Source organism: Streptomyces sp. NPDC107559 (genome assembly GCF_055657365.1).
Genome location: NZ_JBVKBD010000013.1, coordinates 56,352 through 171,694 on the forward strand (window position 1 = coordinate 56,352; position 115,343 = coordinate 171,694).

The 115,343-nt window shown below is 71.9% G+C and carries 89 protein-coding genes (2 of these 89 cut by a window edge); 42 read left to right on the forward strand and 47 right to left on the reverse strand.

The genetic code is table 11. The annotated features are described in order from the left end of the window. Window positions 1-483 carry the 5' portion of an SDR family NAD(P)-dependent oxidoreductase gene (locus tag ACZ7OY_RS31305; protein ID WP_471914538.1) on the reverse strand. Its footprint begins 297 nt before the window's first position, so only the first 483 of its 780 coding nucleotides appear in the window; the start codon lies at window positions 481-483; the stop codon falls past the left edge of the window. Window positions 484-698: 215 nt separating this feature from the next. On the opposite strand from ACZ7OY_RS31305, the gene ACZ7OY_RS31310 reads away from it, so the two are divergent. From ACZ7OY_RS31310 to ACZ7OY_RS31320, 3 genes are all read left to right on the forward strand, one after another. Next, window positions 699-1,523 carry a maleylpyruvate isomerase family mycothiol-dependent enzyme gene (locus ACZ7OY_RS31310; RefSeq protein ID WP_471914539.1) on the forward strand — a complete coding sequence of 275 codons (825 nt, stop codon included), beginning with the start codon at window positions 699-701 and terminating at the stop codon, window positions 1,521-1,523. Window positions 1,524-1,661: 138 nt separating this feature from the next. Next, on the forward strand, window positions 1,662-2,444 hold the full coding sequence (locus ACZ7OY_RS31315; RefSeq protein ID WP_471914540.1) for a MerR family transcriptional regulator: 783 nt from the start codon (window positions 1,662-1,664) through the stop codon (window positions 2,442-2,444). A 631-nt stretch (window positions 2,445-3,075) separates the two neighbouring features. Then, complete coding sequence (locus tag ACZ7OY_RS31320; RefSeq protein ID WP_471914541.1) at window positions 3,076-4,023, forward strand: MHYT domain-containing protein; 948 nt, start codon at window positions 3,076-3,078, stop codon at window positions 4,021-4,023. Between the two features lie 117 nt (window positions 4,024-4,140). On the opposite strand, the gene ACZ7OY_RS31325 is transcribed toward ACZ7OY_RS31320, so the two are convergent. Next, the gene (locus ACZ7OY_RS31325) at window positions 4,141-4,710 is read right to left on the reverse strand and encodes a hypothetical protein (RefSeq protein ID WP_471914542.1); all 570 of its coding nucleotides are present in this window, start codon (window positions 4,708-4,710) and stop codon (window positions 4,141-4,143) included. 201 nt (window positions 4,711-4,911) lie between these two features. Between ACZ7OY_RS31325 and ACZ7OY_RS31330 the strand changes: the two genes are divergently transcribed. The 5 genes from ACZ7OY_RS31330 to ACZ7OY_RS31350 all read left to right on the forward strand — a co-directional run bounded on the left by ACZ7OY_RS31330 (window position 4,912) and on the right by ACZ7OY_RS31350 (window position 11,389). Continuing rightward, entirely contained in the window at window positions 4,912-5,793 is an 882-nt protein-coding gene (locus ACZ7OY_RS31330; protein ID WP_471914543.1) for an oxygenase MpaB family protein, read from the forward strand. 44 nt (window positions 5,794-5,837) lie between these two features. Continuing rightward, window positions 5,838-6,596: an SDR family oxidoreductase gene (locus tag ACZ7OY_RS31335; RefSeq protein ID WP_471914544.1), complete on the forward strand. Its 759-nt coding sequence runs from the start codon at window positions 5,838-5,840 to the stop codon at window positions 6,594-6,596. Window positions 6,597-6,884: 288 nt separating this feature from the next. Next, window positions 6,885-7,856, forward strand: a complete 972-nt coding sequence (locus ACZ7OY_RS31340) for a RodZ family helix-turn-helix domain-containing protein (protein ID WP_471914545.1) — start codon at window positions 6,885-6,887, stop codon at window positions 7,854-7,856. 48 nt (window positions 7,857-7,904) lie between these two features. Further along, a complete protein-coding gene (locus ACZ7OY_RS31345) occupies window positions 7,905-10,103 on the forward strand; it encodes a glycosyltransferase (RefSeq protein ID WP_471914546.1) in 2,199 nt (732 codons plus the stop codon). Further along, window positions 10,100-11,389 carry an acyltransferase family protein gene (locus ACZ7OY_RS31350; RefSeq protein ID WP_471914547.1) on the forward strand — a complete coding sequence of 430 codons (1,290 nt, stop codon included), beginning with the start codon at window positions 10,100-10,102 and terminating at the stop codon, window positions 11,387-11,389. Before ACZ7OY_RS31345 ends, ACZ7OY_RS31350 begins: the two co-directional genes overlap by 4 nt. 103 nt (window positions 11,390-11,492) lie before the next feature. Here the strand turns inward: ACZ7OY_RS31350 and ACZ7OY_RS31355 are convergent, their stop codons facing one another. Continuing rightward, window positions 11,493-12,974 carry a pyridoxal phosphate-dependent decarboxylase family protein gene (locus ACZ7OY_RS31355; protein ID WP_471914548.1) on the reverse strand — a complete coding sequence of 494 codons (1,482 nt, stop codon included), beginning with the start codon at window positions 12,972-12,974 and terminating at the stop codon, window positions 11,493-11,495. Then, window positions 12,964-14,475 carry an MFS transporter gene (locus tag ACZ7OY_RS31360; RefSeq protein WP_471914549.1) on the reverse strand — a complete coding sequence of 504 codons (1,512 nt, stop codon included), beginning with the start codon at window positions 14,473-14,475 and terminating at the stop codon, window positions 12,964-12,966. The genes ACZ7OY_RS31355 and ACZ7OY_RS31360 overlap by 11 nt, the downstream gene beginning before the upstream one ends. Before the next feature lie 571 nt (window positions 14,476-15,046). On the opposite strand from ACZ7OY_RS31360, the gene ACZ7OY_RS31365 reads away from it, so the two are divergent. Then, window positions 15,047-15,250, forward strand: coding sequence for a hypothetical protein (locus ACZ7OY_RS31365; RefSeq protein ID WP_392617432.1), 204 nt, complete (start codon window positions 15,047-15,049; stop codon window positions 15,248-15,250). An 83-nt stretch (window positions 15,251-15,333) separates the two neighbouring features. Here the strand turns inward: ACZ7OY_RS31365 and ACZ7OY_RS31370 are convergent, their stop codons facing one another. Further along, window positions 15,334-16,140, reverse strand: coding sequence for a YihY/virulence factor BrkB family protein (locus ACZ7OY_RS31370; RefSeq protein ID WP_471914679.1), 807 nt, complete (start codon window positions 16,138-16,140; stop codon window positions 15,334-15,336). 1,031 nt (window positions 16,141-17,171) lie between these two features. Between ACZ7OY_RS31370 and ACZ7OY_RS31375 the strand changes: the two genes are divergently transcribed. From ACZ7OY_RS31375 to ACZ7OY_RS31400, 6 genes are read left to right on the forward strand one after another with little or no spacing between them, the layout of a single operon-like run. Further along, window positions 17,172-18,797, forward strand: a complete 1,626-nt coding sequence (locus ACZ7OY_RS31375) for a sensor histidine kinase (protein WP_471914550.1) — start codon at window positions 17,172-17,174, stop codon at window positions 18,795-18,797. Beyond that, window positions 18,794-19,201 carry a roadblock/LC7 domain-containing protein gene (locus ACZ7OY_RS31380; RefSeq protein ID WP_471914551.1) on the forward strand — a complete coding sequence of 136 codons (408 nt, stop codon included), beginning with the start codon at window positions 18,794-18,796 and terminating at the stop codon, window positions 19,199-19,201. Before ACZ7OY_RS31375 ends, ACZ7OY_RS31380 begins: the two co-directional genes overlap by 4 nt. Beyond that, window positions 19,198-19,545, forward strand: a complete 348-nt coding sequence (locus ACZ7OY_RS31385; protein WP_471914552.1) for a DUF742 domain-containing protein — start codon at window positions 19,198-19,200, stop codon at window positions 19,543-19,545. The genes ACZ7OY_RS31380 and ACZ7OY_RS31385 overlap by 4 nt, the downstream gene beginning before the upstream one ends. Continuing rightward, the gene (locus ACZ7OY_RS31390; RefSeq protein ID WP_471914553.1) at window positions 19,526-20,155 is read left to right on the forward strand and encodes a GTP-binding protein; all 630 of its coding nucleotides are present in this window, start codon (window positions 19,526-19,528) and stop codon (window positions 20,153-20,155) included. The genes ACZ7OY_RS31385 and ACZ7OY_RS31390 overlap by 20 nt, the downstream gene beginning before the upstream one ends. Further along, a complete protein-coding gene (locus ACZ7OY_RS31395; RefSeq protein WP_471914554.1) occupies window positions 20,152-21,375 on the forward strand; it encodes a cytochrome P450 in 1,224 nt (407 codons plus the stop codon). The genes ACZ7OY_RS31390 and ACZ7OY_RS31395 overlap by 4 nt, the downstream gene beginning before the upstream one ends. Further along, window positions 21,372-22,598 carry a cytochrome P450 family protein gene (locus tag ACZ7OY_RS31400; RefSeq protein WP_471914555.1) on the forward strand — a complete coding sequence of 409 codons (1,227 nt, stop codon included), beginning with the start codon at window positions 21,372-21,374 and terminating at the stop codon, window positions 22,596-22,598. The genes ACZ7OY_RS31395 and ACZ7OY_RS31400 overlap by 4 nt, the downstream gene beginning before the upstream one ends. Before the next feature lie 93 nt (window positions 22,599-22,691). Here the strand turns inward: ACZ7OY_RS31400 and ACZ7OY_RS31405 are convergent, their stop codons facing one another. The 7 genes from ACZ7OY_RS31405 to ACZ7OY_RS31435 form a co-directional block, all read right to left on the reverse strand. Beyond that, window positions 22,692-23,984, reverse strand: a complete 1,293-nt coding sequence (locus ACZ7OY_RS31405; protein ID WP_471914556.1) for a ThuA domain-containing protein — start codon at window positions 23,982-23,984, stop codon at window positions 22,692-22,694. Window positions 23,985-24,009: 25 nt separating this feature from the next. Continuing rightward, a complete protein-coding gene (locus tag ACZ7OY_RS31410; RefSeq protein WP_471914680.1) occupies window positions 24,010-26,160 on the reverse strand; it encodes an RICIN domain-containing protein in 2,151 nt (716 codons plus the stop codon). A 173-nt stretch (window positions 26,161-26,333) separates the two neighbouring features. Next, window positions 26,334-27,713, reverse strand: a complete 1,380-nt coding sequence (locus ACZ7OY_RS31415; RefSeq protein WP_471914557.1) for an RICIN domain-containing protein — start codon at window positions 27,711-27,713, stop codon at window positions 26,334-26,336. 224 nt (window positions 27,714-27,937) lie between these two features. Then, on the reverse strand, window positions 27,938-29,698 hold the full coding sequence (locus tag ACZ7OY_RS31420; protein WP_471914681.1) for a SulP family inorganic anion transporter: 1,761 nt from the start codon (window positions 29,696-29,698) through the stop codon (window positions 27,938-27,940). 718 nt (window positions 29,699-30,416) lie between these two features. Then, window positions 30,417-33,149, reverse strand: a complete 2,733-nt coding sequence (locus ACZ7OY_RS31425) for a cation-translocating P-type ATPase (protein ID WP_471914558.1) — start codon at window positions 33,147-33,149, stop codon at window positions 30,417-30,419. A 71-nt stretch (window positions 33,150-33,220) separates the two neighbouring features. Then, window positions 33,221-34,213, reverse strand: coding sequence for a polyphosphate kinase 2 family protein (locus tag ACZ7OY_RS31430; protein ID WP_471914559.1), 993 nt, complete (start codon window positions 34,211-34,213; stop codon window positions 33,221-33,223). 242 nt (window positions 34,214-34,455) lie between these two features. After that, window positions 34,456-34,818: a carboxymuconolactone decarboxylase family protein gene (locus ACZ7OY_RS31435; protein WP_471914560.1), complete on the reverse strand. Its 363-nt coding sequence runs from the start codon at window positions 34,816-34,818 to the stop codon at window positions 34,456-34,458. Between the two features lie 330 nt (window positions 34,819-35,148). Between ACZ7OY_RS31435 and ACZ7OY_RS31440 the strand changes: the two genes are divergently transcribed. The 7 genes from ACZ7OY_RS31440 (at window position 35,149) to ACZ7OY_RS31470 (ending at window position 43,318) form a co-directional block, all read left to right on the forward strand. Next, complete coding sequence (locus ACZ7OY_RS31440) at window positions 35,149-35,631, forward strand: SHOCT domain-containing protein (protein ID WP_471914561.1); 483 nt, start codon at window positions 35,149-35,151, stop codon at window positions 35,629-35,631. Window positions 35,632-36,405: 774 nt separating this feature from the next. After that, window positions 36,406-38,049, forward strand: a complete 1,644-nt coding sequence (locus tag ACZ7OY_RS31445) for a peptidoglycan-binding protein (protein WP_471914562.1) — start codon at window positions 36,406-36,408, stop codon at window positions 38,047-38,049. Window positions 38,050-38,188: 139 nt separating this feature from the next. After that, complete coding sequence (locus ACZ7OY_RS31450) at window positions 38,189-39,145, forward strand: GlxA family transcriptional regulator (RefSeq protein ID WP_471914563.1); 957 nt, start codon at window positions 38,189-38,191, stop codon at window positions 39,143-39,145. A gap of 174 nt (window positions 39,146-39,319) precedes the next feature. Continuing rightward, the gene (gene gap / locus ACZ7OY_RS31455; protein WP_471914564.1) at window positions 39,320-40,318 is read left to right on the forward strand and encodes a type I glyceraldehyde-3-phosphate dehydrogenase; all 999 of its coding nucleotides are present in this window, start codon (window positions 39,320-39,322) and stop codon (window positions 40,316-40,318) included. Between the two features lie 275 nt (window positions 40,319-40,593). Beyond that, a complete protein-coding gene (locus tag ACZ7OY_RS31460) occupies window positions 40,594-41,784 on the forward strand; it encodes an MFS transporter (protein WP_471914565.1) in 1,191 nt (396 codons plus the stop codon). A gap of 121 nt (window positions 41,785-41,905) precedes the next feature. Next, entirely contained in the window at window positions 41,906-42,706 is an 801-nt protein-coding gene (locus tag ACZ7OY_RS31465) for a hypothetical protein (RefSeq protein WP_471914566.1), read from the forward strand. Between the two features lie 108 nt (window positions 42,707-42,814). Next, window positions 42,815-43,318, forward strand: coding sequence for a hypothetical protein (locus ACZ7OY_RS31470; protein ID WP_471914567.1), 504 nt, complete (start codon window positions 42,815-42,817; stop codon window positions 43,316-43,318). A gap of 94 nt (window positions 43,319-43,412) precedes the next feature. Here the strand turns inward: ACZ7OY_RS31470 and ACZ7OY_RS31475 are convergent, their stop codons facing one another. Further along, window positions 43,413-46,430, reverse strand: coding sequence for a glycosyl hydrolase (locus ACZ7OY_RS31475; protein WP_471914568.1), 3,018 nt, complete (start codon window positions 46,428-46,430; stop codon window positions 43,413-43,415). Between the two features lie 308 nt (window positions 46,431-46,738). On the opposite strand from ACZ7OY_RS31475, the gene ACZ7OY_RS31480 reads away from it, so the two are divergent. Further along, window positions 46,739-47,809 (forward strand): P1 family peptidase, encoded by a 1,071-nt coding sequence (locus ACZ7OY_RS31480; protein WP_471914569.1) that lies wholly within the window; start codon window positions 46,739-46,741, stop codon window positions 47,807-47,809. Here the strand turns inward: ACZ7OY_RS31480 and ACZ7OY_RS31485 are convergent. The 3 genes from ACZ7OY_RS31485 to ACZ7OY_RS31495 are packed head-to-tail and all read right to left on the reverse strand — an operon-like array spanning window position 47,755 to window position 49,098. Further along, window positions 47,755-48,264 carry a hypothetical protein gene (locus tag ACZ7OY_RS31485; RefSeq protein ID WP_471914570.1) on the reverse strand — a complete coding sequence of 170 codons (510 nt, stop codon included), beginning with the start codon at window positions 48,262-48,264 and terminating at the stop codon, window positions 47,755-47,757. The genes ACZ7OY_RS31480 and ACZ7OY_RS31485 overlap by 55 nt on opposite strands. Window positions 48,265-48,268: 4 nt before the next feature. Next, window positions 48,269-48,655: an ArsR/SmtB family transcription factor gene (locus ACZ7OY_RS31490; RefSeq protein WP_471914571.1), complete on the reverse strand. Its 387-nt coding sequence runs from the start codon at window positions 48,653-48,655 to the stop codon at window positions 48,269-48,271. Further along, on the reverse strand, window positions 48,652-49,098 hold the full coding sequence (locus ACZ7OY_RS31495; protein ID WP_471914572.1) for an SRPBCC domain-containing protein: 447 nt from the start codon (window positions 49,096-49,098) through the stop codon (window positions 48,652-48,654). The genes ACZ7OY_RS31490 and ACZ7OY_RS31495 overlap by 4 nt, the downstream gene beginning before the upstream one ends. Window positions 49,099-49,312: 214 nt before the next feature. Between ACZ7OY_RS31495 and ACZ7OY_RS31500 the strand changes: the two genes are divergently transcribed. Then, a complete protein-coding gene (locus tag ACZ7OY_RS31500) occupies window positions 49,313-49,630 on the forward strand; it encodes a hypothetical protein (protein WP_471914573.1) in 318 nt (105 codons plus the stop codon). Between the two features lie 182 nt (window positions 49,631-49,812). Here the strand turns inward: ACZ7OY_RS31500 and ACZ7OY_RS31505 are convergent, their stop codons facing one another. The 3 genes from ACZ7OY_RS31505 to ACZ7OY_RS31515 all read right to left on the reverse strand — a co-directional run bounded on the left by ACZ7OY_RS31505 (window position 49,813) and on the right by ACZ7OY_RS31515 (window position 53,854). After that, complete coding sequence (locus ACZ7OY_RS31505; protein ID WP_471914574.1) at window positions 49,813-50,616, reverse strand: hypothetical protein; 804 nt, start codon at window positions 50,614-50,616, stop codon at window positions 49,813-49,815. Beyond that, window positions 50,613-52,298 carry a serine/threonine-protein kinase gene (locus tag ACZ7OY_RS31510; RefSeq protein ID WP_471914575.1) on the reverse strand — a complete coding sequence of 562 codons (1,686 nt, stop codon included), beginning with the start codon at window positions 52,296-52,298 and terminating at the stop codon, window positions 50,613-50,615. Before ACZ7OY_RS31510 ends, ACZ7OY_RS31505 begins: the two co-directional genes overlap by 4 nt. A gap of 362 nt (window positions 52,299-52,660) precedes the next feature. After that, a complete protein-coding gene (locus ACZ7OY_RS31515) occupies window positions 52,661-53,854 on the reverse strand; it encodes an ROK family transcriptional regulator (protein ID WP_384735841.1) in 1,194 nt (397 codons plus the stop codon). A gap of 272 nt (window positions 53,855-54,126) precedes the next feature. Here ACZ7OY_RS31515 and mmsA point away from each other — a divergent pair, with 272 nt between their 5' ends. The 4 genes from mmsA to ACZ7OY_RS31535 all read left to right on the forward strand — a co-directional run bounded on the left by mmsA (window position 54,127) and on the right by ACZ7OY_RS31535 (window position 59,681). Then, window positions 54,127-55,689, forward strand: a complete 1,563-nt coding sequence (gene mmsA, locus ACZ7OY_RS31520; protein WP_471914576.1) for a multiple monosaccharide ABC transporter ATP-binding protein — start codon at window positions 54,127-54,129, stop codon at window positions 55,687-55,689. Continuing rightward, window positions 55,686-56,996, forward strand: a complete 1,311-nt coding sequence (gene mmsB, locus ACZ7OY_RS31525; RefSeq protein WP_471914577.1) for a multiple monosaccharide ABC transporter permease — start codon at window positions 55,686-55,688, stop codon at window positions 56,994-56,996. The genes mmsA and mmsB overlap by 4 nt, the downstream gene beginning before the upstream one ends. An 80-nt stretch (window positions 56,997-57,076) precedes the next feature. Beyond that, entirely contained in the window at window positions 57,077-58,183 is a 1,107-nt protein-coding gene (locus ACZ7OY_RS31530; RefSeq protein ID WP_471914578.1) for a substrate-binding domain-containing protein, read from the forward strand. Between the two features lie 256 nt (window positions 58,184-58,439). Continuing rightward, complete coding sequence (locus ACZ7OY_RS31535) at window positions 58,440-59,681, forward strand: NAD(P)/FAD-dependent oxidoreductase (RefSeq protein ID WP_471914579.1); 1,242 nt, start codon at window positions 58,440-58,442, stop codon at window positions 59,679-59,681. Window positions 59,682-59,705: 24 nt separating this feature from the next. Here the strand turns inward: ACZ7OY_RS31535 and ACZ7OY_RS31540 are convergent, their stop codons facing one another. Both ACZ7OY_RS31540 and ACZ7OY_RS31545 read right to left on the reverse strand, forming a co-directional pair. After that, window positions 59,706-60,491: a cache domain-containing protein gene (locus ACZ7OY_RS31540; RefSeq protein WP_471914580.1), complete on the reverse strand. Its 786-nt coding sequence runs from the start codon at window positions 60,489-60,491 to the stop codon at window positions 59,706-59,708. Window positions 60,492-60,524: 33 nt separating this feature from the next. Continuing rightward, a complete protein-coding gene (locus ACZ7OY_RS31545; RefSeq protein WP_471914581.1) occupies window positions 60,525-61,262 on the reverse strand; it encodes a FadR/GntR family transcriptional regulator in 738 nt (245 codons plus the stop codon). A 112-nt stretch (window positions 61,263-61,374) separates the two neighbouring features. Between ACZ7OY_RS31545 and ACZ7OY_RS31550 the strand changes: the two genes are divergently transcribed. The 4 genes from ACZ7OY_RS31550 to ACZ7OY_RS31565 all read left to right on the forward strand — a co-directional run bounded on the left by ACZ7OY_RS31550 (window position 61,375) and on the right by ACZ7OY_RS31565 (window position 65,499). Next, the gene (locus ACZ7OY_RS31550) at window positions 61,375-62,514 is read left to right on the forward strand and encodes an ABC transporter ATP-binding protein (RefSeq protein ID WP_471914582.1); all 1,140 of its coding nucleotides are present in this window, start codon (window positions 61,375-61,377) and stop codon (window positions 62,512-62,514) included. Window positions 62,515-62,576: 62 nt separating this feature from the next. Beyond that, window positions 62,577-63,776, forward strand: a complete 1,200-nt coding sequence (locus ACZ7OY_RS31555) for an ABC transporter substrate-binding protein (protein WP_471914583.1) — start codon at window positions 62,577-62,579, stop codon at window positions 63,774-63,776. A gap of 5 nt (window positions 63,777-63,781) precedes the next feature. Continuing rightward, a complete protein-coding gene (locus ACZ7OY_RS31560; protein WP_471914584.1) occupies window positions 63,782-64,672 on the forward strand; it encodes an ABC transporter permease in 891 nt (296 codons plus the stop codon). 11 nt (window positions 64,673-64,683) lie between these two features. Continuing rightward, window positions 64,684-65,499 carry an ABC transporter permease gene (locus tag ACZ7OY_RS31565; RefSeq protein WP_471914585.1) on the forward strand — a complete coding sequence of 272 codons (816 nt, stop codon included), beginning with the start codon at window positions 64,684-64,686 and terminating at the stop codon, window positions 65,497-65,499. A gap of 69 nt (window positions 65,500-65,568) precedes the next feature. On the opposite strand, the gene ACZ7OY_RS31570 is transcribed toward ACZ7OY_RS31565, so the two are convergent. Both ACZ7OY_RS31570 and ACZ7OY_RS31575 read right to left on the reverse strand, forming a co-directional pair. Then, a complete protein-coding gene (locus ACZ7OY_RS31570; protein WP_471914586.1) occupies window positions 65,569-66,498 on the reverse strand; it encodes an ornithine cyclodeaminase family protein in 930 nt (309 codons plus the stop codon). Beyond that, window positions 66,495-67,268 carry an IclR family transcriptional regulator gene (locus ACZ7OY_RS31575; protein WP_471914587.1) on the reverse strand — a complete coding sequence of 258 codons (774 nt, stop codon included), beginning with the start codon at window positions 67,266-67,268 and terminating at the stop codon, window positions 66,495-66,497. Before ACZ7OY_RS31575 ends, ACZ7OY_RS31570 begins: the two co-directional genes overlap by 4 nt. Before the next feature lie 131 nt (window positions 67,269-67,399). Here ACZ7OY_RS31575 and ACZ7OY_RS31580 point away from each other — a divergent pair, with 131 nt between their 5' ends. The 3 genes from ACZ7OY_RS31580 (at window position 67,400) to ACZ7OY_RS31590 (ending at window position 71,029) form a co-directional block, all read left to right on the forward strand. Beyond that, on the forward strand, window positions 67,400-68,806 hold the full coding sequence (locus ACZ7OY_RS31580) for an amidohydrolase family protein (protein WP_471914588.1): 1,407 nt from the start codon (window positions 67,400-67,402) through the stop codon (window positions 68,804-68,806). Next, a complete protein-coding gene (locus tag ACZ7OY_RS31585) occupies window positions 68,803-69,870 on the forward strand; it encodes a dipeptidase (RefSeq protein ID WP_471914589.1) in 1,068 nt (355 codons plus the stop codon). The genes ACZ7OY_RS31580 and ACZ7OY_RS31585 overlap by 4 nt, the downstream gene beginning before the upstream one ends. Window positions 69,871-70,096: 226 nt before the next feature. Then, the gene (locus tag ACZ7OY_RS31590) at window positions 70,097-71,029 is read left to right on the forward strand and encodes a hypothetical protein (RefSeq protein ID WP_471914682.1); all 933 of its coding nucleotides are present in this window, start codon (window positions 70,097-70,099) and stop codon (window positions 71,027-71,029) included. Between the two features lie 86 nt (window positions 71,030-71,115). Here the strand turns inward: ACZ7OY_RS31590 and ACZ7OY_RS31595 are convergent, their stop codons facing one another. Continuing rightward, window positions 71,116-71,448: an antibiotic biosynthesis monooxygenase family protein gene (locus tag ACZ7OY_RS31595; protein WP_385536424.1), complete on the reverse strand. Its 333-nt coding sequence runs from the start codon at window positions 71,446-71,448 to the stop codon at window positions 71,116-71,118. Between the two features lie 222 nt (window positions 71,449-71,670). Between ACZ7OY_RS31595 and ACZ7OY_RS31600 the strand changes: the two genes are divergently transcribed. The 3 genes from ACZ7OY_RS31600 (at window position 71,671) to ACZ7OY_RS31610 (ending at window position 80,904) form a co-directional block, all read left to right on the forward strand. Beyond that, window positions 71,671-74,244: a S8 family serine peptidase gene (locus ACZ7OY_RS31600; protein ID WP_471914590.1), complete on the forward strand. Its 2,574-nt coding sequence runs from the start codon at window positions 71,671-71,673 to the stop codon at window positions 74,242-74,244. After that, a complete protein-coding gene (locus ACZ7OY_RS31605; protein ID WP_471914591.1) occupies window positions 74,244-77,195 on the forward strand; it encodes an FG-GAP-like repeat-containing protein in 2,952 nt (983 codons plus the stop codon). The genes ACZ7OY_RS31600 and ACZ7OY_RS31605 overlap by 1 nt, the downstream gene beginning before the upstream one ends. 121 nt (window positions 77,196-77,316) lie before the next feature. Further along, entirely contained in the window at window positions 77,317-80,904 is a 3,588-nt protein-coding gene (locus ACZ7OY_RS31610) for an ATP-binding protein (protein ID WP_471914683.1), read from the forward strand. 161 nt (window positions 80,905-81,065) lie between these two features. Here ACZ7OY_RS31610 and ACZ7OY_RS31615 read toward each other — a convergent pair whose 3' ends face one another. From ACZ7OY_RS31615 to ACZ7OY_RS31640, 6 genes are all read right to left on the reverse strand, one after another. Then, window positions 81,066-82,028, reverse strand: a complete 963-nt coding sequence (locus tag ACZ7OY_RS31615; RefSeq protein ID WP_471914592.1) for a Ppx/GppA phosphatase family protein — start codon at window positions 82,026-82,028, stop codon at window positions 81,066-81,068. A 237-nt stretch (window positions 82,029-82,265) separates the two neighbouring features. Further along, window positions 82,266-83,660, reverse strand: coding sequence for a hypothetical protein (locus ACZ7OY_RS31620; RefSeq protein WP_471914593.1), 1,395 nt, complete (start codon window positions 83,658-83,660; stop codon window positions 82,266-82,268). Window positions 83,661-83,914: 254 nt separating this feature from the next. Beyond that, window positions 83,915-86,671, reverse strand: coding sequence for an alkaline phosphatase family protein (locus ACZ7OY_RS31625; protein WP_471914594.1), 2,757 nt, complete (start codon window positions 86,669-86,671; stop codon window positions 83,915-83,917). 4 nt (window positions 86,672-86,675) lie between these two features. Continuing rightward, window positions 86,676-88,082, reverse strand: a complete 1,407-nt coding sequence (locus tag ACZ7OY_RS31630; protein WP_471914595.1) for an ABC transporter permease — start codon at window positions 88,080-88,082, stop codon at window positions 86,676-86,678. Then, window positions 88,079-89,101, reverse strand: coding sequence for an ABC transporter ATP-binding protein (locus tag ACZ7OY_RS31635; protein ID WP_471914596.1), 1,023 nt, complete (start codon window positions 89,099-89,101; stop codon window positions 88,079-88,081). Before ACZ7OY_RS31635 ends, ACZ7OY_RS31630 begins: the two co-directional genes overlap by 4 nt. A gap of 206 nt (window positions 89,102-89,307) precedes the next feature. Then, the gene (locus tag ACZ7OY_RS31640) at window positions 89,308-90,201 is read right to left on the reverse strand and encodes a GNAT family N-acetyltransferase (RefSeq protein ID WP_471914597.1); all 894 of its coding nucleotides are present in this window, start codon (window positions 90,199-90,201) and stop codon (window positions 89,308-89,310) included. A 441-nt stretch (window positions 90,202-90,642) separates the two neighbouring features. Here ACZ7OY_RS31640 and ACZ7OY_RS31645 point away from each other — a divergent pair, with 441 nt between their 5' ends. Further along, entirely contained in the window at window positions 90,643-91,890 is a 1,248-nt protein-coding gene (locus ACZ7OY_RS31645; protein WP_471914598.1) for an acyltransferase family protein, read from the forward strand. Between the two features lie 124 nt (window positions 91,891-92,014). Here ACZ7OY_RS31645 and ACZ7OY_RS31650 read toward each other — a convergent pair whose 3' ends face one another. The 8 genes from ACZ7OY_RS31650 to ACZ7OY_RS31685 form a co-directional block, all read right to left on the reverse strand. Then, window positions 92,015-92,638 (reverse strand): hypothetical protein, encoded by a 624-nt coding sequence (locus ACZ7OY_RS31650; RefSeq protein WP_471914599.1) that lies wholly within the window; start codon window positions 92,636-92,638, stop codon window positions 92,015-92,017. After that, window positions 92,635-94,347 (reverse strand): PHP domain-containing protein, encoded by a 1,713-nt coding sequence (locus tag ACZ7OY_RS31655; protein WP_471914600.1) that lies wholly within the window; start codon window positions 94,345-94,347, stop codon window positions 92,635-92,637. The genes ACZ7OY_RS31650 and ACZ7OY_RS31655 overlap by 4 nt, the downstream gene beginning before the upstream one ends. A 196-nt stretch (window positions 94,348-94,543) precedes the next feature. Next, entirely contained in the window at window positions 94,544-96,646 is a 2,103-nt protein-coding gene (locus tag ACZ7OY_RS31660) for a protein kinase domain-containing protein (RefSeq protein WP_471914601.1), read from the reverse strand. 5 nt (window positions 96,647-96,651) lie between these two features. Beyond that, the gene (locus tag ACZ7OY_RS31665; protein ID WP_471914602.1) at window positions 96,652-98,817 is read right to left on the reverse strand and encodes a bifunctional serine/threonine-protein kinase/ABC transporter substrate-binding protein; all 2,166 of its coding nucleotides are present in this window, start codon (window positions 98,815-98,817) and stop codon (window positions 96,652-96,654) included. Beyond that, the gene (locus ACZ7OY_RS31670) at window positions 98,810-99,703 is read right to left on the reverse strand and encodes a hypothetical protein (protein WP_471914603.1); all 894 of its coding nucleotides are present in this window, start codon (window positions 99,701-99,703) and stop codon (window positions 98,810-98,812) included. The genes ACZ7OY_RS31665 and ACZ7OY_RS31670 overlap by 8 nt, the downstream gene beginning before the upstream one ends. Window positions 99,704-99,938: 235 nt before the next feature. After that, window positions 99,939-100,724 (reverse strand): crotonase/enoyl-CoA hydratase family protein, encoded by a 786-nt coding sequence (locus ACZ7OY_RS31675; protein ID WP_471914604.1) that lies wholly within the window; start codon window positions 100,722-100,724, stop codon window positions 99,939-99,941. Between the two features lie 115 nt (window positions 100,725-100,839). Beyond that, complete coding sequence (locus tag ACZ7OY_RS31680) at window positions 100,840-102,093, reverse strand: CaiB/BaiF CoA transferase family protein (protein WP_471914605.1); 1,254 nt, start codon at window positions 102,091-102,093, stop codon at window positions 100,840-100,842. A 69-nt stretch (window positions 102,094-102,162) separates the two neighbouring features. Continuing rightward, entirely contained in the window at window positions 102,163-103,440 is a 1,278-nt protein-coding gene (locus ACZ7OY_RS31685; protein ID WP_471914606.1) for an acyl-CoA dehydrogenase family protein, read from the reverse strand. A 212-nt stretch (window positions 103,441-103,652) separates the two neighbouring features. On the opposite strand from ACZ7OY_RS31685, the gene ACZ7OY_RS31690 reads away from it, so the two are divergent. Beyond that, complete coding sequence (locus ACZ7OY_RS31690) at window positions 103,653-104,912, forward strand: PucR family transcriptional regulator (RefSeq protein WP_471914607.1); 1,260 nt, start codon at window positions 103,653-103,655, stop codon at window positions 104,910-104,912. 94 nt (window positions 104,913-105,006) lie between these two features. Here the strand turns inward: ACZ7OY_RS31690 and ACZ7OY_RS31695 are convergent, their stop codons facing one another. From ACZ7OY_RS31695 to ACZ7OY_RS31725, 7 genes are all read right to left on the reverse strand, one after another. Further along, window positions 105,007-105,753, reverse strand: a complete 747-nt coding sequence (locus ACZ7OY_RS31695) for a LamG domain-containing protein (RefSeq protein WP_471914608.1) — start codon at window positions 105,751-105,753, stop codon at window positions 105,007-105,009. A gap of 302 nt (window positions 105,754-106,055) precedes the next feature. After that, entirely contained in the window at window positions 106,056-106,802 is a 747-nt protein-coding gene (locus tag ACZ7OY_RS31700; RefSeq protein ID WP_471914609.1) for an esterase/lipase family protein, read from the reverse strand. Window positions 106,803-106,943: 141 nt separating this feature from the next. Further along, complete coding sequence (locus ACZ7OY_RS31705; protein ID WP_471914610.1) at window positions 106,944-107,816, reverse strand: carbohydrate ABC transporter permease; 873 nt, start codon at window positions 107,814-107,816, stop codon at window positions 106,944-106,946. Beyond that, on the reverse strand, window positions 107,813-108,772 hold the full coding sequence (locus ACZ7OY_RS31710) for a carbohydrate ABC transporter permease (RefSeq protein ID WP_471914611.1): 960 nt from the start codon (window positions 108,770-108,772) through the stop codon (window positions 107,813-107,815). Before ACZ7OY_RS31710 ends, ACZ7OY_RS31705 begins: the two co-directional genes overlap by 4 nt. Continuing rightward, window positions 108,766-110,079 (reverse strand): ABC transporter substrate-binding protein, encoded by a 1,314-nt coding sequence (locus ACZ7OY_RS31715; RefSeq protein WP_471914612.1) that lies wholly within the window; start codon window positions 110,077-110,079, stop codon window positions 108,766-108,768. The genes ACZ7OY_RS31710 and ACZ7OY_RS31715 overlap by 7 nt, the downstream gene beginning before the upstream one ends. 74 nt (window positions 110,080-110,153) lie before the next feature. Beyond that, window positions 110,154-111,155, reverse strand: coding sequence for a GNAT family N-acetyltransferase (locus ACZ7OY_RS31720; RefSeq protein ID WP_471914613.1), 1,002 nt, complete (start codon window positions 111,153-111,155; stop codon window positions 110,154-110,156). Between the two features lie 149 nt (window positions 111,156-111,304). Continuing rightward, window positions 111,305-111,763 carry a DUF5707 domain-containing protein gene (locus tag ACZ7OY_RS31725; RefSeq protein ID WP_471914614.1) on the reverse strand — a complete coding sequence of 153 codons (459 nt, stop codon included), beginning with the start codon at window positions 111,761-111,763 and terminating at the stop codon, window positions 111,305-111,307. A gap of 231 nt (window positions 111,764-111,994) precedes the next feature. On the opposite strand from ACZ7OY_RS31725, the gene ACZ7OY_RS31730 reads away from it, so the two are divergent. Together ACZ7OY_RS31730 and ACZ7OY_RS31735 are read left to right on the forward strand one after the other, a co-directional pair. Beyond that, window positions 111,995-112,219, forward strand: coding sequence for a hypothetical protein (locus tag ACZ7OY_RS31730; protein ID WP_384731222.1), 225 nt, complete (start codon window positions 111,995-111,997; stop codon window positions 112,217-112,219). Between the two features lie 249 nt (window positions 112,220-112,468). Further along, window positions 112,469-112,744: a hypothetical protein gene (locus ACZ7OY_RS31735; protein ID WP_471914615.1), complete on the forward strand. Its 276-nt coding sequence runs from the start codon at window positions 112,469-112,471 to the stop codon at window positions 112,742-112,744. Between the two features lie 37 nt (window positions 112,745-112,781). Here ACZ7OY_RS31735 and secD read toward each other — a convergent pair whose 3' ends face one another. Next, window positions 112,782-115,037, reverse strand: a complete 2,256-nt coding sequence (secD, locus tag ACZ7OY_RS31740) for a protein translocase subunit SecD (RefSeq protein ID WP_471914616.1) — start codon at window positions 115,035-115,037, stop codon at window positions 112,782-112,784. A 75-nt stretch (window positions 115,038-115,112) separates the two neighbouring features. Then, window positions 115,113-115,343: the 3' portion of a hypothetical protein gene (locus tag ACZ7OY_RS31745; RefSeq protein WP_471914617.1), read on the reverse strand. The gene runs 114 nt beyond the window's last position; only the last 231 of its 345 coding nucleotides appear in the window; its start codon lies beyond the right edge, outside the window; the stop codon is at window positions 115,113-115,115.

Sequence of the window (115,343 nt, forward strand, 5' to 3'; positions counted from 1 at the left end):
GCTCTGCACGAACGCCCGGTGCGCCTGCTGGGAGGTGACATGGATGATCCGCCCGAAACCCCGCTCCGCCATGCCGGGCCCGAACCGCTGGCCCAGCAGGAAGGGCGCCTCCAGGTTCACCGCCATGGTCGCGTCCCACACCTCCTCGCCCAGCTCGCCCATCGGCGGCCGCAGATTGATCCCGGCGCTGTTGACGAGGATGTCCGGCTCACCGAAGACCGCGGCCGCCCGCTCCGCCGCCGCGCGTACCCCCTCGCGGGTGCCCAAGTCCGCGCTCACCCAGGCGGCCCGGCAGCCGTCCGCAGTCAACTCGTCGACCGTGGCGGACAGTTCGGACTCCCTGCGGGCCACGATCACCACACGCGCGCCGGCCCGGGCCAGAGCCCCGGCGATGCCCCGGCCGATGCCGGAGCTGCCGCCCGTCACCACGGCGACCCGGCCGTCCAGCGAGAACAGATCGGAGAGATAGCGGTTCGAACTCATCCCCGCACCCTAGACGTCCCGCGGGCACCGGCGTCGGACCGCCCGCGGGACGGACACCGCCGCACCTCCGCCCGTCCGCGGCCGTCCGCCCGCGAGTCTTGTCGCGGGCGTCGTCGCCTGGTCTACTCCCGGTTGATCCGTCATGCGTGCGCCCCACCGGTCGCGCCCGCACACGGCACGGCACGGCACCGCACGAGATCGAGGACGGGAACGGCGTGGAACCAGTGGCTGGGCAGGACGTACGAGGCACGCTGCCCGAGGGGCTCGGCGCGGCCATACGGGACACCGCCGAGGAGATCGCCGCACTGCTGCGCGAGGACGCCGACATGGGGCTTCCCATACCCGGGGCGCAGTGGAACGTCGGGGAGGCGGCGGCACACCTGGCGCAGGCCAACGAACTGATGGCCGACATCGCCGCAGGACGCCCGCGTGGCTACGGGGACGGCACACCGCAGAGCCTCGCCGCGGCCAACGAGCAGGCGCTCGCCGCCTTCGACGAGCGCCGGGCCGGGCCGCTGGCCGCGATGATCGTGGAGCATGCCGACGCCTACCTCAAGGCGTGGGACGAGGGCACCGCGGCCGAGGGGACCCTCGTCAGCCCGCTGGGCCCGATGACCCCGCAGGTGCTGGGCTCGTACCTGCTCACGCACATGCTCGGCCACGGCTACGACCTCGCCCGCGCCCTGGGCCGTCCGCACATGATCGACCGTGCCCGGGCCGAGCTGACCCTGCCGTTCCTGATCACGGCCATGCCGCGGGTGACCGTCCCCGCCCGCACGGCCGGGCTGACGGCCCGCTACGCGATCCGCCTGTGGAGCGGCGGCCGCTTCGGAGTGACCCTGTCCGACGGCGAGGTGTCCGTCGAGCCGGGGCTGCCGGCCCGCCCGGACTGCACCATCCACATCGAGCCGGTCACCTTCCTGCTGATGGCCCTCGGCCGCCGTCAGCAGTGGGGAGCGCTCGCCCAGGGGCGCATCCTGGTGTGGGGCCGCAAGCCCTGGCTGGCACCCCGTTTCCCGACCCTGTTCGAGGCGCCCTGAGACCGGGTTTTGTGGCGCGAGGTTCGGCGGCGGTGCGCTCCGCAGCGCGGTGACGAAGTCACGCATGTCCCGAATCGGGTTCTTTCCCTGTTCGGTTGAACAACCATTGAGACTTCTGAGAACTTTGACCCTGCGGTCATGTTGGAAGACTCAAAACCGGTGATCATCTTGCGACCATCCGATCTCGCCCGCGAACACGGACTCTCCGCCCAGGCGGTCCGCAACTACGAGCGGGAGGGGTTCATCCCGCCCGCCGAGCGCACGCGGAGCGGGTACCGGATCTACACCGAGCTGCACGTGGCGGCGCTGCGCGTCTACCTCTCCCTCATCCCGGGCTACGGCTACTCGGCCGGCGGCCAGATCATGAACGCGCTCCACGGCGACGAGCTCGACGGCGCCCTGACCATCATCGACCGTGGCCACGGCCAGCTGCTGCGCGACCGCGACACCCTCGACGCCGTCAGGAGAGCGGTGGACCACCTGACGGCGGAGTCCGACGCCGGCCCGCGGCACCCGACGGCCCCCGTCCCGCGGACCATCGGCGCACTCGCGCGCCGGCTCGGCGTCACCCCGGCCACCCTGCGCAACTGGGAGGACGTCGGCATACTCAGCCCCGCACGCGACCCGGCCACCGGATACCGCGTCTTCCGGCCGAGCGACATCCGCGACGCCGAACTCGCCCATCTCCTGCGGCGTGGGGGATACCCGCTGGACCACATATCCACCGTGGTCGAGCAGATCCGCACGGCCGACGGCGGCGACGCCCTGTCCAGCGCCCTCGACGACTGGCAGCTGCGGCTGCGGGCGCGCGGTCTTGCCATGCTCGACGCGGCCACCCATCTCAGCCACTACCTGACCCTGTTGAGAACGGGCCTGGACCCGGCCCTCGCGGCGCCGGGCACCACCCGGAACACGGGCTGACCCAGGGCACCGGCGCGTCCCGTACGCCCATGCCTGAGCTGCCGCCCGGAGTCGTTCAGGACCAAGAGGCCGAGTAGGTCGAGGCGCGCTGAAATCACCGTCAAGGTGAGTAAACGGTCATGGGTCGTGAGTCGGTGCGAGTCGGTTCTCTACGGGCATTCGCCTTATCGCGTGGCACTGTTGACCAGCGGCGGGCCCCGGACACGGGGATCGATCCGGCCAGACAAGGACAAACGCCTCCACCGGTCCGCGTATCGATGCGGCGAGCCGGGGGAGAGGGGTGGGAGGCGAGTGAGAGGCGTGTGTTTAACTTGTAAACACATCGAGCAGGTGGGGCGCACAGGTCGTCCGGCGCCGGTGCTCTGACCGTTCGTCAGGGCCTCCGCGCGACGCAGTGCACACCCGGCCTGACCGATCCACGACGCGGCCGGCGACAACCGCCGACCGAACCCGGTCAGGTGCCGCCGCGCGTGCTGGTGCCCCGGCCCTCCCGATCGCAGTGACCGGGCAGCGGTCCGGGCCCGTCGCGGCTCCGGGACACCGGGCGGAGCGGTCGCACGGCACTGTGCCGGCCCACCCGCCGTCCGGCTCACCGCAGCCCTGTGCCACCACGCAGTTGAAGGAACACCTCATGACCGCAGACGTCTCCAACTTCTACTACGGCGCCGTGACACCCATCGCGGCGTACGTCATGGCCTGTCTGGGGGCCGCGCTGGGACTGCGCTGTACGACACGTTCGCTGCGGCGCTCGGACCGCAAGGCCAACTGGCTGCTGCTGGGTTCCGTGGCGATCGGCTGCGGCATCTGGACGATGCACTTCATCGCCATGATCGGCTTCAGCGTCGGCGGTGCGCTGGTCAGCTACGACTCCGGACTCACCCTCTTCAGCCTCGCCGTCGCGATCGCCGTCGTGGCCGTCGGCGTCTTCCTCGTCGGGTACCGCGGTGCGTCGCGCTCCAATCTCGCGATCGCGGGCACCATCACCGGTGTCGGCGTCGCGGCGATGCACTACCTCGGCATGGCGGCGATGGACGCCCACGGCTCCATCGAGTACGACGCGATGACCGTCGTGCTGTCCGTCGTCATCGCCGTCGTCGCCGCGACGGCGGCCCTCTGGGCGGCCGTCTCCATCCAGGGACTCTGGTCCACCCTGGCCGCGAGTCTGGTGATGGGAGTCGCCGTCACCGGTATGCACTACACCGGCATGTCCGCGGTGTCCGTCCATGTCGACGGCGTGATCGAGTCCTCGCAGTCGTCCACGAGCCTGCTCGGGTTCCTCCTGCTCATGCTGGTCGGCCCCTTCATCGTCCTGCTGGTCGCGGCGGTGATCGTGATGTTCGACCCCGACATGATGGTCAGCGACGAGGAGCCGACGACCTATGTGTCGGCGCCCGCGTTCGAGATGCCGCAGGCGTTCGAGGTCTCCCAGTGGCAGCCGCGGCAGCCGTCGCAGCCGCAGCCCTACGAGGTGCCGCAGCCGCAGGGCTACGAAGCGCCGCAGTCGCAGCCGCAGTACCCGGACTCCGCCGCCCCGGCCGCGGACGACAGCCGTCCCGAGGGTTCCTACGCCTCCTGGTGACCCGACCACGCCGGGAGACGAAAGGCCGACCACGTACGTGGCCGGCCTTTCGTGGCGTTCCAGGACCGGACCTCCACGGCCGGGCGGCGCTGTGCCGGTCGTACGCCGGTCCGGTGATCAGTTGGCGGGCTCGGACGGTCCGCCCGCCCGGTCGAGCTCGTCGGCGAAGGCGCGCAGCGCGTCGGCCAGTTCCCGCTTCGTGGGGAGCTGGTCGACCTTCCTGTCGAGTTCCGTGATGCGTCGCTCCAGGTCGGCCAGGTCGCCCGGTGCGGAGGGTTCGCCCGAGGTGGTGGGCTCGGGGGGGACCGTGGGGTCGTCAGGCGTCGTGGACGACGGCGTCGGACCGCCGCCTCCGGTGCTCCCGCCGTCCGACGTGCCCCCGGTGATGTCTTCGCTGCTGCCGTCGATCGTGTTGCCGGTGTCGCCACCGGTGGTGTCCGCCCCGACGCTGTCGCCGGGTCCCCCGTCGACCGAGACCGTGCCCGACACGGAGGGGACGGGACCGGAGCCGTCGTCCGAGCCCGCGGCCAGGGCGACGCCGACGCTGAGGGCGACCAGGGCGGTCGCCCCCGCCACGGCGGCCAGAAAGCGTCCGAGCGGGGCGGAACGCAGTCCGCCGGACCGCTGGTGAAGGGTCTGAGGGTCCTGAGGGTTCTGACGATCCTGAGGGTTCTGAGTCTCAGCCATGGGGTGACGTTAACCAACGGTAATCACCGGACGGAGGGCTTCCGTCGACGCCGCCGCGAAGCGGGCCGGACGGGTGGGGCGAGTGGGGCTGTGGTGTGTGGTGGGTTGCGATATAAAGAAGTGGTAAATGTTTCCCGGTGGCCCGCTCCGGGCACCACGGAGAGGCGGAGGCGTCAGGACCGCTCTGTCGAGGTGAGGACCGTGACCGACACGGAAGCCAGGACCGCCCGCGGGGAACCGGACCCGCTCACCCCGCAGACGATCCTCTGGGACATCGCCGGTGACCGCCGTCTGCTGCTCTCGCTGCCCGCCGGCTTCGTCCTCCAGGTCGCGCACCCGGCGGTCGGCGCGGGCGTCGACGCGTACTCCGTGTTCCGCACCGACCCCTGGGGGCGCCTCGACCGGTCCCTGGAGTCGCTCCAGCTCTGGATCTACGGCGGTGAGCGCGCCGCCGAGGAGGGGCGCCGGCTGCGCCGGCTGCACCGCACCATCAACGGCACCGACACCCGGGGCCGCCCCTACCACGCACTCACCCCCGCCTGCTACTCCTGGGTCCACGCCACCGCGTACGCCGTCTTCCTGCGCGCCGCCCAATACCTCGCACGGCCCCTGACGCCCGCCGAGAGCCTCCGTCTCTACGACGAACTCCGGCAGCTCGGACGCATCCTCGGCATCAAGGACCGCGACATGCCGGAGAACCCCGAGGCGTACTGGGCGTACTTCGACGCGATGGTCCGCGACGAACTGGAGATGACGCCGGTGGCGAGGGAACTCCTCGACCCGAGGCGCCCCGTCCCGGCGCCCCCGGGCGCATCCGCCCCGGTACGACTGCTGTGGCCGGTGCTGCACCCACCGCTGACCCGGCTGCGTGTGTTCGTCACCGTGGGGCTGCTGCCGCCCGTGGCCCGGGACCGTCTCGGCCTGGCCTGGACACCCCGGGACGAACGCCTGCTGCGCGGGTTCGGCGCGGTGCTGCGCACCCTCTTCCCGCTGCTGCCCGAGCGCGTCCGCTACCTGCCCCTCGGCTATGCGGCACGCAGGGCAGCACACCCCGACCGCCCGCGCCGGAGGCCTCGTCGGTGACGCCGGACGGCGACGGGCGGTGACCCACGACGAAAGGAACGGACATGAAGATCGCGGTTCTCGGCGGTACGGGTCTGATCGGCTCGCGTGTGGTCGCCCGCCTGAAGGAACAGGGTCACGAGGCGACGCCGTTCTCCCTGTCGACGGGCGTGAACGTCCTCACCGGCGAAGGGCTGGCCGCAGCGCTCGCGGAGGCCGAGGTGGTCGTCAACCTGACGAACTCGCCCACCTTCGACGAAGCCTCGCCCGAGTTCTTCCGTACGTCGATGGGCAACCTGCTGGAGGCGAGCCGTGCGGCGGGCGTCGGACACGTGGTGGTGCTGTCCATCGTGGGCGCGGACGGGGTGCCCGAGCTGGACTACTACCAGGCGAAGGTCCTTCAGGAGGACCTGCTCAAGGCCGGCGGCCTGCCCTACTCAGTTGTACGGGCCACCCAGTTCATGGAGTTCGTCGACGCCGTGCTGTCCTGGACCACGGACGGGGACACCGTCCGGCTGCCCAGCACCCCGCTCCAGCCCATCGCCGCCGACGACGTCGCGGCCGCGGTGGCCGACGTCGCCATGGGCGCGCCGCTCAACGGCACCCTGAACGTCGCGGGCCCCGAGGTCTTCCCCCTCGACGAGCTGGGGAGCATCACCCTCGCGGCCGAGGGCGGAGCGGGCCATGTGGTCACCGACGGCACCGCCGGGATGTTCGCCGTCCCCAAGGGCGACGTCCTGGTCGCGCCCGAGGGCTCCCGTATCGCCCCCACGCACTACCGGGACTGGATGGCGGCCCGCGCCGACCGGGGGTCGCAGGGCTGAACGGTCCTCTCCGTCCGGTTCCCTCCCGTTTCCTGCCTGTTCGGAAGGCGCATCGCCGTCCGCTGTGAAGCAAGTTCCTGCCAGGGTCAGTTTTTAGACACCTTTGAACATCCGTTACTGTTCACCTCTCGAACATAAACCACACGCTTCGTACACGTGAGCTAGGTTTAGCGTCCAGCATCAGGTGGACGGAGATGCTCGGGGCAGGCGGGGGCCTGGTGCGGCCGAGATGCGCTCGGAACTGTGCGCACATCCACGACAGTTCCGTGGGGGATGGGGTACGTGAACATGTGGCGGAAAGACGCCGTATCCGAAGAGGCGGAAGACGCGTCCGGGCCTGAAGCCGGTCCGGCCGAACGGACCGGAGCCGACGGCCGGATCGACACGGAGCGGACCAGGGCGCCTCAGAGCGACACGGCGCAGACCCGGGTACTCCTGGCGGACCTGAACAAGTCCAGGCAGTCCGCCGCTCCGGAGACGGTCGCCATGCCGAACAGCCGGGCGGCGCGCCTCCCGCTCGCGGATCCGGGTCCCGCTCCGGCCCCGGCCCGGACGCAGGCCCCGGTTCCGGCCCAGGCCCAGGCCCCGGTCGAGGAATCGGACGAACCGCTCCACGACCCGCACGAACTCACCGTGCAGATGGCCGCCGTCGGCTGGCCGGCCCCCGAGAACCCCACCCTGAACGGCCGCCCGGACGACCGCGACGGCAGCCCCGTCTTCGTCGACGAGTCGGGCCGGCGCAGCCGTTGGCTGCGCAGGCTGGGCATGGCCATCGGTGTGGCCTGTGCCGTCTACTCGGTCGTCATCGTCGCCACCCTGGTCTCCGGCAGCTCGAACGCGCCCTGGCTGCCCGTGCCCGCGCAGGACGGCGAGGTGCCCGCGAGCCAGGTCGAGCCCTCGTCGGTGCCGTCGCAGTCCGCGCAGCCCTCGGACCCGGCCGACGCCACGCCGAGCGCCGACGCCGCGCAGGACGCCGCCACACAACCGTCCACGGGCGACGCCGTGGTGACACCCGGCCCCACCTCGGGCCCGAGCAGATCGACCGCGTCCTTGCTCCCCGAGCCGTCCGTGCACGCGACGCACAGCACCGCCGGCTCCGCGGTGACCACGCCTCCGGCCGCCTCGTCGCGTCCCCCCGCCGCCTCGCCCACCGTGAGCGCGTCGGGCACCGGTGGGAGCAACCCGTCACCGACCGCCGTGGACGTCCTCGGACTCGGCGCACCCGCCGGCGGCCCGAACCCGGCGACGCCCGCCTCCTGACACCTTCGCGTGCCCCGTCCGTCCTTTGTCCCTGGAGCACCACTTCCGATGGCATCCCCTGACCGCCGTGGCCGGGTCGCGGCCGAGGCCCGCGCCGGTTCCCGGCGCCGCCTGCCGATGCGCCTGCTGCTGCCCGTGCTCGTCCTGGTCGCCATGATGGCGATGCTGATGCTGCGCGGCTATGTGCACAGCGAGATCCTGGCCGATCACCGTATCCGGCCCGAGGCCTCGTCCGACCGGGTCCCGGAGAAGATCCTGGACGGCGGGCCGGTGATCGACACCCGCAGCGGCCGCACCGCGAGTCTGCGCGTGCCCGACCACCGTCTGGTCCTGACCTTCGACGACGGCCCCGACCCGACCTGGACCCCCAAGGTCCTGGACGTGCTCAAGAAGCATCACGCGCACGCCGTCTTCTTCGTCACCGGCACCATGGCCTCCCGCTACCCGGACCTGGTCCAGCGCATGGTCGACGAGGGACACGAGGTCGGCCTGCACACCTTCAACCACCCCGACCTCTCCTACCAGTCCAAGAGCCGCATCGACTGGGAGCTGTCGCAGAACCAGCTCGCGCTCGCGGGCGCGGCCGGCATCCGGACCTCGCTGTTCCGGCCGCCGTACTCGTCCTTCGCCGACGCCATGGACGACAAGTCCTGGCCGGTCACCGAGTACATCGGCTCGCGCGGCTACCTCACCGTCGTCAACGACACCGACAGCGAGGACTGGAAGAAGCCCGGCGTCGACGAGATCATCCGGCGGGCCACGCCCAAGGGCGGCAAGGGCGCGATCGTCCTGATGCACGACTCCGGCGGCGACCGCCACCAGACCGTGCAGGCCCTCGACCGGTTCCTGCCGCAACTCCAGAGCCAGGGCTACGAGTTCGAGAACCTCACGGACGCCCTCGGAGCGCCCAGCGCCCACACGCCCGTCACCGGCCTCGACCTGTGGAAGGGCAGGACCTGGACCTTCCTGGTGCAGGCCTCCGACGGGATCACCGACGTGCTGGTGGTCGGCCTCGCGGTGATCGGCGGCCTGGTCATCAGCCGGTTCGTGCTCATGCTGCTGCTGTCGGCCCTGCATGCGCGCAAGGTGCGCCGCCGTGACTTCCGCTGGGGTCCGCAGCCGGTCACCGAACCGGTGTCGGTGCTCGTCCCGGCGTACAACGAGGCCAAGTGCATCGAGAACACGGTCCGTTCGCTGATGGCGAGCGAGCACCCCATCGAGGTGATCGTCATCGACGACGGTTCCTCCGACGGCACCGCCCGGATCGTGGAGGCCATGGGGCTGCCGAACGTGCGGGTGATCCGGCAGCTCAACGCGGGCAAGCCCGCCGCCCTCAACCGCGGTGTGGCCAACGCCCGGTACGACCTGATCGTGATGATGGACGGCGACACCGTCTTCGAACCGGCCACCGTCCGCGAGCTGGTGCAGCCCTTCGCCGACCCCAAGGTGGGCGCGGTCGCGGGCAATGCCAAGGTCGGCAACCGCAGTTCGCTGATCGGCGCCTGGCAGCACATCGAGTACGTGATGGGCTTCAACCTCGACCGCCGGATGTACGACGTCCTGCGCTGCATGCCCACCATCCCCGGCGCGGTCGGCGCCTTCCGCCGCTCCGCGCTGGAACGCGTCGGCGGCATGAGCGACGACACCCTCGCCGAGGACACCGACATCACCATGGCCATCCACCGCGACGGCTGGAAGGTCGTCTACGCGGAGAAGGCCCGCGCCTGGACCGAGGCCCCGGAGTCGGTCCAGCAGCTGTGGTCCCAGCGCTACCGCTGGTCATACGGCACCATGCAGGCGATCTGGAAGCACCGCAGGGCCGTCGTCGAAAGCGGCCCGTCCGGCCGCTTCGGCCGCGTCGGCCTGCCCTTCGTCTCCCTGTTCATGGTGCTGGCCCCGCTGCTGGCCCCGCTCATCGACGTCTTCCTGCTGTACGGGGTGGTCTTCGGCCCCACCCAGAAGACCATCGTGGCCTGGCTGGGCGTTCTCGCCGTCCAGGTGGTGTGCGCGGCCTACGCCTTCCGGCTCGACCGCGAGTCCATGGTCCACCTGCTCTCCCTGCCCCTTCAGCAGATCTTCTACCGACAGATCATGTACGTCGTCCTGCTCCAGTCCTGGATCACGGCCCTGACCGGCGGCCGGCTGCGCTGGCAGAAGCTGCGCCGCACCGGCGTCGTGGAAGCGCCCGGCGGCGCGGTGCCGCACCAACGGACCGGCGACGGCGGCGATCGGAGGCCCGTGGCATGAATCAGGGACCCATCACCGGGGCCGGGACCGGCCCCGAGCGGACACCGGCCCTCGGCGTCCCGCGGCAGCGGACGGTCGGCGTCCTGCCGGTGCCGGCCGCCGCGGCGCCCGCACCGCAGCCCGTCGCGGCCGGCTCCGGGAAACCGGGACGAGACCGCTATCTCGACCTGCTGCGCTCCATCGCCCTGGTCCGCGTGGTCGTCTACCACCTGTTCGGCTGGGCCTGGCTGACCGTGCTGTTCCCCTCGATGGGGGTGATGTTCGCGCTGGCGGGCTCGCTGATGGCGCGTTCGCTGAAGCGTCCGGCGGCAGGCGTCGTCCGAAGCCGGATCCGGCGGCTGCTGCCGCCGCTGTGGGCGTTCAGCGCGGTCGCGCTGGCGATGATGTTCGCGGCCGGCTGGAACCCGGCGAAGGACCCGGACCTCGGCGGGACCTGGGGCGTCGTCGAGCTGTTCGACTACGTCGTCCCGTTCGGGGCGCCCCCCTTCCCCTGGCATCTCGGTTCCCGGTCCGGACTGCTGGAGGACACCTGGGCGGTCCAGGCCGCGGAGGTGCTCTGGTACCTGCGGGCCTACCTGTGGTTCGTGCTGGCCTCGCCGCTGTTGCTGTGGGCGTTCCGCAGGGCGCCCTGGCCGACGCTGTTCGCGCCGCTCGCCCTGACGGCGGTGGTGGGCACCGGGGTCGTGAAGATTCCCGGCGAGACCGGCAACGCGGTCACCGACTTCGCCGTCTACGGTGGCTGCTGGGTGCTGGGCTTCGCCCACCACGAGGGACTGCTCAGCCGGATCCCGCGTTACGTGGCGATCTCCTGCTCGTCGCTGCTCATGGCCTTCGGCCTGTGGTGGGCATCGGGTCACAAGGGACCCGACGGCTGGGACCTCAACGACATCCCGCTGGCCCAGGCGGCCTGGTCGTTCGGGTTCGTGGTGATCCTGCTCCAGTACTCCCCGTCCTGGCAGGAACTGCCCAGGCCGCTGGCCCGCTGGGACAAGCTGATCACCCTCTCCAACAACCGGGCGGTCACGATCTACCTGTGGCACAACCTGCTGATCCTGGCCACCGTCCCGATCATCGATCTGGCCTACAACCTCCCCATCATGGAGGGGGAGCGGGCCTCGGCGATCCTCGACTCGACGTACAACCTCTGGATGTTCGTCCTGGTCTGGCCCCTGATCGGCCTGATGATCCTGGCGACCGGCTGGATCGAGGACATCGCGGCGAAGCGGAAGCCGCGCCTGTGGCCGAACGGGCGCAAGCCGAAGTCGGGGCACGCGGCCCGCGGCTGAGCCGTGCCCTCCGCGTCGTGCCCTCCGGGTCGTGCCCTCCGGGTCGTACCCTCCGGGTCGGGCTGACCCGGAGGGCACCGCACGCGGTGCGCCCGACGGCGGCTCAGATCCGGAAGAGCGTCCCCACGAACTCGGTCAGCAACCGCTCCTTGAGCCGCCCCGGCAGCGCGTCCAGCAACGCCAGCACCGGCGCCATCCTCGCCGGCAGTCCGGCCCCCTCGCCCAGGCCCGCGAAGGCCAGCACCCCGGCGACCTCCTCGGGCGTCAGGGCGTCCGGGTCCAGCTCGGCGGCGAGTCGCACCAGGCCCGGATCGACGGTCAGCGGACCGGCCGTGCGTGCCGCCTTCAACGCCGGTGCCAGATCGGCCAGCAGTGCCTCCACCCGGTCGCCGGTCGCCGGAGTCAGCGTCAGATGCAGGTTCGGCGGCAGACCGTCGTACGACAGCTGCGGCTGGAGGTACCAGCCGCGCTCGCGCATCTCGTCGGCCAGGTGCAGGACGAGGGACAGGTCGGGCGCGCCGTCGGCGTCCGTGACGGTGAACGCGACCAGGCTGCCCGACGGCTCGCCCAGGACCCGGATGCCCTGTACCGCCCGCAGCCCCGGTACGAGCCGGTCGGCCGCGTCGGCCACCCGGCGGGCCAGCGCGGTGTATCCGTCGTCGCCGATGTGCCGCAGCACCGCCCAGGCCTGGGCCAGGAGCCCCGCGGACTTCGTCCCCTGCATCGTCGGGTTGACCACCGGATAGCCGGGCCAGCCGGCGTGCGCGAAGTACTGGTGGCGGCGCAGCTCGCCGTCCCGGTACAGGATCACCGAGGCGCCCTTGTCGGCGTACCCGTACTTGTGCAGATCGACCGAGAGCGACGTCACGCCCGGGACCGAGAGGTCGAACGGCGCGACCGTACGGCCGGTGCGGCGCAGGAAGGGCAGGAACCAGCCGCCGATGCAGGCGTCCACATGGCACAGCACCCCGCGCTCCGCTGCCGCCGCCGCGATCTCCGCCACCGGGTCCATCACCCCGTGCGCGTACGACGGCGCCGACGCCACCACCAGGACGGTGCGGTCGGTCAGCGCGGCCGCGACGGCCCCGGCGTCGGCGCGGAAGCTCTCCGGGCGGACCGGCACCACCACGGTCTCCACCCCGAGGTAGTGGGCGGCCTTGTGGAACGCCGCGTGCGCGGTGGAGGGGAGCACCAGCTGGGGACGGGTGACCCCGCGCACCGCGCGCGCGTGGTCCCGCGCGGTCTTCACCGCCAGCAGGATGGACTCGGTGCCGCCGCTGGTGAAGGTGCCCTGCGTGCCGGGGACGCCGAGGAGTGCGGACACCGCCCCCACGACCTCGTTCTCCAGCCGGCCCACGCTCGGGAACACGGTCGGGTCCAGGCCGTTGACGGTGGCGAAGGCCCCGTACGCGGCGCCGGCCAGTTCGTCCAGACCCGGCAGCCCCGCGTCGTACACGTAGGCGAACGTGTGGCCGCCCCGGGTCGGGGCGTCACCGGCACGCAGCTCCCGCAGTTCGGCCAGCAGCTCCTGCGCGGACCGGCCGTCCGGCAGCGCGGCGGAGGAGGGGGCGGGTTCAGCGGACACGGCGGGTCCCTTTCTGGGCAGTGGCGTTCGGTGCGGGTGTTGCGGGGTCGGCGGGTGTGGTGGGCGGGTCCTCCGGGGCCGGGACCGGGGCCGGGACCGGGACTGGGACTGGGGCCGCGGCCGACCGGCGTGCGTACACGGCCAGCAGGGCGCAGCCGGCGAGCGAGAGCAGCGCGGGCAGCAGGCTCATCCCGGCGCTGATGCCGACGAGGGCCGCGGCCGGCTGGGCCACCTCCTCGGACGCCTCCGAGGAGCGGAAGCCGGTGACCGCCAGCACCGCGGCGAACACCCCGCTGCCCAGGGCCAGGGCCAGGGTCTCCGCCGCGGTCCACAGGCCCGTGAAGGTGGCGGCCCGGCGCCGTCCGGTCCGTGCCGTGTCCGCGGCCAGGGTGTCCGCGAGCATGGTCAGCGGCAGCAACTGGAGCCCCGCGTACGCGACCCCGACCAGGGCCACGGCCACGTACCCCACCCAGGGGGAGGTGTAGCGGGTCAGGAACACCAGCGCGGCCGCGCCGGTGAACAGCAGCGAGGCGCACCACTGCGCGAACACCGTGCCATGCGCCCGCGCGAGGCGGTTCCACCACGGCATCATCAGCACCAGTGGGCCGATCATGCAGGCGAACAGCGGGGTGACGGCCTCCGGCGAGCCGACGACGTAGGTGGCGAAGTACTGCACGCCCGCCAGCATCACGCCCACCGCCAGCGCCTGCACCGTCCACATCGCGACCAGTGCGGTGAAGACGGGGTTGTCGCGGGCGACCGCCAACTGGGCGCGCAGGGACGGCTCCGCCTCGCTGCGCGCCACCGTGGGAGCGCGCCGGACCGCACGCCAGGCCCCCAGCATGCCCGCGGCCAGCAAGGCCGCGACGACCACGCCCATGGTCCGGTAACTGCCGGGGGTGTCGCCGTCGGCGTGGGCGATCGCGGGGGCCAGCGCACCGGAGAGCAGGATGGCCACCCCGAGGAAGCCCACCCGCCAGGCCAGTACCCGGCCGCGCTCGGCGGGGTCCTCGGTCATCTCGGCCGGCAGGGTCACGTACGGCACCTGGAACACCGCGTACGCGGTCGCCGCGAGCAGGAACAGCACCGCCACGTAGCCCGCGGCCCCGATGCCGTGCAGCGGGGGCGCGGCGAAGAGCAGCGCGAACAGCGGCGGCAGGGTGAGCGCGCCGGCCAGCAGGAACGGCCGGCGCGAACCGCCCTGGAGCCTGCTGCGGTCGGCCGCCGCGCCGACCAGGGGGTTGATCAGCACGTCCCAGGCCTTGGGCAGGAACACGGCCGCCCCGGCCAGTGCGGCGGGGACCGCGAGGACGTCCGTCAGGTAGTACAGCAGGATCAGACCCGGCACGGTGCCGAACGTGCCGGTCGCCAGGGACCCGAGCCCGTAGCCGATCCGCACCGAGCGCGGCAGCGGAGGTCCTGCGGCCGGGGACGCGGGGCCGGGCGAGGGCGGCTCCCCTGGGGCGGCCGCGGGCGGGCCGGCGGGTGTCGACTCGTGCATGGTCGTCCTGAACGGTGTGGGGGCGATGTGCGTGCTGTGGTGCGGACCGCGATGTCCGCGGTGGCGGCCGAGGCGGTCCGCGGCCGGGCGAGGCGGTCCGCGGGGCCGCCCGGGGGAGACGATTCGCCCGTGGGGTTCGGATCGCCCCGCCGGGAAGGTGTCCATGAGGCGGACGGCCGGCCCCGGGGAGGAGGGGGAGCGGCCCGGCCGTCAGGACCTCAGGACCGTGCGGGCCCGCTGCCGCCGGTACATCGCCGTGGACCCGCGGGCCGGGCACGGCGGGCATACGCCCTCGTCATTCGTGCCGCGTCCTTTCGTCCACTGCTGCGCACGCGGCGAGCATGGATCAGCCGCACCCTCCCTGGCAAGGCCTGGTCACCACACGTTTCGCGTGACCCGGCACGCCCGCCCGCGGCTGCGACCGGCGACCGTCCGTCCTCCGCACCGGACCCCGAGTCCTTACGAGTGGCTGACGCGGCGTCCGAACCTCTTCCGCCCCACCCTCCTCGTGGACAACTCTGGCTCTGCCCGCATCCGAACCGGGGTGGCGGCCGAGCCCGAGGAGCAAGGGATGAGCAGGCGGGTGCGCGGACAGCGGTTGACCGACCGTCGGACGGAGTGCTCCGGTGGGGACTTCCCGTCCCCGCCGGTGGGGACTTCTGGCACCATCGACGCGTTCCGTGTCGGCCGGGCCGGCTTACTCACCGAGGTGGCCACCGTCACCGGACTTCCCTCCTTCGCCGGGTCCGGCGTGGAGGGCATCGCGGCGGTGTAAGAAAGCGGCCACCGTGGCGATGGGCGCCCCGGCGACAAGTCGTCCGGGGCGTCATGCCGTTCCAGGGATCCGGGAACGGGGTGCTACGCCGTTTCCGGGCCCCGGGGCACGGCCGACTCCTTGTTCAGCTCGGCGGTGAACTGGGCGCCCGCGAGCAGGGCGAGGTTGGACATCCACAGCCAGATCAGGAACACCACGACGCCCGCGAGGGAACCGTAGAGGCGGCTGTAGGCGCTCATGGCGGAGGCGTAGACGGCGAAGCCCGCGGAGGCGGTGAGCCACAGACCGGATGCCAGCACACCGCCCGGCAGACTGTGGCCGCGCCGACGGGCCGACACGGGCCCGGTGTGGAAGACGACGACCACCAGGAGCGCCACCAGACACAGCAGCAGCGGCCAGCGCAGCAGGCCCCACGCCCACGCGGCCATCACGTCGAGACCGAGGAAGCGGCCCGCGGCCTCGGCGACCGGTCCGGTCAGCACCATCACCAGGGCGCTGACGACGAGCAGTCCGAGCAGCAGCAGCGCGGTGAGCACGGTGCGGTGGGCCTTGCGCCAGGGGGAGCGGCGGTCGGCGGTGCCGTGCATACGGTGCAGGGCGCGGCGGAAGACGGCGAGATAGCTGGAGGCGGACCACAGCGCGCTCACGGTGCCGGCGCACAGCAGCGTCCAGGCCGTCGAGTCGTCCCGCAGCGTGCGCGCCAGCACATCGTGCAGTTCGGCGCCCGACTGGCCGGGGGCGTAGGCGGCGACGTGGGCGATGAACGTCCTGGCCGTGTCCGGGCTGATCAGGCTGAACGCGACGACGGTGACCAGCAGGGCGGGCAGCACCGCCAGGATGGAGTAGTAGGTGAGGGCGGCGGCGTGGTCGGAGACGTCGTCGCGCCACATCGACACCGGTGTCCGGCGCAGGGCGGGCCACCAGTCGGGGGACACCCGCAGGATCCGGGCGGCGCGGCCTGCCCGGGCGTGCGGACGGGGAGCGCGCTCGGCCGGGTCGGACCGGGACCGCGTGGACATGCGGTGCACGCTGGTGACGCGGGCGGAGAGCGGGGCGTCGGTGGCCGCCGTCGTTCGCGACCGCCCGGTCCGTCCGGTCCGCCGTGGGGCGGAGGTTTCCTCGTGGGGCGCTGCGGTCGGCCTCGTCATCGCAGGTCCTTTCTCCACGCCGGTGAACCGCTCTCATGCCGATGGACCCGCTTCGGCTGTGCACGTGTCGCGTCTATGCGTCACGTCCATGTGCCGCGTCTGTGCGTTGCGTCTATGTGTCGCGCTTACCCGGAATTTCTCCGTTCAGGCGGCGACAGGGAATCCGTCCGACGAAAGGACGAATGCCGTCGATACCGCCGGTGCCGTCGACGACGGGGGAATGCCCGAGTGACGGGCAGGACGGCAGGAGTGCACGCGGATCGCGCGGTGCGGGGGGAACACGAGGCGAACGCCGCCGGTCACGGCGCTGGAGCGGCGTGCCGAGGCGGCCCGGCCGAGGTGACCTGCCGAGGCGGGTGAGGCGGTCGGGGGCGACGGCCGGGGAAACTCCTGGGCATCCCGTCCGACCGTTCGTGCGAATCCCGGACGGTTCGTGCGCGAGGGGATTTCCGCGTTCTCGACCGGGGTGTGCAAATCGACAGGACCGGATGAAGAGACGGATGAAGAGACGGATGAAGAGGCAGGTGGCGGAACGGCTCCCGGCAATTGCTTCCGGCCGTCGGCAGGAGGAGCGGCGGGCAGGGACGAGGGTGCGGCCGACCGGCACCGGAGCCTTCGCCGGGTTCCCGAAGGCGAAGCGGAACGCTCTGGACCTCACCTCAAACTCTCGTATAGTGACGCCCAGTTGATCGATCCCAACAGCTTTCTGCGCACAATTTTCCCGAGGACGAGACGAGGGCCGTAGCCGCTGCGGCCGCCCGAGGAACCGATTGATGACCGCGTCCGCTGCCCACGGCGACCGACCCGCCCTCCGCTCCCATCTCCTGGTCGCGCTGCCCACCGCGGCCCTGTCCACCCTCGTCGTCTGCTGCTCCGTCGCGGCGGCCCCGCACTCGGCGCGAGGCCCGCTGGGCTGGGGCGCGGGCGCCGCGGCGGTGCTGCTGTGCGCGGCCGTCACGGTCGCCGCGCACGGGTTACGCACGGCCCGGGCCGCCCGCAGCGCGCTGCGCGTCGCGAACGACGACGCCCAACGCGCCCTGCACGATGGCGCGCGCGCGGCCGAGCAGTGGCGCCGGGAGAACCAGCGGCTCGGCGACGCAGCCGGACACGAACGCGCCCGGCTGCTGGAGGACTTCGCGCGCGAACGGGTCCGGCTCGCCCAGGCCGGCGAGGCCGAGCAGCACCGCTTGGCCGACGAACTGGCAACGGTCACCGCGCGGTTGGAGCGAGCCGTCGGCGAGCGCGCGGCGGCGATCTCCGCGACCGCCAACGCGGCGGCCCGGATGCAGGCGCTGGCCACCGGTACCCTCGCCGACCTGCGGGCGATGGAGGACCGGCACAGCGACGAGGACGTGCTCGCCGATCTGCTCCACCTGGACCACCGCACCGCGCAGGCGGGCCGTCTGGCGGACTCGATCGCCGTGCTCACGGGCGCCCGTTCCGGCCGGCGCTGGGCACGTCCGATCGCCATGGAGTCCATCCTGCGCGGCGCGATGGGCCGGATCAGCGGCTACCAGCGCATCCGGCTGCACTCCGTGAGCGACAGCGCGGTCGCGGGCTACGCGGCGGAGGGCGTTATGCACGCCCTGGCCGAACTCCTCGACAACGCGGCCAATTTCTCCCCGCCGAACGCCGAGGTCCACGTCTACGTCGAGGAGGTGCCCGCCGGGGTCATCGTCTCCGTCGAGGACAGCGGACTCGTCATGGGCGACGTCCAACTGCGCCGGGCCGAAACGGCCGTGGCCGGTGACGTGACCGAACTGGGCGGTCTCACCGGGACCCGGCTGGGCCTCGCCGTCGTCGGCCGGCTCGCCCGCAAGCACGGTCTGAAGATCTCCTTCCGGCCCTCCGCGCGCGGTGGCACCGGGGTCCTGATGCTCATCCCGCAGGACCTCCTCACCGCCGCCCCGGCCGAACCCCGCTCCGCCGCGCCCGCCGAGTCCCGGCCCGTGACCGCCATGCAACCCGCCTTCGCCCCCTCCGCCCCGGCCGCCGCCCCCGCCATCTTCGCGGCCGCTCCGGCGGACGCCGTCGGCGCCCCGTCGGCGGACGTCGTACCGGACGAGAACCGTGACGGCGGGGACGGCGAGGCGGGGCAGGGCCTGTCCGGCCTGCCCAAGCGCCGCCGGGGCCGTACCCTCGCCGCCGCCGAACGGGCCCGCTCCAGCACCCCGGACCCCGAGCGCCGTACGGAGTCCGCCGCGGACATCCGGTCCAAAGCCGCCCGCTTCGGCAGCTTCCGCGAGGCCGTACGCGCGGGCACCGAGGACGCGACTGGGCGGCACCCGCTGCCGCCGGCCCCCGACGAGCGGCGGACCGCCGCGCCCGCCCCGCCCGAGGCGGCATCCGAGACCCCGACCCACTCACACGCGTACCCGGAAGGCGACACCACCTCATGACCGGCACGACCACCGCCGACGAGAAGCTCACCTGGCTCATCGAGGGGCTCCTGGAGCGCACCCCCGGCGCCCGGCACGCGCTCGTGCTCTCCCGCGACGGACTGAAGCTCTGCCGCACCCAGGAGCTGACGGTCGATCAGGCCGACCACCTCGCCGCCATCGCCTCCGGCCTCCAGGCACTCTCGCACGGCGCCTCGGTGGAGTTCGGCGACGGCAGCGGTGGCGTGCGCTCGTCGATGACCGAGTTCCACGGCGGAACCCTGTTCATCGTCGAGGCCGGCGAGGGCGCGCACCTGGCCGTGGTGACCACCGAGGACGCCGACGCGGGACTGATCGGACACAACATGAGCGAGCTCGTGGAACAGCTCGGCGAGCACCTGACGGCCCCGCCGCGCACCGCATGAGCCGCCCCGGCAGGGACGACAGCCCCGACCGCCTCTACACCCTCACCGGAGGGCGCAGCGGGGCCGGACCGGACAGCCCGTTCGATCTGGTCACGCTGGTGGTGGCCGAGTGCGAACCGTCCCCCGGCATGCAGTCGGAGCACGCCACGATCCTGCGGATGACCCAGGCGCCCACCGCCGTGGTCGAGGTCGCCGCGGACCTCGGCCTCCCCGTGAGCATCACCAAGATCCTGCTGTCCGACCTGCTGGCGACGGGCCGCGTGAGCGCCCGCCACCCCCGCACGTCGGTCATTCCCGACCTCGACATCCTGGAGCAGGTGCTCGTTGGACTCCGCAACATCTGACGCCCGCACCCCGCTGGGTGCCACCGCCGACAACGGTCTGAAGATCGTCATCGTGGGCGGGTTCGGCGTCGGCAAGACGACCATGGTCCGCTCGGTGAGCGAGATCCGTCCCCTCAACACCGAGGAGACGATGACCCGGGCCGGCGAGTCGGTGGACGACGTCAGCGAGGTGCGCGGCAAGACCGCCACCACGGTGGCCTTCGACTTCGGCCGCATCACCCTGGACGCGCGCAACGTCCTCTACCTGTTCGGCGCGCCGGGACAGGAGCGCTTCTGGTTCCTGTGGGACCGGCTGTTCTCCGGCACGCTGGGCGCGGTCGTCCTCGTCGACACCCGCCGCATCGACGACTCCTGGTACGCGATCGACCGCCTCGAACAGCACGGCACGCCGTTCATCGTGGCCTGCAACGACTTCGGGGGCTCCGGCCGGCACTCGCACACCGCCGTGCGCGAGGCGCTCGACCTGGATCCGGAGGTGCCGCTGATCGACTGCGACGCCCGCTCGCGCGAGTCCAGCAAGGACGTCCTCATCACCCTGGTCCAGCACATCAGGAACAGCTACGCCGGGCAGCCGGCCCGGACCGCCGCGCCCCCACGGGAGTTCGTGTGACCACCGATGCCGTACCGCTCAGCGGCTCCCGGTTCCAGACCGAACCCGCCCTGCTGTACCGGGAGATGCGACGCGACCATGGCGCCGTCACCCCGGTGCTGCTGGACGGCGACGTCCCCGCGTGGCTGGTGCTCGGCTACCGCGAACTGCACCAGGTGACCGGTGACCCGGTCCTCTTCAGCCGCGACTCGGAACTGTGGAGCCAGTGGGATGCCATCCCCGCCGACTGGCCCCTGCTGCCGATGATCGGCCGCAAACAGCCGTCCATCCTCTACACGGTCGGCGAACGCCACCGCGAACGCGCCGCCATGATCAGCAACGCCCTGGAGGGCGCCGACCCGTTCGAACTGCGCCGCCACGCCGAGCGGTTCGCCGACGAACTGATCGACTCCCTCTGCACCGTGGGCGAGGCCGACCTCATCGGCCAGTACGCCATGCTGCTGCCGGTGCGCGTCCTGGCACGGCTGTACGGCTTCTCCGACGAGGACGGCCCCGGCCTGGTCACCGCACTCAACGACATGATCGACGGGCGGGAGCGGGCCCTGGCCGGCCAGATGCATCTGGCCGGCTCCATGACGGAGCTGGTGGCCGGGCGCCGGGCCGCGCCCGCCCGGGACGTCGTCTCCCGGATGCTGGCGGACGACAGCGGCTTCACCGACGAGGAGATCACCCAGGACCTCATGGTGATGATGGCGGCCGGGCACCAGCCGACCGCCGACTGGATCGGCAACTCGCTGCGCCTGATGCTCACCGACACCCGCTTCGCCGCCTCGCTCTTCGGCGGCCGCCACAGCGTCGCCGAGGCCATGAACGAGGTGCTCTGGGAGGACACCCCCACCCAGAACGTGGCCGGCCGCTGGGCCTCCCGCGACACCCATCTCGGCGGGCGCCGCATCCGTGCCGGGGACCTGCTGCTGCTCGGCCTCCAGGCGGCCAACTCCGACCCGCAGGTGCGCACCGACGCGTCCGCCCTCACCGGCGGCAACAACGCGCACTTCTCGTTCGGGCACGGCGAGCACCGCTGCCCGTTCCCCGCCCAGGAGGTCGCCGAGGTGATCGCCCGGACGGGCATCGAGGTGGTCCTCGACCGGCTGCCCGACATCGATCTGGCGGTTCCGGCGGAGCGCCTGAGCCGTCGTCCCTCGCCGTGGCTGCGCGGGCTGACCGCACTGCCCGTGCGCTTCACACCCACCCCTGCCCTGGGAGGCAACCGACCATGACGTCCGGCACCGAAGCAGCACGGATCCCGCTCGATCCGTTCGTCACCGATCTGGACGGCGAGAGTGCGAAGCTGCGCGCCGCCGGCCCCCTGGTGGAGGTCGAACTCCCGGGCGGGGTTCCCGTGTGGGCCGTCACCCACCACGCCGAGGCGAAGGCGCTCCTGACCGACCCCCGGCTGGTCAAGGACATCGACGTGTGGGGTGCCTGGCAGCGCGGCGAGATCCCGCCGGACTGGCCGCTGATCGGCCTGGCCAACCCGGGCCGCTCCATGCTGACCGTGGACGGCGCCGACCACCGCCGGATGCGCACCCTCGTCGCCCAGGCGCTGACCCCGCGCCGGGTGGAGGAGATGCGGGACCGGATCGCCCAGCTGACCGAGGAACTGCTCGACCGGCTGCCCGCGGACGCGGACGTCGTCGACCTCAAGGCGGCCTTCGCCTACCCGCTGCCCATGTACGTGATAGCCGACCTCATGGGCATCGAGGAGGACCGGCTGCCCCGGCTGAAGGAGCTGTTCGAGAAGTTCTTCTCGACCCAGACCGCGCCCGAGGACGTCCTCGCGACCCTCGTCGAGCTGGCCGGCATCATGGCCGAGACGGTCGCCGCCAAGCGGGCCGAACCCGGTGACGATCTCACCAGCGCCCTCGTCCTCGCCTCCGAGGACGGCGACCGGCTCACCGACGAGGAGATCGTCTCCACGCTCCAGCTGATGGTCGCGGCCGGGCACGAGACCACCATCTCGCTCATCGTCAACGCGGTCGTCAACCTCTCCACCCACCCCGAGCAGCGCGAGCTGGTGCTCTCCGGAAAGGTGGACTGGTCGGCGGTGGTCGAGGAGACGCTGCGCTGGTCGACCCCGACCTCGCACGTCCTGATCCGGTTCGCGACCGAGGACGTGGCCGTCGGCGACCGGGTCCTCCCGGCCGGGGACGCGCTCATCGTGTCGTACGGCGCGCTCGGCCGTGACGAGGCCGCGCACGGTCCGACGGCCGGGGAGTTCGACATCACGCGCGAGACGCGCACCCGCCACATCTCCTTCGGGCACGGCCCGCACGTGTGCCCGGGGGCGGCGCTGTCCCGGCTGGAGGCCGGGGTGGCGCTGCCGGCGCTGTACGCGCGGTTCCCGCGGCTGGACCTCGCGGTGCCGGCGTCGGCCCTGCGCAACAAGCCGGTGGTGACCCAGAACGACCTGTTCGAACTGCCGGTGCGGCTGACCGTCTGACGCCCGCCCTGCGCGCATGCGAGACGTCCGGCCGCGACCGCGACCGGACGTCTCGCTGTTCCCCTGTCCAGGCTCAGATGGTCAGGGGCAGGGTCAGGGCTGTGCCGTCAGGGTGAAGCGCTGTGCGGAGGAGCCGTCGCAGGTGCGCTGGGTGAGCTGCACGCTGTTCGCCGCGCTGCTCGCCGCGGTCAGGCACTTGCCGCTGTGCCGGGCGGTGAAGCGGTAGTGCCCGGGGCTCTCCTCGACCGGCAGCCACTGCTGGTTCTGTCCGCCGCCGTAACTCCACAGCTGCAGCCCTGCGTTGTCGGCGGTCGAGACGCCGGTCACGTCGACGACCTGCGTGGGGTTGAGGCGTACGCCGACCTGCCGGTAGCCGCTGTCGGTGGCCCGGAACCGGAACTGCTGTGCCTGCGTGCCGTTGCAGGCGTACTGCTGGATCACGGTGCCGTTCGCCGTGGCGGCCGAACGCGCGTCCACACAGGTGCCGTTGCCGTCGTTCGTCAGCGAGTACCAGGCCGTCTCGGAGATCGGGCCGGTCGGCGGGGTCGTGCCGTCGGCCCCGCCCAGCCACTTCAGCCCGTCCAGCAGGAACCGGTTCTGCGTCTCGCTCGCGAACGTCGACGACAGGCGGGTGTTCGTGTCGTAGTTCATCGCGTTGTGACCGAAGTTCGCGTACAGCATCCGGTACTTCGTGTTGGTCCACAGGATCGGGTAGTAGCCGCTGTACCAGCTCTGGTTCGGGTCGGTGCCCAGCGGGAAGCTGCTGGGGTCGACGGAGGCCAGGATCTTGATGTCCGGGTTCTGGCGCAGATCGTTGGACCAGCTGTACCACTCGCTGACCGCCGAGGTGAACGTGGCCGGCAGGTTCCTGGTGGCCGGGTGGGTACGGTCCTCGACCTTCAGCACGGCCGAGGTCGGCCCCCAGGTGTTGGAGCGGAAGTTCCCGCTGCCGAGGAACTGGTTGTGGTACCAGGGCCAGCTCGCCGCGTCGGTGGTGAAGGCCGAGACATGGAAGCCCAGCCAGCCGCCCCCGCCCCTCATGTACTGCTCGAAACCGGCCCGTTGGGCGGCCGTCTGCGGCAGGTCGTCGAGGAACAGCACCACTTGGTAGGCGTTGACGCCGCCGTTGCTCAGCAGGTTCCAGTCGGTGCTGGACGTGTAGGTGAAGCCGTTCGCCGCGGCCTGCCGCGGGAACCAGTCGTTGGCCTCCTTGTCGAAGTCGATGTGTGCCGCGTCCCAGGTGCCGCTGTAGAGCGCCAGCACCTTGAACGGGGTGGCCGCCGTGCTCGCCCGGGCGGCGGGCGGCGCGGCGAGGGTGAGCAGGGTCGCCAGCAGCAGGAAGACCCGCAGGGCCGCGCGTGCCGTACCGGAAGTGAAGGTGTTCATCGGCTGACTGTCCTCTCCGCGCGGGTCACGGGTAGCTGACGAGGTTGGCGACGTTCGTGGCGGAGTTGGACGGCCCGCCCCGGTCGTTGACGACGTGCCGGATGGTCCCGGTGCCCCCGAGGGAGACGGTCACCATGTCCTTGAACTTCACGTTCGCGGTGTTCGGGGCCTCGATGGCGTGCTCGGCGGCGACGCCGGGATTGACGTTGAAGTAGCAGTAGCTGCCGAAGCCGTACACCTGATGGCTCGTCACCGAGTCGGCCACCTTGTAGGCGGCGTAGCCCTGCGTGGAACCGTTCGTCCAGGACGCCTGGTTGGGCGGGTCGTACGGCATCTCGTTCTGGTAGAAGTACGTGCGGCCGCCGTTGCCGTTCCAGACCGTCTGGTACTTCTGGTAGTGCTCGACGAACAGGCCGTACATCGTCACGTCGTCGCCGTTGACGACCAGGCCGGTGTCAGCGGTGTTGCTGGTCCAGCCCACCCCGCTGCCGTGGTCGGCCCGCCACAGCCACAGGTGGTCGCCGATGACGTCGTCGCTGTTGACCGTCAGGCTGGTGGTCGCCCTGCCGACGCCCGCGCCGCCGATCCGGAAGAACACGTCGTGCAGCGAGCTGGGGTCGGCACTGTGGTCCGCGGCCGAGCCGCTCGGTCCCATCTCCATGAGCTGCGCGGAGTTGGTGGTCCCGGCGTCGATCAGCAGGCCGGCCAGGTGCACGCCGTCGACGTCGGCGACGGAGACCGCGGTGATCCCGTTGTCGGGGACGAGCGTCGCCAGACCCAGGCCCAGTACGACCGTGTCGGCCCGGTTCACCTTCAGCGTCTGGTCGAGGTGGTAGACCCCCGGGGTGACCAGCAGGTTCTTGCCCTGGGCGAGCGCGTCGTTCATCTGTGCGGCGGTCGCGCCCGGCTTGACCACGAAGAAGTCGGAGAAGGGCAGCGAGGTGCCCGCCGGGGTGCCGGCGCTCCAGGTGGTCCCGCTGGTGTTCGTGCGTACGGCGGGCACGAACACCTTCCAGGCGCCCGCCGCGTCCACGTACAGGAAGGGCTTCTCCCGGGTGACCGGCGCTTGGGCGACGGTGGTGTACGGCGGGCTGGGGAAGCTGTTGGCGGGCGCGTTCCTGGCGCCGACGAAGACCATGTTCCAGTTGGAGCCGGTCCAGCTGCCCCACTCGGTGTTGCGCGACAGCCACTGCTGCTGCGAGCCCGAGTTGACCTGTCCGTCGATCTTCGTGTCGGCCATGTAGCCGCCGCTGGACCAACCGCCGTCGTCCAGGGCGAGGTTGCCGCGCAGATGCATCCGCCGGTACGGGGCCGCCTGTGACACCGCCCAGCGGTCCGCGCCGCCCGTCGGGGTCACCGACAGGTTCTCCGCCGACCGCCAGAAGTTCTGGGTGGCGTTGCCCTGGAACCAGTCGGCCTCGGCGTGCACCGAACCGCGGATGTTCACGTCGTCGGGGGAGAGGCCGAGCCCCGCGACCTGGGTGTAGAAGCCGACGTTGGCCTTGGCGTCGTAGGTGCCGGGCTTGAACAGGAAGGCCTTGCGGGCGGTGCCGAACTGGTTGGTCTCCTGCTGGGAGAAGGCCGCGTCGAGGCTGCTCTGGATGGTGGCGGCGGGCGTCGACGGATCGAAGACGGTGACGTTCGGGCCGAGGTCCGGGGTGCCGGGCGGCGGCGTCGCGTCGACGGGATTGACGAAGAAGGACTGCGCCGCCGTGCCGTTGCAGGTGTACTGCTGGAGCTGCACGCTGTCCGCGGTGGACGCGCTCGGCACGTCCAGGCACTTGCCGCTGTTGCGGTTCACGAAGTGGTACGCGCCGCTCGCCTCCGCGACGGCCTGCCACTGCTGGTTGTTGCCGCCGCCGTACGTCCACAGCTGCACCGGCGCGCTGTCGGCGGTCGAGACATCGGTGACGTCCCAGGACTTGGAGGCGTCGTTGCGGCCGTCCACCCGGGCGTAGCCGCCGGAGGTGGCCGTCAGCCGCCACTGCTGGGCCTGGCTGCTGTTGCACGTGTACTGCTGGACGACGGTGCCGTCCGCCGTGCCGGCCGCGCGGGCGTCGACGCATTTGCCGCTGCCCGCGTTGACGACGGTGGCCCAGCCGGTGGGCAGCGCGGTGGCCGCGGCGGACGCCTGGTCCTGTGCGGTGAGGGTCACACCCGACACCGTCGCGGCCACGACGGCGATCAGGGACACCGTCCTCGGCGTCCGGGGACGGCCGGACGGCGGTCTGCTGGATCTGGACACGGGAACTCTCCTGGAATGGTGGGGGGTTGGCGGTGCGGGGCCCGGGCGGTGCGGGTCCGGGCGGTGCGGGGCCCGGGCGGTGTGGATCCCGGCGGTGGGGAGGGTCAGCCGGTGTACTTCGCGAGGACGCGCGTGTAGTCCCAGTTCTGCTGGCTCACCCCGGAGCAGCTGTCGGCGACGCCGCCGGTGCAGGGACGGTCGCGGTTGACCGACCAGAACGTCAGCCGGGCCAGGTGGTGTTGCTGCGCGTAGCCGAGGATCGCCTGGAAGTCGGCGACGGTCACCGTCTCGTTCTGGTCGGTGATCCCGTTCATGGAGGAGATGCCCATGTCGCGGTACGCCTGGTCGTCGCTGTAGCCGTACGCGTTCCTGAGCGCGGTCTTGAGGCCCTCGGCGGCCCGCTGGGTGAGCGTGCCCATGTTCTGTCCCGCGCCGCCGAAGTCGAACGGCATGATCGTCCAGCTGTCCACGGTCAGTCCGGACGCCGCGGCCCGGTTGATCAGACTCGTGTCGGGGCCGTTCTGCCCGGTGCCGATGGTGACGTACACCTTGAGGCCCGGGTTGTTGGCCTTGACGGTCTTCAGCGCGTCCACGGTGCGCTGCTGGACCGTCGCGCTGCTGTAGGCGTCGGCCTCGATGTCGATGTCGATCGCCTTGAGACCGTAGGCGTTGACGACCTTCTGGTACGCGGCCGCCAGCTCCCCGGCGCTGGAACAGGAACTCTCCAGCTTGTTGCCGCTGTAGCCGCCGAACGACGGGATGACGTCACCGCCGGCCGCGCGCACGGTGGTGACCGTCTGCTGGTCGACGCCGCCGGTCAGGGCGCGGCTGCCGTCCCACTGCGGGTTGCAGTAGCCGTTGCTGAGCACGAACGCCAGCGTGAACCACTTGACGCCGGTGGCGTTCATGACGGTGGTGGGGCTGGGCGGGTTCCCCCACCCGTTGTACAGGTACGGTGCGACGGCCATCGGAGCGGTGGGTGTCGTGCCGCCGCCGGCCGCGGGCGCGGTCCACTTCTGGTTGGCGCCGCCGGTGCAGCTCCAGAGCTGGATCGGGGTGGCGTTCGCGGAGGTGTTGCCCGTGACGTCCGCGCACTTGTCGGCCTGCGGGTTGACGAGGTCGTGGGCCGCGGTGGCCGTCCACCGCTGGTTGGCGCCGCCGGTGCAGTCCCACAGCTGGAGCCTGGCTCCGTTGGCGGTCGAATTGCCGGTGACGTCAAGGCACTTGCCGAGCGCCCGGACCGTCCCGTCGGTGCCGACCGTCCACTGCTGGGCGGCGGTGCCGTTGCAGTCGTAGAGCTGTACGGCCGTACCGTTCGCCGTGTTCGCACCGGCCACGTCGAGGCACTTGCCCGCGAGGCCCGTGATCGTGCCGGTGGCCGCGGCGGCGGGGGCCGTGCCGAGGGCGCCGGCCGAGAGCGCGAGCAGGGCGGTGGTCAGCGTTCCGCGCAGCACGACGGAGCGTGCCGGGAGTCGTCTGGTCATCAGGAAGTCACAGTCTTCCGCTGGAGGCTGATGGTGGGGGGTGTTCACATCCATGAACGATGAGCGCATTCATGGAACCGCGGTGTTCGGGAACCTAAAGGTCTGAACCACAGTCGTCAAGCTGTGAAGCAACTGTGCTTCAGAATTCACCTATGTCTGCGATGAGTTGAAGGCAGGCAAGACCGATAAACCCAGTGGGCATGGTGAGTTGAGGTCGCGTCAGATCAGCGAACTTCGTCGGCCGGCGGTTCGGGGTCGGACGGCGGTGGTCCGTGGCCGGCGGGCGGCGCCCACTCCGCGTCGGTGCTCAGCCGGAAGGCGGCGACGGCGGCCTCCACGGTCGGGAAGAAGTGACGCGGGTCGATGGTACGGGTGAGCCCGTACTGCTCGATCTTGCGCCGCACGGGGTCCTTCAGCTCGGCGAACACCAGATGGACGTGCTCGGCGTTGAGCGCCACGTCCAGCTCCTGGAGGACGTCGGCGGCGGTGGTGTCCACATCGGTCATCGGCTCCGCCGCGATCACGATCCAGCGCGGCCGCGGCTCGGCGCGCGCCATCCGCCGGATCGCGTCGCGGAAGGTCCTGACGTTGGCGAAGAACAGCGGCGCGTCGAACCGGTAGATCACCAGCCCGGGAAGCCGGCCGGCGTCCGGATAGGAACGGACGTCGTGATACCCCTCCAGCCCCTCCACCCGTCCCAGCACGGTGTTGTACGGCCACCAGGCGCGCCGGAAGACGTTCAGGACGGACAGCGCCACGGCGATGGCGATCCCCGGCAGGACACCGATCAGCGCCACGCCGAGGAAGGCCGCGACCGACAGCAGGAACTCCGTCCTGCGCTGCCGCCACAGCCGTACCGTCCCCGGCACATCGGCCAGGGACAGCGACGCGGTGATCACGACGGCGGCGAGGGCCGGCTGGGGAAGATTGCGGAACATGCCCGGGACCAGCACGAGCATGAGGACGATGAGCGCGGCCCCCACCAAGCCGGTGAGCTGGCTCCTGGCACCGGCCCGCTCCGCCACCGCCGTACGGGATCCGCTGGTGCTGACCGGGAAGCCCTGGAAGAGACCGGCCGCCAGATTGGCCGCCCCCACTCCGGCCATCTCCTGGTTGCCCCGGACCTCCTGCCCGGTACGGGACGCGAAGGCCGACGCGTTGGAGATCGTGTCGGCCAGTGACACCAGGGCGATGCCCAGCGCGCCGCCCAACAGCGGCGCCAGATCGGCGAGTCGGACATGGGGGATCGTGAACGGGGGGAAACCCGCGGGCAGTACACCGACCAGGTCGACGTCGTGTTCGCCGAGGTGGAAGAGCGCGGCGGCGGCGATCGCGAGGACCACCATCACGAGCACCGCGGGTACCTTCGGCACCAGCCGTTGCAGCACCAGGATCAGCAGGATCCCGCAGATCCCGACCGCCGCCGCGGCCGGCACCACCGCTCCGCCGGCCAGCCCCCGCACCAGGCCGGCGCACTCCCCGACCAGGGTGTCCGCCTCGACCTTGAACCCGAGCAGTTTGGGCAGCTGGCCGATCAGGATGGTGAGGGACAGGCCGTTCATATAGCCGATCATCGTCGGTTTGGAGATCAGGTCGGCGATGAAGCCGAGCTTCGCCACCGACGCCAGGATCATGATCGCCGCGACCATGAGCGCGAGCACCGAGGCGAGCGCGACCGCCCGGTCGGGATCCCCGCCCGCCGCCACCAGGGGCAGCACGGTGGCGGCGATCATCGGCCCCAGCGAGGAGTCCGGGCCCAGCACCAGAATGCGCGACGGCCCGCACACCGCGTAGCCGATCAGGCAGAGGATCGTGGTGTACAGGCCGGTGATGCTCGGCAGGCCCGCCAGTTCGGCGTACGCCATGCCCTGCGGCACCAGCAGTGTGGTCAGGACGACGCCCGCGACCAGGTCCTTGACCAGCCACTCGCGCCGGTACGACGACAGCGCACGGATCCCGGGAACGGCCCGCAGCCGGGCCCGCAGCCGGGACGCGACCGTGCGGCTGCCGTGCGGGTGGGTCACGGACCGTCCCTTCGCCTCGCCAGGATCCGCCTCGCCCGGATCCGCCCCGCGCGGATGTGCTCCGCCAGGATCCGCCACGCCCGGACGGTCTCCGCTCGGACGGCCCCTGTCCGAACGGCCTCCGCCCGGACGGCTCCTGTCCGAACGGTCTCAGATCGAACGGCTCCTGTCCGAATGGTCTCCGCCGGGACGGCCCCTGTCCGGATGGTCTCTGTCCGGACACCCTCCGTCCGGGGCCAGCCCGTCCGGAGCCGACCCGTCCAGGGCCGACCCGTCCGGAGCCGACCCGTCCAGGGCCAACCCGTCCAGGGCCAACCCGTCCCGGGCCGCCCCCTTCGGAGCCAACCCGTCCGGATGTGGTCCGTCAGGAGGTTCTCCGCCAGGATCCATCCTGTCCGGATGTGCTGCCCCGGGATGCGTTCCGTCAGGATCCGCCTCGTCCGGATCCGGCGCAGCCAGAGGCGCCGCAGCCGGATCCTCCCCAGCCGGACCCTCCCCAAGCGGAACCGCCGTAGCCGGATCCTTCCCATCCGGACCTTGCTCATCCGGATCTTTCCCAGTCGGATCCTTCCCAGCCGGAACCTGCCCGGCCGGACGCGCCCCGTCGGGACCTTTCGCAGCCGCGACGCCCGCACCAGGGTCCGTCGCACCGGGACCGGTTCCGCCCGGTGCCCCCCGCTCACCTGCCGCTCACCCGCCGTCCTTCATCCATCCGCAGGCGGGCCACCAGCTTGCCCAGCTCCCACACCGCCAGCAGGGCCACGGCCGACAGCAGGGCCCAGCCGAACTGACGGGCGTTGATCGAGGTGGTCCCCAGCATGCGGCGGAAGCCGTCCAGCTGTGTCACCAGGACCGAGAGCACCAGCTGCGCCAGGGCCACCCAGTTCATCTGCCTGCTGTCGAACGTGGAGGGGGTCAGCACCGAGTCCGTCTCGCTGCGGCATTCGAACGCGGCCACGATCAGACAGAGGGCGAACGCGGTGAACGCGATCGACTGACCTGTCGCGGTGCTGCCGAAGTGGGCCTGGCCCAGCTTGATCAGCCCGAGCAGGACGCAGGTGATCGCCAGCCCGGAGAGGCCCACCGTGAGGAGCACGGACCGGGTGAGCACCGTCTCCCCGCGCGGACGCGGTCTGCGGCGCATCAGCCCCGGGCTCTCCTGGTCGAAGCCGAGCGCGAAGCCGAAGGAGGCGTTGACCACGAAGTGGATCCACAGCACCTGCGGCGGGGTGAAGGGCTCTCCCGCGGCGATGTTGAAGACGGTGGCGCCGAGGAACGTCAGCACGAACGTGACCAGCAGGAGCAGCACGAACCGGATGTACTTGGTGAGGTTGTCGTAGATCGTCCGGCCTTGTTCCACGGCGTAGACGATGGTGGCGAAGTTGTCGTCGGAGAGGATCATGCGGCTGGCGGTCTTCGCCACGTCCGTGCCGCTGCCCATCGCGATGCCGATGTCGGCGGCCTTGATGGCGGGCGCGTCGTTGACGCCGTCCCCGGTCATCGCGACGACGTCGCCCTTCTTCTTCAGCGTGTCGGCGAGCAGCACCTTGTGCTCCGGCGCGACCCGCCCCAGGACACCGATGTCGTCGATCCGGGTCATCCGCTCCGTCTCGCTCATCGCGGCGAAGTCGGCGCCGAGCACCGCCTCACCGGGGATGCCGATCTGCCGGGCGATCGCCGCCCCGGTGGTGACGTCGTCGCCGGTCACCAACCGGACCCGGATGTGCGCGGCCTGAGCGTCCGCCACGGCGGACTTCGACTCCTCGCGGGGCGGGTCCACCATCGCCACGAGGCTGCTCATCCGCAGCCCGTCGACATAGCCGAGCAGGTCGCCGTCCGGATCGAAGGCGGCCGGGTCGAGGTCCCGGGTGGCCGCGGCCATCACTCGGCGTCCCTCGCCGCCCATCCGCTCGATCTGCGCCTGGGCGCGGCCCAGCAGCCCGGCGTCCCACGGCACGGTCTCGCCCGCCGCGAGCGCGCTGTCCACCCGGGCCATGACCGCCGGCGCCGCGCCTTTGACGAAGCAGCGGACGACCGGCCGGCCCGCGGCGTCGAGCGCCGAGTGGAAGGTGGCCATCAGCTTGTACTCGGGGTCGAACGGCAGGGTCGCGAGGCGGGGGAGACCCTCCCTCGTGGTGTCCGTGTCCAGCCCCGCCTTGTGGGCCAGCACCAGCAGCGCTCCCTCGGTGGGGTCGCCCACCACCCGGCCGTCGACCAGCTTCGCGTCACTGGCCAGGACGTACGGCAGGATCGCGTCCTCGATGCCCGCGGAGGACCCCGCCGCGTGGTGGACCCGCCCCTCCAGCCCGTATCCCGTGCCCGAGACGGTGTACTTGTCGGTGGGACTGAGCACCTCGACGGCCGTCATCTGGTTCATCGTCAGGGTGCCGGTCTTGTCCGAGTTGATCGCCGACGTGAACGCCAGCGTCTCGACCGACGGCAGCTCCTTGACGATGGCGTTGCGGCGGGCCAGGTTGAGGCTGCCGACGGACAGGATCGCCTGGGTCACCGTGGGCAGCGCCTCGGGAATGGCGGCGATGGCCAGGGAGACCGCGCTGACGAACAGGGTGTCCCAGGCCTGGCCCCGGCTGCGCCCCAGAGCGAACATCACGACCATCGTGAGCCCTGCCGCTCCCGTGATCCACAGCGTCAGCGTGTCGAGTTCCTTGGTGAGCGGCGGTACCTCCTTCTCGGTGGCGGACAGCAGTCCGGAGATCTTGCCGAGCTCGGTGTCCGCGCCGATCGCGGTCACCACCAGCAGCCCGCTGCCATGGGTGACCGGGGTGTTCATGAACGCCGTGTTGGTCCGGTCGCCCGGCGGCAGCTCCCGCCCGCCCGGCAGCGTGGCGGTGTCCTTCGAGGCGGGCAGGCTCTCGCCGGTGAGCGCCGACTCGTCGATCTGGAGCGCGCTGGCCTCGATGATGCGTCCGTCCGCCGGGACCTGGTCACCGGCGGAGATGAGCACGATGTCGCCGACGACGAGCTCCTCCGCGGGGATGTGCGCCTCGGTGCCGTCCCTGCGGACCCGGGCCGTGGCCTTCATCATCGACTTCAGGGCGTTCATGGCGCTCTCGGCCTTGCCCTCCTGACGCAGCCCCACGACCGCGTTCAGCAGGGTCAGCGCGAACAGCAGCACCGCGGTGGTCCACTCCTTGATGAGCAGCGAGACCACCGCCGCGACCACCAGGACGATCTGCATGTAGCTGCGGTACTGCCCGAGGAACCGGCGCCAGGCCGGAGTCCTGGCCTCCTCGGGGAGCGCGTTGGGGCCGTGCGCGGTACGCAGTTCGGCGGCCTTCGCCGCGGTGAGCCCGACCGCGGGATCGACACCGAGGGCGCGCACGACCTCCTCGGGGGAACGCGTGTACCAGCCGTCCTGAGCTTCCTGAACGGCCACTGACTGTTCGCCCACGGAAATCCTCCTGCACCGTCGTCGCCCTGCGTTGGCCTGAAGGGCCGGTCCCGTCCGGCCCTGTCGCCGGCCTAACGGCGCTTCTTCCCGGCCTGCGCCCCGGCGCCGGACGCCTGCGCGTTCTTCGCGGGATGCTGTGCCTCGTACGGGTCGGCGGGAACGCCCGAGGGCGCCTCCGCCACCAGCTCCTTCCTGGTGGCGAGCAGCTCCTTGCGCGCCGCCTCCGTCACCACCGGGTAGTGCGGGTCGATGTCCATCAGGGTGTGCGCGAGGATCGCCGCCGTGCAGATCCGCGCGAACCACTTCCGGTCCGCCGGCACCACGTACCAGGGAGCCCACTTCGTACTCGTGGCCGACAGCATCTGGGAGAACGCGTGCTGGTAGTCGTCCCAGAACCGCCGCTCCCGGACATCCGCGGGGGAGAACTTCCAGTTCTTCTCCGGCAGGTCGAGGCGCTTGAGGAAGCGGGTGCGCTGCTCCTCCTTCGACAGGTTCAGGAAGACCTTCACCACCTTGAACCCGTTGTCCGTGAGGTAGCGCTCCCAGTTGTTGATCTCCTGGTAGCGCCGCTGCCACAGGTCCGATCCGTGCGAGTGGTCGGGCAGCTTCTGCCGGAGCAGGAGCTCCGGGTGCACACGTACGACGAGCACCTCCTCGTAGTGCGACCGGTTGAAGATGGCGATCTCGCCCCGTTCGGGGAGCCGCTGGGCGTAGCGCCACAGATAGTCGTGGTCGAGTTCCTCGGCGGAGGGCACCTTGAAGCTGCTCACCCGCACGCCCTGCGGATTGACGCCGCTCATCACATGACGGATCGTCCCGTCCTTGCCTCCGGCGTCGAGCGCCTGGAGGCACAGCAGCACGCCGTACGTGTCCTGGGCGGCCAGCCGTTCCTGGTACTCGGCCAGCAGGGTCACTCCGGCCCGCAGCAGTTCGGCTCCGTCCCGCTTCTTGACTCCGGCCATGAAACGGGGGTCGAAGTCCCGGCCCAGCCGGACCTTCGACCCCGGCTTCACCCGAAGCGGGGCGATGAAGTCGGCGATGCGTTCGGCTCTCTCGTCCGTCATCACGGATCAGCTCCTGATTCCATGGCCGACGACCTCCGGACCGCGCAGACCCGCCTCGCGCCATGGCGGCGAGCGGGTGTTCTCGCTCATTCTCGGGTCGGCCCGACAAGATCGCCCGCTGGAGCCGGCCCGGTGGACCCACGACATGCATCGCCCCCGAACACCGGTGCGGCGTTCAGGGGCGATGCCCTCTCCTGTGGCCCGGAACCCGGTCGCGGACGCGACCGTCCCCTCAGGAGGGGTCAGGAGCGGCGGTGGCTCTGGGCTTCGGCCTCGGCGTTGGCCATGGCCACGGCCTCCGCCTCGGCCAGCTCGATGGCGACACCGAACGCCTGGGTGATGTGGCTCGCGGCCGACATCACGCGTGCGGTGCCCACGACGGGGGCGATCGCGATGAGGACGTCCTGGAGTTCCTCGACCGTCAGGGCGGCCTTGACCGCCGGATTGATGTGCGCCAAGTAGGAGATCGCTGGTGCGTCCATGGCCACGAGGGCGGCGATACGGGAGAGGATCAGCGTCCTCTCGTCCATGCCGCAGCGCTCGATGGAGTCGATGGTCATGGCGGCGAGCGTGTCGAGGACCGGAGCGTCGGACGCGGTGGCCATAGGGGACCGCCTTTCGGTGTGAGGGAGTCAGACGCACTGCCCGCCGGCCGCGGGAACACCTGCGGGCCGGCGGGTGGCCCTCTCAGCGTAGGTGCGGTCCGGGTGTTGTGCCCGCTGGCCCGAACGGGCGACCCCGAGGCGGCCGGTACGCCCTGGCCACAGCCGTCGGGACGAGCCGGAGGGATCCGGCGCGCGGTCCGGGGCGTTCGTGCGGCCGGATGCCGAGTGGACTTCCAGGGGGCACCATGGTCGCTGACCGGAGGACGCACCTCCGCCGTCCCGGCCCGAACGCCCGGAGCGGAGAGGCGGTCGCCCAAACGGAGGCACGACATGACCACACAGGTGTATCTCGCCTACGACTACCCGCTGCTGAGCCTCTTCTGGACCATGCTGTGGCTGGGGCTCTGGATCCTGTGGCTGTTCCTGCTCTTCAGGATCATCTTCGACATCTTCCGCGACGACGACATGGGCGGCTGGGGTAAGGCCGGCTGGCTGGTCTTCGTCATCCTGCTGCCGTTCCTGGGCGTCTTCGTCTACCTCATCGCCCGCGGCAGGGACATGGGCCGCCGCGAGCTGGAACAGGCCCGCGAACAGCGCAAGCAGTTCGACTCCTACATCGAGCAGACGGCCGCCGGTGCCCGGCCCAACAGCGCCGACGAGCTGGCCAAGCTGTCGGACCTGAAGGCGAGCGGCGCGATCACGGAGGAGGAGTTCCGGCGGGCGAAGGAACTGGTCCTGACCGACAGCGCCCCGCAGGGCCGGGCCGCCGCGACCGCCACCACCGAACCCCCCGGCGGGGTGCCGCGGCCCTGACCCGCAGCCTGCTCGCGCACGAGTCGCACGAGTCGCACGAGTCGCACGAGTTGCACGAGTTGCACGAGTCGTACCAGTCGTACGAGTCCTCGGTACCGGTCGACGCGGTGCCGGGGACCGTCTCGTCGGTGCGGCCCGCGTCGGCCGGTCGCGCCCGGTTCACCTGGGCTTTCCCGGCCGGCCCCGAACAGGCTATAGTCGATCTAGAGCGAGACGCGGAAACGCGAGACACGCTCCACGCGTTGGTGGTCCAAGGAAAGACGCCCCGCTTCCTGCGGGGAAATGCAGGTGCAAGGCCTGCCCGGCGCTCCGACAAGCCCCGCCCCGGATGATCCGGGGCGGGGTTTTTGTGTTGCGCCCCGGATCATCCGGGGCGGGGCTTCTGCGTTTCGGCGGCAAACAGGTCACGCCGCCTTCGGATCTGACGCAATGATCCGTACCACTGAAATGGGTCGAAACTTCAAAGGCCGTCAACCCGCCGCTTTTTATCGGCCATGGATCACGGCGTAATCCGGCCAGTTGTGTCGCGCAGGATTGTGTACGCGCACTTGACCTGTCACCGTCATGCGCGGAATAGCAGGCCGATTCAAGTCATTCGACGACGACCGTAACCGCATGACTACATGCGGCAATCGTTGGCTCGTAAAAGCGCCAACGCGGACAGACATTGCAACCTCTCCACGCCCGCCGAATTCCGTGCCTATGGCAGGCATGTGCCGGGGTGCGAGTGCGACCGGTAATCCGCAGATCCGCTGAAGGGGACATTTCGCAGTCATGAGAAACGTACTTGACGCTCCTGCCGACAGACCCCACGCCCAGGACCGCGGCAGCAAGAGCGCGAGACCCCGCTGGCGTGCCCGCGTCGGTGTTCTCGCGGCGACCACGGCGATGGTCTCGACGGTCGCCCTGATCGGTGCCGTTCCGGCGATGGCGGCGCCCGCGCCGATCAAGCTGACCTCCTCGTCCTGCCCCAGCGTGATCCAGAAGGGCCAGGTCAGCGGCTGCGTCACGGAACTCCAGAACCTGCTCAACGCGCACGGTGCGGGACTGACGGTGGACGGCGAGTTCGGCCCGGCCACCCTCTACGCGGTCCGTGAATACCAGGCCGCCACCGCGATCGCGGTGGACGGGCTGGTGGGCCCGCAGACCAAGGCGAAGCTGTACGCGACCGGAGGATCGGCGCCCGCGCCGATCAATCTGCTGTCCTCGTCCTGCCCGGCGAACATAGTCCAGGGCAACAAGAGCGGCTGTGTCACCGAACTCCAGCGGCTGCTCCGTCACTACGGTTACTCGATCGACGTGGACGGCGATTTCGGCCCGGCCACGGAAAGCGCTGTCCGCAGTTTCCAGTCCTCGCACGGCCTCTCGGTCGACGGCCAGGTCGGCCCGAACACCAAGGCCGAGCTCTACAACACCGACGAATCGCCCGCGACCGGAATCGACCTGCGGTCGGCGTCCTGTCCGGCGAACATCACGGAGGGGCAGAGCGGCGGTTGTGTCGCCACCCTTCAGGCCCTGCTCAACGGCAAGGGCCAGCACCTGGACGTGGACGGCGAGTTCGGTCCGCTGACCCTGGCGGCCGTGAAGTCCTTCCAGTCCGCGAGCGGCCTCTCGGTCGACGGCCAGGTCGGCCCGAACACCAAGGCCGCCCTGTACTCCAACATCGGCGGTGGCGGCGGCAACGGCGCACCGGCGCCGATCAATCTGAACTCCGCCTCGTGCCCGGCGAACATCGTCAAGGGCCAGAAGAGCGGCTGTGTCACCGAGTTGCAGAGCCTGCTCAACCACCACGGCGCCGACCTGGCCGTGGACGGCGACTTCGGACCGATGACCGACGCCGCGGTGCGCGACTTCCAGTCCGAGAAGGGCCTGTCGGTCGACGGTCAGGTCGGACCGAACACCAAGGCGGCGCTGTACGGCGCGGTCACCCCGCCGACCACGCCCCCGCCCGGCGGCGGCTACAGCAAGATCTACGACGTCGCCGCGGCCGAGGTCGGCACGGTGGAGGGCAGCGCCCGGGCGAACAGCTACGGCGCGGCCGTGGGCCTGTCCCTGTCCACGAACAACTACGCCTGGTGCGCGACCTTCGTGAGCTGGGTGGCCCAGCAGACCGGTGCCACCTCCTACCGCAACAGCTATGTCTCGGGCTGGGTCAAGCAGGCGCGGGCCGGCAACTACCACCTGTCGGTGACGAACAGCCCGCAGCCCGGCGACATCGTGGCCTACGACTGGAACGGCGGCAGCGACTTCACCGGCGGCCATGAGCACATCGGCATCGTGCGCTCGGTGAGCGGCGGCTCCAGCTTCACCGCGGTCGAGGGCAACACCACCAACCCCAACGGCGGCAAGGACGGCGTCTACGTCAAGAACCGCTCCACCGCGAGCGGCTACGACGTGGTCTTCATCCGGGTCCGCTGACCGGCCCCGCCGGGCTGTCCCGCCGATGTGATCCGTCCGGCCGTCACGGCTGGACGGATCACATCCGTCCGGCTGGACGGATCACGTCCGTCCCAGGTCCGCGGCCCGCGCCCGGGCGGCGCCTGCGTACCCTGTCCCCGTGTCAGCCTCTCGTCTGCGTCGCGTGGCCGTCCTCGTCCTGGAGGGGGCCAAGCCGCTCGACGTCGGGATTCCCGCACAGGTCTTCTCCACGCGGGCGAGCATGCCTTACGAAGTGCGGCTGTGCGGCGCGGCACCCGGACTCGTGACCGGCGGCGACGGCCTCTCGTACCATGTCGCGCACGGCCTCGACGCGCTCGCCTGGGCCGACATCGTCTTCATCCCCGGCTACCGCCGCCCCGACCGCGAGGACCCGCCGGGGGCCGTCGTCGACGCGCTGATCGCCGCCCACCGCCGGGGGGCGCGGCTGGCCGCCATCTCCACCGGCGCCTTCGCGCTCGCCGCGACGGGCCTGCTGGACGGCAAGCGGGCCACCACCCACTGGCACTACACCCGGGCCCTGATGGCCGGACACCCGCGTGTCCAGGTCGACGAGAACGTCCTCTTCGTCGACGAGGGCAGCGTACTGACCTCGGCAGGCGCCGCCTCCGGCATCGACCTGTGCCTGCACGTCCTGCGCGGCGACCTCGGGGTGGCCGCGTCGAACCACGCGGCCCGGCGCCTGGTCGCGGCCCCCTATCGCAGCGGCGGCCAGGCCCAGTACGTGCCGCGCAGCGTGCCCGAGCCGCACGGCGAGCGGTTCGCCGACACCCGCGCCTGGGCGCTGCACCGGCTCCACGAACCCCTCACCCTGGAGATCCTCGCGCGGCAGGCGGCGGTCTCGCCGCGCACGTTCTCGCGGCGCTTCGTGGAGGAGACCGGCTACACGCCGATGCAGTGGGTCATGCGGGCCCGTATCGACATGGCCCGCGAACTGCTCGAACGGTCACAGCGCGGGGTCGAGCAGATCGCCGCCGACGTCGGCCTCGGCACCGGAGCCAATCTCCGGCTGCACTTCCACCGCATCCTCGGCACCACACCGACCGAGTACCGCCGCACCTTCGCACAGGGCGAATAGCCCCGCCATCAGGTCCGCCGTCAGCCCCGCCACCTGCCGCGATCCACCGTTGACACGCCATGGCACGACCCACGGGGAGATCATGGCGCGATCCTTTTGAACCGTGGCGATCCCGCCACTGTCCGCCGCCGGAACGGCAGGCGACTCTGGTGGCGAACCGAAGGGACACCACTCATGACTCGCATCGCCATCAACGGATTCGGCCGCATCGGACGCAATGTGCTGCGCGCACTGCTCGAGCGCGACAGCGCCCTGGAGATCGTCGCCGTCAACGACCTCACGGAGCCCGACACCCTTGCGCGACTGCTCGCCTACGACTCGACGGCCGGCCGGCTGGGCCGCCCGGTCACCGTCGAGGGGGACGTCCTCGTCGTCGACGGCCGACGCATCAAGGTGCTCGCCGAGCGCGAGCCCGCTCAGCTGCCGTGGGCCGAACTCGAGGTGGACATCGTCCTGGAGGCGACCGGCCGCTTCACCTCGGCCAAGGACGCCCGCGCCCACCTCGACGCGGGCGCGAAGAAGGTGCTCGTCAGCGCGCCGTCGGACGGCGCCGACGTCACCCTGGCGTACGGGGTCAACACCGAAGCGTACGACCCGGCCCTCCACACCATCGTCTCGAACGCCTCCTGCACGACGAACGCGCTCGCGCCGCTGGCCGCGGTGCTCGACGAGCTCGCCGGGATCGAGCACGGCTTCATGACGACGGTGCACGCCTACACCCAGGAGCAGAACCTCCAGGACGGCCCGCACCGCGACGCCCGCCGTGCGCGGGCGGCCGGCGTCAACATCGTGCCGACCACGACGGGTGCCGCCAAGGCGATCGGTCTCGTGCTGCCCGGCCTGGACGGCAAGCTGTCCGGCGACTCGATCCGGGTTCCGATCCCGGTCGGCTCGATCGTCGAGCTGAACACCACCGTCGCCCGTGACGTCACCCGCGAGGACGTGCTGGACGCCTACCGGGCGGCCGCCGAGGGCCCGCTGGCCGGCGTCCTCGAGTACTCGGACTTCCCGCTCGTCTCCGCCGACATCGTCGGCAACCCGGCCTCCTCCATCTTCGACTCGGCCCTCACCCGGGTCGAAGGCCGCCATGTGAAGGTGGTCGCCTGGTACGACAACGAGTGGGGCTTCTCGAACCGGGTCATCGACACGCTCGAACTCCTCGCCGCGGGCTGACCGGACATCACCAGGGTGCGGGCACGCTATACTCGATCTTGAGCGCACCGCGGGATCGCGTGACCGCGCCGTGCGTTGGTGGTCCAAGGAAAGACGCCCCACTTCCTGTGGGGAGATGCAGGTGCAAGGCCTGCCCGGCGCTCGAACAGAACCCCGTCCCGGATGATCCGGGGCGGGGTTCTTCGTATGCGGTGTGCGTCGCCGCACCGTACGACGGCCGTGCGAAGCCGTGCTTGGGCCAGCGCCGGTGGCTCGGCGCCGTTACTGTCGACGGCATGGGCGGTGATCGCCGAGGGTGGCGCGCGTGTTTGCTCGGCGGAGCGGTGTTCGCCGTGTGCATGGCCGGCACCACATTGCCGACTCCGCTGTACGGCCTCTACCAGGAGAAGTTCGGGTTCTCCGAGCTGACGGTCACCGTCGTGTACGCCGTCTACGCCTTCGCGGTCATCGGTGTGCTGCTGCTGGCGGGCAACGCCTCCGACGCCGTGGGCCGGCGGCCCGTACTGCTGTGGGGCCTGGGCTTCGCGGCGGCGAGCGCCGTCTGCTTCCTCGCCGCCACCGGCCTCGGCCATCTCTACGTCGGGCGGCTGCTGTCCGGGCTGTCCGCAGGCCTGTTCACCGGGGCCGCCACGGTCTACGTGATCGAACTGGCCCCGGACGGCGGAGCCTCCCGTGCCACGTTCGTGGCGACGGCCGCCAACATGGGCGGCCTGGGCTGCGGTCCCCTGCTCGCCGGGGTCCTCGCCCAGTACGCGGCCTGGCCGCTGTACCTGCCGTTCGTCGTGCACCTCGCCCTGGTGGCCTGCTCGGCCGCGGTCCTGCTGTGGCTCCCGGAGACCGTCGCGCGGCGGCGGCCGCTGCGCACGGTACGACCGCAACGGCCCGGCGTGCCCGCGCAGGTACGGCCGGTGTTCGGTCCGGCGGCGACCGCCTCCTTCGTGGGGTTCGCCCTGTTCGGGGTGTTCACGGCGGTCAGTCCGGCGTTCCTCGCCGAGTCCCTGGACGTGCACGACCACGCGGTGAGCGGGCTGGTCGTCGCGCTGGCCTTCTTCGCCTCGACGGCCGGACAACTGGCCGTCGGCCGGGTCGGAGTGGGCCGGTCGCTGCCCCTGGGCTGCGCGGGCCTGCTCACCGGGCTCGTGCTGTTCGCGGGCGCGCTGCGCTGGGACCTGCTGGCGCTGGTGGTGCTGAGCGCGCTCGTCGGCGGCTGCGGGCAGGGGCTGGCGTTCCGCGGGGCGCTGTCGGCGGTGGCCGAGGCGTCTCCCGCGGACCGGCGCGCGTCCGTGGTCTCGACCCTGTTCGTGGTGGCGTACGCGGGTATCTCGGTGCCGGTGATCGGCGTGGGGGTGCTGTCGGGGCCGATCGGACTGGAGGGCGCGGGCCTGGTGTTCATCGTGTGCATGGCCGCGCTGGTGTCGACGGCGGGTGTCTATCTGCTCAGACGGCCGGTCCCGGCCCGGATCTGAGCGCGCGGCACAGGAACCCCGCCGCCCGCGGCGACCGGCGTCGCGTGTCCCGCCGCCCCCTCCCGCCCTCCGGGCCGGGCTCCGAATGGCCCGATCGGCCCCACGCGGGCACCCTGGAGAGATGAAGCCCGAGGCACCCGCCACGGCAGGGGGTACGGTCGCCGGATTCCTCGGGAATCCCGTCGTCGGCATGGCGCCCTGGATCGTCTTCTCGCTGCTGGTGGGACCCGGCAGGTTCGAGATCGCGGTCGTGCTCGCCCTGGCGGCGACGGTCGTCCTGGTCGCGGCCGGCCGGATCGTGCACCGGGGCAGTTCCTGGAAGCTGCTGGAGCTCGCCGACCTCGCCTTCTTCACCGTCCTGGCCGTCGTCGGCGCCACCGCGAGCGACGGCACCCGGCGCTGGCTGGAGACGTACGCCGGTGAGGTCTCCAACATCGCCCTGTGCCTGATCGCCTTCGGGTCCATGGCGTGCGGGACGCCGTTCACGCTCCAGTACGCGCGGGAGCGGGTGGAGCCGGAGTACTGGCACACGCCCGCGTTCCTGCGCACCAACTACCTCATCACCGGGGCGTGGGGACTGGCGTTCCTGGTCGCCGCGGTCGCGGGCGCCTACGGCGACCTGGTCCTGCGCGATCCGAACGACATCTGGACCGGATGGATCATCCAGATCCTGGCCATCGTGGCGGCCGTGCGCTTCACCGCCTGGTACCCGGACGTCGCACGGGCGCGCGCCCGGCGCGCGGCGGGCCTTCCGGGCCCGGACCCGCCGCGGCTGGGCGGGATGTTCCTGCCCCTGGCCGGGCTGCTGGTGCCGATCGGGATCGCGGTCCTGATCTTCGAGGACGCGTGGTGGCTGGGCGTGGCACTGATCGTGGCCGGCGTCCTGCTCACCAGGGCCCTGACCGCACGCGGCGCCGCGTGACCGGGCCGGGACGGATGCCCTTGCGGCCGTGGCGGCGGGGACGGGCGGACCGCCTGCGGTCGCCGCGTGACCGGCGTCGTTGTCAGTGGTGCCTTCTAGCCTGCGTTCATGACCACCATGGAGTCCGGAGGCTGTTCGGACGACGTTCTCACGGAGTGCTTGGCGGCGATCGACGAGCTGCTCGTCCGGCCGTTCCCCCCGACGTGCCACGACGACGCCACCGAGAGCGGCGGCCCCGGCCATCATGTGCGCGTGCTGCGGGCCAGCCATGACTTCGCGGACGACATCGGAGGCGAGGCCTGGCACCGGGCGGACGCGGAGCTGCGGGCCTGCCTCGACGCGCTGGGCGCGCAGTTCACGAGACGCTGGGGCGATCCGTACGAGGTCGACCTGTGGTCGTATCTGATAGCCGGGTACGAGGGGGCCGAGGTGCCCGATCCGCTCGACCTGCTCAGCCAGCTGGCCGTGGGCATGCGGGTCTGGCCGATCGAGGACCGCGGCCGCTGGCTCGGGCTGACCGTCGGGCAGGGGGACACGGAACTGCCGCTCGAACTGCTGGCGGTGGTCGGCCGGACACCCGTCCCCGAGCCGAGCGTGTCCGCAGGCGCGTGAGCGGAACCGGACCGCCGCCGCCCTCGTCGAGGGGGTGCGCCGGGAGTCCGGCCGGGGCGTCGCGCGTGGCGGGCGCGCGCCCCGGCCGGTGCGGTCAGGACAGGTCCGTCTGGAGGTAGGGGACCAGCCGGACGGGACCGCTCAGGCCGTGGTCCTGGCGGGCGACGGCGCCGAACACCGCGGGCTGGTCCACCCGCAGACGGTTGATCAGCGGCGTCGCGACCTCCACCTCGATCCGGTTGGCGCCCGGCCGCAGCAGACCGGGGCCGAGGTCGACGACGGGGTTCAGCCGGTTGACGGCCGGCAGCCGGGTGCCGTTGACGGTGACCCGGCAGGTGTCGCTGACCTGCCCCAGCTCCAGCCGGGCACCGTGCGCGGAGGTCCAGCCGGCGGGCAGGTCGACCGTGGTGCGGTAGTGCCCGACGCCCGCGCTGTCGGCGAGTTCGGGGATCTTCGACCACGGCAGGAGCGTGTCGAGGGCGACCGAGACGCCGACGACCTCGGTGCGGGTCGCGGTGGAGCCGGGGCGCCAGTCCTCGACGTCCAGCTGCCACCGGGCGGGGACGACGACATCAGGCAGGGCCGGGACCGTCGTGGTGAAGGTCCGGCCCCGGTCCGGCCGGGTGGTGTAGGTGCCGGGCGCGCTCGCCCGTACGGCCAGACCCTTCTCGGTGAACAGGACGCTGTCGGCGTCGGTGGCGACCACGTGCGGCCGGGCGCCGTGCCGGTCGCCGAAGAGCCCCGGACGGCCCAGCGCGATGATCGTCGACTCACCCGGCTGGAGCTTGATCCGTACGGTGAAGTCGTCGCCGTCGCGCGTGTACCGGGCGAGCCGCACGGCGTCCCCCGTCCAGGGGTCGAGGAGGTAGGGGACGGTCTCGGCGTGACCGTCGCGGCGCACGGTGACCTCGTGGTCGATGGCGGCGACGGGCGGCTTGACCGTCTCGGCGTGCTTGCCGTTGCAGAAGTAGTAGTAGTCCGCCTCAGCCGTCGAGCGCCGGGCGTTCAGCAGGGTGGAGGCGGTGGCGTAGCGGGCGTCGGGGGTGACGCCGAGCCCCGCCAGGGCGTCCCCCACGGCCGCCTTGTCGGTGACGCGCACGACGTTCGGCAGCGCGAGCAGCCGGGCCAGGGTCTCGCGCAGCCGGTCCGTCTCGCCGTCGGCCGGGACGCCCGGGGTCAGGCCCTGGTCGAAGGCGCCGAGCAGGACGACCGGCAGCCCGGCCCGGGCCAGCGCGAGGATCCTGCCCGCGTCGTCGACGGACAGGGTGGGCGTGGAGCCGTAGAAGAAGTCGCCCTCGACGAACAGGGCCTTGTAGGCGGGGCCGTCGGGTGCCAGCCGGCCTTGTCTCACGGTGGCGCTCGGCAGGTCGAGCAGCGGGCTGCTGAGGAACTGATGGGTCCAGCCGAGCGGGACGCCGGTCGCGGTGAACCAGGACGCGCCGATCCCGGTGGCGGTGTAGCCGGTCTGCCGGAAGACGGCCACGTCGGCGCGGGCGGTGCCGCTCTGCAGGACGCGGTGCACACGGCCGAGGTAGCCGGAGATGTCCGCGACATGCGTCCAGGTGGGCTGGCGCGGGCCCCACGACTCGCCGTAGCCGGCCGTGCCGTTGTACGGGCTGAACGCGGCGAAGCCGGGCCAGGCCACTCCGGGCGCGGTGGCGTAGGAGAAGCCGTGCAGGTTCGTCTGGTTGACGCCGGCCGCGTACGCGCCGCCCATGGTGCGCAGGAACCGGTCCCAGGTGGTGCTGTACGCGGATCCGTTGTAGGCGCCCGCCTCGCAGGACAGCACGGTGTGGCCGGCCATGTCCCGGCCGCCCGCCAGACAGCGGTAGTCGTCGAGGTTCTTGAAGCCGAGGGACTCTCCCTCGGGTATGTCGAGCAGGGCCGCCGAGGCGATCGCGTCCGTCTGGAGACCGTACGGCTGGGCGCGCAGCCCCATGCCGAGGGAGTGTGCCCAGTCCCGCAGGGCGGCGATGTGGTGACGGTTGAACAGTTCGGAGACGACTCCCCAGAAGTCGTGCCGGATCTGCCGGGTCACCTGGGCCTCGAACGCGAAGACCTGGTTGCTCTTGTCCAGCACGAGCGCGGGCAGACAGGGCGGCAGCGGCCGCCCGGTCCGCTCCTCGAAGGCCTCCGGAAGCCCGGTCGTCCAGACCAGTCCGTCGGTCTCCAGCTCCACGGAGTCCTCGAAGAAGGTCCCGCCCGCGGCCCGCAGCAGCCGCCGCAGTTGGGGCGTCAGGATCTCCTGGTCCCAGTGGTCCGTGACGGCTCGGGTGCCCGCGGCACTGAAGTGGTCGACGACGTACGCCGCCGGGGAGGTGTGCGGCCCCGACTCGGGCTGCTGCGCCGAACCGCGCTGCCAGTACGAGATCAGCACCCAGTCGCCGTCCGCCGGCGCCGTCCAGGACAGCGTGCCGTCGGTGACCAGCGCGGTCAGGTCCCGGACGCTGTCCAGGTCCAGGCCGGTCTCCTTGCGGGTGGAGTTGGCCGCGTTCGCCCGGGCGGCCTGGACGGCCACGAGCCGCTGCCGGGTGACTCCGCTCCCGGCGGGGCGCACGGAACCGGGCACCGGGCCTTGATACGTTTCACCGGCGGCCAACGAGACGCGTCCGTAGGCGAGTTCCTGCGCGGCCACCTCGTCGTCGGGCACGACACCGGGGACCGCGACGGGCCAACTCGGGCCCAGCGTCAGGTCGATGGTCACCCCACGCCGGGCGGCTCTGCCCAGGGCCGCCGCCACACCCTCCTGCCAGGGCCGGCTGCCCCAGCCGTGGTGCGCGGTGTCCAGTACCGACTTGTCCTTGATGCTGTGGTGGACACCGGCGATCTCCATGCCGCCGAAGCCGGCGTCGGCGATCTGGTCGATCTCGCGGGCGACCTCGTCCGGGTCCACCAGTCCGTCCGGCCACCACCAGCGGAACCTGGGGCGCACGGAACGCGGGGGATTCGCGAACCAGTCGGCGTCCGGGGCCGGTCCCGCGGCCGCCGTCGGCACGGCGGCCGGAACGGCGGCCGCCACACCCGGCAGTGCGCCCAGCACCGTCGCCCCGATGCCTGCCGCGAGGGCCGCACGCCGGGAAATTCCGCCGGGCCGCGGCGTCTCTTCAATCATGGTGCGCCTCAAAGTAGGAGAAAGAGTGGGGAACCAAACGACTGAATCGTTTCAATCCAGGTCGACGCCGGAACGCTAAGCCTGTGCTTCGTCGAAGGTCAAGAGATCGGCGGCCATCGGCTGCGCGTGGGGGCCGGGGAGGCGCCACGGGACGGGAAGCCGGACGGGCCATTGGACGGGCTGTCGGACGGGACGGATCGTCGGACGGGTCGTCGGAGGGGGCTGTCGGAGGGGCCGTCGGTCGCTCCGTCGGGCGGGGCGCGGGTGCGGGCGGACGCCGGGCCCGGACTGCGGATAACGTGCCGGTCATGTCCGCACCCGTCCCCGCCCCGCCCCCGGCCGCCGCTCCCCGCAGAGCCCGTGAACTCGGCATCGTCGTAGGCGATCTGCCCACCGGGCGGTACAACGCGCTGACGGACGTGCCCGGCATCCGCGTCGGACACACCACGCTGGTGGACCCGCCCCGGGTGCACAGCGGTGTCACGGCGATCGTGCCCGAGGGGGTGGGTCCCGAACGTCCGCTGCCCGCCGGGGTGTTCGCGGGCAACGGCTACGGCAAGCTGCTGGGCACGACACAGATCGCCGAACTCGGCACGATCGAGACCCCGGTGCTGCTCACCTCGACCCTGTCCGCCTTCCGGGTTGCGGACGCCCTGGTCGGCTGGATGCTGGAGCGGCCCGAGGGTGCGGGCGTACGCAGTCTGAACCCGGTGGTGGGCGAGTGCAACGACGGACTCCTGTCCGACATCCGGTCGCGTCCGGTGCGCGAGGAGCACGTCCGGGCCGCACTGGACGGCGCGTCGGGCGGACCGGTCGCCGAGGGGTGCGTGGGGGCGGGCACCGGGTTGACCGCCCTCGGCTTCAAGGCGGGTATCGGCACCTCCTCACGGCGGGTGCGGCCGGCCGGGCGCGAGGCCGCCCTCGGGGTCCTGGTGCAGGCCAACTTCGGTGGCACGCTGCGCGTCCTGGGGCGCACCGTCACCCCCGCCGACGTCGGGATCCCCGCCGTGGACCCCGGCGCCCAGGACGGTTCCTGCATGGTCGTCGTCGCCACCGACGCGCCCCTGGACGCCCGGCAGTTGACGCGGCTGGCCCGGCGCGCCGTCTTCGGGCTCGCCAGGGCGGGAGCCTCGTACGGCCATGGCAGCGGCGACTACGGTCTCGCCTTCGGCACCCGCCCCCTGGGCGCGCCCGCCGGGCCCGCCGTGCTGTCCGACGGCGACCTCGACCCGCTGTTCGCCGGCCTCCTCGACGCAGTGGAGGAGGCCGTCCTCGACTCGCTGCTGACCGCCACCACGACCACGGGCCCGTACGGGGACACCCGTCACCCGCTGCCCGCGGCTCCGTTGCTCGCCCTACTGGGGTCCGCGGTGGTGTGAAGGTCGAGGAGCTGGCGGGTGTGGCCGGGCACGTGGTTCTCGGCGAGGCCGTCGATCAGGCCCGCCAGCGGGACCGGCTGGTCGAGTACGAGGGTGTCGCCGGACATGAGGAAGGCGGGCACCAGCACCGAGGCGGCCCCGGCGTCGAGCCGGTCGGCGATGTCGCACAGCAGTGCCGCCTGGCTGCGGACGTGGTCGATCAGCTCCTCGCGGGTGGCGTGTGCGGCGATGATCCGGTCGAGGTTCCAGGTGTCGAGGCACACCCGGTTGTCGAAGGCGGGCCGGGCGCCCGCGACGACACCCAGGGCGACCGCCGCGACCGAGGCGTCGACGCTGAGGAGATGGGCCAGGATCTGGTCGGCGTTCCAGCCACCGTCGGCCGCGTCGCCGAGGCCGGGCCCGGCCGCCACGTCGAGCAGCCGGTCGTAGGCGTCGCGCAGTGCCGTCGTGTCCACGGGGTCACTTCCCTTCGGTCGGGCCGGGCCGGCCCTGTTCGTGCTCGGCCGCCTCGGCGGCGTCCTTGATGGCGGCCAGCCGCCGGTCCCAGTCGGCCGCCAGCGAGGCCATCCACCGAGCCGTCGTGTCGAGCGCGTCGGGTCGTACCGCGTAGCGCACCTCGCGTCCGACCCGGCCGCCGCGCACCAGCCCGGCGGCGTCCAGCACGGCGAGGTGCTTGACCACGGCCTGGCGCGAGACGGGGAGGTGCTCGGCGAGCGACGTGGCGGTGGCCTGGCCGCGGGCGGCGAGCAGTTCGAGCAGCCGGCGCCGGGTCGGGTCGGCCAGTGCGGCGAGGACGCCGTCGACGGTGTCCTCGGTGCCGCCGGCGCCGGGGCGCTCGGCTGTCACGCGGAGGGTTGTTCGGCGCGAGCCTTCAGCGCGTCGAGCTCCAGCGGCCAGCCCGCGGTGTGGTCCTTGAGGTTCTGGGCGCGCAGCTCCTCGGACCCGGCCAGGGAGGCGAAGCCGCTCTCGACGACGCGCAGCCGCGTCCCGTCGCCCTCCGGGGTGAGAGTGAACTCCACCAGGGTGCTGTTGTCCTCGCGCAGCTCCTCGCCGGGAAAGGCGCTGGTCCAGCGGTACGCCAGGTACGTCGGCGGCTGCACCTTCTCCACCCGCACCGGGAAGTCGCCGTGCTCGGGGTTCTTCGCCACCATCGACTCACCTTCCTTGGCCACGGTGCCGGGCAGGCTCGCCTTGTCGGCCACCCAGAAGCCGGGCTGGGCCACCAGCGACCAGACGCGCTCCAGGGGCGCGGAGATCAGGGTCTCGCGTTCGATCCGGTCCTCGCTCATGAGGGACTCCTCTGTCGTCATCGTCCATGTGTGCAACCCCAGAGTTGCACGTCAGTCGTCGAGGTGCAACCGGAGGGTTGCGTCTGGTGGCGCGCGGAGAGTGGCGCGTGGTTCGCGGGTGCATTCACGGCCGGTTTCGGGGCAGACGCGGGACGCGGGCTCGGCGCGGGCGCAGTCGCCGAGAGCCGGCCGAACCGTCGAAGAGGGAGTCACCGTGACCACGTACGTCATCACCGTCCCCGGCACGTTCCTGCGAGCGGTCCCCCACGGCCTGCGCTCGGGTATCGAACGCAGGCTTCGGCCCTCGGACCCCAGGAACACGGATCTGGGGGAGAACGAGGAGCTGAGTCTGCTGACGGTGGACGAGGGCGGCATGTTCGCCGCCCGGGTCGAGGTCGACGCCGCCGACAGCGCGGGCGCCGAGGCCGAGGCGGTACGGGTGGTCGGGCGGGCCCTGCGGGACAGCGGCCTGACCGAGCAGGACGCGCCGCTGGGCGAGGCGATCGTGACGGGCATCGACAGCGAGCTCTGAACGGCCCACCTGCGGCTGCCGGGGGCCACCCGCGTCGGAGTGTGGCCGTCCCCTTCGGGGTGCGGCCACCTGCGTCGGGTGTGGGCATCCGCGTCGGAGTGTGGCCGTCCGCTTCGGGGTGTGGCCACCTGCGTCGGGTGTGGCCGTGCGCGTCGGAGTGTGGCCGTCCGTTTCTTGTGCGGTCAGGCGCACTCGTACGTGAAGTAGGTGGTGGCGGACGGGCCCCGGCCCGAGGTGCCGCCGGGGGAGAGGACCCGGAGTTCCGCCGTCGCCCGGTAGGTGCCGGTCCCCTGGAACGACCAGCGCAGATGCACCCGCGCCTGGTCCTGTCCCGAGGGCACCGTCTCGCGCAGGACGTCGGAGCGCGTGCCGTCGTTGCGCACCCAGCGGTAGGACAGGGTGCCCGGCCGCCCGTTGGTGGTGATCACACCCACGACGTCCATCGTCCCGTCGCACCCGACGGTCGACGCGAGGGTGGTGACGCTCACCCGTTCCGGCACCACGTCCGGTCCCGAACGCTGCCAGGCCAGGAACGCGATCGCCACGATCAGCACCAGCGCGGGCAGGGCATGGCGGCGCGGGTCCCGTCGTGTGCGGGCGGGGCCGGGCTCGACGGCCGGGAGGGTCGGGGAGGTGCCGGAGGAGCGCCCGGCCGTCGCGTGGGTCACGCCCGGACCGAAGCGCAGGACCGTGCCGTCCACGCGATCGGGGGGCGTTCGGTGAGCGGGCGCGGTCGGGACGGTCGCGTCGTCGAGGAGCGTGCCGTCCGCCGCGGGCCGCTGGATCCAGTGGCTGCCCAGTTCGGTCGCGCTGTACTCGGCCGGGGCACCCGGTCCGCCGCGCGTGTCCGGCCGACCCGGCGCGCCCGGTCGGCCCGGTGTGCCCGGCGGACCCGGTGGGTCCGGTATGCCGCCCGTGCCGTGAGCGGCGGTGGTGAACGGGGCCTCGGAGTGTGCGGGCCGGGTGCGGTCGTCGTCCGGAGTCATCGCAGGCTGCACCCTCTCGTCAGAAGCTGCTGCGAAGCGCCGCCGTCGGCGGACGCGGGCTTGGTGGTGGCCTGTACGGCCCAGTAGCAGCCGCCGCCCTGGAACGTGTGGTCGACGCCGATCGTGTACTGCGTCGCACCGCTGCGCTCGAAGGTCTGCGACGCGCCGTCCGGGGTGCCGAGCTGACCGCTCGTGGCGCCGGTGTACCAGGAGACCACCAGGGTCAGGGGCCCGGTGCCGTCCGTGGTGACGGTGACCGTGGCGGTGCCCGTGGTGGGACCCGTCTGGCGGAACCCGGAGAGGGTGACCGCCTTCACGGCCGGTGCGGCGGGCGCCGAGGGCGAGGCGGGCGCGCTGGGGGTGGCGGACACCGTGGGCGGTGCGGCCGTCGGGGTGGCCGTCGCCGGACCGGTCGGCGGGTCCACCGGCGGCGGGCTCGAAGCGGACGTCGCCGACGGACCGCCGGGGGCGGCGCTCTCGCTCCCCGACGGTGAGGGACCGGGCGTCCCGGAGGGGTCGGCCGACCCGGACGGGACGGCCGACGCACCGGCGGCGGGCGTCGCTCCGGGATCCGTTCCGGGCCCCGCACTGGTCGTGGCCCAGGCTCCGGTGGCCCGCTCGCCCGCCGGAGCGCCGCCGAACGGTACGCCGCGGGCCAGCAGGACGAGCAGGAGCGCGACGGCGGCGGAGACGAGGACGCCCGGGAGCGTGGGCCGCCACACGTGTCCTCGCCCGGTGCCACGGCCCGGCGCACGCAACCAGCTCCGCCGCAGCACGGTGCGGGCGGTGTCCGTGGTGGACAGCCGTCCGGTACGGGCCGACGGACGCAGCAGCGCCAGCAGGGCCACGAGCGCGGCGAGCCGGCTGCGGCCGCGCTCCTCCCAGTCCGGGCCGTAGGCGCGGACGGCGGCCGCCTCCAGTTCGCCGACGAAGGTTTCGGCGTCGGCGGGCCGCTGCGCGGCCGACTTGGCCAGGCCCTGGCGGACCAGTGACTGCACGGACTCGGGGACCTCGTCGAAGGGGACGGGCGCGTCGAGGTGGCGCAGTGCGAGTTCGGCGAGGTTGTCGCCGGCGTACGGCTTGCGGCCCGTCAGGCATTCGAAGAAGGTCGCCGTGGCCGCGTACACGTCACCGGCGGGGGAGGCGGGGGCGCCGGTCCACTGTTCCGGAGCCATGTAGGAGGGCGTCCCGGCCACACCGGCGCTCTCGCCCGTGCTCACCGCGATGCCGAAGTCGACCAGTTTCGACGCGCCGTCCGGCAGGACCAGGACGTTCTCCGGCTTGTAGTCGCGGTGGACCACGCCGATCCGGTGCGCGTCGGCCAGGCCGAGCAGCGATCCCTTGAGGACGACGAGCGCGGCCTCGGGTGTGAGCGGTCCCTCCCGCTTGAGCAGGGACCGCAGGGAGACCCCGTCCACCAGTTCCATCACGATGGCGGCACCGTCGGGGCTCTCGACGTACTCGTACAGCCCGGTGACGTGCGGGCTGTCCAGACCGGCCAGCAGCCGGGCCTCCGCCCGGAAGCCGCTGACGAAGCCGGGGCGGGTGTACAGCGACTCGCTGAGGTACTTCACCGCGACCGCGATGCCGGTGTCCCGGTGCACGGCCAGCACGACGCGGCCGCTGGCGCCGGAGCCGAGCTCCAGCGACTCGGTGTAACCGGGACCCGTCCATGCGCTCATCCGTATCCCCCCAGGACCCGTCGTGGCCCGGCGCATCACCGCTTCGGATGTCCCCGGCCACGGGATGACAGACACCGCTGCGGCCGCTGCGGTTGCGGCGAAGCTGTGTGTGTCGCGCACGTATCGGCGGTGCCCCCGGGAGGCGGGGACGGCGGGAGGCGGGGACGGCGGGGGGAGGGGACGGCGGGACGGGCGACGGCGAGGCGGGCGACGGCGAGGCGGGCGACGGCGAGGCGGGCGACGGCGAGGCGGGCGTCCGGAGCCCCGGTGCCCGCCTCGCCACCGACCGGTCCCGGCAGCCTTCGTCCCGGCCGCCCCGTCCGCGCTGCCCTCGGCCCCGGCCGTCCCCGCTTCGGCCGCGCTCAGTTCGACAGCAGGGCCGACAGCTGGGGGGAGTACGTCGCGTGCAGGACCAGCGCGGCGCTGCCCACGACCGCGGCGTCCGTGCCCAGCGGGGAGGCGGCGACCTCCACTGTGCGGATGTGCCGGGCCAGCGGTCTGCTCGCCAGCGCCGAGGCCACGATGTCCAGGTAGCGCGACTCCACGTGCTGGATGCCGTGACCGCCCAGGATGATCAGATCCACGTCGATGAAGTTGGCGATGGTGACCGCCACCGTGGCGACGTGACCCGCGGCCTCGTCCACGACCTCCGTCGCGACGGGGTCGCCGGCCCCCGCCGCGAGCTGGATCGCGGCATGGTCGACGGAGGCGGGATCCCGTGCGAACGATTGCGAGAGCGTACTGTCGGCGCGCGGCCCGGCGGCGAGCCTGCGGTGTACCTCGGCGACGATCGCGGAGGGGTTGACCAGGCGCTCCAGGCAGCCCCGGTTGCCGCAGTAGCACTCCGGCCCGTCGGTCAGCACGGAGGAGTGGCCGAATTCGCCGGCGTTGAACGAACCTCCTCTGTACACCTGGTGATTGAGGATCAGGCCGCCGCCGATGCCGGTGCCGAGGTAGAGGTAGGCGAAGTTCGCCACCCCCTTGCCGAGGCCGGACCAGCGCTCGCCGATCGCCGCGGCGGTGGCGTCGTTGTCCAGCGTGACCGGCAGGCCGGTGGCCTCGCTCAGCATGCTTTGCAGGGGCACCCGGGTCCAGTGCACGAGCTGAGGGGGCGTGACGATCACGCCGAGCTCCTGGTCGATCGGCCCAGGTGTGGCCAGGCCGAGCCCGAGCACCTTCTCGCGGGGCACCTTCGCCTCGTCGAGCACGTCGGCGACCAGTTCGGCCATGGCCGACACGACACGGGCCGGGTCGGTGCGGGCGGGGGTGGGGCGCCGCTGGACGACCAGCGGGCGGCCCAGCAGGTCGACCACGGCACAGGTGAGCTCGACCGGGTCGAAGGCGAGTCCGACGGCACTGCCCGCGTCGGCGTTGACCCGCAGGGTGGTGCGGGGCTTGCCGCCGCTGGCGACCCGGCTGGCCCCGTCCTCCCGCACGATCCCCTCGTCGAGCAGTCGGCGCACGATGCCGGAGACCGTCTGCGGGGTGAGGCCGGTCTGCTGGGCGATCTCGACCCGGCTGATGCCGTCCGCGAGCTGGATCTGGTCGAGGACCACCGCTCTGTTGTATCGCCCGACCTTGGGGAGGTTTGTTCCTGCTTGCCGCACGCATCGTCCTCTCATGTTCCAGCTCGTCGACGATACCGCCGCGGGGGCCGTTGACTTAGTAAAACAAATGGATTTAAAGTCCGGTCCCGCAGCAGAAACCAGCAGGACCTGGAGGCACGAGGCAGTGCCATCGGAGGCAAGTTGATGTCCACGCAATGTCGCATCCCGCTACGCCGGGACCCGCGCGCTCGTCGCGGTCTCCGCGGCGCGGGGTCCGGCTCATGACCCGGCCCCCGACCCTTCTGGAGATGCGGTCGATCACCAAGACGTTCCCGGGCGTGAGGGCTCTCGCGGACGTCAGCCTGGTGGTCGCCGAGGGGGAGATCCACGCGATCTGCGGCGAGAACGGCGCCGGCAAGTCCACCCTCATGAAGGTCCTCAGCGGCGTGCACCCGCACGGCAGCTACACGGGCGACATCGTCTACCGGGGCGAGAACGTCCAGTTCAACGACATCCGCGCCAGCGAACAGGCCGGCATCGTCATCATCCACCAGGAACTGGCGCTGGTCCCCGGCATGTCGATCACCGAGAACCTCTTTCTCGGCAACGAACCGCGCAGGCGCGGCTCGATCGACTGGAAGACCGCGCAGCGCCGGGCCCTGGAACTGATGGAGCAGGTCGGGCTGCACGAGGACCCGGACACGCTGATCAAGGACATCGGCGTCGGCAAGCAGCAACTCGTGGAGATAGCCAAGGCGTTCGCCAAGGACGTGAAGCTGCTCATCCTCGACGAGCCGACCGCGGCCCTCAACGAGGCGGACTCGCAGCATCTGCTGGACCTGCTGCGCGGCTTCCGGGAGCGGGGCATCACCTCGATCATCATCTCCCACAAGCTCAACGAGATCGAGGCGATCGCCGACACCATCACCATCCTGCGGGACGGCCGGACGATCGAGAGCCTGGACGTCCGTGCCGACGGCGTCAACGAGGACCGCATCGTGCGCGGCATGGTGGGCCGGGAGCTCAACAGCCGGTTCCCCGACCACACGCCCGACATCGGCGAGGTGTTCTTCGAGGTCCGCGACTGGACGGTGAAGCACCCGAGTTCGGAGGACCGGCTCGTGTGCAAGGGGTCCGGTTTCACCGTACGGCGCGGTGAGATCGTCGGCTTCGCCGGACTGATGGGCGCCGGGCGCACCGAACTCGCGATGAGCCTGTTCGGCCGCTCCTACGGCCACTACGTCTTCGGGCAGGTCTTCAAGGACGGCCGGGAGATCCAGCTGAAGTCGGTGCCGGACGCCATCGGGCACGGACTCGCGTACGTCAGCGAGGACCGCAAGTCGATCGGCCTGAACCTGCTGGACGACATCAAGACCTCGATGGTGGCCGCCAAGCTGTCGAAGATCGCCCGCCGCCGGGTCGTCGATCCGGTGCGCGAGCACAGCGTCGCCGAGGAGTACCGCCAGAGCCTGCGGATCAAGACGCCCAGCATCGACGAGGGCGTGGTGAAGCTCTCCGGCGGCAACCAGCAGAAGGTGGTCCTGGCGAAGTGGATGTTCACCGATCCCGACCTGCTGATCCTCGACGAGCCGACCCGCGGGATCGACGTGGGCGCCAAGTACGAGATCTACGGGATCATCCAGCGCCTGGTCGACCAGGGCAAGGGCGTCATCGTCATCTCCTCCGAACTGCCCGAGCTCATCGGACTGTGCGACCGCATCTACACGGTGTTCGAAGGCGCCATCACAGGTGAGGTGACCCGGCAGGACGCGAACCCGGAACTTCTGATGAAGAAGATGACCTCTCTCCCGAAGACCTCTCTCACGAAGACAGCGACCCCATGAGCCGCATCACAGACCTGCAGAAGAACCTCTTCGGAGGTACGACCTCCAACGCCCGCCAGTTCGGCATGATCTCCACGCTCGTGGCGATCGTCCTGCTGTTCCAGATCTGGACCGGTGGGCTGACCCTGACCTCCGGCAACCTCATCGCCGTGGTCAGCCAGTACTCCTACATCCTGATCCTGGCCATCGGCATGCTGATGGTGATCGTGGCCGGCCACATCGACCTCTCCGTGGGTTCGGTCGCCGCGTTCACCGGCATCGTGGTCGCCAAGGCCATGCAGGAGTACTCCATACCGTGGCCCCTGGGCATCGTGCTCGGCCTGCTCGTCGGCGCGGTGATCGGCGCCTGGCAGGGATTCTGGGTCGCCTACGTGGGGGTGCCGGCGTTCATCGTCACCCTGGCCGGCATGCTGCTGTTCCGCGGCGGCAACCAGTACATCGGCAACGCCGACACGGTGCCCGTGCCCCTCGGATTCCGTGACATCGGCGCCGGGTTCCTGCCCGAGGTCGGTCCGGACACCGGCTACAACAACCTGACCCTGCTGCTCGGCCTCGCCGCCTGCCTGGGCGTGGTCTGGCGGGAGTTCAAGGCACGGCAGACCCGGCGCGAGATGAAGGCCGAAGCCGCTCCGCTGTGGGTGGCCGGGATCCGGCTGGCCGTGATGCTGGGTGTCATCATCTTCGCGACGCTGCGCTTCGCCGGCGGCCGCATCGGCACCAGCGTGCCGATCTCCGGCATCATCCTGATCGTCCTGGTGCTCGCCTACTCGTACTACACGCGCAACACCATCGGCGGCCGGCACATCTACGCCGTCGGCGGCAACGCCCGCGCGGCCGAGCTGTCCGGTGTGAAGCTCAAGCGGGTCAACTTCCTCGTCATGACGAACATGTCGGTCCTCGCCGCACTGGCAGGCATGATCTTCGTGGCGCGGTCCGCCGCCTCCGGCCCGCAGGACGGACTGAGCTGGGAGCTCGACGCCATCGCGGCCGTCTTCATCGGCGGCGCGGCGGTCTCCGGCGGCCTCGGCACCATCAGCGGCTCCATCGTCGGTGGTCTCGTCATGGCCCTGCTCAACAACGGACTCCAACTCGAGGGCGTCGGCTCCGACATGGTCCAGATCATCAAGGGCCTGGTCCTGCTGCTCGCCGTCGCGTTCGACGTGTACAGCAAGAAGCAGGGGCGCTTCTCGGTCCTCGGAGCCCTGGCCCGCCCCTTCCAGCGCGACCAGGCGGACACCCCCGCCGATCCGTCGAAGCCGGTCACCGACGCCGACAGCGACACCGACAAGGCACAGGTCGCAGGCTGAACGCCGAGTCCCCACCCCGTACGCCGTCTCCCACGGCGTTCCACTCACCCCGTACCACCGCAAGAAAGGCTCATCCCACCATGCGCAGAGGCATCATCAGAGGCATCGCCGCCGTCGGCGCCGTCGCACTGCTCGGCCTGGGCACCGCGTGCTCCAACGAGCGCGAGGGTTCCACCTCGGACAAGGGCGCCGCCGCCAAGGGATTCGCGAAGGACTCCCTCGTCGGGGTCGCGCTGCCCGCGAAGACCTCGGAGAACTGGGTGCTCGCCGGTGACCTGTTCACCAACGGCCTCAAGGACGCCGGCTTCAAGGCGGACGTGCAGTACGCGGGCGCCTCGACCACGGTCGCCGACCAGCAGGCGCAGATCTCCTCGATGGTCACCAAGGGCGCGAAGGTCATCGTGATCGGCGCGACCGACGCCTCGCAGCTCTCCACCCAGGTGGCCGCCGCCAAGCAGGCGGGCGCGACCGTCATCGCCTACGACCGCCTCATCACCAACACGCCCGACCTCGACTACTACATCGCGTTCGACAACTACAAGGTCGGCCAGCTCCAGGGCCAGGCCCTGATCGACGGCATGAAGGCGAAGAAGCCGAAGGGCCCCTGGACGATCGAGCTGTTCTCCGGCTCGCCGGACGACAACAACTCCAAGGTCTTCTTCGACGGCGCGATGAACGTGCTGCAGCCCATGATCGACAAGGGCGACATCGTTGTCGGCTCGGGCCAGAAGGACATCAAGCAGACCGCGATCCAGGGCTGGAAGGCGGAGAACGCCCAGTCGCGCATGGACGGGCTGCTGACCTCGACCTACGGTTCCAAGAAGCTGGACGGCGTCCTGTCGCCGAACGACACCCTCGCCCGCGCGATCATCACCTCGGTCAAGGGCGCCGGCAAGCCGGTCCCGGTCGTCACCGGTCAGGACTCCGAGGTCGAGTCGGTGAAGTCCATCATGGCCGGTGAGCAGTACTCGACCATCAACAAGGACACCCGCAAGCTCGTCGCCGAGACCATCAACATGGTCAAGTCCCTCCAGAAGGGCGACAAGCCGCAGATCAACGACACCAAGTCGTACAACAACGGCTCCAAGGTCATCCCGTCGTACCTCCTCCCGCCGGTCATCGTGACCAAGGAGAACGCGGCCGAGGCCTACGCCAACGACCCCAAGCTGTCCCCCCTCACCAAGTAGGACGGCCCGCCCACGCCGCTGCCCCGCACCCGGAATCCCGGGCGCGGGGCAGCGGCGCTCCGGCGTCCCGCCCGGCCGGCGGCGTGCTCCGTCGCGCGGACGGACATATCCGGTCAGCGTGGCCCGCATCCGGCGGGGCGGTCCGGCGGGAAGATCGGTCGAGGAGGCCGCGCGGGAGGCGTGCGCGGCGGCCGGCGCGGGCCCGGGACGGCCGCGGCGCCGGATCCCACGGTCCCGTCGAGCGAGGAGAGTGCCCATGACCGCCACCCGCGGCGTACCGGATGTGCTGGTGGTCGGCGGCGGCCCGGCCGGCCTCGCCTGCGCCCGCGACCTGCTGGCGAGCGGATTCGCCGTCACGCTCCTGGAGGCGTCCGACGAGGTCGGCGGCCGGATGCGCTCCGACCGGTACGAGGGCTTCGTCGTCGACCGCGGCTTCCAGGTCTTCAACACCTCCTACCCGCAGGTGCGCCGCAGGCTCGCGCTGCGCGCACTGCGGCTGAGACCCTTCACCCCCGGCGTCCTGGTGCACACGGACGACGGACCGCTGCGCTTCGCCGACCCCACCCGCCGCCCCCGCGACCTGGGCGGCCTGCGTCCCGGACGCCTCGCGGGACCGCGCGACCTGCTCGCCCTGGGCGCGCTCTCGGCCCGCGACCTGCTCGCCCCCGTACGGCTGCTCAAGCGCGGTGAGGACCGCACCACCCGGACCGCGCTGGCGGCGGCCGGCTTCTCCGAGGAGTTCGTAGAGCGGTTCTTCCGCCCCTTCCTCTCCGGCGTCTTCCTGGAGGACGAACTGGAGACCTCCGCACGCTTCTTCCACCTCGTCTGGCGCAGCATGCTGCGCGGCACCCTCTGTCTGCCGGGGGAGGGGATCGGCGCGGTGCCGCGACTGCTCGCGGACGCGCTGCCCGCGGGGACCGTACGCCCGGAGACGGCGGTGGCCGCTCTGACGGACGACGGCGTCGAACTGGTCACGGGGGCCGAACTCCCGGCCCGCGCCGTGGTGGTGGCCACCGGCCCCGGCCCGGCCGCCGTGCTGCTGCCGGCGCTCGACGTGCCGGCGTACCGCGTGGTGACGACGTATTACCACGTCGGCGCGCGCTCCCCGCTCGCCGAGCCCACGCTCCTCACCGACACCCGCAGACGGTTCCTGAACACCTGTGTCCTGACCGAGGTCGTACCCGGGTACGCGCCCGCCGGCGCCGCCCTGATCGCCACCTCGGTGCTCGGCGAGGACACCGCGGGCCGCGAGCGCGCGGTCCGCGCGGCGATCGGTGACGCGTACGGCGCGGACAGCGATGCCTGGGACCTGCTGACGTCGCGCACCGTGCGCGACGCGCTGCCGGTCATGACACCCCCGCAGCCGCTCGGCCGCACGGCCCGATTCGCTCCCGGGCGGTACGTGTGCGGTGACCACCGGGCCACCGGGTCCGTCCAGGGAGCCCTGGCGTCGGGAGCGCGCGCGGCCCGCGAGGTGGCCCGGGATCTGGGCCGGTAGGCGGCCGGGGACGGGCGCGTTCGGTCAGGCGGTGGGCGTGACCAGCAGCAGCGAGGTCTCCCCGCAGGGGAAGAGGGCCAGTCCGTCCTGCGTCGTGGGCAGGGCCGCACCGGCGTGCAGCGCGGCGAAGTCGAACTCCTTGGTGAGCGAGCCGACCAGATGGTGCGGGTCGGTCGAGGCCGCCACCCGTCCGCGCGCGTTGACCAGCCTGGCCGGTGCGGGCAGGCGCCGCAGCAGCGGGGCGACGGTCGCCTCGAAGTGCCGCAGGTACACGTCCGCGGCGGCGACTCCCGCGAAGCGGCCTTCGCAGACGACCGGCAGGGAGAACGTGAGGCTGTACTCGTCCGAGCAGAGATAGTCGACGTAGGGGCCGGCGACGATACGACGGCCGGTGTCGCGCGGGTGCGCGTACCACTCCCAGTGCGTGTAGTCGGCGTAGGGCGAGTCGGAGCCCTCCAGGTCGAGCAGCAGTGGCGCGACCTGTCCGGCGGCGTCGGCCTGCCACCACTCCAACAGGGTGTCGGTGTCCGCCAGCAGACCGGGGGCGGCGACGAACCCGAGCCCGGAGACCAGACCGCCCTGCCGCAGACGGCTGGTCAGATGAGGCCGGAGCCCGGCGAGATCCGCCGAGAGGGGACGGCGGCCCTCGGCGGCGACCGCGGCCAGCCGTGCCGTGCACAGTGCCCGGGTCTGCGCGACCGTGTCGAAGACCCGCTCCACCACGTCACGGACGGCGTCGGAGAGGTCGTCGAGGACCGCCCGGTCGATCCCGGTCCCGGCCGGGGTCGTGGCGCGGAGGCCGCTGACCATAAGAGTCCTCCCCGGGCCGCAGCCTCGTCGCCGTCACAGTGCCCGCAGGCGCAGCTCCACCAGGCGGGCCACGGAGGCCCGGACGCACTCCTCCATCAGGGCACGCGCCTGGTCGCCCGCGCCATTCTGCAGGGCGCAGATTACGTCATGGTGACGACGCGTGACATCTTCCGCATAGGAGTTGTCGGCGAGGACCAGACACATCAGGGCACCGGCCTCGGCCTGGAGCGAGACGGCCGCCCGGGTCAGCCGCGCCGACTGGGCCGCCGCGGCCGCCTCGACATGGAACCGGCCGTAGATCCTCGCCCGTTCCGCGGGTTCGCGGGCCTGGCGCAGGGCCTGGAGCGAGCGCTGCATCGGTACGAGGTCGCCGGGCTCGGTGCGCTGCGCCGCCAGGTGGGCCGCGGCCCCCGAGACGGCCGCCCAGTGGTCACCCAGGTCGCGCAGTTCCTCGGTGCTCCAGTCGGCCAGCTGCTCGTGCAGCCGCTCCACGGGCGGCGCGGCGGGCAGCGTCACGAAGCTGCCGCCGCCGCGGCCCCGCCGGGTGGTGAGCAGGCCGCGGGTCCTGAGGGTGACGAGTGCCTCGCGCAGGGTCACGGTCGAGACGCCGAGCAGCGAGGCCAGTTCGAGCTCCCCGGGCAGCTGCTCGCCGTCCTCCAGCAGGCCGAGCTCGATGGCGTTGCCCAGCCGCCGGACGACGACGTCGACCCGCGCCTGCGATTCCACGGGCACGAAGACAGCCCTGCGCGCTCCATGTGTCTCCTGCTGCACAGCCACCACCCCTAACCACTTGGATCACTCTTTACCCTAACGAGCCCTTGAGTTTTGAACTATGACTTCATATGTTTCGGTCCAACGCTCGACCACGCAGAAAGGTTCCCGTATGGGAAGCAACGCCATCCGGCTCCGGGGCGTACGCAAGTCCTTCGGTCAGACGGAGGTCGTCTCCGGGGTCGACCTCCGGATCGCGGACGGGGAGTTCTTCTCCCTGCTCGGCCCTTCCGGTTCGGGCAAGACCACCGTCCTGCGCATGATCGCCGGATTCGAGGAGCCCACCGGCGGCGTCATCGAGCTCGCCGGGCAGGACGTCACCCGCCGCGCCCCGTTCGAGCGGGACGTCCACACCGTCTTCCAGGACTACGCCCTGTTCCCGCACATGACCGTGCTGGAGAACGTCGCCTACGGCCTGAAGGTCCGCAAGGTCGCCAAGGCCGAGCGCATGGTGCGGGCGCGCAAGGCCCTCGCCGAGGTCCGCCTCGACGGCTTCGGCGACCGGCGCCCCGCCCAGCTCTCCGGCGGCCAGCGCCAGCGTGTCGCCCTGGCCCGCGCCCTCGTCGGCCGCCCCCGGGTGCTGCTGCTCGACGAACCCCTCGGCGCCCTCGACCTCAAGCTGCGCGAGCAGATGCAGACCGAACTGAAGGCGATCCAGCGGGAGGTCGGCATCACCTTCGTGTTCGTCACCCACGACCAGGAGGAGGCGCTGACGATGAGCGACCGCATCGCCGTCTTCCACCAGGGCGGCATCGAACAGGTCGGCACCCCGGCCGAGATCTACGAACGGCCCGCGACGCCCTTCGTCGCCTCGTTCGTCGGCACCTCGAACCTGCTGGAGGGGGACGCGGCCCGGCAGATCGTCGGCGCCCCCGGCACCTACAGCATCCGCCCCGAGAAGATACGGGTCCTCGCCGCGGACGCTGCCGCCGGTGCGGTTGGGACCGGTGCGGTTGGGACCGGTGCGGCCGGGACCGGTGGGGCCGGGACCGGTGGGGCCGGGACCGGTGCGGCCGACGACTTCGCAGGCACCGGTGCCGCCGAGCTCTCCTCGGCCGTAGGAACCGTCGCCGAGGTCGTCTACCTGGGCGACGCGACCCGCCTCCTCGTCGACCTCGACGTCGGCGGCCGCCTCACCGCCGTCCAGCAGAACCTCGACACCTCCTCCGAGGACGTCGCCGCCTACCGCGGCAGCCGCGTCCGCCTCCAGTGGCGCCGCAGTCACGCCTTCCAGCTCCCCGACCGGCACTGACCTCCGGCACCGACCGGCTCCCACCTTTCAGCCCTCCCAGCCCTCCCAGCACGGAGAACCTCATGCGTCTCAACCGCACCCTCCGGGCCGCTGCCGCGGCCGCGGTCCTCCTCACGGCCGCCGCCTGCGGTTCCTCCGGATCCGGCGGAGGCTCCGCCGCCACCGGATTCAACCCGCCCGACCTCAAGGCACCCTCGAAGCTCGGCAAGACCGAGGGCCAGGTCAACCTGATCGCCTGGGCCGGGTACGTCGAGGACGGCTCCAACGACCCCAAGACGGACTGGGTCAGCGACTTCGAGAAGCAGACCGGCTGCCAGGTCAACTCCAAGGTCGCCGCCAGCTCCGACGAGATGGTCAAGCTGATGAAGACCGGCGAGTACGACGCCGTGTCCGCCTCGGGCGACGCCTCCCTGCGCCTGATCGCCTCCGGCGACGCCGCACCCGTGAACACCGACCTCGTGCCCAGCTACAAGGACGTCTTCAGCGGCCTGAAGCAGCAGGCCTGGAACTCCGTGAAGGGCAAGGCCTACGGCATCCCGCACGGCCGCGGCGCCAACCTGCTGATGTACAACACCGACAAGGTGAAGCCCGCGCCCACCTCCTGGTCCGCCGTCTTCGACGACGCCTCCCGCTACAAGGGCCACGTCACCGCGTACGACTCGCCGATCTACATAGCCGACGCGGCCCTGTACCTCAAGGCCACCCGCCCGGAGCTGAAGATCAAGGACCCGTACGCGCTGGACCAGAAGCAGTTCGACGCCGCCGTGGACCTCCTCAAGAAGCAGAACGCCGACGTCGGCGAGTACTGGAGCGACTACCTCAAGGAGATCTCCGCCTTCAAGAGCGGCGACTCCGTCGTCGGCACCACCTGGCAGGTCATCGCCAACCTCGCGACCGACGAGGGCGCCAAGGTCAAGGCCTTCGTCCCCACCGAGGGTTCGACCGGCTGGTCCGACACCTGGATGGTGTCCGCCAAGGCCAAGCACCCCAACTGCGCCTACAAGTGGCTCGACTGGATCGTCTCCCCGAAGGTCAACGCCCAGGTCGCCGAGTACTTCGGCGAGGCGCCGGCCAACTCCGAGGCCTGCGCCGAGACCAGCGACAAGAACTGGTGCGCCACCTACCACGCCGGTGACGAGACGTACTGGAAGAACATCGCCTTCTGGAACACGCCCATCCAGCAGTGCCTGGACGGACGCACCGACGTCAAGTGCGTGCCCTACGCCAAGTGGGTCCAGGCCTGGACCGAGATCAAGGGCTGATCGAGATGACCTCTGCTGTGCAGGCCGCCGGACGTTCCCCCGTCCGGCGGCTCGCCGGGGCCCTGCACCGGCGCCCCCGGCTCCGGCTGTCGCTGCTGCTGACCGCACCGCTGCTGTGGCTGGCCGTGCTCTATCTCGGCTCGCTGGCCGTGCTGTTCGTCTCCGCGTTCTGGACCACGGACTCCTTCACCTCCCAGGTCGTCCGGGTCTGGTCGACCGACAACTTCCACACGCTGTTCACCACGCCCGTGTTCCGTCAGGTGATCCTGCGCAGCATCGGCGTCGCGCTCGCGGTCACCGTCCTGTGCGCGGTGATCGCCTTCCCGCTCGCCTTCTACACCGCCCGCATCGCCGCACCGAGATGGCGCCCGCTGCTGGTGGTGGCCATCCTCACCCCGCTGTGGGCCAGTTACCTCGTCAAGGTCTACGCCTGGCGGCTGATCCTCTCCGAGGGCGGCCTGGCGGACTGGATCCTGAAGCCGTTCGGCCTCGCGGGCCCCGGCTTCGGACTCCCGGCGGCCGTACTGACGTTGACGTACCTCTGGCTGCCTTACATGATCCTGCCGATCCACACGGCCCTGGAGCAGCTGCCCGCGAACCTCCTGGACGCCTCGGCGGACCTGGGCGCCAGGGCGGGGCGCACCTTCCGGTCGGTGGTGCTGCCGATGGTGCTGCCCTCGGTCGCCGCCGGCTCGGTCTTCACCTTCTCGCTCAGCCTCGGCGACTACATCACCGTGCAGATCGTCGGCGGCAAGACGCAGCTGATCGGCAACCTCGTCTACTCCAACATCGAGCTCAACCTGCCCATGGCCGCGGCCCTCAGCACGGTCCCCGTCGTCGTCATCGTGGTGTACCTGCTCGCCATGCGCCGCACCGGCGCGCTGAGCAGCCTCTAGAGGAGCCCGTCGTGCAACTCTCCCGTACCGCGCGCGTCGCGCTGCGCGTCGCCGCCGGGTTCGGCTTCGCCGTGATCTACCTGCCGTTGCTGCTCGTCCTCGTCAACTCCCTCAACCCGGAGCGCAGTTCGAGCTGGCCGCCGCCCGGCCTCACCTTCCACTGGTGGTCCGTGGCCTGGGCCAACGACGGTGCCCGCGCGGCACTCTGGGTCTCCGTCAAGGCGGGACTCGGAGCCACCGGAATCGCGCTGCTGCTCGGCACGCTGATCGCCTTCGCCGTCAGCCGCCACCGCTTCTTCGGCCGCGACGCCGTCTCGTTCGTCGTAGTGCTGCCCATCGCGCTGCCCGGCATCGTCACGGGCATCGCCCTGAACTCGGCGTTCAGCACGGTCCTGGAGCCGCTCGGGGTCGGCCTCGGCATGTTCACCGTGATCGTCGGCCATGCCACCTTCTGCATCGTCGTCGTCTTCAACAACGTCGTGGCCCGGCTGCGCCGCACCTCCGGCTCGTACGAGGAGGCGGCGATGGACCTGGGCGCCGACACCTTCCGCGCCTTCGCCGACGTGACCTTCCCGATGATGCGCTCGGCGCTGGTGGCCGGCGGACTGCTCGCCTTCGCGCTCTCCTTCGACGAGATCGTGGTGACCACCTTCACCGCCGGGCCGGGCATCGAGACCCTGCCCATCTGGATCTTCAACAACATGACCCGTCCCCAGCAGGCGCCCGTGGTGAACGTGGTGGCGGCCGTCCTGGTGCTGCTCTCCGTCATCCCCATCTACGTCGCCCAGCGGCTGTCCGCCGACACGGCGACCGGCAGCAGGATCTGACCGCGGACCCCGGCGGACGCCACCCGTCCGCCGGGACCGCGCCGGGCACCGGCCCGGCGTGCGTTTTCGCTAGCCGGTGAAGCGGCCCGTCGCCACACCGTGCACCACGTGGGCGGCGGCCACGTCCAGGGCCGCGTGGCCGGTGGACTTGAAGACGGTGAGGAGGTCGGGGTGGCGGCGGCCGGGGGCCTCGCCGGCCAGGACGGAACCGAGGAGGGTGACGGCACGGCCCGGCGGCAGGTCCTGCAACTCGTGGGCGCCGGAGGGCGGCGCCGTCGCCGCGGCACCGGTCCACTCGGCGAAGAGCGCCGCGTCGGCGACGGTGGCGGCGTCGAGCTCGGGCCCGTGGGAGCCGCCGACGGAGCTCACGTGCGTGCCCGGGGCCAGCCAGTCGCGGTGCAGCACCGGACGCGTCGCGCCCGTGCAGCAGTACACCGTCGCCGCCGTGCGCACGGCCGCCTCGATGCCGTCGGCCGCACGGCCCGCGGGGTGCAGGCCGGCCACGGTGCGGGCCGCCGCGAGATCGCGGCCCGCGACGGTGACGGGCTCGGCCGGCCGCAGCGCGGCCAGCAGCGCGACCTGGGCCCGGGCCTGTGCACCGGTGCCGACGACCACGACGGGACCCGGCCGGGCCAGTGCCAGGGCGCTGTGCGTGGCGGCCGCCGCGGTCCGCCAGGCCGTGACCGGCTCCGCGTCCATGACGGCCAGGGGCCTGCCGTCCTCGGCGTCGAAGAGGGCCACGATGCCCTGGTGGCTGCTGCGGCCCGGGTGTTCGGGGTCGGCGAACACCGACACGAGCTTCGCCGCCAGGCCCAGCCCCGGCACGTACCCGGGCATGGCGCCGAGCAGCCCGCTCGGCGCGAACGCGGCGATCCGGGGCGGCGCGGACGCCCGGCCGTGGGCCACGGCGACCAGGGCCTCGGACACGGCGGCCATCAGCCGGTGCGGGTCGAGGGCCGCCGCGGTGGCGGCCCCGTCGAGGACGAGCAGGTCGGTCACGCGTCGGCTCCCGTGTTCGTTCCGGACAGCAGGCCGCAGAGGGTGTCCACCGCCGAGGCGAGCTGGTCGCGCAGCCGCCGCATCCGGGTCTCGTCGATCTCGGCGTCCGGTCCGACGACGGTGAGGGCGCAGACCGGCGATCCGGGGACCGGGACCACGGCCCGGCTCACGGAGGCCACGAACTGTTCGTTGCGGCCGTGTTCGACGGCGAACCCGGACGCCTCGGCCCGCTCGATGTCGGCGAGCAGGCCTGCCGGGCCCGTCAGGGGGTGCCCCTGCGCACGGGCCGCTTCCAGGTAGGGGCGGCGGGCCTCCTGGGGCAGCGCGGCCACCAGGGCGAGCGGACCGGCGAACCGGTGCACGGGCAGGGCCTCGCCGTGCAGCGTGCTGATCATCGCCAGCCGGTCCGGGCGGATCACGTCCACCACCCGGGAGCCGTCGTTCTCCAGGACCTGGAGGTTGACCATCAGACCGGTGCCCGCGGAAAGCTCCTCGAGCACCGGCCGGGCCAGCGTGGTGAGCGAGTTGTGCGCGGCCCGGGACGACAGACGCAGGACGGCGGTGCCGGGCAGATAGCGGTCGTCGGCGCGCAGCACCCAGCCGCGGCGGACCAGGTCCACGAGGATCCGGTACGCGGTGGCCCGGTGCAGATCGACCTCGTCCGCGAGATCGGTGAGCCGAGGGGGCGTGTCGGCGCGCGAGACGGCCTCGATCAGATCCAGCGCCTTGTCCACGGCCGTACGCGTCGCCTTCTGCGGCACTTCTGGCATCGAAACCCTTCCGGATGTGCGGGCGGACCGTCCTGGCGGGGCGTGTCCTCCGCCCGGCCGCGGAGGTAGAGTAGCGCCTGTTTCGTAAGACGAGAGAGTTGTTACGTAGAGCGTAACAGGCCGAGAGTGTGGTGACCTTGACGATCGAAAGCGCCGGGGCGGCGGCCCCCTTCGCCCCTCCCGAGGCCGGGACGGTGGTGGTCTACCGCGGCCTCACGCTGTTCGACGGAACCGGCAGCCCGCCGCGGCCCGGGATGTCGATCGTCGTGGACGGCTCCGTGATCCACGCCGTCGTGCCCGACACGGACGTCCCGGACGTGCTCGCCGCGCTCACGGACGGCGCCGGCCGTCCCGCGGACACCGCGGCCGACGGCGCCACGGGCACCGGAGCCGACGCCGGTGCGGCCGCCGAAGTCGTCGACCTCACCGGCCACTTCGTCACCCCCGGCCTGGTCGACGCGCACCAGCACCTCGCCACCCCGCCCGACCGCCCCGCCGCCGAGGCCGTCCTGCGCCGCCTCGTGCACAGCGGCGTCACCGCCGTACGGGACATGGCCGACGACCTCCGGCAGGTCGGCGACCTCGCACGGGCCGCACGGGTCGGGGAGATCCCCGCCCCCGACATCCACTACGCCGCGCTCATGGCCGGTCCCGGGTTCTTCGACGACCCCCGCACCCACCAGGTGACCCAGGGCGTCGTGCCGGGCGAGGTGCCCTGGATGCAGGCCGTCACCGACACCACCGACCTGCCCCTGGCGGTGGCCCTGGCCCGCGGGACCCACGCGACGGCCATCAAGGTCTACGCCGATCTCGACGCGGACCTCGTCGCCGCCATCACCGCCGAGGCGCACCGGCAGGGCATCCTCGTCTGGGCGCACGCCGCCGTGTTCCCCGCCACGCCCGGCGAGGTCGTCGCGGCCGGGGTCGACGCCGTCTCCCATGTGACCCTGCTGGCCCACGAGGCGGCCACCGGGCCCCTGACCACCTACAAGGACAAGCCGCCCGTCGACCACACGAGCCTGGTCACCGGCCGCGACGAACGCCTCGAAGCCCTCTTCGCCCGGATGCGCGAGCAGGACGTCGTCCTGGACGCGACCGCCGGGATGTGGGCCAGCGCCGAACTCGCGGGCGACACCCCGGAGACCTCCGAACGGGCCGCCCGCAACACCGACCTGGCGATCGCCCTCACCGCGCAGGCGCACCGGGCCGGCGTACAGCTGGCCACCGGCACCGACTACGAGACCGCCCCCGAAGAGCCCTTCCCCGCCCTGTACGAGGAACTGGCCTTCCTCGTCCGCCACTGCGGCCTCCCGGCGGCCGACGTGCTGCGCTCCGCGACCCTCGTCGGTGCCCGCGCCGCCGGCACGGACCACCTCACCGGCACACTGGTCCCTGGCAAGCAGGCCGACTTCGCGGTCTTCGCACAGGACCCGATGGCCGACATCGACCACCTGCGCACGATCACCCTGACCGTCAAGCGAGGTCACCGCTTCCCGCGCGCCGCCCACACCGCGGACCGACCCCAGGAGAACCGTTGACCGGCACACCCCTGATCGTCAACGCCCTCGGCCAGCTCGACAACCCCAACTCCGCGCAGTCCATGCAGGCGGCGGCCGAACTGAACCCGAGCAGCGAGCAGTTCACCGTCGACACCCGCACCCTGGCGGAGGCGCGCGCCTCCGGCCTCACGGCCGTGAACATCACCCTCGGCTACGTGATGGGCGACCTGCCCCCCTACGAACACACCCTGCACGAGATCGACGTCTGGGACGGCGTCGTCGAGAGCCACCCCGACGACCTGTTGAAGGTCACCACCGCGGCCGACATCCGCACGGCGGCGCGCGACGGACGCGTCGGTGTCATCTACGGCTTCCAGAACGCGGTGGCCGTGGGCGACGACGCCGGCCGGGTCGCCACCTTCGCCGAACGCGGCGTACGCGTCGTGCAGTTGACGTACAACCAGGCCAACCACCTCGGCGGCGGATCGAGCGCGCCCGGCGACACCGCGCTGACCGCCTTCGGTCACGAGGTCGTCGACGCCCTGAACGACCACCACCTCATGGTCGACCTCTCGCACAGCGGCGAGCGGACCTGCCTGGACGCGGCCACCCACTCCCGGGTCCCCGTGTCGATCAACCACACCGGCTGCCGCGCGCTGACCGACCTGCCCCGCAACAAGACCGACGAGGAACTGCGCCTGGTCGCCTCGCGCGGCGGGTTCGTCGGCATCTACTTCATGCCCTTCCTCAGCCCCACCGGCCATGCGCGCGCCGCCGATGTCGTCGAGCACATCGCGCACGCCGTGAACGTCTGCGGCGAGGACCATGTCGGCATCGGCACCGACGGACCGGTCACCGCCATCGACGACCTCGACGCCTACCGGGCCCGGCTCGCCGAGCACGTGGCCCAGCGCCAGGAGGCAGGGGTGTCGGCCGCGGGCGAACGGGCCGACACCTTCCCCTTCGTGGTCGACCTGCGGGGCGTGGACCAGTTCCGCGAACTGATACGTCTGCTGGAGCGGCGCGGCTACTCCTCCACCCGCATAGAGAAGATCATGGGCCGCAACTTCGTCGACTACGCCGAACGGGTGTGGCGGGACTAGCACCCGTGGCCGGAACGGGTCGCCGCGCGCCCGGCACGACCAGAGCCAGGACCAGGAAGAACACGTAGGACGACAGGGCGATGGTTGCGTACAACCATCGCCCTGTCCGGTCCGTCTGAGTCTGTGTCAAGTGCCGATCCCACCGGTCGGCTTTCGGTTCTGTTCGCCGGAAAGGGGCGGCACGTTCGCTCCCGCCCGGCGCTTCTCCAACGGAGAACGCATGCCTATTCGCACTAGAGCCGCTGTCGCCGTCGTCTGCGGTGCCGCCGCGCTGACCGGTGTGGCCGTGCCGGCCGCCCAGGCGACCGACACCTCCGGGGTCGTGCGCCCGTGGCAGCTCGACGGTCACGCGGCCGCCACGGCCCGCGCGTCCGCCGTCGCGGCCCCCACGCCGTACGCGCTGCCGGTGACCTTCTCGAACATCAAGGTCGCGAGCGGCAAGGCGGCCGTGACCGTGGGCACCAGCGCCGTCGTGCACGTGCCCTACAGCTTCACCCTGACCGCGACGAACGTGGACGTCTCCGCCGACGACCTCTACATCGGCATGGACTTCTACCGCGGTTCCGCCTCGGCTCCCTCCGCCGACCTGTACGGCGACTCTCCGGCGACGTGCACCGTGACCTCCTCCACGTCCTCGTCCGACGGGGTCGTCACCGTCGAGGCCTGCAAGGGGACCGTCGACATCTACCCCAAGTACGACCTCGCGATCACCGACGCCGGTGCGGGCTGGCACTCGGTGGCCTGGGCCGTCGCCTTCAACGGACAGAACCCGTCGAACCCGGCGGACATCACCAAGATCGGCACCGCGGAGCGGACCGGGCTCTTCGCCCCGGCCGTCCAGCGTCTGTCCCGGCTCACCGTGAACGCCGCGCCCGAGCCGGTCAAGAAGAACAAGACGCTCACCATCACCGGCAGCCTCACCCGCGCCAACTGGGACACCGGCAAGTACGCCGGATACACGGGCCAGAAGGTCAAGCTGCAGTTCCGCAAGAAGGGCAGCAACACCTACACCACGCTCAAGACCGTCACCACCGACAGCCACGGCAACCTGAAGACCACGTACAAGGCCACGGCCGACGGCTACTGGCGCTACTCCTTCGCGGGCACGTCCACCACCCCGGCCGTCTCGGCCGCGGGTGACTACGTCGACGTCAGGTGACCGCACCCTGAACCCGGTGGTGTGCCGCGTCCGCCCGATCGGCCGGGCGCGGCACACCACCGGGAACGGCGGCCGGTACCGCCGTACTACGCGCCCTTCGGCCCGGCCTGCTGCACCACCTCGAAGGACCACAGGGTGGACCCGCTCGCCGCGGGCTTGGGACGCTCCCCGCCCTCCGCACCGCCGCCACCCTGGTGGGCGGCCTTCATGGGGCCCTCCATCCAGGCCTGGAACGAGGCGTCGTCACGCCAACGCGTGTACACGAGGTAGGTGTCGGTGCCCTCGACCGGCCGGAGCAGCTCGAACCACTCGAACCCGTCGGAGTTCTCCACCGCGTGGGCACGGGACGCGAAACGCTTCTCCAGCGTCTCCCGCTGTTCACTCGGGACGGTCAGTACGTTGATCTTCACGACGCTCATGCCCTCCATCTTGGCCTACGGCGATCTCCGTACGGACATCGGCTCGCACATCGGGGAACGAAAGCCGGTGTGCCCGGGGGCCCGTGACGTTCCGTCGGCTCGCTTGCCGCGAGTGCCGCCACGGCAGGCCCCGCCACCCCCTCACGTCGCGCCTGTAATGCGCGAGTAACGGCCCCTCTCTAGCGTCCGGGCTCCCCCGTTCCGTCCAGGAGGAGCAACCCGATGCACCTGCCCCGACCTCCCCGGCGCAGATCCGCCGTGTGGGCGGCAGCCGCGTTCACCGCGACCGCTCTGATGTCCGGCGTGATCCCGGCCGTGGCCGCCGACACCCCGTCCGCGGCCACCGGCGCCAAGATCGACTCTTCTCTTCGCAGCGCCGTCGCCGACGGCGGCGACGCGACGTTCTTCGTCGTCCTGAAGGACCAGGCGGACCTGTCCGGCGCCAAGAAGCAGAAGACGCACGCCGGGAGGGCGAAGGCCGCCTTCAAGGAGCTGCGCGCGACCGCCGCCGACAGCCAGGCCTCCCTCAAGTCCTTCCTGGACAAGAAGAAGGTCGGCCACCAGGACTTCTGGATCGCCAACGCGATCCAGGTCACCGGCGACCAGGCCCTCGTGGACGAGCTGGCGAAGCGTTCGGACGTCGCGTCGATCGTCAAGGAGCAGCACTACAAGCTCGACGACATCGAGACCGCGCACGCCAAGGTCACCAAGTCGCGGTCGGGCACGGACTCCGCCTCCAGCGGTGACGACACCCCCGAGTGGGGCGTCGCCGACATCAACGCCGACGACGTGTGGAACCAGTACGCCGACCGCGGCGAGGGCATCGTCATCGCCAACGTCGACTCCGGCGTGCAGTACAACCACCCGGACCTGGTCGCCCAGTACCGCGGCAACAACGGCGACGGCACCTTCACGCACGACTACAACTGGTACGACCCGACGGGCCAGTGCGGCACCGGCGGTGTCCCCTGCGACAACAACGGCCACGGCACCCACACGATGGGCACGATGGTCGGCAAGCACGGCATCGGTGTCGCCCCGAACGCGAAGTGGATCGCCGCCAAGGGCTGCGAGTCCTCCTCCTGCTCGGACACGTCGCTGCTCGCGGCCGGACAGTGGATCCTCGCGCCGACCGACCACAACGGGCTGAACCCGCGCCCCGATCTTGCGCCGAACATCGTCAACAACTCCTGGGGCGGCGGCGACACGACGTTCTACCAGGACATCGTCGAGGCGTGGAACGCCGCCGGCATCTTCGAGGCGTTCGCCGCGGGCAACGACGGCAACGGCACGACCTGCTCCACCGCGCACGCCCCCGGCTCGCAGGCCCCGTCCTACGGTGTCGGCGCCTACGACTCCACCGGCAAGATCGCCAGCTTCTCCGGCTTCGGCCCCTCGCTGGTCGACGGCTCGATGAAGCCGAACATCTCGGCGCCGGGTGTCAACGTCCAGTCCACCTGGCCGGGTTCGGCCTACAACACCGAGTCCGGTACGTCGATGGCGACGCCGCACGTCGCGGGCGCGGTCGCGCTGCTGTGGTCGGCGGCCCCCTCGCTGATCGGCAACATCGACGAGACGCGCAGGCTCCTCAACGCGGGTGCCCGCAACGTCGACGACACCCACTGCGGCGGCACCGCCGACATGAACAACGTGTGGGGTGAGGGCAAGCTCGACATCCTCGCTTCCGTCGACCAGGCCCCGCACACCGCGGCCGTCGTCTCCGGCAAGGTCACCGACAAGGCGACCGGCGCAGCCCTGCCCGGCATCACCGTGAAGGCCACCGACACGGCCGGCACCGTGCGCACGGTCACCACCGGCGCCGACGGCGCGTACCGCCTGCCGCTGCCCGCCGGCACGTACTCCTTCACCTTCGGCGGCTACGGCTACGCCATCGGCACGGCCACCGGTGTCACCCTCGCCGACCAGCAGGCGCTCACCCAGGACATCGCGCTGACCGCGGTCGCCTCGCACCAGGTCTCCGGCACCGTCCTCGACGTCACCGGCAAGCCCCTGTCCGGCGCGAAGGTCGAGCTGAACGGCGCTCCGATGGACGCCGTCACCACGAACGCCAAGGGTGCCTACTCCTTCGCCAAGGTCGCCGAGGGCTCCTACGGCCTGGTGGTGAAGCCCGCCGCCCCGGTCCTGTGCAACGGCGTCTACAACGGCACCGCGGCCGTCGGCGCGGCCGACCTGACCAAGAACGTCCAGGTCCCCGACCGCACCGACAACTCCGGCAACTCCTGCGCCCCCGCCACGTACTCCTGGATCGCGGGCTCCAAGAAGGTCGCCCTGAGCGGTGACGAGGACTCCGCGGCGGTCTCCCTGCCCTTCCCGGTGAAGCTGTACGGGGTGTCGTACACCTCCGCCTCGGTCACCACCGACGGTCTGGTGAACTTCCTGTCCTCCCGCGTCGGCGACTACAGCAACACCGCGCTGCCGACGACCGGCGTGAACGGCGTCAAGGGCTTCATCGCCCCGCTGTGGGACGACCTGACCCTCGACAAGAAGTCGTCGGTGCAGACCGCCACGACCGGCACCGCGGGCAGCCGCAGGTTCGCCATCGTCTGGAACAACGCCGCCTACGCGAACGGCACTTCGGGACGCTCCACCTTCGAGGCCGTCTTCGACGAGGCCACCGGCGCCGTGACCCTCCAGTACCGGTCGGTCGCGGACAAGGGCGCGGGCGCCACCGTCGGCCTCGCGAACCAGTCCGGCACCGACGCCTTCCAGTACTCGTACAACCAGTCCGTCCTCGCCGACGGCACCGCGATCCGCTTCACGCAGGGAGCCAAGTGATGAGCGCCCACCTCTCGCGGCGGGCCCTGCGGCTCGCCTCCACCCTGGTCGCGGCCGGCCTGTGCCTGACCGCCGCCCCGCAGGCCCTGGCCGCCGACGACGACAGCGGCTCGCCGATCAAGCTCACCAGCGCCGAGGCGCAGACGCTGGCCGCCAACGTGACCCTGGACCCGTACGTCGAGGCCCAGGACACCACCGGCACGAAGGCGGACGACGGCTCGGCAGCGACCGACCCGGGCACGGACTCCGGCTCGGGCAGCGGCTCGACCCTGGACGACACGTCCACGGCCGTCGACCCGAAGACCAAGGTCACCATGACCGCGAAGTCCACGCTGGAAGGCGTGCGCGGCATGGGCGCCACGGTGCCGATCGGCAAGAACGGCGACTACTTCTCCGTCAACAGCATGGGCTACGTGCAGCGCCACGCCGCCGACGGCAGCCAGACCTGGGCCCGCACCAGCAGCTCGTTCTTCACCGACTGGCAGGTCAAGCCGCTCCAGGTGTGGCGGGTCGAGCCGTACCCGGCGCAGATCCTCATGGGCTACAACGCGGTCTCGCCGTTCTCCGCCCACTCGGACTCCGGCTACTCGGCCGGCGACCTGACCGGCGACGGCGTGCCGGACCTGGTGTTCTCGGCGCTGGTCGGCGCGAACCCGTACCCGCGCGCCTTCACCTCCCCGGGCTCGCCGCTCAGCACCGGCACGTTCGTGACGGTCCTCGACGGCAGGACCGGCGCCACCGTCTGGTCGAAGCTCTACAACCGCGCCTCCATGGTCAAGATCGTCGACGGCACCCTGCTGATCGCCGACGCGCCCCGCCTGAGCAGCGACGCGAAGGTCCCGGCCGACGCGACCCTGACCCTGACCGGCATCCGTTTCTCGTCCGCGGACGGGAAGCTGACCCCGGCGCAGACGTGGACGTACGACACCAAGGAAGCCCGGTACGGGAACTGGGGCGACATCCAGGACCTCGGCAAGGGCAAGGTCGCCGTGTCCTGGAACCTGGGCCAGGCCACCGGCGTCGACGCCCGCGGCCGCACCCTCGTCCTCGACACCGCCGACGGCTCCGTCACCTGGCAGACCGACAGCATGCTGTACAGCCGTCAGCTCCGCCTGGACGCCGGCCGCAAGCGGCTCGTCGCGATCGAGCAGACGGACGCCACGAACGGCGTGCGCTACGAGGTCGCCTCGTACGACCTGAAGACCGGTGACCGCGCCACCCTGGAGAGCCGGGACAACGTCGTGCCCACCGCGCTGACGGTCGGTGACCTCACCGCCAAGGCCGGCGACGAGTACGCGGTCGCGGAGTCCTCGTTCGACGAGAACCTGTACGTCAACGCCAGCACGGTCCGGGTGCTCGACGGCGCCGACGCGGGCAAGCTGCTCTGGTCGAACACGGTCAAGCGGGACGCGGCCAACAGCCACGACGGGCCCAGCGTCTGGGGCCTGGGGGTGACCGACGGCACGCTGGTCGCCTCCGCGCAGGACGACCGCGACTTCAACGTCCCGGACAACCGCGGCGGCTCGCGCTACGCGTCGCTGACCGTGTTCTCCGGCAAGGGCACCGTCAAGTGGCAGCAGAAGGGCGTCGCTGCCGCGCCGATGTACCAGGACCTCTACAGCGACGGCCAGGGCACGCACGTCCGGGTGGTCGACGAGTCGCAGAACATCCGCACCTACAAGCTGGGCAACGGCAAGGCGGAGGACGTCACGCCGCTCCAGGCCGACATCGCCTACGCCAAGGGCGCCGACCTGAACAAGGACGGCAAGACCGACCTGATCATGGGCGGTTCGTCCAACGGCGTGTGGGCCTACTCCGGTCCGTCGCTGGTCGACGGCTCCAAGCCGGAGAAGCTGTGGCAGGCCACCATGCCCGGTGCGGTCCACGACATCGAGACCGGTGACGTCAACGGCGACGGCAGGACCGAGATCGTCGTCGCGGCCGACACCGCGACGGTCGTCCTCGACGGCAGGACCGGCAGGACGCTCGCCACCATCGCCGCCCCCGAGGGCCAGTTCGTCCGCTCGACCCAGCTCGCCGACCTGAACGGCGACGGCGAGCTGGACCTCCTCGTCCCGACGGACGCGCTGCGCGCCTACTACGGCGACGGCCACGCCATCTGGACCTACCGCGCGCCCAAGGACGCCGGCGACGTCCGCTTCGCCGACGCCTCCGTCAACGACGGCCAGGTGTATGCCTCGTACGCCAGCCTCAACGCGTGGCAGCTGACCACGCCGGTGACGAACGCGGTCGCGCTGAACGCCAAGAACGGCAGGGTCCGCTGGTCGGTCGCGCCGACGGCGCCGGACACCGCGGTCGGCGGCGTCCGTACCGTGATCCCCAACGAGGGTGTCCTCGCCTCCAAGGAGATCCCGTACGCCGACGGGCACGCGGTGGTCTACCTGTGGGCGGTCAGCGCGCCCATCAAGTGGGACTCCGACGCGCTCAGCCCGCAGAACTACTTCGAGATCCGCGACGGCCGCACCGGCGAGGTGCTGCACTCCGGGCTCGCGGGCGGCCTGTGGACGCACAACAGCTACTTCGTCAAGGACGGGGCGCTGTACGAGGCCGGTACGGCGTCGTTGCGGCGGTACCGGGCGAACGGCGACGACACCACGCAGTTCCTCTCGCCGACGACGTACGGCGCCGGCTTCATCACCGGTCCCGGCGGACGTGAACTGCTGGTCACCGGTGCCGAGTCCGGCCTGTACCTCTTCGACCCGAGCGCGCTCGACTCCGAGGACTCCTGGGCCTCGTACGTCGGCAGCATCGGCGCCCTCATGGGTGCCCGCAACTACTTCGCGGGCGACCTCGACGGCGACGGCGTCGACGAGACGCTGTCGCTGAACAGCGACGACACCGGCCGCGACCGTGCCGCCGGCGAGTTCGGCGGCGGTTACCTGCTGACCGACAACGGCATCCACCAGGTCACCACGTACAAGCTCTCCTGAGTCCCGTACGTAGTGGACCGCGGAGGACCGGCCAGTAGAGGGAGCCGGCCGGCCCTCCGCGACGAGACCCTCCGGGCCACGCTCGGGGGGTCTCAGCATGCTCGGTTACGCTGTCGCCCTGATGAACGCACCACAGACGAACGGGACGGAACCCGCCACACCGTTGCTCCGTCTGCATCTTTTCGACGGTTTCCGGGCGACCCGTGACAGCGGCCCCGAGCTCTCCGAGCGCTGGCCGCGCCCCGGCGCCCGCGCCCTGGTGAAACTGCTCGCCGTCGTCCCCGGGCACTGCCTCCACCGCGAACAGACGATGGACGTCTGCTGGCCCGACGCCGACCCGCAGTCCGCGGCCGGCAGCCTGCGGGTAGCCCTGCACGCCGCGCGCCGCGCCCTCGAACCCGAACTGGCACCGCGCGCCTCCTCCTCGTATCTGATCTCCGACGGGGCCATGCTCCGGCTAGACCCCGCGAACGTGTGGATAGACGCCGACCACGCCGAGGCGGCGGCCGAGACCGCCCTCGTCTCCGGTGACCCGGCACAGCTGGAAGGCGCGCTGAGGGAGTTCACCGGCGAGCTGCTGCCGGAGGACCGGTACGCGACCTGGGCGCAGCCGCGCCGCGACCGGCTCACCCGGCTGCGCGAGGAACTGCTGCTCGGACTGGCCGTCGCCCACCTGGATCGCGGCGCCCTGCCGGAAGCCACCGCCGTCGCCGAGCAGGTCCTCGCGGCCAGCCCCGCCGAGGAACTCGCCCACCGCGTCCTGATCGACGCCTACACCCGGCAGGGCCAGCGGCGGCGGGCGGTGCGCCAGTACCACGTGTGCCGGGAGGCGCTCGACGCCGAACTCGGCGTACGGCCGGACCCGGAGACCGAGCGGCTGCACCGCAGGGCCCTGGCCGCCCGGCCGATGACAACGACGTCAGCGCCTTCCCTGCCCGTCGCCCTGCGCGGACAGGCCGGGACACCGCTGCGCGGACGCGACGACCTGCTGCACCGGCTGCTCGCCACCGACGGACCGCCCGTACGGCTCCTCACCGGTGAGGCGGGGGTGGGCAAGACCCGGCTGGTCAGCGAGGCGGCGCGGCTGGCCGGCGGCGCCGGCGCCGCGGTGCTCTGGGGCGGTGGCCATGACGCCGAGGGGCACACCCCGTACGGGGCGTTTGCGGAGGCCCTCGACGGCTGGCTGGCCGGGCGGGACCCCGCCGAGCGGGCCCGCGCCGGCACCGAGCATCCCGAACTCGCCGCGTTCCTGCCGTCGTTGGGGCGAGCCGAGGACGGCGTGGAACGCACCCCGGAAGAGGAACGCGACCGGCTGTTCCGCGGTACGGCCGCCCTGCTCGGCGAACTCGCGTCGAGCCACCCGGTGTTGCTGGTCCTCGACGATCTGCACGCCGCCGACTCCGGCTCCTTCCAGCTGCTCAGCCACCTGGCCCGGCGGTCGGCGGACTCGGGGACGCGGCTGCGGTTCCTGGTGACCTTCCGGGAGGAGGAACTCCCCGACGGCGACCCCCGCCGCACCGGTCTGGCCGCCCTGCTGCGGCAGCGGCTCGCCGTGCGCGAGGAGGTGGGACGCCTGGACCGCGAGGCCTGCCTCGCGGTGGCGGCGGACGCCGTGGCCCGGGCCTCCGGGTTCACGGGCGTGGCGGAGCCGGCTTCCCTGCCCCCGGGCGCCGTGCGGCGGACCGGGCCGGACGACGGACCGCACGACGGACCGCACGACGTGCCGGACGACGTAGCGCACGACGTGCCGGACGACGGACCGTACAACGTGCCGGACGCGGACGGCCGGAGCGGCCCGGACACCGGCTGGGCGGACCGGCTGCGCCGGGTGTGGGAACTCTCCCTCGGCAACCCGCTCTTCGCCGTCGAACTGGCCCGCGGTCTGACGGAGGGCGGTTCCGGCGCCACGGCGGCGGACGGCGTACGCGAACTGGTCGCCGAGCGGCTCGGGCGGCTGGACCAGGACACCCGACGGGTCGTCGAGGCGCTGTCCGCGGCCGGCGGCGAAGCCGCCCTGTCCGAGCTGCTCGACGTCGCCGAGCACGGACTGCGCCCACCGGTGGCGGGAGCGGCCGCCGCGGACGCCCTGGAGCGGGCGATCTCCGTCTCGCTGGTGGAGGAGCGGCAGGTCGTGGTGGCCGGCCGGCCCGAGGCCGGAGTCGCCTTCCGGCATCCCGTGGTCCGGATGACCTGCTACGAACGGCTGACCGCGGTACGCCGGCGGCAACTGCACGCGGCGTTCGCGCAGGCGGTGCTGCGCCGCCGTCCGGACGCCGTCGACGCGCTGGCCTCGCACTTCGCCCGCGCGGACGACCCGCGTGCCGCCGAGTACCTGCGCCGGGCCGCCGAGCGGGCCGCGGCCCTGTACGCCAACGACACCGCCGACCGCTACTACCGCGAACTGGTCTCCCGCCTCGACGCGGACGCCGCTCGGGCGCGGCTGGCCCACAGCCAGGTCCTGGGCCGCATGGGCCACTTCACGGAGGCGGCCGAGGCGCTGCGGGCCGCCCTCGCGGAGTTCCTGCGACGCGGTGACCACGACGACTCGGTGCTCGCGGCGGCACACCTCGCGGAGACTCTCGCGAAGGCAGGTGCGGCGGAGGCCGCCCGGGAGGTGCTGCGGGCCCACCCGGCGGACGGGACCACCGCGCCCGCCGCGGCCGCCGCCCACTACCTCGCCCTCTCCCTGGTCCTCGGCATCCTCGGCGGCTACGCGGAGGGGTACGCGACGGCCCTGCTGGCGCTGGAGACCGCGCAGCGGGTGCCCGGCTCCGTGGGGCGGGGACTCCAGGCCCGCTCCTACGCCCTGCAGGCCCGCAACCTGGGCCTCGCGGGCCGCTTCCTCGAGGCCCGGGAGGCGGCCGACCAGGCCCTCGCCCCCGCCGAGGCGTACGGCGACCCGACGCTGCTGGTCTCCGTCCTGTCGACCCTGAGGGAGAACGCGCGGCGGGCCGGCCGGCTGCGCGAGGCCGTCGATTCCGGGCAACGGGCCCTCACCCTTGCCGAGCGGTCCGGTGATCCGACGGCGACCGCGTTCGAGCGGGCCAACCTCGCCGAGCTGCGGCTGCTGCTGGCGGAACCCGGACCCGCGGGTGCCCTCGCCGAGGCGGCGGTGGCCGGTGCCGAACGGGACGACGTGTGGTGTCTGCCGTACGCGCTGGCCACCTTGGCACGGGTACGGATGCACACCGGCGCGACCGCCGAGGCGGAGGCCCTGCTGCACCGGGCGGGCGAGGCAGCCGCCCTGCCCCGGGATCGGCAGGCCGGTCACGAGGTGCGCACGGCCCGAGCCGAACTCGCCCTGCGCACCGGTCGTCCGGGCATCGCGCTCGCCGCGCTGGAGGGCTTCGAGGAGGAGGCGCCGGTCCTGGTCGCCTGGGCCGAACTGCTGGCGGGGCGGGCCTCGTCCGCGCGGCGGCACGCGCTGGCGGAGGTGTCACGGGCCGGGCGAACGGGGGAGCGGCTGGCCGAGGTGGAGGCGCGGATCGCCCTCGGCGTGGCGCTGTCGCGGCTCGGCCGTGCCGACGAGGCGCGGGACGCCCTGGAGCGGGCAGCCGAGCTGTCCGCGGGGCTTCCGTACCCGGAGGGAACACACCGGTTGTCCGCCGCGCGCGACCTGCTCGTGGGCGGAGGGGTCCTGGGCGGGGTGTGGCCGCCGGGGGTGCCGTCGCCGGATCCGGGACCCCCTGGAGCCGCGGACACCGCGTGACGACGCCCGGTCTGCCCGGCTACCCGGTCTGCCCGGCTACCCGGTCTGCCCGGCCACCCGGGCGGCCCGGTCCGCGACGAGGTGTCCGGGTGAGCAGGCCACCCCGGCCGGTGTCGGCGGGATCGGCCTCTTGTCCGGTGCCTGACCGGGAGCGGGCCCGGTCAGCCGGCCAGCGCGGCCCTCGGCCCGTCGGCGTGCGACGGGCGGGGTCCGGCCAGGTGCTCCAGGAGGAGACCCTCCCTGGTGGACCAGGGGCAGATCACCACGCTTTCGGCTCCGCACGCCTCCAGGAGCGCCTCGGCCACCAGGGCTCCGGCGAGGGACTGTTCCCCGCGGTGCCGGGAGATGCCGGGCAGCCGGCCACGGCGGTCCGGGCTGGTGGCGGCCAGCACGTCGACCGCGGCACGCAGGTCGGGCAGTGTCAGCCAGTGCGCCGCGTGGCGAGGTCCGCCGCGGCCGGCGGCGAGCCGGGCGAGCTGGGCGAAGGTCTTGGAGGAGGCCAGGACCCGCCCGCCTGGCTCGGCCCGGGGCAGTCCGGGGGCGCTGTGCAGCCGCTCGCGCAGCTGTCGCCGTACCTTCGCCAGATGCCGTTCGGAGGAGACGGTTCCGCCGGGCAGCAGGGACCGGGTGACGGCGCGGGCGCCCGACGGCAGGGAGAGCACCCGGTCCGGTGCGTGTCCGCTGCCGGCGGCGATCTCGACGGTGCCGCCGCCGATGTCCAGGACCAGGAGCCGGCCCACCGTGGGACCGGACCACCGGCGGGCGGCCACGTAGGCGAGCCTCGCCTCCTCCTCGCCGGAGAGCACCCGCAGGCGTACCCCGGTGGCGCGCGCCACCCGGGCGATGACCTCGTGCCGGTTGGGCGCGTCACGGATGACGGACGTGGCGAAGGCGAAGATCTCGGAGCGGGGCAGGCACAGATCCCCTGAGAGCGTCTCCGTCACCGCCCGCTGCACACCTCGTACCCCGAGTTCGCTCAGCCGCCCGTCCGGCTCCAGGCACTGGTGCAGGGTCAGCCGCACCTTGCGGGAGAGAACGGAGTCCATATGGGTCGTCGAGCGGTGCCGGGCCACCGTGAGCAGCGCACTGTGACAACCGACGTCGAGCACTCCTGCCTGGCGCATTGCACCGCCTCGCCTTTCCCTGCCGATCGGACCGTGTCGTACGGGTAGAGAGTGCGCCTTTCGTGGCGCAAACGCTCGCACAGAACTTGTAGAAACCTTACCTACTCCGAAGCGTACCTAGCGCGTCACCTACAGTTCACCTTTTGGCCATTTAGCGTTCGACTACTCGAAGACGGGAAGACATACGAAAGGTGCCGGCCCCGGAGCGGGACCGGCACCGGGACCGACGCCGTACGGTCAGCCGATCGTGAACCAGGTGCTGCGCGACTTCTGCCACTCGGGGTGCGTGAGGTCCTTCGCCTCGGCACCGTCGCCGTACAGGTCGGCGGCACCGTCGTCGGTGATCAGCTGCACCCGGGCACCGGACTGGGTGAGGTCGGGCACCGCCACGATCGCCTCCCAGCCGCCCGCGTCCGTCGTCGGCAGGTCGAGCACCTTCACCGGCTGGTCGGCGGCGACGCCGTCCCAGGAGTACAGCGCGTACGGGTCGCTGTTGTCGTCGGCCGCCCAGGAGCCGGCCAGGATCAGGAACTGGCCCAGGGAGTTGCGGCGGATGTCGCGGACGGCCAGGCCGCCGAGGTTCCACTGGAGCGGCGTGCCGAACGTCGCGTGGGTGCCGGAGGCGACCTTGTCCATGTTGGTCACCGGTACGACGAGCGCCTTGCCGCCGGTCTGCGGCGGCACCAGCGGGGCGCGGAAGCCGACGTAGGCCGTGGTGGTGCTGCCGGTGGCGAACTCCAGGCCCTCGACGTTGAATCCGTCGATCGACTTGGGGATCTTGCCGGCCGCGGTGCCCTTCGCGAAGCCGAAGCGGTTGCCGTTGGCCTTGTCCCACGCCACGAGGTCGTCGCGCAGGGTGTGGCCGGCCGTGCCGAAGGTCAGCGCGGTGGAGGCGCCGGAGCCGGTCAGCCTGGTGGTGAAGACGGTGTTGCGGTCCGCCTTGTAGACGCCGTCCTTGTTGTTGCCGAGGGAGCCGGTCCAGTAGACGGTGCTGCCGACGAGGGTGGCGCCTTCGATGTCCACCTCCTTGTCGGCGCCGAGCGCGCTGTCGAGGTCCCAGGTCTTCGCGGGCGCACCCGAGGCGCTGCCGTCGTACAGCCGCAGGGTGTTGTCCTCGTCGTTGCCGACGAGGACGTAGCCGCCGCCCACGGAGACCGCGGCCGAGGCGTCGCTGGCGCCGGTCAGGTAGCGGGCGTCGGCGGAGTACTGCACGGCCGGCGACGCGGCGTAGTGCAGGGTGGTGGTCGCCGTCTTGCCGCCCAGGCCCGTGACCGTCAGCGTGAGGTCGGTGTACCCCCGGCCCAGGGCCTTCACTGCCACCGTGCGGGTGCCGGCGGTCCCGGTGACCGTGACGCCGGTGGTCGCGGCGACGGCGGACTTGGTGGTCTTCGTCGCGGCCACGGTGAGCGCGGAGGCGTCGGCGCCGCTCTGGGCGACCGTCACCGTGACGGTCGGGTCGCCGGTGGCCCCGACGGCGCCGGACAGGTAGGCCGTGGACAGCTTGATCGTCGGCGTGCCGTAGCTCGCCGCGTGCACGGGCAGGGCGCTCGCGACGCCCGACAGCAGAACGGTGGCGGCGGCGAGCGCCACCCTGCGGACGGACTTCGGGGAGGCGGCGGATATCGACTGCACAGTCGGTTCCCTTCGGCAACACGGCTCGGTGCGGCCGGCCGCAGTCGGCCGGCGCCGTCGAGCAGAGTTCAGCGCGCCGCCCAACGCCGGATCGCGGCAACCGGTCGGGAAGACGAACAGCGGCCGACAGATGATCTTCGTGTCCGGGCAGCCGAAGACCGCGGCACCCCGTGCTCCGGGATGCCGCGGTCTTCGGCCTGCCGACCCGTCGGATCGGCTCGGCTCAGTTCGACTCGGCCCAGCCGGACTCCGCGTCAGCCGTCGGACTCCGACGACGGGATGTAGGCACCCGGCACGTCCTCGGGCCGGAAGATGCGCGCCTCGCCGGGGTACGGCTTCGCCCAGTCGTGCGTCTGGTACCACGTGAAGTGGTTCATCTGCGCGGGGTTGGCGAAGTCGGGCACGGCATGGGGACCCGTCAGCCGCTGGTGCGACCTCCAGGTGTCCCACGCCTTGGCGACCGCCTGCTCGGCCACCGGCACGATCGCCTTCGGCGCGGCCGCCGCGGTCGGGTCCTGCGGCGCCGGGGTGTCCACACCGCAGGCGGGCGGCGTGCTCAGACCCGCGGTCAGCGAGGTCCGGTTGGGCAGCGCCTCGAACGGCGCGTAGTCCGGCTTCCGGCTGAACGCCGCACGCATCGGGTCGGCCGCACTGTCCTTCTGGTTCATCGGGTGGATCCCGAGGATCTGCTCGATGGTCCGGATCATCGTGATCTGCGTGTAGTAGTGGCTGTCGACGACACCGTGCCGGGCCCAGGGGCTGATGATCTGGATCGGGGCGCGGTGGCCGTCGACGTGGTCGAGACCGGCCTGGGAGTCGTCCTCGACCACGAAGATCGCCGAGTCCTTCCAGTACTTGCTGTGCGAGATCTCGTCGACGATCCGGCCGGTCGCGAGGTCGTTGTCCGCCACCTGGGCCGCCGCGTTCGCCGGGCCGCCGGTGTGGTCGCTGGAGAGCCAGAACATGTTCAGGTTCGCCGGGCCGTTCTTCTCGAAGTCCTGCTTCCAGATCTCGGCGCGGTAGATGTCCGGGATGCTGGTGTCGAACTTCGGGAAGCCGGGCACCGACACGCTGTTGAGCGACGGGATCGGCGAGGACGAGTTCAGCGGGTAGGCGGTGCCCTGCCCGGTCGCGCCCATGTTCTTCGCGTCGCAGTACAGGTTCTGCCAGCTAGCGCCCGACGGCTTGGTCAGGAACTGCTGGAACTCGCCGAAGTCCCGGACGGACTTGCCGACCGCCTGCGCCCCGGTCCACAGGAACCCGGTCCGCTGATGGCCGAGCGCGTCGTCCTCGGTGTCGTAACTGCGCAGGTACTCACCGGCCGAGGACTCGGTGTACTCCGGATTGTCCGCCTGCATCAGCCAGTTGTGGCCCTCGGCGGAGTTCGTACCGATGTCGTACGTGTTGTCGTAGAGGCCGAACCGCTCGGCCAGCGCGTGCTGGTTCGGCGTCACGTTCTCGCCGAACTCCGCCAGCGCGGGCGCCCCGTTGCCCTGTGGCAGGTCACCGAAGACCTGGTCGTAGGTGCGGTTCTCCTTGACGATCAGGAAGACGTGCTTGATCGTCGACGGGTCGCCCAGCCGCGCCGGGACCGGCACCGGCTTCGCCTTGCCGCGGCTGTTGGCGAGGGTGACCGCGCGCGGGGTCCAGCCGTTCTGCCGGAACACCTTGGCGGTCTCGGACCTGATGACCCGGTCGCTCGGCAGGGTGAACCGCGTCAGGCTGGACGTCGTGTCGTGCGTGCCGTGCCCGGCGCTGCCGGTGGGCCGACGGGCGTCGATCCCGCGGGTGTTGGAGACCACGACGGTGTCGCCGACGGTGGCGATCTCGGCGGGGAAGTAGTCCGTCGGGAGCAGACCGACGTAACCGACCGGCTCCTGCGGGCTGGTGTAGCGGTAGACGGCGACCGCGTTGGCGCGGCCGAGCGTCACCAGCAGACGGCCGTCGCCGGTGAGGGTCACCGCGTCGGGCTCATAACCCACCGACGCCTCCGGCCACGGCCGGGTGGCGATGGTCTGTACGACCTTGTCGCGGGCGGTGTCGATGACCGACACGTCGTTGGTGGCGGTGTCGGTGACGAACACCGCGCCCTTCGCCGCGTACACCGCGGTCGGATGCAGCCCGACGTCGATGCTCCTGACGGCGGCGGCCGGGTCCGCCAGGTCGATGACGCTGACCGTGCCGGTGGTGGTGGCCGCGGTGACCGGGTCGGCCGGCACCTGGGTGTTGTACGAGTTGATCGTGGTGTCGCCGGGCTGTGCCGGGCGCCCGCCCTCGTTGCTCACGTAGAGCTTGCCGCCGGCCTCGGCGATGCCGCGCGGGGCGTTGCCCACGGCCCAGCTCTGCCGGACGGTCCCGGTCGCCGCGTCGATCGCGACCACCCGGTTCTGCCCGTTGACGGCGGAGTACACGGTGGACCCGTCGGGCGAGAACACGGCCTGGGCCGCCAGGGCGTGCCGGGGCCCGTCCACCGGGATCCGTACGGACGTCGGGCTCGCGAGGGTGCCGTCCGCGTTCACGGTGAAGCGCGTGTAGCCGTCGGTCTGGCCGAGCCACAGCTGCTTGCCGTCGGGGGAGTACGCCGGAGCCTCCTGCCCCACGGCGTTGCTGCTGATACGCAGGTCCGCCGACGCGGAGGTGCCGACGAGCTGCTGCACCTTCCAGCTCTTGAGGTCCACGAGGGCCAGCGCCATCCCGCCGTCGGCGACCGAGGCCGCGAGGTGGGTGCCGTCCGGGCTGACCGCGGACGACATGATCTTGCCGTTGTTCACGACCAGACGCTCGCCGTAGGGGGCGATGTACTGGTCGCTGGAGACGACCTGGCCCCGGGCGGTGACCTGGCCGACCTGGTCGGTGCCGAACTGGTGGGTCTGGGCGAAGGCGGTGCCCGCGGCCGCCACGGCGAGCGCGGTGAGGCCCCCGGTCACGAACGTGATCCGGCGGCCTATGGGTCTGCCGAGAACGACGAAGGAACCTCTCTCGTCGTGCCGCCGCCGGCGCGTCACCTGCATGGACTCATCCCTTCGGCGTGGTGGAGAGCAGCTCGACATTGCCGTCGAACTGCCACAGCGGGTTGGGCGCGTCCCCGGTCGGGGTCCGCACCAGGAAGTAGCCGTTCACTTCCTTCGGTCCGTCACCGTCGGCCATGTACCGGCCGTCCGAGGTGAGGTCGAGCTGGTAGATCGCGGTCCCCGGGGCCTGGACGCCGGGGAGATGCCAGGTGACGACACAGCGCCAGTCGTTGCCCGGCCCCTGGGCGGCGCTGCGGCCGGCGCCCTTGTCGCACGCGGCCGTGACCCGCAGCTGCGCCTCGGTGACGGCCGGGCGGTTCAGCTGCTCCGTCTGGAGGCGGTACAGATGCGCGAACGCCGTGGCGACCGACCGCTGGACCTTGTCCTGCTCGACCCCGGAACCCATGGACGGCCTCACCACGGCGACCGCCACGACCGTGAGGACCAGCAGGCAGACCGGCGGGAGCACACCGACGGTCAGCGCCCGGCGCCCCGGGCCGTCGTAGGACGGGTTGGTGAAGTCGCGCCGCAGGAAGAGGAGGTACGCCAGCACGGTCGCGGTCACCGCCCACACCAGGCTCACCGTGACGCCGACGAGGAGCGGGCCGAGCTGCGCAGGGCTGGTGAACAGACCGCTCCAGGCGATGAACGCATAGCCGGGCAGGGCGAGCCGCACGGCCACCGGCAGCGGCAGCATCTGGGCGAGCTGCATCGTGAGCGCGACCAGCGCGGGCAGCAGCAGCCCCATCGGCGAGCGCCCCAGCGCGATTGATCCGAGCAGTCCGATCGCGGCGAGGGCCAGCGTCGGCGCGAGCGCGCACACCCAGGCGAGGACGACCTCACCGGCGGCGTCCGAAGGGGCCAGCACATGGCCGTCGAGGCCGATCAGCGGCTGGTTGCCGACCGCCACGAGCCCGCCGACCATGCTGGAGCACGCCATTCCCACCACCAGCGAGACGATGACGGTGAGACTGGCCAGCGCCTTCGCCGCGAAGATGCGCCGGGGCGAGCGGACCGCCACCAGCAGATGACGCCACGTGCCGAGCCGGTCCTCGGCGGCGAACACGTCACCGGCGACCACCGACGTCAGCAGCGGCAGCGCCCAGGTGCCCGCGAAACCGAGCATCACCAGCGGCCCGGCCCACCCCGTGGCGTGCATCCAGCGGCCGAAGAGGGTGTCGGAGGGCAGCGTGCTCTGCCGGCTCACCGCCGCGACGAACAGCGCCGGCGCGATCCAGCAGGCCAGCACCAGCAGCCGGATCCGCCACTGGGCGAACAGCTTGACCAGTTCGAAGCGGAAGCCGCGCGCCACCGGGACGGCGCGGATCCTGCCCGGGTCGCCGCCGGCGTCGGCCCGGTCGTCGGCAGGGGTACCGGTGGCGGCGTCCGCGGCGGCGGCGTCGGTGGTCATCGGTCGGCCTCCTGCTGTTCGGTCAGGGCCAGGAACGCGGCCTCCAGCGGCGACACCACGGGGGCCAGCTCACGCACCGCGATGCCCGCCCGTACGATCCGCGCCACCAGGACGTCGAGCGCGGGCACCAGCGCGCTCACGACGAACGCGTCGGCCCCGTACCGCGCCGGGGTGCCGCGCTGCACGGGCACGGTGCTCGAGGGTGAGGGTGCCGGTGCGTCGTGCGGTGCCGCCGCGGCGGTCGGTGTTCCGCCGTCGTCGACGACCGCGATGCCGGGCGTGCTCAGGGCCAGCGCGCGGGCGGCCCGCGGGTCGGAGGTGAGCAGCCGGTAGTCCAGTTCACGGCTCTCGGCGGCCAGCTTGCTCAGCGGACCGGAGAAGACGACCCGCCCGGTGGCCAGCAGGGTGACGTCCGAGCACAACGCCTCGACGTCGTCCATACGGTGACTCGACAGCACGATGGCGGTCCCGTCCGCCGCGAGCCGGGTCAGGACTCGGTGCACATGCCGCTTCCCGGCCGGGTCGAGACCGTTGGAGGGTTCGTCGAGCACGAGCAGCCTCGGCCTGGTGAGCAGGGCGGCGGCGAGTCCGAGCCGTTGCCGCATGCCGAGGGAGAAACCGCGGGCCCGGTCGTCGGCGACATCGGTGAGCCCGACCTGGTCGAGCACGTCGTCGATGCCCGCCGTCCGTGCCGTACGGCCGCGCAGGGCGGCCAGCGCGGCGAGGTTCTGCCGGGCGGTGAGCGCGGGGTAGAGACCGGGGCCGTCCACGAATCCGGCGACCCCGTCGGGGACGGCGAGCGCCCGGCCGACCGGCGTCCCCAGGACCTCCAGGCGGCCGCTGTCGGCGACGGCCAGCCCCAGCAGGAGGCCGAGCAGGGTCGTCTTCCCGGCGCCGTTCGGTCCGACCAGGCCGTGGATCTGCCCCTGCGCCACATCCAGATCGACACCGTCGAGTGCGACGACGTCACCGAAGTATCGGGTGATCCCACGAGCCCGGACTGCAAGAAGAGTGTCCATAGCCCCCTCCGTCAAAACCCTCAGGAAACATAGAGACACCACACAGCGCGTGCAGGCACCACGAGTTGAACGCCCGCGGAACGGGAACCGACCTCCGCTTGATGCGCCGACGCCCGGCCGAGGGCCGTCATCGCGCCGACCGGCACGTTCACCCGGCGAGCAGGTACGGAGGTTGACGGACCGTCAGTCCGGTGGTCTTCTCCAGGTCAGCCGGTCCGGCCGGGAACGTCTGCCGCCGAGGGCTCCGAGAACTCGTACACGGCGAAGTCGGCGACCGGCAGATAGCCGACACGGCGGTAGAGGCCGTTGCTGGTGGGGTTGGCCAGGTCGGCGAAGAGGACGACCTCCTTCGCGCCCGCGGCCAGGGCGGCCCGGCTCACCTCGACGGTCACCGCCGCCGCGTAGCCGTGCCCGCGCAGCCGGGCCGGGGTGTACACGGGGGCCACCCGGATCTGATCGGCGACCATCGCGGTCGCGCCCGCCATCGAGACGGGTGTGCCGTCCGGGGCCTCCCAGAACGTGATGCCCGCGCGGGCGATCCGCGCGTCGGCCCAGGAACCGGCGTCCATGGACTGGGCGATTCCGACGGCGGCGGTGAACTCGCGGTACCAGTGCATGAGTTGCTCGCGGTCCTGAGGGCCCGCGATGCGTGCCCTACCGCCCGGGAGCGGCTGGGCCGGGGCGAGCTCGCCGAGTCGGTACAGGCGGGGGCGCTTGTGGAGGGTCGGTGTCGCGCCGGTGTGCCGCTGCCAGGCCTCGGCGAAGGCGGCGGCGGTGTCGTGGTCCGCGTTGACGCCGGGGAGGCGGTGGCCGAGGCCGGCCAGGCGGGTCGCGAGGCTGTCGGCCTGCTCCGGGGTGAGGCGGGTCGGGCTCAGGCTCTGGGGCGGGGTGCGCAGGCAGGCGGCCCGGACCTCGCCCGCCTGCCTCAGGAGACCGAAGACGGGAGCTTCGGGGCCGTACGTGTGCATCCCGCGCACGCGCAGTGTCTCGGTCACCGTGAGCGCGACCGTGTGCAGCGCGGGGCGCGTGCGCAGGAAGTCCCCGCTCCGGGCGAGGAATTCGTCGAGGTCTTCGGTGAGGTGCCAGCCGTCCGAGCGCATGCTTCATGGTTCCGTATGCCGCGGTCGCGCGATAGCCGTGCCCGATCTTGATCACGGTTATGAACTGGCGTGAGATGTACAGGACATGAATCGGGTCCGGTCTGCCGGGTGTCGGAAAGCGGCTCGGCCGCGTCCGGTTGTGCCCCGCAGGTATGTCGTCGATGTGCCAGGAGGGTCGCGTCGCCCTGTGGGGTGTGCAGGATCGGGTTCGTCCGGCAGGGGCTCCGCGTCCCCAAAAAGCCCGCAGGGCAAGGGAATTCGCGATTCCGCTCAGGTGGACCTCGACTGGAACGGGGCGGTCCGGATCTGGTCGGGTCGAAGGGTGATTGGGCGTACAACCATCCGGGAGTGACGGGTGTCTCAGGGGTGAGTTCTGAGCCCATGCTATGCGTGTGGGATTTCGCGCGCCATTTCCTGGTCATAAACCTGATGGGAATTCGCATGTCTGAACGTGTCGTGACGGGCGTGGGGGCAACGCCCGTCACCGCCCGCAGATCGTCGTCGGCAGCGGGACAGTTAGCCGTCGGGCTGCGCAGACCGTTCTCCTCGCTCGCCCCGGCCGGACAGCGGTCGGGAACCGCCGCGGCGCAGGCGAAGCGCGCCGCCGCGGGCGGACGGGGTAGCGGCAGGCTGTACGCCATCGACGGGCTGCGCCTGCTGGCCGCGCTGATGGTGGCGGTGCATCACTACGCGGGCACCTGGCGGGTCGACCAGCCGGCCAACCTCATCTGGAACAGGCCGGTGTCCGACATCATGCCCACGGTGTTCCGCTTCGGCGCCTACGGCTGGATCGGCGTCGAGATCTTCTTCGTGATCAGCGGCTTCGTCATCTGCATGTCGTGCTGGGGCCGCACCCCGCGGCAGTTCTTCGTCTCGCGGGTCATCCGGCTGTATCCCGCGTACTGGGTCGCCATCGGGGTCACCACGGCCGTCGTGATGGCCCTGCCGGGAGTGTGGGAACCGCAGCGGACGCGCGAGGTCCTGCTCAACTTCACCATGCTGCAGTCCGGTTCGGGCGTGTCGAACATCGACGGCGTGTACTGGACCCTCTGGTCCGAACTGCGCTTCTATCTGCTGTTCCTCGCGGTCGTCGCCACCGGGCTGACCTACCGCAAGGTCGTGGTGTTCTGCTGCGTGTGGGGCGCCGCCGCGATGATCGCCCCGGCCTCCGGGTTCCGGCTGCTGGTGCTGGCGGCCAACCCGCAGGGCGCCTGGTACTTCATCGCCGGGCTGGCCCTCTATCTCATGCACCGCTTCGGCCAGGACCTGCTGCTGTGGGGCATCCTCGGCATGGCGTGGCTGATGGGCCAACTGGAGCTGGGCAACCGGATCGACCACGTCGAGCGCGTCTCCGGCTGGCGGGGCAGCGTACTGATCTTCAGCCTGTTCCTGCTGGTCATGGTGGCGATAGCGCTCGGTGCGACCGACCGGGTCCACGGCAAGTGGCTCGTCACCGCGGGCGCGCTGACCTACCCCTTCTACCTGATGCACTACGCGGCCGGTACGACGCTGATCAACCGGCTGCGGGACACCATGGACGCCCGGCTGCTGGTCTTGACCGTCATCGCCGGATTCCTGGTGCTGAGCTGGCTGGTGCACCGCCTGGTCGAACGACCGCTCTCCCGACTGATGAAGAGAGGTCTGGACACGTCGTTCGCCCGCCTGCGCAACGCCGGGAACGCGGCCTGACCCAAGGGCACCCGGCGCGCCGCCCCGGTGCCCGGCCCTGGTCCGGCCCGGACGCGCGGCCCTGGTCCGGCCCGCGGGCCCGTCGGGTGCCGTGCAGGGCACCCGGCGGAGCTTCAGGACGCCGTCACCCGTGGTCGGCGCAGCAGGGGGTGGGGTTGGGCACCTCGAACGGGGCGAGCGCGCCGCCTACGGCCGGGACCAGGGCCAGGGCGAGCCGGCCGTCGCGCCACTCGGGGCGCACATGGCCGCGGGTGTGTACCGCGGTGGCCGGGTCGGGCCCGCCGCCGTCCGCCGACGGCGCGCCGACCACGACGACCTGGTCCACGGCGCTCAGGCCGAGCAGGTCGGCCACGGTGACGGTCCCGGCGAGAGCGTCCACGCCCGGATACGACACGGCCCGCCCGGCCCGGCGACCGGCATGTTCCTCGGCGGCCAGCCGCGCCGCACGGGCCGCCTGCGGCGAGCCGTGCGTCCGTTCCCCGAAGGCGGCGCCGGTGTCCGGACCCGCCCAGTCGACGACACGCGTCCACGCGGCCTCCGCCGCCCCGCCGTCGGGCAGGGCCAGCGACACGGCCGTGCTGCGGCGCTCGTCGGTGCGGATCAGATGGGTGCAGGCGACGGTGCCCGGCGGGAGGCCGAACCCGTCCACCAGGTGGTGGATCAGGTGATCGGCCTCCCGCAGGTTCGCCGAGCCGGCGTCCACCCCGATGACGGTGTGGACGCCGGCGGCGCCGTGCGCGCGTGTCATGAGGGCAGGACCCACATCGGGTTGGAGTAGAACCACAGGTCCTTCCACGGGTCGGCGTCGCCGATGACGTCCATCGCCGGACCTGCCGGGTCGACGGCCGCGCCGCGCAGGCCGACCGCCGAGCGGTTGCCGTCGGTGCCGCGCAGCCGCAGGTACACCGGCTTGTCCACCCGGCCGAGGGAGTAGGTGAGACGCACCGCGCCGGTGGACTTGTTCACCTCGAAGGACTTCACGACCTTGGTGGCCGGGGTGACGAACGTGTCCTTGTCGGCGACCGGACCGGTCACGTCGCCCTGGACGACGTCGACCCGGGCCAGCTTCGGCACGAACTGGGCCCAGTTGGGGCCGTTGGCGAGACTGATCTCGACGACCAGGTCGACCTGGCTGCCGCGGCGCACGGTGAGCACACCGCCCAGCGTGACCGCGCGGCTTCCGGAGCGCAGCTGCGCGTTCAGGCCGCTGATGAGCCCGCCGTGGTCCACCCACACCCGGCCGGCCCGGATGCCGTCCATGACCGCCTTGTACGAGAAGGAGGCGGCGCCGACGTGCGTGCGGGAGTACTGGCCGGGCCAGAAGTCGGTGTCCGTGACGTTCAGGGTGCCACCGTAGACCGGGTCCTCGTAACGGCCGTTGGCGTTGAAGTCGCCGTTGGGGCCGCGGACCGCGGTGTCGGCGTACACGTTGTGGGAGTCGGAGTTCGCCGTGACCCACCACGGCTTGCCCTCGGCCAGCAGGCTGTCCCACAGACCGCCCACGGTGGCGGTCATCCAGTCGAAGCCGCCCCAGGTGCGGTAGCTCTCCAACGGGTACCCGCCGAAGGAGTCGGCGCTCGGGCTGTTGTCGTAGATGCCACGCCCGGAGCCCGCGCCCAGCGGGGCGGGTATGCCGGCCGCCTGGTGGCCGGGGGCGCCCTCCATGCCGACGGCGATGGTCGGCTGCGCGTCACGCCAGCCGCGGATCTCGTGCGGGGAGTCGATGCCCTTGCGCGCCGGGTGGTTGGCGAGGAACAGCACGTCCTTCACCTTGCGGCGCTGCACCTGCTCGGCGAGGAAGTTGAGGCCCGAGATGGCGAGCGCCTCGTTGGCCGGGCTGCTGGCGGAGGCGCCCTTGACGCTGCCGTCGAAGGAGTTCTCGAACTCCTTCAGCACCGCGACCTCGTTCTTGCCCGGGTGCACGAAGACGGTGCCGTGCTCGGCGGCCGGGATGTTCCACTCCAGACCCTGGAAGACGAGCGTGTCGTCGATCTGGTCACGGGCCGCGACGATGTCCGGGTTGACCTTCTCCACACCGATCTTGGCGTGCGCGACGCTGCCGTGGTCGGTGATGACCATCCAGTCCAGGCCGTGCGCGTTCGCCTGGCGGACGTGGTCGATGACCCGGTACTTGGCGTCGGAGCTGTACTGGGTGTGGATGTGGTGGTCACCGGCGAGCCACAGGTAGCGGCCGGAGTGCGAGTCGTGGTGCGCCGCCATCGACTCGGGTGCCGCCGCGGCGGCCTGGCCCGCACCGCCCAGCACGCTGCCCGCCGCCAGACCGGCACCGAGCAGACCCGTGCGGCGCAGCATGGAGCGCCGGGAGAGCTGTCCGGGGGTCAGTTCCTCGTCCGGGACCGACAGGTCGAGGGCCGGCGGCAGCGACGTGGCCTCGCCGCTGTCGTGGTGATGGTGGTGGTGACCGTGACCGTGGTCATGGCTATGGCCGTGACTCATGCTCAACTCCCGCTGCTAACAAGGGCGTACACGCCGGGGGACGTGCAGAGTCTGAGAAGCCTTCGTGAACGCAGGGGTGCGGGATGATGGTGACATCAAGAACGAAGCATGTGCAGCGAGAGCAATTCGGCCACCTGGGCGTGAGCGGTCCGGCACCCGCCCGTTCGGCTCCGCGTGCAGCCGAACGGCGGCTCTGCTAAGCGGACTTGCCGATGTCGTCGTGACGCGCGACGAACCGTGCCCGGCCGCCCTCGACGTGGTACAGGAACCAGCCGCCGTCCTCGCCGGTCTCCAGGTACTGGGACTGACTCTCGTAGCTGATCCGCCTGGTGACGCCCTGCCAGGGTGCGCGCAGGAGTTCCGCGCGCAGCGACTCGCGCTCCGCACCGCCGGGCGTGGCGAGGCCGTGCGCGGCGTAGCGGACGGCGTCGTACGCCTCGGCGGCCCACGGCGGTGTGGCGGTGCGGTGCCGGGACCGGTACGCGGCGGCGAACGCGCGGGTGCGGGGATCGGCGTCCGCGTCGACGTACGCCGTACTGATCCACCAGCCCTCGCCCGCCCGCAGGAAGGACGCGGAAAGGACGTGTTCGCAGGCGGCCCGTACCCCTCGGTGGCCGGCCGCGGTCAGCGCCCGCGCGCAGGCGGCGGCGCGGTCGGGTGTGACACCCGCGAAGAGCACGGCGTCGTCCGGGCGGGCCGCGATGCCGTGCGCGGCCCCGGTGAAGCCGTCGCCCGCCGGCACCTCCACGACGTCGACCCTGCCGTCGAGTTTGCCGTGCACGGTGACGATACGGACGGTCGCCAGGCTCTCGTCCTCGTCGGCGAGATCACGGACGACGACCGTACGGGCGGGCCGGACGACCCGGTTGAGGTAGCGCACCACAGCGCCGGGGCCGGCGGTCCGGGTGGAGCGCAGGATCAGGGAGCTGGTGGTGTGGACGACGTTCAGTTTCTCGTCGTCGGCCCGGGTCACCAACAGGCACACCCCTGCCTCGGTGCACACCGGCACGGCCGCGGGTACCACCGCGTTGGTGCCCGCGGCGATCACGGCGTGCAGGTCCGGCTCGCCGGACAGCCGGGCCGCACCGGCGGCGGAACCGGCCGCTGTGCCCCGGTCGTCGGCCGTCCGCAGCACCAGGTCGAAGACCCGGTCGGCCCGGCTGTTGTGCTCGTCCACCGCGATGCGCGCGCCGCGTTCCTGGGCCAGGACGGCCGCGGTGGACCGGTCGCCCAGCAGGCCCACGGCCCGGACCGGCCGCGCCGCCCCGGCCGCCGCCCCGGACCGCCCCCAGCGCCACCACGCGCCCGCGCCCCCGGCAGCGGCGACGCCGAGCGCGGCCGACGCGACGATCAGCCGCCGCGACGGCCGGGACGGGCCGTCCAGGACGGGGGAGTCGGCCCCGGCCAGTGCGGTCGGCTCCGGCACCGGCAGATCGAGGACGGCCGCGGCCCGGTCGGCGACCAGCGCGGGCAGCCCTTCCGGCAGCCACCAGCGCGTGCCGAACGCGCCGAACTCCGCGCGGAGTTCGGCCACCGTGGGCCGCTGTGCGGGCTCCTTCGCCAGACAGGCCCGCAGCAGCGGGGCGAGTTCACCGGAGACGCCGTCCAGGTCCGGTTCCTCGTGCACGGTCCGGTACAGCACCGCCGCCGCGCCCCCGGTCCCGAACGGCGGCCGTCCGGTGGCGGTATGGGCCAGTACGCAGCCGAGCGAGAAGACGTCGCTCGCCGGTCCCACCACCCTGCCGCGGGCCTGCTCGGGCGAGAGATAGCCGGGCGATCCGACGACGGAACCGTCCGTGGTGAGCGCCGTCGCCCCCACGGCCCGCGCGATCCCGAAGTCGATCAGGCGCGGTCCGTCGGCGGCGAGCAGCACGTTCGCCGGCTTCACATCACGATGCACCAGCCCGGCCCGGTGCACGTCCTCCAGTGCCATGGCCAACGCGGCTGCCAGTGTGCGCAGTTGGGGCACCGGCCAGGCCCCGCGCAGTGCCAGGGCCTCGGAGAGCGGCAGCCCCGGTACGTAGGCGGTGGCCAGCCACGGCGACTCGGCGTCCGCGTCGGCCGTGAGCACCGGTACCGTCCACCGGCTCGACAGCCGGGACGCCAGCTCCGTCTCCCGGCGGAACCGGGCCAGGAAGCCGGGGTCCTCGGCGTACTCCGCACGGATCACCTTCAGCGCGACCCAGGCGCCGTGCGGCGAGCGCGCCAGGTAGACGACGCCCATACCGCCGGCTCCGAGCCGCCCGACGAGCCGGTGCCCGCCGAGCGACGACGGGTCGGCGGGCAGGAGCCGCTCCAAGTCCGCTACCCCTTCGCCTGCTTCGGCATGATCGGCCCCAGCTGCACGAAGCGCCCGCCGTCTACTTGATGCACATACGTCTCGCTGCCCATGGTCTGGGAGGTGGAGTCGAACTGGTTGTAGGTGTTGAACGTGTACGTGCGCGAGATGCCGCGGAAGGTGACCTTGTGGAGCCGTTCGGCGAGCTCGACCCGGTCCGGTCGCCCGCCCCCGGACGGCACGGTGCCGGCGAACTCCCGCAGCAGCATGCGGACACTGTCGTAGGCCTCGGTGCCGTACGGATCCGGGGCGCCCCCGAACCGCTTGCGCCAGGCGGCGGTGAAACGCTCGGCCTCCTTCGTCCGCAGCACGGTCGGATCCACGGCGGGCGTCACGACCATCCAGCCCTCGCCCGCCGCGCCCGCCAGCGCGGGGAAGCCGGATCCGTACAGCAGAGCCGACATCCAGCGCGGACCCGTGAAGCCCGCCGAGCCGAGCTGCCGCGCGGCGCTGACGGTCGCCTCCAGCGGCCCCAGGTACACGAAGTCGTCGATGCCCTCGGCCAGCAGCCCGCGTACCGCCGCCGGACCGTCGTCGGTGCCTTCGGCCACGACCCGGGGCACCACCTCGCCGCCGAGCGTGTCGCGCCACTGGGTGACCAGAATGGACCCCTGGTCATGCATGACGGATCCGCCGGAGCGGTCGATGACCACGCCCACGCGCCCCAGCCTGCCGGACGCGAACGCGTGCAGCGCGATCGCCGTGCCCGTCGCCTGATGAGGCGCCCCGGTCTGGAAGGTGACCGTCGGGGACCAGACGTAGTAGTCGTTCTGGCCGGTGGTGCTGGAGACATGGGTCAGTCTCGCCGCCGCGTACACCCGTGACGCGGCCCGCAGCGTCAGCTCGGTGACCGGGCCGAACACGGCGACGACGGCGCTGTCCGCGGCGAGAGCGTGCGCGACGGCGGTGGCCCCGTCCACCGTTCCGCCGTCGTCGAGGACCCGCACGCGCAGGTCGAAGGCGCGACCGGCGGTCGCGTTGTGCTCGGCGACGGCCAGCCGCGCGGCACGCTCGCAGGCCCGGCCCAGGTGCGCCGCCGCCCCGCTGCGGGTGACCTGCACCCCGAGCACGTACGACGGACGGGCGGCGGTCTTCTTCTCGCCGTCGTCGCCGCCCGTCGCCCACAGCGCCGCCCCCGTGCCGCCGCCCGCCAGCAGCAGCGCGCCCCCGGCGATCAGGAAGCGGCGACGGGACGTGCGCGGCCGCGGCGGCGTCTCGGGGTCGTCCACCACTGTGGGCTCGATGTCCGGCAGGGCGAGACTCTCCGCCGAACGCGCCGCCACCGTACGGGCGACCGGGTCCGGCAGCCAGGCCGAGGGCGACTCGGGGGCGTCCTCGGCGAGCCGCAGCCGAAGCTCCTCGGCGCTCGGCCGGGCCTCGGCGTCCTTGGCCAGGCAGGCGGTCAGCGCCTCGCGCAGTTCACCGGTGACCCCGCCGAGGCCGGGCTCGTCGTGGACGGTCCGGTACAGCAGCGCGTCCGGGGTGCCCGTGCCGAACGGCGGCCGCCCCGTCGCGGCGTAGGCCAGCGCGCAGCCCAGCGCGAACACATCGCTCGCGGGCCCCGCCTCCTCGCCCCGGGCCTGCTCGGGGGCGAGGAAGCCCGGCGTCCCGACCACCAGGCCCGAGGCGGTCAGCACCGTGTCGTCGGCCGCCCGCGCGATCCCGAAGTCGATCAGGCGCGGGCCGTTCACGGCCAGCAGGACATTGCCCGGCTTGACATCACGGTGCACCAGACCGGCCCGGTGCACGGCGGCCAGCGCCTCGGCCAGCAGCGTCCCCAGCACCCGTACGGTGGCCGCAGGCAGCGGACCGTGCTCACCGACGGCCTCCGCGAGCGAAGGCCCGGCCACGAACGCGGTCGCCAGCCACGGGTCGTGCGCCGTGGCGTCGGCACCGAGCACCGGCACCACCCAGGCACTGTCGACCCGCCGCGCCGACTCGGCCTCCCGCGCGAACCGGGCCCGGAAGCCGTCGTCCAGGGTGTTCTCGGCCTGGATCACCTTCACGGCGGCCAGCGCACCCGACTCGGAGCGGCCCAGATAGACCACCCCCATCCCGCCCGCACCCAGCCGCCGCAGCAGCCGGAAGCCGCCCACGGAGGACGGGTCGGACCGACGCAGCCCCTCACTCATCGCCCGCACCCCTCGCCTCGTCGCCCACGGCGCCCGAGCCGTCCGTGGCCGACGCGTCCTTGCCGGCGGGACCTCCGCCGGTGTTGAAGCGGTCCACGTTCGCCGTCACGAAGGCGACCCCCTCCAACGCCTGCTGGGTGACCTCCGTCTGCTCCTGCTCACCGGCACCGGCGGCGTGCCGCACGGTCGCCGCCACCGTCACCGGGCCGAGCCGGTGCTTGAACCAGTCGAACCGCCGTGGCTTGCCGTCGCCGTCCACGACGTACTCGCCGAACTCGCTCAGATCGTCGTCGGACGTCGCCGTCCGCTGCTCGCTGTACGGGTCGCCCCGCGAGGCCATGCCCTGCACCCGCTCCGTCGCGTTCAGCTGCTGCACCGGACAGCGCAGGGGCTCCTCCAGCGACACCGCCATGTCCCGGCGCGCCTGGACCGCCGACGCGTGCACGGTGACCGTGAGCGACACGTAGACCGCGCCCTTCCCGTCCCGGGGCGGACGTACGAAACCCCGGGTCAGGCTGGCCAGCACGGTGCCGGGGAGCGGATCGCGCCGCCACACGCAGTCGTCGCCCAGCACCGCCCAGGTGGCCGGGCCCGCCTCGTACGGGACCCGCTTGCGGAATCCGGGGCCGAAGTAGTCCGGCTGCACCGTCAGACCACGGACGAAGGCCGCCGCATCGGCCCGCGTCTTCGGCGCGTCGGACTCGGCCAGCGTGTACGGACTGTCCACCGTCGTCGCCGACGGGGACGGACTCGCACTGCCGTGCCCGCCCGCGCTTGCCCCGCCCCTCGGCGTGGCGTCCCCGTCCGTCTTCCCGCCGTTCGTGCATCCCGCGAGCAGCAGCGTCACCGCCGCCGCGGACAGGACCGGTCCATGTCCACGTCCCACCACGCTCACCCCCAGCACACCTGCCGTGCGGTCCCTCCGCCGGGACTCCTGGGTGAACGCTAGCGTCACGATGCGTCAACTGGACTCTAGGGACGCTGAGTTGGGGTGAACAGTGACTCCTCGGCTATCGCTCGGTGACACTTCCGGGCCCAGCCCTCCGGCCGGTGCGAGCGACCGTGTCCGATCGGCGGACGATCGGCGGACGACCGGCACGGGCCGATCCGTCGGCCGCTCCTCAGCGCCCCAGCCAGTGCGGCCGCCGCTTCTCGGCGAAGGCGTGCGCCCCTTCCTGCGCGTCCTGGGAGGCCAGGACCGGTGCGACGATCTCGTCCTGCTGACGGAAGGCGTCCTGGTCGTCGAACGCGGTCCGTGCGTCGACGGCCCGTTTGACGGCCGCGATCGACAGCGGGGCGTTGCGTGCGATGTGGGAGGCCAGCTCCAGGGCCCGGCCCAGTGCGCCGCCGGGTTCGGTGAGATGGTTGACCAGGCCGAACTGTTCGGCCCGGGTCGCCGACAGGGGATCACCGGTGAGCAGGATCTCCAGGGCGATGTTCCGCGGTATGCGTTCCGGCAGCCGCACGATGCCCCCCTCGGGAGGGACGAGGCCGAAGGTCACCTCGGTCAGACCGAAGGTGGCCTCCCGGGAGGCCACGATGAGATCGCAGGCCAGGGCCATCTCGGTGCCGCCGCCCAGCGCCCAGCCCTCGACGGCCGCGATCAGCGGGGTGGCCAGGGCGACGCGAGTGAGCCCCGCGAACCCCCGGCCGGGGATGACCGGGCTGTCCCCGGCCGCGAATGCCTTGAGGTCCATGCCGGCGCTGAAGATGCCCCCGGCGCCGGTGAGCACGCCGACCGTGAGGTCGTCGCGGCTGTCGAGCAGGTCGAAGGCATCGGCCAGCGCCCGCGCGGTGGCCCCGTCGACGGCGTTGCGCCGCTCGGGGCGGTCGATGGTGATCACCAGGACGCCGTCGTGCTCATCGGTCCGTACGGTGCGCGGGCCGGAGGCGTGAGTGTCTGCCATGGCGATGGTTCCTTGTCTTGCGCACGGTCTGCGACGACGCCGGCCGCGGCGGCGGCCGTCGCGGGGACGGGCATCGGTGAGGCGGTCATCGCAGGGACGGCCGTCGCGGAGGCGGTCATCGCGGAGCCGATCCCGCGTCCGCGGAACGCAGGGGCGGGATCGCCCCCGAGGCCAGCAGCTCCTCGACCCCCGCGGTGTCGAAGCCGAGTTCGGCGAGCACGTCCTGGGTGTGCTCGCCCAGGTCGGGAGCCGGGCGCGGGGGGACCTTCCGCTCCTGGTCCAGGTGTACGGGGCTGTCGACGGTGAGACGGGAGTCGGTGCCGGTGGCTTCGATCGGCACCAGAATCCCGTTGGCCAGGAGCTGAGGGTCGCGCGCGCTCTCCTCCAGCGTCTGCACGACCCCGTACGTGATGCCGGCGGAGTCCAGCAGCTCGCGCCATTCGGCCAGCGAGTGCCGGGCGAACGCCCGGTCCAGCAGGTCGACGATGTCGGCGGCGTGGGCGTGCCGGCTCGCGGTGTCCTGGAAGCGCGGGTCCTCCACGGCCTCGGGATGGCCGATGGCCTGCAGGAACAGAGGCACCTGCTTGTCCTCGTTGACGAAGGCCAGCAGCAGCCAGCGATCGTCCGCGGTGCGGTACACGTTCGCCAGCGCGTTGGGCGGATGGAACCGGTCCACCGGACGGGGGTTCTTCCCGCCGACCAGCATCGCCTGGAGCCACACGCCCGCCGACCACGCTCCCTCGGCGATCAGCGAGGCGCTGACCCGCGCCCCCTGACCGGTCTTCTCGCGGCGGTAGAGCGCGGTCATGATCCCGGCGAACAGGGTGATCGCCGTGGCATGGTCGCCCGCGCCGGAGACATTGATCGAGGGCGGGGCGTCGTGCTGGCGGGTGAGGTCCATCAGACCGCTGCGCGCCCAGTACGCGGTTGCGTCGAAGCCGGGCAGATGGGCGTCCGGGCCCGTCTCGCCGAAGCCGGTGACGTCCGCGTAGACGAGCCGGCTGTTGAGCGGGGCCAGGTCCTCGTACTCCAGATGCAGCTTGGCCCGGGTCGGCGGCGGGAAGTTGGTCACCAGTACGTCGGCCCACCGCACCAGCCGCTCCAGGACCGTCCGGGCCCCGGGCGACTTCAGGTTCAGCTCCATGCTGCGCTTGTTGCGGTTGTCCAGCTGCCACGCGTAGTTGACGCCCTCGACCCTGGGGTTCGGCGGGAACCTGGTGAAGGCCCGGTACGTGTCGCCCACGCCCGGTGGTTCCACCTTGACGACATCGGCTCCGAAGTCGGCGAGCACGGTGGCCGCGGCGGGTCCGGCGATGAAACTGGCGAGGTCGACGACGTGCAGTCCCTCCAGCAGTGGTGTGTCTTCCATGAAAGATCCTCCTTCCGCCCCTCCCCGGCCTCCGCCGGCGGGTGGCCCGGCGGAAGCCGGCCGCGCCGCTCAGTGGCCCGGGGCCATCGGGACGAAGGCGTTGTAGCCGGTGATGTCACGGCCGACGATCAGTGCCTGCACCGTGTCGGTGCCCTCGTAGGTGTCGATGGCCTCGATGTCGCACAGGTGCCGGGCCACGTGGTAGTCGAGGATGATGCCGTTGCCGCCGAGCATGTCGCGGGCGTCGGCGAGGATGGCCCTGGCGCGCTCGGTGTAGTGCATCTTGGCCAGTGCCACCCGTGGCATCGAGTACTTGCCCTCGTCCATGAGCTGGCTGAGCCGGTACTGCATGCACAGCATGTCGGTGATGTCGGCCAGCATGCGCGACAGGCGGTACTGGATGAGCTGGAAGGCGGCCAGCGGCACCCCGAACTGCTTGCGCTCCTTGGCGTAGGCCAGCGCTGTCTCGTAGCCGGCGACGGCCGCTCCGATCGCCTCCCACGCCACACAGAAACGGGAGGCCAGCAGGACCTTCTCGGTGTCGCGGAAGGTGCTGACGTTCGCCAGGCGGTTCTCGGCCGGCACGCGGACGTCGGTGAGGGAGATCTGCGCGTTCTGCACGCAGCGCAGCGCCGTCTTGCCCGTGATGACCTCGGCCTCGAAGCCCGGGGTGCCCTTCTCGACGATGTAGCCGCCGACGTGGCCGTCCTCACCGCGGGCCCAGATGATCACGTGGTCGGCGAAGGTCGCGTTGCCGATCCACCGCTTGTGGCCGTTGAGCACGTACGCGTCGCCGTCACGGCGCGCGGTCGTCTCCAGCTTGACCACGTCCGTACCGTGGGCGGGCTCGGTCAGGCCGAAGGCGCCGATCTTCTCCAGGCGCGCCATCGGCGGCAGGAAGCGCTCCTTCTGCTCCTCCGAGCCCAGAAGCGCGATCGACGTCATGGCCAGAGCCGAGTGCACACCGCTGAACGTGGAGATGCTGAGGTCGCCCCGGGCCAGCTCCAGGATCACCATGCCGGCCGTCACGTTGCTCATCCCCGGGCAGCCGTGGCCCTGGATCTGGAAACCCATGATGCCCAGCCGGGCCAGCTTGGGGACGAGTTCGTGGGGGAAGTCCGCGCGCTCCCAGTAGGGGTTGATGATGGGGGTGACCTCCTGGTCCATGAAGTCCCGGACCTTCTGGCGGAGGGCTCGCTGTTCGTCGTCCAGCAGGTCGTTCAGCAGGAAGTAGTCCGTGTGCTCGGATCCGCCGAGGACCGGTGGCTGGACGACCGGTTTCCCGTTCGCGGACCCTACGGTGACGAGATCGATGCCTGCCGGCGCCGTGCCCTGCATCGCATTCATCTGTCCGCCTCCCTTCCGGAGTCCCCTCCGTGTTCCATGGCGTCGCCCCGCGTTCCCACGCTAGGAGACGTTGTCGGGGAAGCCATCGGACGCCGGACACGACATCTGCCGGGGATCTGGTGCCGGCGACCAAAGAACCCGGGGTGACGTCCCGGCCGGGACGTCCCGGCCTTGGTCCTGCCCGCTCGCGGACACCGGGGTAACGTGAATTCATGGGCGTCGGTGACACCGAGGCCATGATGCGCCTGTCGCTCGTGGCGTCGGCGCTGGGCGGACACGCCTCGGAGCTCGGCAGGGATGTCTGGACGCACATCGTCGCGGAGATACCGCAGCTCAGTGGCGATGAGGACATCCTCGGCCTGCTCCAGGCGAGCGTCTCCGAGAACGTCATCACGATGCTCCACATCCTCGAACACGACGTCTTCCCGGAGCATGCCGAAGGACCGGTGGCGGCATGGGAGTACGCCCGCAGGCTCGCCCAGCGCGACATCCCCATCAGCGCGCTGGTCAGGGCCTACCGGATCGGCCACTTCCATTTCCTGCAATGGCCGCTCGACGAACTCCGCCACCGGTTCCCCGAGGACGCGGTCTCCGCCGAGGCCACCCGCCGGATGCTGGCGGTCACCTTCGACTACATCGACCAGGTCAGTGAGCGGGTCATCGAGGTCTACCAGCTCGAACGCGACCGCTGGCTGCTGGGCCAGACCGCGGCCCGCACCGGACGGGTGCGGGAGATCCTCGGCGGGGACGCCGTGGACCTGGACTGGGCGGAGTCGGTCCTCGGCTACCGGCTGGGGCAGGGCCACCTCGGGCTGGTGCTCTGGCTGCCCGAGCGGTCCCACCGCGGGGCGGCGCTGGCCCGGCTCGACCGGCTGGCCACCAGGCTCGCGGCTGAGCTGGACTGCGGCAGACCGCTGTTCGTCGCCCGGGACGAGGCGCTGGCCTGGGTCTGGCTGCCGCTCGGTGCGCGTGGCGACGTCCCCTGGGAGGCACTGGCCCGCCTAGTCGAGGACGCGGACCCCACCGCCCTGGCGTGCGCGGGGGATCCGGAGCGCGGGGTCGAGGGATTTCGCCGCACGCACAGCCAGGCGGTGCGCGCACAGGACCTGGCGGTGGCCGCGGGCCAGGGCAGCCGGGTCACCCTGTACCACCAGGTCGCCCCGATCGCCCTGATGTGCAAGGACGTGGACGGCATCCGGGCCTGGGTGTGGAGCGTCCTCGGGGAACTGGCGGCCGACGACGAGCACTGCGCGCGGCTGCGGGAGACGCTGCAGATCTTCCTCGCCACCGGCGGCAGCTACACCGCGACCGCCGATCACCAGATCCTGCACAAGAACACCGTGCACTACCGCATCCGCAAGGCGGAGGAGGCCATGGGGCGATCGGTCCACGAACGCCGTACGGACCTGGGAGTGGCCCTCCTCGCCTGCCAGTACCTCGGCGCCCCGGTCCTGCGGGTGCCTCCACCATGACCCCTTGATCTGCTCTGCGCCGATCCAGGGCGGGCACGGCGTCGCGCGGAAGCCGGCGTGTCCTCAGCAGGAGGACGACGACGCGGACCGCGTCTCAGCAGGCCTGCAGGGGTTCCTCGCCCTCCGGCTCCGGGAGGATTCCCCGGGGTCGATGGACCACCAGGCTCGTGACCGCGTACGACATCTCGGTGACGTCGGGGTCCGGCGCGGGGTGGTAACGCCCGGCGCAGACGGAGAGGTTGACGATGAGGTGGGCGCGCCACCGGGAGCCGACGCCGCGTCCGTCGGCGAAGACCTGCCTGCCGTTCAGCGCCCAGATCACGCTGCGCGCGCCGAACGTCACGCTCAGGTCGACGACAGCGCCGGGGCGTACGGCCGCGTCACGTACGTAGGTGTACTCGCGGCGTACGTGGTTGCTGAGCTCCAGCAGGTCGGGGTTGTCCGGGTGGTACTCGAAGACGTCCACCTCGTTCCCGCCGTCCCGCCAGGTCCAGATCGCCGGCCACGCACCCGGCGCGGTGGGCAGCCGGACCGTGGTGTCCAGGCGGTCTCCGCTGCGGACCATGAAGCCCTCGGCGCTCTCCTCGGTGGTGAGCAGGCCCGTGTCCCACAGTCCGTCGGGCCGGCGGCGGGCGCGGAACGTGCCCGTGCGGGAGTACTCGGGGTCGGCGGTGAGGTGGTCCAGTTTGTTGTCGCCGGTATTGGTCGGGCCGCCGTCGGGATAGGCCCAGGAACGCCCCGCGACCCACTGGTGCGCGGAGCTGAAATCAGCTGTGAAGACGACAGAGCGCACGCAGGGGCTCCTTGTGGCGCCGGGAACCGCATCGGATGCCGGATTCATCCCCCGAGCGGCAACGGCCATGCGGTTACGGGGAGTGGAGGCCGCCGGATTCACCCGGGCGGGTGACGCCGTTCCGTGCCACGGAGTCCACCGGTCCGACGCCGGGAAGGAGCACGCTCCACGCACCGAACGGTGTGGGGAGGGGTCGGGGATGGAGTTCACGAAGCGGACCGGCCGGCCGCCCCTTCCGGCACCGGCCCGTCCCCTTCCCCCGCAGCGCGAGCGCCGGGGAAGGGGACGGGCGAGGGGCGCGACGGCGGCCGGCCGGGCGGCTCGTCCCGGGTGCCTCGAGGCGGGGCGGGTCAGGAGGCGACGAAGCGGGCGATCTGGCCGAGCACGATCGTGTCGGTGAGATAGCCGATGTGGGTCTGGCAGGCCACGTTGTTGTTCGTCGCGCCGTCCAGCTTCGTGCTGGTGTACGGGATGATGACGCCGTCGCACGCCGAGTACCAGGTGGCGTACTTGGTGGCACCCGGCGTCTCGTCGCCCGCGGTGATCTGGGCGATGAACGAGGAGCCCGGGTACATCTGCTGGCACGTCGTGTAGATCAGACAGGCGCTCGCGTACGTCGTGCCGTGGTTGGCGCCGGCGATCGAGGCGAGATGGCTGACGCTGGTGTTGCCGCCCAGCACCTTCAGGTAGTACTGGCTGACCAGGCCGCCCATCGAGTGGTTGACGATGGCGACCTTGCTCGCGCCGGTGCGCGCCTTCACGTAGTTGACGAAGGTGGCCAGGCCCTGCGCGTTGGTGATGTTGTTGCCGTAGGAGTCGTACTCGTAGGCGAACAGGTCGGAGCTGGACCAGCCGTTGGCCTGGAAGACGGCCATGGCGGTGACCCAGTTGGAGGCGTTGCCGGTGTACCCGTGGACGAACACGACCGGCGTGCTGGTCGACAGCGGCTGCGCGGCCGCGTCGGCCGCCCGCGTGGCGGAGACGGTCGTGGTTGCGGCGTCGGCCGCGCCGGCCGTCGACGCCGAGGAGAACAGGGTGAACGCGACCGCGCAGGCCGCGAGAACGCCGAGAAGCCGGCGTGGGGAACGACGACGCATGAAACCCTCCAGACGAGGATGCGGGTGCTTGACCCGACCAGAGTCGTGGGGCGGGACGCGGACGCCATCGGCTGAATCACCAGTGTGCGCGGCGGCCCCGGACGCTTCGGGACCCGCGGGCCGCCCGCGGATCCGCCGGTCTCACTTGAGGCCGCTGAGCAGCACGCCGCGGACGTAGTACCTCTGCAGCAGCAGGAAGAGGACCAGCACCGGCAGGACGCTCAGGACCAGACCTGCCATCACGATCGGCATCGTGCGGGTCGGGTCGACGTAGTCCTGGAGCAGCTGGATGCCGACGGGCAGCGTCATCACGTCCGGGTCGGCGGTCGAGACCAGCAGCGCCCAGATGTACTCGTTCCAGGCGTCGACGAAGGTGAGCAGACCGAGCGTCACCAGGACCGGCTTGGTCTGCGGCACCACGATCCGCCACCACACGGCGAACTCGCCGGCACCGTCGATCCGGGCGGCCTCCAGCACCTCGTCCGGGATCGAGACGACGAACTGACGCATCAGGAAGATCCCGAAGCCGTTGACGAGGAACGGCATGGCGAGCGCGCAGACACTGACGGTCAGCCCCGCCCCGCCGCGCCCGGACAGGTCGTTGCCGCCCGCCAGCGGCCAGTGCGCCAGGATCAGGAAGTGCGGGACGAAGAACAGGAACGGGGGGAACATCATCGTCGACAGCACCAGCCGGAAGACGAGATCCCGGCCGGGGAAGCGGAGTTTGGCGAGCGCGTATCCGGCGAGCGACGAAGTGAGCAGCACCGAACCGGTGATCAGGGCGGTGGCGACGACGCTGTTGCGAAAGAGCACCGGCAGATCGAGCTGGTCCATCGCCGCCCGGTAGTTGTCCAGGTCGAACGCCTCGGGCAGGAACCGGTACGGCAGGGTGCCGGACTCGCCGGGCCCCTTGAAGGACGTCATCACCATGTCGAGGAACGGCACCACCGTCAGTACGGCGCCGGTCACGACCACCAGATACGACAGCCACGGGAAACGGCGGCGGCGGATCACGCGTCCTCCCCGCTGCGCCGGAAGATCCACAACTGGAGCAGGGTGACCGCGAGGACCACCGCGAACAGCACGAACGCGGCGGCGCTCGCCGTGCCCCAGTCGCCGTAGGAGAAGGCCTGCCGGTACATCTCCAGGGCGGCCACGTCGGTCGCGTCGCCCGGCCCTCCCCGGGTCATCACGACGATCAGCGCGAACGACTGCAGGCCGGTGATGAGCTGGGTGACGCACACGAGCAGCAGGGACGGCCGCAGCAGCGGCAGGGTGATCCGGCGGAAGACGGTGACGGGCCCGGCGCCGTCGAGCGCCGCGGCCTCGTAGTACGACTCGGGAATGGACTTCAGCCCGGCCGTCAGGACGAGGATCGCCGTGCCGACCGACGCCCAGGCCTGTACGACCACGACCGAGGGCAGCGCGGTGTCCGGGTCCTGGAGGAACGCCACCGAGTCGAGTCCGAGGGCGTTGAGCACGCCGTTGACCAGGCCGCCCGGCTCGTACATGTACTTCCACACATTGCCGACGGCGACGACCGTCGTCACGATCGGCAGGAAGTACAGGGTGCGCCACAGCCCCTGGAACCGCAGATTGCCGATGCAGGCGGCGACGGTCAGCGAGCCGGCCAGCGCGAGCACCACCGTGCCCAGGGCGAACAGCAGCGTGTTGGTGAGGACGGGCGCCAGGAACGTCGATCCGTCCGCGAACAGAGCGGTGAAGTTGTCCGCGCCGGCCGGACGGATGTCGCCGAGGTCGAACCCCGACCAGTGCGACAGGGACAGCAGCAGCGCGAAGCCGAGCGGCAGGACCAGGAAGACGGCGAAGAACAGCAGCGTCGGCGCCAGGAACAGATAGGCCACGACGGTCTGGCGGCGCCGGGTCCGGCCGCGGGCCGGGACGGCCGGCGCTGCGGGCCGCGGGCCGTGCGCCCGCTCGGCCCGCTCCGGGGTCAGCACGTTCACCACGACCGCGACACCTCCTGGTCGACCTGACGGCGGACGGCGCGCAGCGCCTCGTCGACCGAGTGCTGACCGGTCCACAACGCCTCGATGTTCTTGCGCAACAGGGACTTGGCCTGCTGCGCGCCCGGTACGTTGGGCTCCGGGACGGCGTACGCCAGCGCCTCCCGGAACGGGCGCAGGTTCGGATCGCCGCCCGTGCCCAGCAGGGTCCGCATGTCGTCGGCCCGGCCGGTCAGGGAGCCGACCGACACCTGCAAGGAGCTCATCCGGGTCGCCACCGCGCCCTGCCGGGCGGTCCGCGCGCCCACCTTCTCGGCGTTGAGCCAGCGCAGGAACTCCCAGGCCTCGCGCGGGTGTTCACTGGCCGTGTTGACCCCCATCATGAAGCCGGTGCAGAGCGTCCCGGGCCGGTCGCCCGCCCGCGGGACGGGCACGGGCGCGACACCGACATCGCGGTAGTCCCGGCCCATCCCGGCCCGCAGACTCGCCGTCCACCAGCCGGCGCTGATCACCATGGCCGCCTGCCCGGACTGGAACGCCTTGTAGACGTTGATGCCGGGACTGCTCGCGCCGTTGACGACGAGACGGTGCTCCAGCTCGAACACGGCACGGCCGGCGGGCGAGTCGACGGCGGTGCTCCGGCCGTCCGCCGAGACGAACGAGCCCCCGGCCGCGTTGAGCAGCGCGAGGGTCTGGCCGACGGTGGTGGAGTCGTCGTACGTCGACAGCCCGAACCCCTGGACGAGCGTGTTGCCGTACCGGTCCCGGCGCGCGGTGCGGTACGCCGCCTCCTCCAGCTCCCGCCAGGTGCGCGGCGGGGTGCCGAGGCCGGCCGCGCGCAGCAGTCGCTCGTTGTAGTAGAGGGCGTACGTCTGCACCTCGGTGGGGTAGCCGTACACCCTGCCCCCCACCGACACGGCGTCGACCGCGGCCGTGCCGTAGCCGCGCCCGATCTCCTCGGCGTGCCCGGACGGCGCGGGCCGCAGGACGCCGGCCCGGACGAGCTGGCCGTTCCACAGACAGTACGGGTGGATGATGTCGGCGCCCTGGCCCGCGGCCTGCCGCACCATGAACGTGGTCAGCAGATCCGTGAACTCGACCGCCGTCGTACGCACCTTGACCCGGTCGTGGGTGGCGTTCCACTCGTCGACCGGGCCCTGGAGGGCGTCCTTGAGCTCGCCGCTCGCGTAGTGCGACAGCAGGGTGAGCACGATCGGATCACCGGGCCGTCCGCTGCCCCGGTACGGCGCGGCGCAGCCGGCGGCGAGCAGCGCCGAGGGCAGCGCCAGCGCGAAGTGACGACGACTCAAGCCGCGTTCGTGCGGCGGAGCTTGACGATCGGTCGACTCCAAGGGGCCCGGATCGGCGGTGCGGTGGGGCGGTGTCACCGGGTGGCCTCCCGGCGCATCACCCGGAACACCCGGGTCGTCTCGAACCCGGCCCTGCGGTACAGCCGGGCCGCAGGGGACCGCTCGCCGGTCCACAGGAACCACGCCGAGTGGGCGCCGCACGCCCGCATCCGCTCCAGCACCAGATGGAGCAGGACCCCGCCGAGTCCGTTGCCGCGCATCTCCTCCACGACACCGAACGGGCCGAACCGCTCGACCGTCGATGCGTAAGCCCCGTGCATCGCCCAGCCGACCAGACGGCCCGAAGGGGCCCGGACGACGACGATGAGGTCGGGCGGCGCGCCCGCGAGCAGGCACTCCCGGATCGCACGCGCCCAGTCCGGCTCGAAGCGGCTCCCGGCGAGCGCGACCAGCTCCACCAGGTCGTCGTCGGACGGAGTGGCGAACCGGTAGCCCTGCGCGGCCAGTTCCTCCAGGCGCCGCGCGACCTCCGCAGGCAGGCGGTAGCCGACCAGGCCGAGGTCCATGGCCGCCGCCTCGTACCGGGTGCGAAACCCCAGCGAGGACAGGAGTCGGGCCGCTTCCGGGTAGGCCGTTGCATCCAGGCCGGGGAGGACGTAGTTGGGGGTGTACGAGGAGAAGTCCACCCGGGTACGGCCGTGACCGTGCAGCCAGTCGAGGGCGTCGGTCAGCAGCCGCCGGCCGAGGCCCTGCCCGCGGGCGGCCGGGTCGACGAAGAAGAACGGGATCCAGCCCTGTCGCGGCTCCAGGTCGGTGCCGCACAACGGGGTCAGCCGGCGCACCGCGTAGGCGGCGCCGACGACCCGGTCTCCGTCGACGGCGATCCGCAGCCCCTCCGGATCGAAGTTGGCGTCGAGCAGCACCAGGGAGCGGAAACGGTCCCGGGTGACCGGGTCGGCCGGCAGACTCCGCCGCCACGCCTCCACCACCCGCGGGCCGTCGCCCACGCGAAAGCCGCGGATCCCGGCCCGGGACTGCGTGGCGAGACCGGTCGTCAACGGGTCGTCCGTGCTCATGCTCTGCCCCGTCCGCCGGTGACATCTCGTAGCGGTAGCTGGAAAATATTCTGTTATGTCCCGGAATTATGCAATTACGTTCCCATGGGACACGCCGGACGTTGCTCCACTCCTACCCGCGCCCGTTCGTGCCCTCGATCGCGCACGGTTCACCCGACGGTGAAGTCGGCCGCCTTGTCGTCCAGGGTGGTCGTGCCGTCCTTGGCGGTGGCCAGCACGGCGACGTGCCAGACACCGTGCGGCGACGACTGGACGTCCGACCGGGCGACCACGGCCGTGTAGGTGCAGCGCACGGTGTCCTGCCCGGAGGGCTTGCAGATCGCCGACTCCACGGCGGCCATGTCCTTCGCGGTGGGCCGCTTCTCGGCGAGGGAGGAGTTCTCCGGCCAGGCCAGCACCTTCACGCTCCTGACACCGGAGGACGCCGAGACGTCGGCGACGAAGGTCAGCGAGCCGTCGCGGCCGCCGACGGGAGCGGTGTAACGGGCGCTGCTGTCCGAGATCGCCGGCGGCTGATCCCCGGCGTAGGCGAGCGCCAAGGCACCGGCCCCCACGCCGCCGAGGACGACAACACCGGTGGCCACGGACAGAGCCATACGTCGGGACATGCGATTCTCCGTAACTGTGTCAGCTGCTTCGCGCTGCCGTTCCTCGACCGCGCCGTTGCATCGATACTCGCCGCGGGCGGTGCTGCCGGACATGAGCGCACATACTCAACTCCGCGTGAGTAACGGTGCTGTGCGGCCCCGGGGCGGTCCTGAAGCGTGCGGATGCGCGGCGTGCCACCCTCGTGGCCGCCGCCGACGGCCGGTCCATACACTCGCCCGATGAAGGACATGATGAACGACATACAGTGCACCCGCTGCGGCACGGTGGGGCTGGAGCCGGGCTTCATCGAGGACTCGGGGCAGGGCGCCCGGGGCAACGCGCGATGGATCGAAGGCGCTCTTCAGCGAGGCCCGCTCGGCGGTGTCAAGAGGCTGGGCCGCCCGCGCTGGACGATCGAGGCCTACCGCTGCCCCGCCTGCGCGCACCTGGAACTGTTCGCCACGCAGCGCGAGTGAGACACCGGCCGGCGCCGTGACCCGGGTGAGCGGGGACGGCGGGTCCGGGCCAGGGTGCGCGTGGCGGCGGGCTGTTCTAGCGTCGGAGGTGAGGAGGGGCGGTTCCGCCCGGCGAACGGGCGGGTGCGGGCCCGGGCCCTGGGTGAGGTGTTGTACACCCGTCGTGTCCGCTGCTCGGCGCACCCGTCGTGTCCGCTGTTCGGTGTCGGATCCGCGAGTTCCACCGACCCTGGAGAGCAGGTACCAGCCATGCGTACCTCGGCCCATGCCGCCGGTGTCCTCACCGGTCTGATGCTTGTGCTCGGCGGCGCGGTCCTCGTCGCACCCGCCGCCCGGGCGGACATCCCGGCCTGTACCAACATGGTCCGGCAGACGGGCGTCGAAGTCACCGACACCGTGACCACGGCGTGCACCCGAGGTGTGCACGCCGACCTGCGGGGCTGTACCGACGCCCTGACCGCGCTCGGCGTGCCGGGCGGTGCCGCGACCGGCGCCTGCCGGATGGCTGCCAACCCCCCGCCCTGACGGCAGGCCGGCAGCCAACGTGCCCTGACGGGGGGCCTCAGCCGCGGTCGTGCAGCGCGACGGCCAGCGGTGCGGCGGTGAACATGGAGGAGTAGGTGCCGATCGCAAGGCCGATGAGCAGCGCCAGGGCGAAGTCGGTGAGGGTGTCACCGCCGAGGACGGCCAGCGCGGTCAGGACGAACGCGGCACCCGTGCCGGTGTTGACGGTGCGCGGCAGGGTTTGCAGGAGCGCCCGGTTGGTGATCTCGGCGAACGGCGTTCTGCGATGGTGGCCGAGTTCCCTGACCCGGTCGAAGACGACGACGGAGTCGTTGACGGAGTAGCCGATGACGGTCAGCAGCGCGGCCAGGAAGACGCCGTCGACGGGTTTGCCGAGCCAGGCGAAGACACCGGTGAGGATCACCACGTCGTGGGCGAGCGCCGCCACCGCGGAGGTGGCGAACAGCCAGCGGAATCGCACGGCCAGATAGACGAGTTGGGCGCCGAGGGCGACCGCGAGGGCGACGAGGGCGCCACGGCGGAGCTCCTTGCCGAGGCTGGGGCCGATGCTCTCGTCGCGGAGGACCTCGGCACCGCCGGCCAGGCCGCGGACGACCTCGGTGGCACCCGCCTTCTGATCATCCGTCAGAGGGCCTGTCCGTACGGTGAGTCGGTCGTCCCCGGAGGTCTGCACGACGGCGTCGGGAAAGCCCGCGTCGGCGAGTGAGGAGCGCGCCCGGTCGGGGTCGACGGCGGTGGCGGTGGTGTACTCGACGAGACGCCCACCGGTGAACTCGACGCCGAGGTCGAGACCGCGCAGCGCGATCCCGGAGGCGGCCAGGACGAGGGCGACGGCGGACGCGGCCAGCCATCTGCGCGGGTGGCGCATCAGCTGCGGGTTTCTGCGGCTGAGCCGGTCGCGGACGGCGCCGGTGTGCGCGACACCGAAGAGGCCGGGGCGCCGGCGTGCCCAGGAGCGGGCGGCGGCGTACTCCGCGAGCACACGGGTGACGACCAGCGCGCTGAGCATGGAGGCGAGCACGCCGATGCCCAGGGTGACGCCGAAACCGCGCACGGGTCCGGAGGCGAGGAAGAACAGCAGGCCGGCGGCGATGAGCGTGGTGATGTTGGAGTCGGCGATCGCGCTGAGTGCGCCGCGGAACCCGGCGGTCAGCGACGAGCGGGGGGTGGCGCGCAGGCGGGAGGCGTACTCCTCACGGGCGCGTTCGAAGACCAGCACGTTGGCGTCGACGGCCATGCCGATGGCCAGCACGAACCCGGCGAGTCCCGGCAGGGTGAGGGTGGCGCCGAGGGCGGCCAGGGCGGCGTAGGAGACGAGGCCGTAGCAGGCCAGGGACACGGTGGCCAGCAGGCCCAGGAACCGGTAGACGACGATGATGAACAGCGAGGTCAGCGCCGTGCCGATGACGGCGGCCCAGGCGCTCGCCGTGATGGCCGCGGCTCCGAGGGTGGGGCCGACCGTGCGCTGTTCGACGATCTCCACCGGCACGGGCAGGGCCCCGCCGTTGATGAGCAGAGCCAGTTCCCTGGCCTCCCCGTCGTCGAAGGAACCGGTGATCTGCGTGGAACCGCCGGCGATGCCGGAGCGGCAGGCCACGGACGGGTCGACCTGTGGTGAGGAGACGATCCTGTCGTCGAGGACGATGGCGACCCGGCGGGACGGATGCCCCGCCGGATGGCAGGCGGCCGCACCGGTCAGGCGGGCCCAGCCGTCCTTGCCGGAGCCCTCGAAGTCGACGGTGACGTGCCATCCGGCACCGCTCTGCTGGTCGAAGCGCGCGGCGGCCTTCCGGACGTCCTTGCCGGTCAGCGCGGCGGCCTCGAGGCGCAGAAGCTCCCCGGACTCGTCGGGCAGCACCAGCGGGCGGGCCCGACCGGGCAGCGGTGCGGGGACGTCGTCGGTGTCGGACGCGGTGCCGGCGACAGGGTGGAAGGTGAGCTGGGCGGTGCGGCCGAGGACCTCGGCGGCCTTCGCCGGGTCCTGCACACCGGGCAGTTCGACGATGATCCGGTTGCTGCCGGAGCCGACGATGCCGGGTTCGGCGACCCCGAGTGCGTCGATGCGGTCGCGCAGCACTTCGACGGTGCGCTCGACGGCGTCGCCGTCCGCGGCATCCGCGCCGTCCGCGTCGACGGTGTCGCCGTCCGCGGCGGTCGGCCTGGTCTGGAGGACGATCTGCGTGCCGCCGCGCAGATCGAGGCCGAGATGGACGGGCACCGTGAGCGCGACATACAGCGACACGGCGATGGCGGCGAGGGCGATCAGCCCTCTGAGGTGCAGGGATCGGTTCACGACGGTCCTTTGGCGGGCATGCCGCGGCCAGGGCGTGGTCCACGGCGGGGAAAGACGGGGGCAGCGAGCGCAGGGTCAGATGCCCGGCCGTCCTGGAGGTGCCCGCAGGCGGAGGTGGTGCGTCGGGTGGGTCGCGGTGGCCGCGGGCACCGCCGGGGCGGGCGCGTCGAGCGCGGGCGGCAGCATGCCGCTCGTACGGCCCGGGGTGCCGAGCGCGGGCGGCGGCGAGCGGCGCTCGCCGGGGGAGGGGCACTGGACGCGTGCCGCACCGGCGTGGAGGGCCGGATGCGGGTCGTCCACGTGGTG

Bases quoted from the DNA above. Each gene is read 5' to 3' on its own strand.
- ACZ7OY_RS31315 (WP_471914540.1), top strand. From the start codon at position 1,662: ATGTTGGAAGACTCAAAACCGGTGATCATCTTGCGACCATCCGATCTC.
- ACZ7OY_RS31320 (WP_471914541.1), top strand. From the start codon at position 3,076: ATGACCGCAGACGTCTCCAACTTCTACTACGGCGCCGTGACACCCATC.
- ACZ7OY_RS31325 (WP_471914542.1), bottom strand. From the start codon at position 4,710: ATGGCTGAGACTCAGAACCCTCAGGATCGTCAGAACCCTCAGGACCCT.
- ACZ7OY_RS31335 (WP_471914544.1), top strand. From the start codon at position 5,838: ATGAAGATCGCGGTTCTCGGCGGTACGGGTCTGATCGGCTCGCGTGTG.
- ACZ7OY_RS31340 (WP_471914545.1), top strand. From the start codon at position 6,885: ATGTGGCGGAAAGACGCCGTATCCGAAGAGGCGGAAGACGCGTCCGGG.
- ACZ7OY_RS31345 (WP_471914546.1), top strand. From the start codon at position 7,905: ATGGCATCCCCTGACCGCCGTGGCCGGGTCGCGGCCGAGGCCCGCGCC.
- ACZ7OY_RS31350 (WP_471914547.1), top strand. From the start codon at position 10,100: ATGAATCAGGGACCCATCACCGGGGCCGGGACCGGCCCCGAGCGGACA.
- ACZ7OY_RS31360 (WP_471914549.1), bottom strand. From the start codon at position 14,475: ATGCACGAGTCGACACCCGCCGGCCCGCCCGCGGCCGCCCCAGGGGAG.
- ACZ7OY_RS31365 (WP_392617432.1), top strand. From the start codon at position 15,047: ATGAGCAGGCGGGTGCGCGGACAGCGGTTGACCGACCGTCGGACGGAG.
- ACZ7OY_RS31370 (WP_471914679.1), bottom strand. From the start codon at position 16,140: ATGTGGCGCGACGACGTCTCCGACCACGCCGCCGCCCTCACCTACTAC.
- ACZ7OY_RS31375 (WP_471914550.1), top strand. From the start codon at position 17,172: ATGACCGCGTCCGCTGCCCACGGCGACCGACCCGCCCTCCGCTCCCAT.
- ACZ7OY_RS31380 (WP_471914551.1), top strand. From the start codon at position 18,794: ATGACCGGCACGACCACCGCCGACGAGAAGCTCACCTGGCTCATCGAG.
- ACZ7OY_RS31385 (WP_471914552.1), top strand. From the start codon at position 19,198: ATGAGCCGCCCCGGCAGGGACGACAGCCCCGACCGCCTCTACACCCTC.
- ACZ7OY_RS31400 (WP_471914555.1), top strand. From the start codon at position 21,372: ATGACGTCCGGCACCGAAGCAGCACGGATCCCGCTCGATCCGTTCGTC.
- ACZ7OY_RS31405 (WP_471914556.1), bottom strand. From the start codon at position 23,984: ATGAACACCTTCACTTCCGGTACGGCACGCGCGGCCCTGCGGGTCTTC.
- ACZ7OY_RS31415 (WP_471914557.1), bottom strand. From the start codon at position 27,713: ATGACCAGACGACTCCCGGCACGCTCCGTCGTGCTGCGCGGAACGCTG.
- ACZ7OY_RS31430 (WP_471914559.1), bottom strand. From the start codon at position 34,213: ATGACGGACGAGAGAGCCGAACGCATCGCCGACTTCATCGCCCCGCTT.
- ACZ7OY_RS31435 (WP_471914560.1), bottom strand. From the start codon at position 34,818: ATGGCCACCGCGTCCGACGCTCCGGTCCTCGACACGCTCGCCGCCATG.
- ACZ7OY_RS31440 (WP_471914561.1), top strand. From the start codon at position 35,149: ATGACCACACAGGTGTATCTCGCCTACGACTACCCGCTGCTGAGCCTC.
- ACZ7OY_RS31445 (WP_471914562.1), top strand. From the start codon at position 36,406: ATGAGAAACGTACTTGACGCTCCTGCCGACAGACCCCACGCCCAGGAC.
- gap (WP_471914564.1), top strand. From the start codon at position 39,320: ATGACTCGCATCGCCATCAACGGATTCGGCCGCATCGGACGCAATGTG.
- ACZ7OY_RS31460 (WP_471914565.1), top strand. From the start codon at position 40,594: ATGGGCGGTGATCGCCGAGGGTGGCGCGCGTGTTTGCTCGGCGGAGCG.
- ACZ7OY_RS31465 (WP_471914566.1), top strand. From the start codon at position 41,906: ATGAAGCCCGAGGCACCCGCCACGGCAGGGGGTACGGTCGCCGGATTC.
- ACZ7OY_RS31470 (WP_471914567.1), top strand. From the start codon at position 42,815: ATGACCACCATGGAGTCCGGAGGCTGTTCGGACGACGTTCTCACGGAG.
- ACZ7OY_RS31475 (WP_471914568.1), bottom strand. From the start codon at position 46,430: ATGATTGAAGAGACGCCGCGGCCCGGCGGAATTTCCCGGCGTGCGGCC.
- ACZ7OY_RS31480 (WP_471914569.1), top strand. From the start codon at position 46,739: ATGTCCGCACCCGTCCCCGCCCCGCCCCCGGCCGCCGCTCCCCGCAGA.
- ACZ7OY_RS31495 (WP_471914572.1), bottom strand. From the start codon at position 49,098: ATGAGCGAGGACCGGATCGAACGCGAGACCCTGATCTCCGCGCCCCTG.
- ACZ7OY_RS31505 (WP_471914574.1), bottom strand. From the start codon at position 50,616: ATGACTCCGGACGACGACCGCACCCGGCCCGCACACTCCGAGGCCCCG.
- ACZ7OY_RS31510 (WP_471914575.1), bottom strand. From the start codon at position 52,298: ATGAGCGCATGGACGGGTCCCGGTTACACCGAGTCGCTGGAGCTCGGC.
- mmsA (WP_471914576.1), top strand. From the start codon at position 54,127: ATGACCCGGCCCCCGACCCTTCTGGAGATGCGGTCGATCACCAAGACG.
- mmsB (WP_471914577.1), top strand. From the start codon at position 55,686: ATGAGCCGCATCACAGACCTGCAGAAGAACCTCTTCGGAGGTACGACC.
- ACZ7OY_RS31530 (WP_471914578.1), top strand. From the start codon at position 57,077: ATGCGCAGAGGCATCATCAGAGGCATCGCCGCCGTCGGCGCCGTCGCA.
- ACZ7OY_RS31535 (WP_471914579.1), top strand. From the start codon at position 58,440: ATGACCGCCACCCGCGGCGTACCGGATGTGCTGGTGGTCGGCGGCGGC.
- ACZ7OY_RS31540 (WP_471914580.1), bottom strand. From the start codon at position 60,491: ATGGTCAGCGGCCTCCGCGCCACGACCCCGGCCGGGACCGGGATCGAC.
- ACZ7OY_RS31550 (WP_471914582.1), top strand. From the start codon at position 61,375: ATGGGAAGCAACGCCATCCGGCTCCGGGGCGTACGCAAGTCCTTCGGT.
- ACZ7OY_RS31555 (WP_471914583.1), top strand. From the start codon at position 62,577: ATGCGTCTCAACCGCACCCTCCGGGCCGCTGCCGCGGCCGCGGTCCTC.
- ACZ7OY_RS31560 (WP_471914584.1), top strand. From the start codon at position 63,782: ATGACCTCTGCTGTGCAGGCCGCCGGACGTTCCCCCGTCCGGCGGCTC.
- ACZ7OY_RS31575 (WP_471914587.1), bottom strand. From the start codon at position 67,268: ATGCCAGAAGTGCCGCAGAAGGCGACGCGTACGGCCGTGGACAAGGCG.
- ACZ7OY_RS31595 (WP_385536424.1), bottom strand. From the start codon at position 71,448: ATGAGCGTCGTGAAGATCAACGTACTGACCGTCCCGAGTGAACAGCGG.
- ACZ7OY_RS31600 (WP_471914590.1), top strand. From the start codon at position 71,671: ATGCACCTGCCCCGACCTCCCCGGCGCAGATCCGCCGTGTGGGCGGCA.
- ACZ7OY_RS31605 (WP_471914591.1), top strand. From the start codon at position 74,244: ATGAGCGCCCACCTCTCGCGGCGGGCCCTGCGGCTCGCCTCCACCCTG.
- ACZ7OY_RS31610 (WP_471914683.1), top strand. From the start codon at position 77,317: ATGAACGCACCACAGACGAACGGGACGGAACCCGCCACACCGTTGCTC.
- ACZ7OY_RS31615 (WP_471914592.1), bottom strand. From the start codon at position 82,028: ATGCGCCAGGCAGGAGTGCTCGACGTCGGTTGTCACAGTGCGCTGCTC.
- ACZ7OY_RS31625 (WP_471914594.1), bottom strand. From the start codon at position 86,671: ATGCAGGTGACGCGCCGGCGGCGGCACGACGAGAGAGGTTCCTTCGTC.
- ACZ7OY_RS31630 (WP_471914595.1), bottom strand. From the start codon at position 88,082: ATGACCACCGACGCCGCCGCCGCGGACGCCGCCACCGGTACCCCTGCC.
- ACZ7OY_RS31635 (WP_471914596.1), bottom strand. From the start codon at position 89,101: ATGGACACTCTTCTTGCAGTCCGGGCTCGTGGGATCACCCGATACTTC.
- ACZ7OY_RS31640 (WP_471914597.1), bottom strand. From the start codon at position 90,201: ATGCGCTCGGACGGCTGGCACCTCACCGAAGACCTCGACGAATTCCTC.
- ACZ7OY_RS31645 (WP_471914598.1), top strand. From the start codon at position 90,643: ATGTCTGAACGTGTCGTGACGGGCGTGGGGGCAACGCCCGTCACCGCC.
- ACZ7OY_RS31650 (WP_471914599.1), bottom strand. From the start codon at position 92,638: ATGACACGCGCGCACGGCGCCGCCGGCGTCCACACCGTCATCGGGGTG.
- ACZ7OY_RS31655 (WP_471914600.1), bottom strand. From the start codon at position 94,347: ATGAGTCACGGCCATAGCCATGACCACGGTCACGGTCACCACCACCAT.
- ACZ7OY_RS31665 (WP_471914602.1), bottom strand. From the start codon at position 98,817: ATGAGTGAGGGGCTGCGTCGGTCCGACCCGTCCTCCGTGGGCGGCTTC.
- ACZ7OY_RS31675 (WP_471914604.1), bottom strand. From the start codon at position 100,724: ATGGCAGACACTCACGCCTCCGGCCCGCGCACCGTACGGACCGATGAG.
- ACZ7OY_RS31680 (WP_471914605.1), bottom strand. From the start codon at position 102,093: ATGGAAGACACACCACTGCTGGAGGGACTGCACGTCGTCGACCTCGCC.
- ACZ7OY_RS31685 (WP_471914606.1), bottom strand. From the start codon at position 103,440: ATGAATGCGATGCAGGGCACGGCGCCGGCAGGCATCGATCTCGTCACC.
- ACZ7OY_RS31690 (WP_471914607.1), top strand. From the start codon at position 103,653: ATGGGCGTCGGTGACACCGAGGCCATGATGCGCCTGTCGCTCGTGGCG.
- ACZ7OY_RS31695 (WP_471914608.1), bottom strand. From the start codon at position 105,753: ATGAATCCGGCATCCGATGCGGTTCCCGGCGCCACAAGGAGCCCCTGC.
- ACZ7OY_RS31700 (WP_471914609.1), bottom strand. From the start codon at position 106,802: ATGCGTCGTCGTTCCCCACGCCGGCTTCTCGGCGTTCTCGCGGCCTGC.
- ACZ7OY_RS31720 (WP_471914613.1), bottom strand. From the start codon at position 111,155: ATGAGCACGGACGACCCGTTGACGACCGGTCTCGCCACGCAGTCCCGG.
- ACZ7OY_RS31725 (WP_471914614.1), bottom strand. From the start codon at position 111,763: ATGTCCCGACGTATGGCTCTGTCCGTGGCCACCGGTGTTGTCGTCCTC.
- ACZ7OY_RS31730 (WP_384731222.1), top strand. From the start codon at position 111,995: ATGAACGACATACAGTGCACCCGCTGCGGCACGGTGGGGCTGGAGCCG.
- ACZ7OY_RS31735 (WP_471914615.1), top strand. From the start codon at position 112,469: ATGCGTACCTCGGCCCATGCCGCCGGTGTCCTCACCGGTCTGATGCTT.